The sequence below is a fragment of the Escherichia sp. KTE31 genome, from assembly GCF_000407925.1.
GTDB lineage: Bacteria > Pseudomonadota > Gammaproteobacteria > Enterobacterales > Enterobacteriaceae > Escherichia > Escherichia ruysiae.
On record NZ_KE136725.1, the window covers coordinates 230,687 to 328,098 of the forward strand.

At 50.2% G+C, this 97,412-nt stretch carries 92 protein-coding genes, 4 tRNA genes and 1 pseudogene (1 of these 97 cut by a window edge); 34 read left to right on the forward strand and 63 right to left on the reverse strand.

Annotated features, from left to right (window positions below):
• The 7 genes from nuoG to lrhA all read right to left on the reverse strand — a co-directional run.
• Positions 1 to 223 carry the beginning of an NADH-quinone oxidoreductase subunit NuoG gene (gene nuoG / locus WES_RS06845; protein WP_016158684.1) on the reverse strand. The gene continues 2,504 nt to the left of window position 1, outside the view, so 223 of the gene's 2,727 nt are visible here — the first part of the coding sequence; its start codon is at positions 221 to 223; its stop codon lies off the left edge, out of view.
• Between the two features lie 52 nt (positions 224 to 275).
• Entirely contained in the window at positions 276 to 1,613 is a 1,338-nt protein-coding gene (gene nuoF, locus WES_RS06840; RefSeq protein WP_000789511.1) for an NADH-quinone oxidoreductase subunit NuoF, read from the reverse strand.
• Complete coding sequence (nuoE, locus tag WES_RS06835; RefSeq protein WP_000545042.1) at positions 1,610 to 2,110, reverse strand: NADH-quinone oxidoreductase subunit NuoE; 501 nt, start codon at positions 2,108 to 2,110, stop codon at positions 1,610 to 1,612. Before nuoE ends, nuoF begins: the two co-directional genes overlap by 4 nt.
• Before the next feature lie 2 nt (positions 2,111 to 2,112).
• A complete protein-coding gene (nuoC, locus tag WES_RS06830) occupies positions 2,113 to 3,915 on the reverse strand; it encodes an NADH-quinone oxidoreductase subunit C/D (protein WP_000247878.1) in 1,803 nt (600 codons plus the stop codon).
• 89 nt (positions 3,916 to 4,004) lie between these two features.
• On the reverse strand, positions 4,005 to 4,667 hold the full coding sequence (gene nuoB / locus WES_RS06825) for an NADH-quinone oxidoreductase subunit NuoB (RefSeq protein ID WP_000386733.1): 663 nt from the start codon (positions 4,665 to 4,667) through the stop codon (positions 4,005 to 4,007).
• Positions 4,668 to 4,682: 15 nt separating this feature from the next.
• Positions 4,683 to 5,126, reverse strand: a complete 444-nt coding sequence (gene nuoA / locus WES_RS06820) for an NADH-quinone oxidoreductase subunit NuoA (protein WP_000062994.1) — start codon at positions 5,124 to 5,126, stop codon at positions 4,683 to 4,685.
• 628 nt (positions 5,127 to 5,754) lie between these two features.
• Positions 5,755 to 6,693 carry a transcriptional regulator LrhA gene (gene lrhA / locus WES_RS06815; protein WP_000622297.1) on the reverse strand — a complete coding sequence of 313 codons (939 nt, stop codon included), beginning with the start codon at positions 6,691 to 6,693 and terminating at the stop codon, positions 5,755 to 5,757.
• A gap of 920 nt (positions 6,694 to 7,613) precedes the next feature.
• On the opposite strand from lrhA, the gene alaA reads away from it, so the two are divergent.
• Positions 7,614 to 8,831 (forward strand): alanine transaminase AlaA, encoded by a 1,218-nt coding sequence (gene alaA, locus WES_RS06810; RefSeq protein ID WP_000074519.1) that lies wholly within the window; start codon positions 7,614 to 7,616, stop codon positions 8,829 to 8,831.
• Positions 8,832 to 8,914: 83 nt separating this feature from the next.
• Positions 8,915 to 9,514 (forward strand): 5'-deoxynucleotidase, encoded by a 600-nt coding sequence (yfbR, locus tag WES_RS06805; protein WP_000813872.1) that lies wholly within the window; start codon positions 8,915 to 8,917, stop codon positions 9,512 to 9,514.
• A gap of 86 nt (positions 9,515 to 9,600) precedes the next feature.
• Here yfbR and WES_RS06800 read toward each other — a convergent pair whose 3' ends face one another.
• The 4 genes from WES_RS06800 to yfbV all read right to left on the reverse strand — a co-directional run bounded on the left by WES_RS06800 (position 9,601) and on the right by yfbV (position 13,214).
• Positions 9,601 to 11,433: an SLC13 family permease gene (locus tag WES_RS06800; protein WP_016158685.1), complete on the reverse strand. Its 1,833-nt coding sequence runs from the start codon at positions 11,431 to 11,433 to the stop codon at positions 9,601 to 9,603.
• Between the two features lie 86 nt (positions 11,434 to 11,519).
• Entirely contained in the window at positions 11,520 to 12,170 is a 651-nt protein-coding gene (gene hxpA, locus WES_RS06795) for a hexitol phosphatase HxpA (RefSeq protein ID WP_016158686.1), read from the reverse strand.
• 10 nt (positions 12,171 to 12,180) lie between these two features.
• A complete protein-coding gene (locus tag WES_RS06790) occupies positions 12,181 to 12,675 on the reverse strand; it encodes a YfbU family protein (RefSeq protein ID WP_000426118.1) in 495 nt (164 codons plus the stop codon).
• An 83-nt stretch (positions 12,676 to 12,758) separates the two neighbouring features.
• Positions 12,759 to 13,214 (reverse strand): terminus macrodomain insulation protein YfbV, encoded by a 456-nt coding sequence (gene yfbV, locus WES_RS06785; RefSeq protein WP_000106629.1) that lies wholly within the window; start codon positions 13,212 to 13,214, stop codon positions 12,759 to 12,761.
• A gap of 337 nt (positions 13,215 to 13,551) precedes the next feature.
• Here yfbV and ackA point away from each other — a divergent pair, with 337 nt between their 5' ends.
• The 3 genes from ackA (at position 13,552) to yfcC (ending at position 18,683) form a co-directional block, all read left to right on the forward strand.
• Positions 13,552 to 14,754, forward strand: a complete 1,203-nt coding sequence (ackA, locus tag WES_RS06780; RefSeq protein ID WP_000095696.1) for an acetate kinase — start codon at positions 13,552 to 13,554, stop codon at positions 14,752 to 14,754.
• Positions 14,755 to 14,828: 74 nt separating this feature from the next.
• Positions 14,829 to 16,973, forward strand: a complete 2,145-nt coding sequence (pta, locus tag WES_RS06775) for a phosphate acetyltransferase (RefSeq protein ID WP_016158687.1) — start codon at positions 14,829 to 14,831, stop codon at positions 16,971 to 16,973.
• Between the two features lie 189 nt (positions 16,974 to 17,162).
• The gene (yfcC, locus tag WES_RS06770) at positions 17,163 to 18,683 is read left to right on the forward strand and encodes a putative basic amino acid antiporter YfcC (RefSeq protein ID WP_001274483.1); all 1,521 of its coding nucleotides are present in this window, start codon (positions 17,163 to 17,165) and stop codon (positions 18,681 to 18,683) included.
• Positions 18,684 to 18,715: 32 nt separating this feature from the next.
• On the opposite strand, the gene yfcD is transcribed toward yfcC, so the two are convergent.
• Genes yfcD through yfcF form a run of 3 tightly spaced genes read right to left on the reverse strand, consistent with a single transcriptional unit; the run spans position 18,716 to position 20,568 of the window.
• Complete coding sequence (gene yfcD / locus WES_RS06765) at positions 18,716 to 19,258, reverse strand: NUDIX hydrolase YfcD (protein ID WP_000437935.1); 543 nt, start codon at positions 19,256 to 19,258, stop codon at positions 18,716 to 18,718.
• A gap of 58 nt (positions 19,259 to 19,316) precedes the next feature.
• The gene (gene yfcE / locus WES_RS06760) at positions 19,317 to 19,868 is read right to left on the reverse strand and encodes a phosphodiesterase (RefSeq protein ID WP_010351461.1); all 552 of its coding nucleotides are present in this window, start codon (positions 19,866 to 19,868) and stop codon (positions 19,317 to 19,319) included.
• A gap of 55 nt (positions 19,869 to 19,923) precedes the next feature.
• Positions 19,924 to 20,568, reverse strand: a complete 645-nt coding sequence (yfcF, locus tag WES_RS06755) for a glutathione transferase (RefSeq protein ID WP_000042422.1) — start codon at positions 20,566 to 20,568, stop codon at positions 19,924 to 19,926.
• A 134-nt stretch (positions 20,569 to 20,702) separates the two neighbouring features.
• On the opposite strand from yfcF, the gene yfcG reads away from it, so the two are divergent.
• From yfcG to WES_RS06740, 3 genes are read left to right on the forward strand one after another with little or no spacing between them, the layout of a single operon-like run.
• Complete coding sequence (gene yfcG / locus WES_RS06750; RefSeq protein ID WP_000566492.1) at positions 20,703 to 21,350, forward strand: GSH-dependent disulfide bond oxidoreductase; 648 nt, start codon at positions 20,703 to 20,705, stop codon at positions 21,348 to 21,350.
• Between the two features lie 56 nt (positions 21,351 to 21,406).
• Complete coding sequence (folX, locus tag WES_RS06745; RefSeq protein WP_000068454.1) at positions 21,407 to 21,769, forward strand: dihydroneopterin triphosphate 2'-epimerase; 363 nt, start codon at positions 21,407 to 21,409, stop codon at positions 21,767 to 21,769.
• Positions 21,770 to 21,789: 20 nt separating this feature from the next.
• Complete coding sequence (locus WES_RS06740; protein WP_016158689.1) at positions 21,790 to 22,683, forward strand: TIGR01777 family oxidoreductase; 894 nt, start codon at positions 21,790 to 21,792, stop codon at positions 22,681 to 22,683.
• A gap of 46 nt (positions 22,684 to 22,729) precedes the next feature.
• Here WES_RS06740 and rpnB read toward each other — a convergent pair whose 3' ends face one another.
• From rpnB to pdxB, 16 genes are all read right to left on the reverse strand, one after another.
• Positions 22,730 to 23,620 (reverse strand): recombination-promoting nuclease RpnB, encoded by an 891-nt coding sequence (gene rpnB / locus WES_RS06735; protein WP_016158690.1) that lies wholly within the window; start codon positions 23,618 to 23,620, stop codon positions 22,730 to 22,732.
• Between the two features lie 196 nt (positions 23,621 to 23,816).
• The gene (hisP, locus tag WES_RS06730) at positions 23,817 to 24,590 is read right to left on the reverse strand and encodes a histidine ABC transporter ATP-binding protein HisP (protein ID WP_001293617.1); all 774 of its coding nucleotides are present in this window, start codon (positions 24,588 to 24,590) and stop codon (positions 23,817 to 23,819) included.
• 7 nt (positions 24,591 to 24,597) lie between these two features.
• Positions 24,598 to 25,314 carry an ABC transporter permease gene (locus tag WES_RS06725; protein ID WP_000569965.1) on the reverse strand — a complete coding sequence of 239 codons (717 nt, stop codon included), beginning with the start codon at positions 25,312 to 25,314 and terminating at the stop codon, positions 24,598 to 24,600.
• A complete protein-coding gene (gene hisQ / locus WES_RS06720; protein WP_000965518.1) occupies positions 25,311 to 25,997 on the reverse strand; it encodes a histidine ABC transporter permease HisQ in 687 nt (228 codons plus the stop codon). Before hisQ ends, WES_RS06725 begins: the two co-directional genes overlap by 4 nt.
• 89 nt (positions 25,998 to 26,086) lie before the next feature.
• Positions 26,087 to 26,869, reverse strand: a complete 783-nt coding sequence (hisJ, locus tag WES_RS06715) for a histidine ABC transporter substrate-binding protein HisJ (RefSeq protein WP_000737621.1) — start codon at positions 26,867 to 26,869, stop codon at positions 26,087 to 26,089.
• 219 nt (positions 26,870 to 27,088) lie between these two features.
• Positions 27,089 to 27,871, reverse strand: coding sequence for a lysine/arginine/ornithine ABC transporter substrate-binding protein ArgT (argT, locus tag WES_RS06710; RefSeq protein ID WP_000748253.1), 783 nt, complete (start codon positions 27,869 to 27,871; stop codon positions 27,089 to 27,091).
• A gap of 263 nt (positions 27,872 to 28,134) precedes the next feature.
• Positions 28,135 to 28,704 carry a flavin prenyltransferase UbiX gene (ubiX, locus tag WES_RS06705; protein WP_000825692.1) on the reverse strand — a complete coding sequence of 190 codons (570 nt, stop codon included), beginning with the start codon at positions 28,702 to 28,704 and terminating at the stop codon, positions 28,135 to 28,137.
• A gap of 94 nt (positions 28,705 to 28,798) precedes the next feature.
• Entirely contained in the window at positions 28,799 to 30,316 is a 1,518-nt protein-coding gene (gene purF / locus WES_RS06700) for an amidophosphoribosyltransferase (protein ID WP_000334208.1), read from the reverse strand.
• A gap of 36 nt (positions 30,317 to 30,352) precedes the next feature.
• Positions 30,353 to 30,841, reverse strand: coding sequence for a colicin V production protein (gene cvpA / locus WES_RS06695; protein WP_000262106.1), 489 nt, complete (start codon positions 30,839 to 30,841; stop codon positions 30,353 to 30,355).
• A 247-nt stretch (positions 30,842 to 31,088) separates the two neighbouring features.
• On the reverse strand, positions 31,089 to 31,751 hold the full coding sequence (gene dedD, locus WES_RS06690) for a cell division protein DedD (protein WP_000146984.1): 663 nt from the start codon (positions 31,749 to 31,751) through the stop codon (positions 31,089 to 31,091).
• Positions 31,741 to 33,009, reverse strand: a complete 1,269-nt coding sequence (gene folC / locus WES_RS06685; protein WP_016158691.1) for a bifunctional tetrahydrofolate synthase/dihydrofolate synthase — start codon at positions 33,007 to 33,009, stop codon at positions 31,741 to 31,743. Before folC ends, dedD begins: the two co-directional genes overlap by 11 nt.
• Positions 33,010 to 33,078: 69 nt before the next feature.
• A complete protein-coding gene (accD, locus tag WES_RS06680; RefSeq protein WP_000118402.1) occupies positions 33,079 to 33,993 on the reverse strand; it encodes an acetyl-CoA carboxylase, carboxyltransferase subunit beta in 915 nt (304 codons plus the stop codon).
• Positions 33,994 to 34,146: 153 nt separating this feature from the next.
• The gene (locus WES_RS06675; protein ID WP_000364335.1) at positions 34,147 to 34,806 is read right to left on the reverse strand and encodes a DedA family protein; all 660 of its coding nucleotides are present in this window, start codon (positions 34,804 to 34,806) and stop codon (positions 34,147 to 34,149) included.
• An 82-nt stretch (positions 34,807 to 34,888) separates the two neighbouring features.
• Positions 34,889 to 35,701, reverse strand: a complete 813-nt coding sequence (gene truA, locus WES_RS06670) for a tRNA pseudouridine(38-40) synthase TruA (RefSeq protein ID WP_001283597.1) — start codon at positions 35,699 to 35,701, stop codon at positions 34,889 to 34,891.
• Positions 35,701 to 36,714: an aspartate-semialdehyde dehydrogenase gene (locus tag WES_RS06665; RefSeq protein ID WP_016158692.1), complete on the reverse strand. Its 1,014-nt coding sequence runs from the start codon at positions 36,712 to 36,714 to the stop codon at positions 35,701 to 35,703. Before WES_RS06665 ends, truA begins: the two co-directional genes overlap by 1 nt.
• A gap of 65 nt (positions 36,715 to 36,779) precedes the next feature.
• A complete protein-coding gene (gene pdxB / locus WES_RS06660; protein WP_000699164.1) occupies positions 36,780 to 37,916 on the reverse strand; it encodes a 4-phosphoerythronate dehydrogenase PdxB in 1,137 nt (378 codons plus the stop codon).
• 99 nt (positions 37,917 to 38,015) lie between these two features.
• Between pdxB and flk the strand changes: the two genes are divergently transcribed.
• Positions 38,016 to 39,011: a flagella biosynthesis regulator Flk gene (gene flk / locus WES_RS06655; RefSeq protein WP_016158693.1), complete on the forward strand. Its 996-nt coding sequence runs from the start codon at positions 38,016 to 38,018 to the stop codon at positions 39,009 to 39,011.
• 44 nt (positions 39,012 to 39,055) lie between these two features.
• Here the strand turns inward: flk and WES_RS06650 are convergent, their stop codons facing one another.
• Positions 39,056 to 40,186, reverse strand: a complete 1,131-nt coding sequence (locus WES_RS06650; RefSeq protein ID WP_016158694.1) for an MFS transporter — start codon at positions 40,184 to 40,186, stop codon at positions 39,056 to 39,058.
• Positions 40,187 to 40,415: 229 nt separating this feature from the next.
• Positions 40,416 to 41,636 (reverse strand): beta-ketoacyl-ACP synthase I, encoded by a 1,221-nt coding sequence (fabB, locus tag WES_RS06645; RefSeq protein ID WP_000817178.1) that lies wholly within the window; start codon positions 41,634 to 41,636, stop codon positions 40,416 to 40,418.
• Positions 41,637 to 41,794: 158 nt separating this feature from the next.
• On the opposite strand from fabB, the gene mnmC reads away from it, so the two are divergent.
• Positions 41,795 to 43,801, forward strand: a complete 2,007-nt coding sequence (gene mnmC / locus WES_RS06640) for a bifunctional tRNA (5-methylaminomethyl-2-thiouridine)(34)-methyltransferase MnmC2/FAD-dependent 5-carboxymethylaminomethyl-2-thiouridine(34) oxidoreductase MnmC1 (RefSeq protein WP_016158695.1) — start codon at positions 41,795 to 41,797, stop codon at positions 43,799 to 43,801.
• 120 nt (positions 43,802 to 43,921) lie between these two features.
• On the opposite strand, the gene WES_RS06635 is transcribed toward mnmC, so the two are convergent.
• Genes WES_RS06635 through prmB form a run of 6 tightly spaced genes read right to left on the reverse strand, consistent with a single transcriptional unit; the run spans position 43,922 to position 48,471 of the window.
• Positions 43,922 to 44,200: a YfcL family protein gene (locus WES_RS06635; RefSeq protein ID WP_000559764.1), complete on the reverse strand. Its 279-nt coding sequence runs from the start codon at positions 44,198 to 44,200 to the stop codon at positions 43,922 to 43,924.
• Between the two features lie 33 nt (positions 44,201 to 44,233).
• Positions 44,234 to 44,782 (reverse strand): elongation factor P hydroxylase, encoded by a 549-nt coding sequence (epmC, locus tag WES_RS06630; RefSeq protein ID WP_001089209.1) that lies wholly within the window; start codon positions 44,780 to 44,782, stop codon positions 44,234 to 44,236.
• Positions 44,782 to 45,591 carry a sulfite exporter TauE/SafE family protein gene (locus WES_RS06625; protein WP_000447361.1) on the reverse strand — a complete coding sequence of 270 codons (810 nt, stop codon included), beginning with the start codon at positions 45,589 to 45,591 and terminating at the stop codon, positions 44,782 to 44,784. The genes epmC and WES_RS06625 overlap by 1 nt, the downstream gene beginning before the upstream one ends.
• Positions 45,591 to 46,415 carry a penicillin-insensitive murein endopeptidase gene (gene mepA / locus WES_RS06620; protein WP_016158696.1) on the reverse strand — a complete coding sequence of 275 codons (825 nt, stop codon included), beginning with the start codon at positions 46,413 to 46,415 and terminating at the stop codon, positions 45,591 to 45,593. Before mepA ends, WES_RS06625 begins: the two co-directional genes overlap by 1 nt.
• 3 nt (positions 46,416 to 46,418) lie before the next feature.
• Positions 46,419 to 47,504 (reverse strand): chorismate synthase, encoded by a 1,086-nt coding sequence (gene aroC, locus WES_RS06615; RefSeq protein WP_010351484.1) that lies wholly within the window; start codon positions 47,502 to 47,504, stop codon positions 46,419 to 46,421.
• 34 nt (positions 47,505 to 47,538) lie between these two features.
• Positions 47,539 to 48,471, reverse strand: a complete 933-nt coding sequence (prmB, locus tag WES_RS06610; protein ID WP_010351486.1) for a 50S ribosomal protein L3 N(5)-glutamine methyltransferase — start codon at positions 48,469 to 48,471, stop codon at positions 47,539 to 47,541.
• 165 nt (positions 48,472 to 48,636) lie between these two features.
• Here prmB and smrB point away from each other — a divergent pair, with 165 nt between their 5' ends.
• Positions 48,637 to 49,188, forward strand: coding sequence for an endonuclease SmrB (gene smrB, locus WES_RS06605; RefSeq protein WP_000730806.1), 552 nt, complete (start codon positions 48,637 to 48,639; stop codon positions 49,186 to 49,188).
• A gap of 104 nt (positions 49,189 to 49,292) precedes the next feature.
• Here smrB and WES_RS06600 read toward each other — a convergent pair whose 3' ends face one another.
• From WES_RS06600 to WES_RS06550, 11 genes are all read right to left on the reverse strand, one after another.
• A complete protein-coding gene (locus WES_RS06600) occupies positions 49,293 to 50,159 on the reverse strand; it encodes a StfH/YfcO family fimbrial adhesin (RefSeq protein WP_016158699.1) in 867 nt (288 codons plus the stop codon).
• Position 50,160: 1 nt separating this feature from the next.
• Positions 50,161 to 50,700 carry a fimbrial protein gene (locus tag WES_RS06595; RefSeq protein WP_000847941.1) on the reverse strand — a complete coding sequence of 180 codons (540 nt, stop codon included), beginning with the start codon at positions 50,698 to 50,700 and terminating at the stop codon, positions 50,161 to 50,163.
• A complete protein-coding gene (locus WES_RS06590) occupies positions 50,697 to 51,185 on the reverse strand; it encodes a fimbrial protein (RefSeq protein WP_016158700.1) in 489 nt (162 codons plus the stop codon). The genes WES_RS06595 and WES_RS06590 overlap by 4 nt, the downstream gene beginning before the upstream one ends.
• The gene (locus tag WES_RS06585; protein WP_016158701.1) at positions 51,182 to 51,697 is read right to left on the reverse strand and encodes a fimbrial protein; all 516 of its coding nucleotides are present in this window, start codon (positions 51,695 to 51,697) and stop codon (positions 51,182 to 51,184) included. Before WES_RS06585 ends, WES_RS06590 begins: the two co-directional genes overlap by 4 nt.
• Before the next feature lie 15 nt (positions 51,698 to 51,712).
• Positions 51,713 to 52,465 carry a fimbria/pilus periplasmic chaperone gene (locus WES_RS06580; protein WP_016158702.1) on the reverse strand — a complete coding sequence of 251 codons (753 nt, stop codon included), beginning with the start codon at positions 52,463 to 52,465 and terminating at the stop codon, positions 51,713 to 51,715.
• Positions 52,466 to 52,484: 19 nt separating this feature from the next.
• Positions 52,485 to 55,121, reverse strand: a complete 2,637-nt coding sequence (locus WES_RS06575; protein WP_016158703.1) for a fimbrial biogenesis outer membrane usher protein — start codon at positions 55,119 to 55,121, stop codon at positions 52,485 to 52,487.
• An 82-nt stretch (positions 55,122 to 55,203) separates the two neighbouring features.
• Positions 55,204 to 55,767: a fimbrial protein gene (locus WES_RS06570; RefSeq protein WP_000033321.1), complete on the reverse strand. Its 564-nt coding sequence runs from the start codon at positions 55,765 to 55,767 to the stop codon at positions 55,204 to 55,206.
• A 671-nt stretch (positions 55,768 to 56,438) separates the two neighbouring features.
• Complete coding sequence (gene sixA, locus WES_RS06565) at positions 56,439 to 56,924, reverse strand: phosphohistidine phosphatase SixA (RefSeq protein ID WP_001195811.1); 486 nt, start codon at positions 56,922 to 56,924, stop codon at positions 56,439 to 56,441.
• 202 nt (positions 56,925 to 57,126) lie between these two features.
• On the reverse strand, positions 57,127 to 59,271 hold the full coding sequence (fadJ, locus tag WES_RS06560; RefSeq protein ID WP_016158704.1) for a fatty acid oxidation complex subunit alpha FadJ: 2,145 nt from the start codon (positions 59,269 to 59,271) through the stop codon (positions 57,127 to 57,129).
• Complete coding sequence (gene fadI, locus WES_RS06555) at positions 59,271 to 60,581, reverse strand: acetyl-CoA C-acyltransferase FadI (RefSeq protein ID WP_016158705.1); 1,311 nt, start codon at positions 60,579 to 60,581, stop codon at positions 59,271 to 59,273. The genes fadJ and fadI overlap by 1 nt, the downstream gene beginning before the upstream one ends.
• A 180-nt stretch (positions 60,582 to 60,761) precedes the next feature.
• On the reverse strand, positions 60,762 to 61,046 hold the full coding sequence (locus tag WES_RS06550) for a YfcZ/YiiS family protein (protein WP_010353400.1): 285 nt from the start codon (positions 61,044 to 61,046) through the stop codon (positions 60,762 to 60,764).
• 371 nt (positions 61,047 to 61,417) lie between these two features.
• Between WES_RS06550 and fadL the strand changes: the two genes are divergently transcribed.
• Complete coding sequence (gene fadL, locus WES_RS06545; protein ID WP_010355469.1) at positions 61,418 to 62,758, forward strand: long-chain fatty acid transporter FadL; 1,341 nt, start codon at positions 61,418 to 61,420, stop codon at positions 62,756 to 62,758.
• Between the two features lie 60 nt (positions 62,759 to 62,818).
• On the opposite strand, the gene mlaA is transcribed toward fadL, so the two are convergent.
• Complete coding sequence (mlaA, locus tag WES_RS06540) at positions 62,819 to 63,574, reverse strand: phospholipid-binding lipoprotein MlaA (protein WP_016158706.1); 756 nt, start codon at positions 63,572 to 63,574, stop codon at positions 62,819 to 62,821.
• A gap of 303 nt (positions 63,575 to 63,877) precedes the next feature.
• Here mlaA and WES_RS06535 point away from each other — a divergent pair, with 303 nt between their 5' ends.
• From WES_RS06535 to WES_RS06495, 11 genes and pseudogenes are all read left to right on the forward strand, one after another.
• Complete coding sequence (locus WES_RS06535; protein WP_016158707.1) at positions 63,878 to 64,810, forward strand: formate/nitrite transporter family protein; 933 nt, start codon at positions 63,878 to 63,880, stop codon at positions 64,808 to 64,810.
• Positions 64,811 to 64,885: 75 nt separating this feature from the next.
• Positions 64,886 to 64,960 (forward strand) — tRNA-Arg (locus tag WES_RS06530).
• A gap of 161 nt (positions 64,961 to 65,121) precedes the next feature.
• Positions 65,122 to 65,283: pseudogene (locus tag WES_RS06525) on the forward strand (Arm DNA-binding domain-containing protein); the annotation flags it as partial.
• Between the two features lie 275 nt (positions 65,284 to 65,558).
• Positions 65,559 to 66,674: an FAD-dependent oxidoreductase gene (locus tag WES_RS06520; protein WP_016158709.1), complete on the forward strand. Its 1,116-nt coding sequence runs from the start codon at positions 65,559 to 65,561 to the stop codon at positions 66,672 to 66,674.
• Between the two features lie 5 nt (positions 66,675 to 66,679).
• Positions 66,680 to 67,717, forward strand: coding sequence for a glycosyltransferase family protein (locus WES_RS06515; protein WP_016158710.1), 1,038 nt, complete (start codon positions 66,680 to 66,682; stop codon positions 67,715 to 67,717).
• A complete protein-coding gene (locus WES_RS24570; protein WP_016158711.1) occupies positions 67,705 to 67,905 on the forward strand; it encodes a hypothetical protein in 201 nt (66 codons plus the stop codon). Before WES_RS06515 ends, WES_RS24570 begins: the two co-directional genes overlap by 13 nt.
• Before the next feature lie 38 nt (positions 67,906 to 67,943).
• Positions 67,944 to 68,468 (forward strand): hypothetical protein, encoded by a 525-nt coding sequence (locus WES_RS0121630; protein ID WP_016158712.1) that lies wholly within the window; start codon positions 67,944 to 67,946, stop codon positions 68,466 to 68,468.
• Between the two features lie 5 nt (positions 68,469 to 68,473).
• Positions 68,474 to 69,289, forward strand: a complete 816-nt coding sequence (locus tag WES_RS06510; RefSeq protein WP_016158713.1) for a sugar phosphate isomerase/epimerase family protein — start codon at positions 68,474 to 68,476, stop codon at positions 69,287 to 69,289.
• A gap of 14 nt (positions 69,290 to 69,303) precedes the next feature.
• Entirely contained in the window at positions 69,304 to 69,660 is a 357-nt protein-coding gene (locus WES_RS06505) for a DMT family transporter (protein ID WP_016158714.1), read from the forward strand.
• A 17-nt stretch (positions 69,661 to 69,677) separates the two neighbouring features.
• Complete coding sequence (locus WES_RS06500; RefSeq protein WP_016158715.1) at positions 69,678 to 70,496, forward strand: glycosyltransferase family 2 protein; 819 nt, start codon at positions 69,678 to 69,680, stop codon at positions 70,494 to 70,496.
• Positions 70,493 to 71,803 (forward strand): hypothetical protein, encoded by a 1,311-nt coding sequence (locus WES_RS06495; protein WP_016158716.1) that lies wholly within the window; start codon positions 70,493 to 70,495, stop codon positions 71,801 to 71,803. Before WES_RS06500 ends, WES_RS06495 begins: the two co-directional genes overlap by 4 nt.
• 815 nt (positions 71,804 to 72,618) lie before the next feature.
• Here the strand turns inward: WES_RS06495 and WES_RS06490 are convergent.
• On the reverse strand, positions 72,619 to 72,861 hold the full coding sequence (locus tag WES_RS06490; protein WP_000639882.1) for a YfdY family protein: 243 nt from the start codon (positions 72,859 to 72,861) through the stop codon (positions 72,619 to 72,621).
• Positions 72,862 to 73,211: 350 nt separating this feature from the next.
• Here WES_RS06490 and lpxP point away from each other — a divergent pair, with 350 nt between their 5' ends.
• Complete coding sequence (gene lpxP, locus WES_RS06485; protein ID WP_016158718.1) at positions 73,212 to 74,132, forward strand: kdo(2)-lipid IV(A) palmitoleoyltransferase; 921 nt, start codon at positions 73,212 to 73,214, stop codon at positions 74,130 to 74,132.
• A gap of 354 nt (positions 74,133 to 74,486) precedes the next feature.
• Positions 74,487 to 74,558: a membrane protein YpdK gene (gene ypdK, locus WES_RS23740; RefSeq protein WP_010723117.1), complete on the forward strand. Its 72-nt coding sequence runs from the start codon at positions 74,487 to 74,489 to the stop codon at positions 74,556 to 74,558.
• Positions 74,559 to 74,621: 63 nt separating this feature from the next.
• Here the strand turns inward: ypdK and alaC are convergent, their stop codons facing one another.
• Positions 74,622 to 75,860: an alanine transaminase gene (alaC, locus tag WES_RS06480; protein ID WP_016158719.1), complete on the reverse strand. Its 1,239-nt coding sequence runs from the start codon at positions 75,858 to 75,860 to the stop codon at positions 74,622 to 74,624.
• Between the two features lie 376 nt (positions 75,861 to 76,236).
• Here alaC and ypdA point away from each other — a divergent pair, with 376 nt between their 5' ends.
• The 3 genes from ypdA to WES_RS06465 are packed head-to-tail and all read left to right on the forward strand — an operon-like array spanning position 76,237 to position 79,553.
• Complete coding sequence (gene ypdA / locus WES_RS06475) at positions 76,237 to 77,934, forward strand: two-component system sensor histidine kinase YpdA (RefSeq protein WP_016158720.1); 1,698 nt, start codon at positions 76,237 to 76,239, stop codon at positions 77,932 to 77,934.
• A gap of 14 nt (positions 77,935 to 77,948) precedes the next feature.
• Positions 77,949 to 78,683 carry a two-component system response regulator YpdB gene (gene ypdB, locus WES_RS06470; RefSeq protein ID WP_001295458.1) on the forward strand — a complete coding sequence of 245 codons (735 nt, stop codon included), beginning with the start codon at positions 77,949 to 77,951 and terminating at the stop codon, positions 78,681 to 78,683.
• 12 nt (positions 78,684 to 78,695) lie between these two features.
• Positions 78,696 to 79,553, forward strand: a complete 858-nt coding sequence (locus WES_RS06465; protein WP_016158721.1) for an AraC family transcriptional regulator — start codon at positions 78,696 to 78,698, stop codon at positions 79,551 to 79,553.
• 2 nt (positions 79,554 to 79,555) lie between these two features.
• Here the strand turns inward: WES_RS06465 and ptsP are convergent, their stop codons facing one another.
• The 6 genes from ptsP to glk all read right to left on the reverse strand — a co-directional run bounded on the left by ptsP (position 79,556) and on the right by glk (position 86,993).
• Positions 79,556 to 82,051, reverse strand: a complete 2,496-nt coding sequence (gene ptsP, locus WES_RS06460) for a phosphoenolpyruvate--protein phosphotransferase (RefSeq protein WP_016158722.1) — start codon at positions 82,049 to 82,051, stop codon at positions 79,556 to 79,558.
• Between the two features lie 24 nt (positions 82,052 to 82,075).
• Positions 82,076 to 83,113, reverse strand: coding sequence for an aminopeptidase (gene ypdE, locus WES_RS06455; RefSeq protein WP_016158723.1), 1,038 nt, complete (start codon positions 83,111 to 83,113; stop codon positions 82,076 to 82,078).
• Complete coding sequence (gene ypdF / locus WES_RS06450; protein ID WP_016158724.1) at positions 83,113 to 84,198, reverse strand: aminopeptidase; 1,086 nt, start codon at positions 84,196 to 84,198, stop codon at positions 83,113 to 83,115. Before ypdF ends, ypdE begins: the two co-directional genes overlap by 1 nt.
• A gap of 14 nt (positions 84,199 to 84,212) precedes the next feature.
• On the reverse strand, positions 84,213 to 85,460 hold the full coding sequence (locus WES_RS06445; RefSeq protein WP_016158725.1) for a PTS fructose transporter subunit IIC: 1,248 nt from the start codon (positions 85,458 to 85,460) through the stop codon (positions 84,213 to 84,215).
• Between the two features lie 21 nt (positions 85,461 to 85,481).
• A complete protein-coding gene (locus WES_RS06440; RefSeq protein WP_000038456.1) occupies positions 85,482 to 85,808 on the reverse strand; it encodes a PTS fructose transporter subunit IIB in 327 nt (108 codons plus the stop codon).
• 219 nt (positions 85,809 to 86,027) lie between these two features.
• Positions 86,028 to 86,993 carry a glucokinase gene (gene glk / locus WES_RS06435; RefSeq protein WP_016158726.1) on the reverse strand — a complete coding sequence of 322 codons (966 nt, stop codon included), beginning with the start codon at positions 86,991 to 86,993 and terminating at the stop codon, positions 86,028 to 86,030.
• 203 nt (positions 86,994 to 87,196) lie between these two features.
• Between glk and WES_RS06430 the strand changes: the two genes are divergently transcribed.
• Both WES_RS06430 and ypeC read left to right on the forward strand, forming a co-directional pair.
• Positions 87,197 to 88,453 (forward strand): ion channel protein, encoded by a 1,257-nt coding sequence (locus WES_RS06430; protein ID WP_016158727.1) that lies wholly within the window; start codon positions 87,197 to 87,199, stop codon positions 88,451 to 88,453.
• Positions 88,454 to 88,567: 114 nt separating this feature from the next.
• Positions 88,568 to 88,894, forward strand: coding sequence for a DUF2502 domain-containing protein YpeC (gene ypeC / locus WES_RS06425; RefSeq protein ID WP_000490072.1), 327 nt, complete (start codon positions 88,568 to 88,570; stop codon positions 88,892 to 88,894).
• Positions 88,895 to 89,037: 143 nt separating this feature from the next.
• On the opposite strand, the gene WES_RS06420 is transcribed toward ypeC, so the two are convergent.
• Positions 89,038 to 90,276 carry an Nramp family divalent metal transporter gene (locus WES_RS06420; protein ID WP_016158728.1) on the reverse strand — a complete coding sequence of 413 codons (1,239 nt, stop codon included), beginning with the start codon at positions 90,274 to 90,276 and terminating at the stop codon, positions 89,038 to 89,040.
• A gap of 338 nt (positions 90,277 to 90,614) precedes the next feature.
• On the opposite strand from WES_RS06420, the gene nupC reads away from it, so the two are divergent.
• Positions 90,615 to 91,817 carry a nucleoside permease NupC gene (gene nupC / locus WES_RS06415; protein WP_010351048.1) on the forward strand — a complete coding sequence of 401 codons (1,203 nt, stop codon included), beginning with the start codon at positions 90,615 to 90,617 and terminating at the stop codon, positions 91,815 to 91,817.
• A 233-nt stretch (positions 91,818 to 92,050) separates the two neighbouring features.
• Here nupC and WES_RS06410 read toward each other — a convergent pair whose 3' ends face one another.
• The 3 genes from WES_RS06410 to WES_RS06400 all read right to left on the reverse strand — a co-directional run bounded on the left by WES_RS06410 (position 92,051) and on the right by WES_RS06400 (position 94,638).
• Positions 92,051 to 94,240 carry a bifunctional diguanylate cyclase/phosphodiesterase gene (locus tag WES_RS06410; protein WP_010351047.1) on the reverse strand — a complete coding sequence of 730 codons (2,190 nt, stop codon included), beginning with the start codon at positions 94,238 to 94,240 and terminating at the stop codon, positions 92,051 to 92,053.
• A 207-nt stretch (positions 94,241 to 94,447) separates the two neighbouring features.
• Positions 94,448 to 94,523: transfer RNA gene (locus WES_RS06405), tRNA-Ala, on the reverse strand.
• Between the two features lie 39 nt (positions 94,524 to 94,562).
• A tRNA-Ala gene (locus WES_RS06400) sits at positions 94,563 to 94,638 on the reverse strand.
• A gap of 220 nt (positions 94,639 to 94,858) precedes the next feature.
• Here WES_RS06400 and WES_RS06395 point away from each other — a divergent pair.
• Both WES_RS06395 and WES_RS06390 read left to right on the forward strand, forming a co-directional pair.
• A complete protein-coding gene (locus WES_RS06395; RefSeq protein WP_000472025.1) occupies positions 94,859 to 95,218 on the forward strand; it encodes a YfeC-like transcriptional regulator in 360 nt (119 codons plus the stop codon).
• A gap of 1 nt (position 95,219) precedes the next feature.
• Positions 95,220 to 95,612: a MerR family transcriptional regulator gene (locus WES_RS06390; RefSeq protein WP_000826491.1), complete on the forward strand. Its 393-nt coding sequence runs from the start codon at positions 95,220 to 95,222 to the stop codon at positions 95,610 to 95,612.
• Between the two features lie 50 nt (positions 95,613 to 95,662).
• Here WES_RS06390 and gltX read toward each other — a convergent pair whose 3' ends face one another.
• Complete coding sequence (gltX, locus tag WES_RS06385) at positions 95,663 to 97,078, reverse strand: glutamate--tRNA ligase (protein WP_016158730.1); 1,416 nt, start codon at positions 97,076 to 97,078, stop codon at positions 95,663 to 95,665.
• Positions 97,079 to 97,336: 258 nt separating this feature from the next.
• Between gltX and WES_RS06380 the strand changes: the two genes are divergently transcribed.
• Positions 97,337 to 97,412 (forward strand) — tRNA-Val (locus WES_RS06380).

Here is a 97,412-nt window from a genome sequence, read left to right on the forward strand (position 1 = left end):
TGCCATCGGAAGCCGGTGTCATACAGGACATCACCAGGCGACCACGCGTGTCTTCCGCGTTTTGGTATTGCTTCACCGCACACTGGCGGCAAGCACCGACGCTTCCCAGCGCCGGATGCCAGCAAAAGTAAGGAATATCAAGGCCCAGAGACAGACAAGCTTCCAGCAGGTTGTCCGCGCCGTTGACCTCATATTCTTTGCCGTCTACATGAATTGTAGCCATTAGCATGCTTCCAGTTTTCTCAGTCAGAGACTGAGCGTTAATCGAAATTCGGTTACCAGCGTTCTTTCAGCAGGTTCGGCTGAATCCCATTAATCAAATGGGTATTGCTGAACGGCTGTTTGATTCCCGCTTCAAATTCTTCGCGGAAATATTTGATGGCGCTCTGTAACGGCTCCACCGCACCAGGTGCGTGGGCACAGAAGGTTTTACCCGGGCCTAAGAATCGACACAGTTGCTCAAGTGTTTCGATATCGCCCGGCTGACCTTCGCCCCGCTCCAGCGCACGCAGAATTTTCACGCTCCACGGTAGACCGTCACGGCACGGTGTACACCAGCCGCAGGATTCACGGGCGAAAAACTCTTCCAGGTTACGCACCAGCGATACCATGTTGATCTCATGGTCAACCGCCATCGCCAGCGCCGTACCCAGACGGCTGCCCGCTTTACCGATACTTTCGAATTCCATCGGCAGGTCAAGGTGCGCTTCGGTCAGGAAGTCGGTGCCCGCGCCGCCTGGCTGCCAGGCTTTGAATTTCAGGCCGTCACGCATACCACCGGCGTAATCTTCGAGGATCTCGCGTGCGGTAGTGCCGAACGGCAGTTCCCACAGACCCGGATTTTTCACCCGACCGGAGAAGCCCATCAGCTTGGTGCCAGCATCTTTGCTTTTCGAGATGTTCTGATACCACTCCACGCCGTTAGCAAGGATTGCCGGAACGTTACACAGGGTTTCGACGTTGTTGACGCAGGTCGGTTTACCCCATGCGCCGGAGGTTGCCGGGAATGGCGGTTTTGAACGCGGGTTAGCGCGACGCCCTTCCAGGGAGTTGATTAACGCTGTTTCTTCACCGCAGATGTAGCGCCCTGCCCCGGTATGGACAAACAGTTCAAAATCAAAACCTGTTCCCATAATGTTTTTGCCAAGCAGACCCGCTTCGGTCGCTTCAGCAATGGCACGGCGCAGATTCACTGCCGCTTCAATATATTCGCCACGCAGGAAGATGTAGCCACGGTAAGCTTTCAGCGCAAACGCGGAGATGAGCATACCTTCCACCAGCAGGTGCGGCAGTTGTTCCATCAGCAGGCGGTCTTTATAGGTGCCCGGCTCCATTTCATCGGCGTTACACAGCAGGTAACGGATGTTCATGGATTCGTCTTTCGGCATCAGGCTCCACTTCAGGCCAGTAGAAAAGCCTGCACCGCCGCGCCCTTTCAGGCCGGAGTCTTTTACCTGAGTAACGATTTCGTCCGGAGAAAGTCCGGTCAGCGCCTTACGCGCCCCTTCGTAACCGTTTTTGCTGCGGTATTCATCCAGCCACACTGGCTGTTTATCATCACGCAGACGCCAGGTCAGCGGATGCGTTTCGGGAGTACGGATAATGTTTTTCATTTATACCGCTCCAGCAGTTCAGGGATCGCTTCCGGGGTCAGATGCGCGTGAGTGTCCTCATCGATCATCATGTTCGGCCCTTTATCACAGTTCCCCAGGCAGCAGGTTGGCAGCAGCGTAAAGCGACCGTCAAACGTCGTTTGCCCTGGTTTGATGTTCAGTTTTTTCTCCAGCGCCGCCTGAATGCCCTGGTAACCGTTGATGTGACAGACCACGCTGTCGCAATAACGGATCACATGGCGACCAACTGGCTGGCGGAAGATCTGGCTGTAGAATGTTGCCACGCCTTCGACATCGCTCGCCGGAATACCCAGAACGTCAGCGATCGCGTGGATCGCACCGTCCGGCACCCAGCCACGCTGCTTCTGAACGATCTTCAGGGCTTCAATGGACGCCGCACGCGGGTCTTCGTAGTGGTGCATCTCGTGCTCAATCGCTTCACGCTCTGCCGCACTCAGCTCAAAAGCCTCGGTTTGTGGTTGTTGATTCTCGTGCATAATTAGCGGTCCACATCTGACATAACAAAATCGATACTGCCCAGATAAACAATCAGGTCAGACACCAGGCTGCCACGGATCGCCGCCGGAATTTGCTGCAAGTGCGCATAACTCGGCGTGCGGATACGGGTGCGATAACTCATGGTGCTGCCGTCGCTGGTCAGGTAGTAACTGTTGATCCCTTTGGTCGCCTCAATCATCTGGAAGGATTCATTGGCAGGCATCACCGGCCCCCACGACACTTGCAGGAAGTGGGTGATCAGGGTTTCGATATGTTGCAGCGTGCGCTCTTTCGGCGGCGGCGTAGTCAGCGGGTGATCCGCTTTGAACGGGCCTTCCGGCATGTTGTTGAGGCACTGCTCAAGAATGCGCAGACTCTGGCGCAGCTCTTCCACTTTCAGCATTACGCGGGTGTAGCAGTCAGAAACGCCACCACCAACCGGGATTTCAAAGTCGAAGTTTTCATAGCCAGAATATGGACGCGCCTTACGCACGTCGAAGTCGATCCCGGTGGCGCGCAGGCCCGCACCGGTGGTGCCCCACTCCAGCGCCTCTTTCGCGCCGTAGGCGGCAACGCCCTGGGAACGGCCTTTCAGAATGGTGTTTTGCAGCGCCGCTTTCTCGTAAGACGCCAGACGTTTCGGCATCCAGTCGAGGAACTCACGCAGCAGACGATCCCAGCCACGCGGCAGGTCGTGCGCTACGCCGCCAATACGGAACCACGCCGGGTGCATACGGAAACCAGTGATTGCTTCCACCAGATCGTAAATTTTCTGACGATCGGTAAAGGCGAAGAATACTGGCGTCATTGCGCCGACGTCCTGAATAAAGGTCGAGATGTACAGCAGGTGGCTATTGATACGGAACAGTTCGGAAAGCATTACGCGAATCACGTTAACGCGATCCGGCACGGTAATTCCGGCCAGTTTCTCTACCGCCAGCACATAAGGCATTTCGTTAACGCAGCCGCCGAGGTATTCGATACGGTCGGTATACGGAATGTAGCTGTGCCATGACTGGCGTTCGCCCATTTTCTCCGCGCCACGGTGGTGGTAGCCGATGTCTGGTACGCAGTCGACAATCTCTTCGCCGTCGAGTTGCAAAACGATACGGAAAGCCCCGTGTGCCGACGGGTGGTTCGGACCGAGGTTGAGGAACATGAAGTCCTCGTTTTCGGTGCCGCGCTTCATCCCCCACTCTTCCGGTTTGAAGGTCAGGGCTTCCATCTCCAGATCCTGTTTGGCTTTGGTCAGCTCAAACGGCGAGAATTCGGTTGCGCGCGCCGGGTAATCTTTACGCAGCGGGTGACCTTTCCAGGTTTGCGGCATCATGATGCGGCGCAGGTTCGGGTGACCGTCGAAAGTAATGCCAAACAGATCCCAGGTTTCACGCTCATACCAGTTAGCGTTCGGGAACAATTTGGTAAAGGTCGGTACGTGCAAGTCGTTTTCAGCCAGCGCCACCTTCAGCATGATGTCGCGGTTACGATCGATGGAAATCAGATGGTAGAAAACAGAAAAATCCGCAGCAGGTAGCCCTTCGCGGTGGGTGCGCAGACGTTCGTCCATGCCGTGTAAATCAAACAGCATGACGTAAGGTTTCGGCAGTTTCTTTAAGAAATCGCCAACTTCCAGTAATTGTTCACGCTTGATCCACACAACGGGAACCCCGGTGCGAGTCGCCTGAACAGTAAAGGCATCCGGCCCAAAACGGTTGCGCAGTTCGCCTATCACCGGATCATCAAGATGATCGCGGGTCTGCCAGGCGGGTTCTTGCGCGGTTAAGTCGGTCATATTGTTCACCATTGCATATGGTCCGTGGTGACTGTCGGCGTGGCTTCGCGCAATAGATTTAGGAATAAGCGAAGAAAAATACCTTTGCCGACAGGCGCAAATTAAATCTCGTCAGGGGTGCGCAGGTTGGTAACGGCAATGCGTTCACCGCGCTTGCGTTCGCGCTCTGATTGCATATTGGCGCGATAAACGCCCTGATCGCCAACGACCCAGGAGAGCGGGCGACGTTCTTTACCAATAGATTCCTGCAACAGCATCAGTGCCTGCATATACGCTTCCGGACGCGGCGGACACCCCGGGATATACACATCAACCGGAATGAATTTATCAACGCCCTGTACAACGGAATAAATGTCGTACATACCGCCAGAGTTGGCACAGGCTCCCATGGAGATAACCCATTTCGGCTCCAGCATCTGGTCATACAGACGCTGAATAACCGGTGCCATTTTGGTAAAGCAGGTTCCTGCTACCACCATCAGGTCAGCCTGACGCGGCGAAGCACGCAATACTTCTGCGCCAAAACGCGCCACGTCATGCACCGCAGTAAATGAGGTCACCATCTCAACGTAACAGCAGGAAAGACCGAAGTTATACGGCCAAATTGAGTTTTTACGACCCCAGTTAACCATGTCATTGAGCTTGCCCATAAACACGTTTTTGTTAACTTCTTGCTCCAGAGGGTCGGTTACGATCTCCTGCTTTTGCAGGGGGTAACGGTCGTTCTCACCGTTGGGATCTATGCGGGTGAGCGTATAATCCATCTTAATGCCTCGCGGTTAGCGTTGACGATTAGCGATACTGTTCGTTTCCGGGTTCATACGCTCGCGGCGAGAACGCGCGGGCGTCCAGTCCAGCGCGCCAATACGCACCAGATAAACCAGACCAGCCAGTAACACAAAAATAAAAATTGCCGCTTCTACAAAGCCAATCCAGCCGCTTTCGCGAATGGAAGTTGACCATGCGAACAGATACAGCGCCTCAACGTCGAAGATAACGAAGAACATGGCCACCAGATAAAACTTGGCAGACAGGCGTAAGCGGGCGGAGCCGACCGAGTCGATACCTGATTCAAACGGCACGTTTTTCGACCTCGCGCGTGCGCGACCGCCTAAAAACCAACCGCCTACCAGCATCAGGCAACACAGGCCAATGGCAACGATAAGAAAGATAGCGAATGCCCAGTGATGAGCGATGACTTCAGTGGATGTTGACATACTCATTGCTTACTCATCAAAAGTAGCGCCAGACTCACTGCTCTTCACGGCAGATGGACGCCACATCGATTCATGGGGAGGAATAAAAAAAACCTTACAATCACTGTAGAAACTATTTTATACAGCTAATTGATGTGGTCTTTTACTCCTTTCTATAACCTTTTGTCAACTTTAACAAAGGTTTCTTCACATTAATTTACATGATATCAACAACTTTTGCATTTAATGCCCTATAGCCCCAGATTGTTGACAACTCCAGGAAAATTAGATGTTGTTGAATCGTGTCCGTTGTGAAGCAATGGAAAAAATACGGGTCTATTTTGACAGGAATTTGTGTCGATTCCTCCCCCCAAAAGAGAGTATTTTCTTGATCTGTGACACGCTTTTGTTAATCCATAACAAAAACACAGCAATAATTTTACGTATTTTTTAACATCATTGTAGCAGGAGATTTTTTTCAGGCGATTTTTTGTTCGTAAACGTGGAGAATGGCTGATAATTGAAAAATGAACACTTTTGTTCGCCGTGAGGAAAATTCTTAAGGATTTATTGTAAAAAAAGCCACTGGCGTTTTATTAATCACCAGTGGCTTATTTTTACAAACTTATCATCAGCAATTGTTATTGCCAGACGATTATTCGTAATCCCCTTCTATCAACAGGGAATCGTCCCCCTCCTGGGGAGTCAGCGGGCTGTATTGCCATGGGTTGTGATAACTCTCCATTGCCTGGTATATCACCTGCGCCAACTCATTATTGCTGGACGGATCATAGCACAGCAAATATTCGGTATCTGGGAGTGGAGGTAAACCGTCTACCGCGCTCAAAACGCGCAGATCCGGACTCATCATCTCAACCGGTCTTGCTGTCACGCCAAGACCCGCTTTTACTGCAGCACGAACAGCCGGTAATGTGGAGGCAACATACGCCAGGCGCCATGGAATCTCCGCTTTATTGAGCGTTGCCAGAACCATGTCACGGAACGGACTAGGGTCATCCAGTAGCACAAGTGGGATCGGCTCGCCTTTTTGCAACACATATTCCGCAGCGCAATACCAGTGCGTTGGCGAAGTACGCAGGTTCAACGCCTTAAAGGTATCAGGACGATGAGTGGTAACCATTAAATCCACTTCCTGGGACTTCAGCATTTCTGCCATATAGGCATTGCGTTTAACGCGGACATCCAGCGCAAGTTTCGGATAAACCGAACTTACGCGATTAAGCAGGAAAGGTAAGATCGTATCAGCAGATTCATCTGAAGCACCGATAGTTAACACGCCCTGAAGATTACTGAACATCAATGATGAGCAAGCCTCATCATTAAAACGCAGGATTTTCCTGGCGTAACCAAGAAGCTGAATGCCATGTTCAGTTAACAGTTTGTTGCGACCATGCCGAGCGAACAGTTCTTTCCCAACGAGTTGTTCCAGACGTTGCATTTGCTGGCTAACAGCGGACTGAGTACGACACACAGCGGCAGCTGCAGCAGCAAAAGTGTTCAGATCGGCAACAGCAACAAATGTTCTCAGCAGATCGAGGTCGAGGTTAATTATCGGACGATTTGCACTTATCATATATTATCACTTACTGGCGGCTCATACTGAGCTGGTTAATGCTGTGCACACACAAACAAGCAATTCCATTTGTAATGTGCCTCCCTGGCAGTTTCATCCGGAACCCGGATGAAAGTAAAAATGCATATGAGTTGCACTAAAAATGTGGCTCACATTGTTCCGTTATAATGCCTGAAGTAGATCACAGAATATATCTTCAGGGATCGCATATCTATTAAGTTACTCACTCTTTTCTATTTATGACATGCGAGAGTTTATGTAAATGTAAATGTTGCTCCCTGCTCCACTCCCTCGCAGCAGCGCGGCTAATACGTGTACGCGTACAAACAGCGAGGATGAGGCTGCATCAAAAGCAGGTGCTCCGTCATTAAAGTAGGCATTTTACCCTAAAACCCTTTTATTTATAAGGGTCATTGCGAATTATCTGATGCAAAGTTATGTTATGTTAGGCAAAGTAATCTTCTATTATTAATATGCACAACAAAGCCTTTTTGAATATTAAATAATAATTAATTAGCATCACCCGCATTCATTAATTCCTCTTAACAATAATTTCCCCCGTCATCACCTATACGACACATCGGCAATCACTACTCGTTAATTTTTCACTTATAACGAAAATATCATGAATGCTTTATGTTCGTGATTTCTTAAGCCGAAGAAATTTTACACATTTATCTATCAGACAAAAAAACCATACTCTGAATTGATATTCAGAATAAATCACTACCAAACATCACTTATTAAGTATATGCATCTTATTATTTTGCGATAATTAAGTTATTAACAGCACAATTCCTCTTTCTCTGCCAGCAAAATCTTGTTCTGCAGAACTTCAAAACGCCGCCTCGGGGGAGTACATTGTTCTAAGCTGACTTCCACGGCAGGGAGTGGCGATAACAGCAAAAAGGTCAAGATTCATGTCCCCCATTGAAAAATCCAGCAAATTAGAGAATGTCTGTTACGACATCCGTGGTCCGGTGCTGAAAGAAGCAAAACGCCTGGAAGAAGAAGGTAACAAGGTACTGAAACTGAACATCGGCAACCCAGCGCCGTTCGGTTTTGACGCACCCGATGAAATCCTGGTTGACGTGATACGCAACCTCCCGACAGCTCAGGGCTATTGCGATTCCAAAGGTCTTTACTCCGCGCGTAAAGCCATCATGCAGCACTACCAGGCTCGCGGTATGCGTGATGTTACCGTGGAAGATATTTACATTGGCAATGGTGTATCAGAGCTTATCGTTCAGGCAATGCAGGCATTGCTGAACAGTGGGGACGAAATGTTGGTTCCTGCGCCTGATTACCCTCTATGGACAGCGGCAGTTTCGCTCTCCGGCGGTAAAGCAGTGCACTATCTTTGCGATGAATCCTCTGACTGGTTCCCGGATCTCGATGACATTCGCGCCAAAATTACGCCACGCACGCGCGGCATTGTTATTATCAACCCGAACAACCCAACCGGCGCAGTATATTCCAAAGAGCTTTTGATGGAGATTGTGGAGATTGCGCGTCAACATAATCTCATTATCTTCGCCGATGAAATTTACGACAAAATCCTCTATGACGACGCTGAGCATCACTCGATTGCGCCGTTAGCTCCTGACTTGCTGACTATTACCTTTAACGGACTGTCGAAAACGTATCGTGTTGCAGGCTTCCGTCAGGGCTGGATGGTGCTGAACGGGCCGAAAAAACACGCCAAAGGCTACATCGAAGGTCTGGAAATGCTGGCCTCAATGCGACTGTGCGCTAACGTTCCTGCACAACACGCAATACAGACCGCACTCGGCGGCTATCAGAGCATCAGCGAGTTTATCATGCCGGGCGGACGTCTTTACGAGCAGCGTAATCGCGCCTGGGAATTGATTAACGACATTCCAGGTGTTTCCTGCGTGAAGCCGCGCGGCGCACTGTACATGTTCCCGAAAATCGACGCCAAACGCTTTAATATTCACGACGATCAGAAGATGGTACTGGATTTCCTGTTACAGGAAAAAGTTCTGCTGGTACAAGGAACTGCATTTAACTGGCCATGGCCGGATCACTTCCGCATTGTCACGCTGCCGCGTGTTGATGATATCGAACTGTCCTTGAGCAAGTTCGCTCGTTTCCTTTCCGGTTATCATCAGTTGTAATCTTAAATTCACTGCCGGAGATTGCATCCGGCAGTGTTATCCCTCCACAATGACCTCAGGATGTCATCACTCGTAAGGTCACTATGAAACAGAGCCATTTTTTTGCCCACCTCTCCCGCCTGAAACTCATTAACCGCTGGCCGCTAATGCGCAACGTGCGGACGGAAAATGTGTCCGAACACAGTTTGCAGGTAGCGATGGTCGCCCATGCGCTGGCAGCCATCAAGAATCGCAAATTTGGCGGACAGGTGAATGCAGAACGCATCGCACTGCTGGCGATGTACCACGATGCCTCTGAAGTGCTCACTGGCGATCTCCCTACTCCGGTGAAATACTTCAACTCGCAAATCGCCCAGGAATATAAAGCCATTGAGAAAATCGCTCAGCAAAAACTTGTCGATATGGTTCCGGAGGAGCTGCGGGATATTTTTGCGCCATTAATCGATGAAAATGCGTATAGCGATGAAGAAAAGTCACTGGTTAAACAGGCGGATGCGCTGTGTGCGTACTTGAAATGCCTGGAAGAACTCGCGGCCGGAAATAATGAATTTTTGCTGGCAAAAACGCGACTGGAAGCAACGCTTGAAGCGCGCCGCAGCCAGGAGATGGACTACTTCATGGAGGTATTTGTTCCCAGCTTTCATCTTTCGCTCGATGAGATTAGCCAGGATTCACCGCTGTAAGCAGCCTGATACCAGCCGACACAGCCTGATAAGACGCGCCAGCGTCGCATCAGGCAATAAGCAACGGATGCGACATCTGGCTCTCGTCAAAATGGAAACAACATCGGGATCATGACCACACAAACCACCATCACGATAATGGTGAACGGTACTCCCAGCTTCACAAAGTCACTGAAACTGTAATTCCCCGGGCCTAAAACCAGTGTGTTAACGGGGGAAGAAACTGGCGTCATAAAAGCGGCGGATGCAGCCATCGCCACGACCATTGCGAACGGATAAGGTGATACGCCCATTGTTTTTGCGGCAGCCAGCGCAATCGGAGCCATCAACACCGCCGTCGCGGTATTAGAGATAAATAACCCAATAACTGCCGACAAGACAAACAAACAGACCAGCATCATATGCGGCCCGTAACCGCCGCCGATGTCCATCAGCCCTTTCACCGCCAGCGCGACACCACCGGTTTTCTGTAATGCCACAGCAAACGGCATCATCCCAACGATCAAAATAATGCTCGGCCAGTGAATGGATTTATAGGCACTTTCGGCATCGATACAGCGGAATTTCCCCATCAGCAGGCAGGCAATGATAGCGGCAACAGGGTTAGGAATTTCATCGGTCAGCATTAACGCCACCATCAGCACCAGACAGAAAATGGCATGTGGCGCCTGGCTGTGTGCGGGTGATGCTTCACTCACTTCTTCTGGTAAATTCAGCGCCACAAAATCGCGGCCCTGTTTTGCCAGCATACCGATCAGTTTCCAGTTACCAACCACCAGAATAATATCGCCCAGCAGCAGAGGTTCATCCGCCAACGAACCTTCCAGCGCCACTCCATTGCGTTTCAGCCCCACGACATTCAGCCCGTAGCGGGTACGAAAGCCGATTTCGCGAACCGATTTACCAATAAGCTCTGACTCAGGAATTAATGAAATCTCTGCCATACCGACATCAAGAGCCTGATCGGAAAAATACTCGCCGCGCAAAACCATCGGCTCCAGTAATTGTTCACTGCAAAATTGCCGGAGATCGACGTCAGCCGCTGACATATCAATAAGCAAAACGTCACGCGCACGAAATTCAGAAACCCCGTTCACATTCACAATAACACGACGAAAACGACGCCAGCGTTCAACACCAATGACGTTTGCGCCATAGCGTTCACGCAATTTAAGGTCGTCCAGCCGTTGACCGATCATCGGCGAACCGGGGCGAATAGCCAGACGGCGCGCTCGTCCGGTAAGACGGTATTCACGAATAAGATCGCGAAAGGTGCGACGCGTCCAGCCTTCGCGCTGCGGGATCTGGGAATCCCCTTTCAGCATAAAACGCATCACCAGCATGTATAAGATGCCGAGTACCAATACGACCAGGCCGATAGGAGTTACGCTGAAGAAACTAAACCCGTGATAACCCTCGCGTAGCAGTTCGCTGTTCACCACCAGGTTAGGCGGGGTCGCCACCAGCGTCATCATGCCGCTAATCAGCCCGGCAAAACTTAGCGGCATCATCAGGCGCGATGGCGACGTTTGCATACGCATGGCAACGCTTAACACCACGGGAATAAAGATAGCGACGACGCCAGTTGAACTCATAAATGCGCCAAGACCCGCGACAGTTAACATCAGTAAAACCAGCATTTTGATTTCACTGTTGCCGGCCACTTTGACCAGCCATGTCCCCATCACGGTGGCAACGCCGGTACGGACTAAACCATCGCCAATAATAAACAGGGCGGCGATCAGCACAACGTTAGGATCGGAAAAGCCGGAAAAAACTTCGGGGACCGTCAGCGTTCCGCTTAATGCAAACGCGACAATAACAAACAAAGCGACCGCATCCATACGCACTCTGCCTGTTGCAAACAGGACTATGGCAACGGCCAGTAATGAGAGAACCCAGATCAATTCACCGTTCACAACTTATCCTTGTTAATTGAGGGGGATGGCTTGATTCTGCCACAAAAAAGCCCCGACGAGACGGGGCTAAATCATGATTAGGTGTTTCACGAAATAATAACATCGCCATTTGGCTGTTTGGTCACAGTAATTTGCTCCAGACTATGGAGAACCAAATCTACCTCATTCAGACGTGGAGTGTCTGCCGGTGCATTAACCGCAATAACATGGCATCCCGCTGCCAGGCCAGAAAGCACACCTGCGGGAGCGTCTTCCACTACAACGCATTCGTGTGGTGCAAGACCCAGCAGTTGCGCGCCTAACTGATACGCGTCGGGCTCTGGTTTCCCACGTTTCACCCGCTCCGCAGTAACAAATACTTCCGGTGCAGGAAGTCCGGCTACTTTGTGGCGCGCTCGTGCAACTGGCATTGAACCTGAAGTCACAATCGCCCATGGAATACCCGCTTTATTCAAATGATTGAGTAAGGCGATTGCCCCAGGAAGTGCAGAAATTCCTTCGGTTTCCGTAGCCTCGATTTGCTCCAGACGCGTAAACTCTGCAGCAATTTCCGCCTCCGATTTCCCCACCATAAAATAGCGCAGAGACGTTATTGCCTGTTTACCGTGAATAAAAGCCAGCACTTCTTCCGGCGTTAATCCATGGCGTCTCGCCCAGTTGCTCCACGCCCGCTCTACCGCAGGCAGGGAGTCTACCAGCGTACCATCAAGATCAAACAGAAAACCTTTGCACCGCACGCAAGCCTCCTCAGGCGTTAATGATTTGATTAATTTCGTTTGTGCTCAGATGATACTGACGCGGGCAAGAATGCCAGACGTTCAACATGCGTTGGTATTTCTCCCACATTGGCGTCTGGGCATTAAAGCCGTGAGTCCCGGCATCAAAATGGGTGTAACGCCCTTCGACATTAACCATAAAGCGTACATAACCGAGATAACGTGCTTCGGTGGCAGCGTCGAAGCCGAGGAAAGTGACACGGCGTTCATCGATAGCTTGTTGATCCTGCAAATTAGACCAGGAGACATGCAGTGCGTGATACATCTCCATAATGTCGATGATAGTGCGGCAGGTTTCTTCTTTCAGCTCGCCAAACTCACGATCCAGTTCACGCATCTGCAATCCATAACCGCGTTCAATGATTGTTTGCAGACGACGATAACGTTCAGCATTTGCCGGATCGAGCATAGTCATCATTTTGTACTGGTTAGACAAAATAAGACGTTGCGCGTTGGTCATTTCCATTGTTGACTCCTGTATCACTTTACTACGGTGAAAAAAAAGAAGGCCGATGTCTGCCTTCTTTTATATGCGTAATCAGGGGTCAATTACAAATCATCAAGGAAAGTTTTATCCAGTTGTTTGAAGGCGCGCTTAAGCGTGTCAGCTAATGCCTGATAATCAGGCTTGCCTTCTACGGGTGCTAATGCTTGCCCGGCCTCCTGCAATTTACCGCGAACCTCATAAAACCAACTCAGGATCGCCGGCGGTAATGGCGTAACAGAACGTTTGCCCAGCCACCATAGCCCCTGCATCGGCAAACTCAGGGCGAACAACGCAGTAGCAACAGCCGGCCCAAGCTGACCGCCTAGTGCAATTTGCCAGCAGAGAGTGAACACAGCAATCGGCGGCATAAAACGAATCGCATAGCGCGTCATCTTGATAACGCGATTTTCAACAAAGACCGGGGCAAGGCGTTTTTCCAGCGGCCACGTCTTTGAGTAATGCTGTCCCCGGCGAAACAAGCTAAAAAAATTAACAGAACGATTATCCGGCGTTGACATGCTTCACCTCAACTTCACATATAAAGATTCAAAAATTTGTGCAAATTCACAACTCAGCGGGACAACGTTCAAAACATTTTGTCTTCCATACCCACTATCAGGTATCCTTTAGCAGCCTGAAGGCCTAAGTAGTACATATTCATTGAGTCGTCAAATTCATATACATTATGCCATTGGCTGAAAATTACGCAAAATGGCATAGACTCAAGATATTTATTCCATCATGCAAAAAAAATTTGCAGTGCATGATGTTAATCATAAATGTCGGTGTCATCATGCGCTACGCTCTATGGCTCCCTGACGTTTTTTTAGCCACGTATCAATTATAGGTACTTCCATGTCGAGTAAGTTAGTACTGGTTCTGAACTGCGGTAGTTCTTCACTGAAATTTGCAATCATCGATGCTGTAAATGGTGAAGAGTACCTTTCTGGTTTAGCCGAATGTTTCCACCTGCCCGAAGCACGCATCAAATGGAAAATGGACGGCAATAAACAAGAAGCGGCTTTAGGTGCAGGCGCCGCTCACAGCGAAGCGCTCAACTTTATCGTTAATAATATTCTGGCACAAAAACCAGAACTTTCTGCGCAGCTGACCGCTATCGGTCACCGTATCGTACACGGCGGCGAGAAGTATACCAGCTCCGTAGTGATCGATGAGTCTGTTATTCAGGGTATCAAAGATGCGGCTTCTTTTGCACCGCTGCACAACCCGGCTCACCTGATCGGTATCGAAGAAGCTCTGAAATCTTTCCCGCAGCTGAAAGACAAAAACGTTGCTGTATTTGACACTGCGTTCCACCAGACTATGCCGGAAGAGTCTTACCTCTACGCTCTGCCGTACAACCTGTACAAAGAGCACGGCATCCGTCGTTACGGCGCGCACGGCACCAGCCACTTCTATGTAACCCAGGAAGCGGCAAAAATGCTGAACAAACCGGTAGAAGAGCTGAACATCATCACCTGCCACCTGGGCAACGGTGGTTCCGTTTCTGCTATCCGCAACGGTAAATGCGTTGACACCTCTATGGGTCTGACCCCGCTGGAAGGTCTGGTAATGGGTACTCGCTCTGGCGATATCGACCCGGCTATCATCTTCCACCTGCACGACACCCTGGGCATGAGCGTTGACGCAATCAACAAAATGCTGACCAAAGAGTCTGGCCTGCTGGGTCTGACCGAAGTCACCAGCGACTGCCGCTATGTTGAAGACAACTACGCGACTAAAGAAGACGCGAAGCGCGCAATGGACGTTTACTGCCACCGTCTGGCGAAATATATCGGTGCATACACTGCACTGATGGATGGTCGTCTGGACGCAGTTGTATTCACCGGTGGTATCGGTGAAAATGCCGCGATGGTTCGTGAACTGTCTCTGGGCAAACTGGGCGTGCTGGGCTTTGAAGTTGATCATGAACGCAACCTGGCTGCACGTTTCGGCAAATCTGGTTTCATCAACAAAGAAGGCACCCGCCCTGCTGTTGTGATCCCAACCAACGAAGAGCTGGTTATCGCGCAAGACGCCTGCCGCCTGACCGCCTGATTCCACACCGCCAGCCCTGCTGGCGGTGCTGTTTTGTAACCCGCCAAACCGGCGGTAACGAAAGAGGATAAACCGTGTCCCGTATTATTATGCTGATCCCTACCGGAACCAGCGTCGGTCTGACCAGCGTCAGTCTTGGCGTGATCCGTGCAATGGAACGCAAAGGCGTTCGTCTGAGCGTTTTCAAACCTATCGCTCAGCCGCGTACCGGTGGCGATGCGCCCGATCAGACAACGACTATTGTGCGTGCGAATTCTTCCACCACGACAGCCGCTGAACCGCTGAAAATGAGTTACGTAGAAGGTCTGCTTTCCAGCAATAAAAAAGATGTGCTGATGGAAGAGATCGTCGCGAACTACCACGCTAACACCAAAGACGCTGAAGTTGTTCTGGTTGAAGGTCTGGTCCCGACACGTAAGCACCAGTTTGCCCAGTCTCTGAACTACGAAATCGCCAAAACGCTGAATGCGGAAATCGTCTTCGTTATGTCTCAGGGCACTGACACCCCGGAACAGCTGAAAGAGCGTATCGAACTGACTCGCAACAGCTTCGGCGGTGCAAAAAACACCAATATCACCGGCGTTATCGTTAACAAACTGAACGCACCGGTTGATGAACAGGGTCGTACTCGCCCGGATCTGTCCGAGATTTTCGACGACTCTTCCAAAGCTAAAGTAAACAATGTTGATCCGGCGAAGCTGCAAGAATCCAGCCCGCTGCCGGTTCTCGGCGCTGTGCCGTGGAGCTTTGATCTGATCGCAACCCGTGCGATCGATATGGCGCGTCACCTGAATGCGACCATCATCAACGAAGGCGACATCAACACTCGCCGCGTTAAATCCGTAACTTTCTGCGCACGCAGCATTCCGCACATGCTGGAGCACTTCCGTGCCGGTTCTCTGCTGGTGACTTCCGCAGACCGTCCTGACGTGCTGGTTGCCGCTTGCCTGGCTGCAATGAACGGCGTAGAAATCGGAGCCCTGCTGCTGACTGGCGGCTACGAAATGGACGCGCGCATTTCTAAACTGTGCGAACGTGCTTTCGCTACCGGCCTGCCGGTATTTATGGTGAACACCAACACCTGGCAGACTTCTCTGAGCCTGCAGAGCTTCAACCTGGAAGTTCCGGTTGACGATCATGAGCGTATCGAGAAAGTTCAGGAATATGTTGCTAACTACATCAACGCTGACTGGATCGATTCTCTGACTGCCACTTCCGAGCGCAGCCGTCGTCTCTCTCCGCCAGCGTTCCGTTATCAGCTGACTGAACTGGCGCGCAAAGCGGGCAAACGTATCGTTCTGCCGGAAGGCGACGAACCGCGTACGGTTAAAGCAGCCGCTATCTGTGCTGAACGTGGTATCGCAACTTGCGTTCTGCTGGGTAATCCGGCAGAGATCAACCGCGTTGCAGCGTCTCAGGGCGTAGAACTGGGCGCAGGCATCGAAATCGTTGATCCAGAAGTGGTTCGCGAAAGCTATGTTGCTCGTCTGGTCGAACTGCGTAAGAACAAAGGTATGACCGAAACCGTTGCCCGCGAACAGCTGGAAGACAACGTGGTTCTCGGTACGCTGATGCTGGAACAGGATGAAGTTGACGGTCTGGTTTCCGGTGCTGTTCACACCACCGCAAACACTATCCGTCCGCCACTGCAGCTGATCAAAACTGCACCGGGTAGCTCCCTGGTATCTTCCGTGTTCTTCATGCTGCTACCAGAACAGGTTTACGTTTACGGTGACTGTGCGATCAACCCAGATCCGACCGCAGAACAGCTGGCAGAAATTGCGATTCAGTCCGCAGATTCCGCCGCAGCCTTCGGTATCGAACCGCGTGTTGCTATGCTCTCCTACTCCACCGGTACTTCTGGTGCTGGTAGCGACGTAGAAAAAGTTCGCGAAGCAACTCGTCTGGCGCAGGAAAAACGTCCTGACCTGATGATCGACGGTCCGCTGCAGTACGATGCTGCGGTAATGGCTGACGTTGCGAAATCTAAAGCACCGAACTCTCCGGTTGCAGGTCGCGCTACCGTGTTCATCTTCCCGGATCTGAACACCGGTAACACCACCTACAAAGCGGTACAGCGTTCTGCCGACCTGATCTCCATCGGGCCGATGCTGCAGGGTATGCGCAAGCCGGTTAACGACCTGTCCCGTGGCGCTCTGGTTGACGACATCGTCTACACCATCGCGTTGACTGCGATTCAGTCTGCACAGCAGCAGTAATCTCGTCATAATCCGCAGCCTTGCGCTGCGGATATCTGAACCGGAAATAGTCAATATTTCCGGTTTTTTATTCTCTTAATTTGCATTACTCCTTTCTGATTATCTTGCTTAACTGCGCTGCATCAATGAATTGCGCCATATCACTTTGCATACTTACCACTTTGTCTTGTGCAAGGGAAAATTTGCGCTATGTCCGCAATAACTGAATCCAAACCAACCAGAAGATGGGCAATGCCCGATACGCTGGTGATTATCTTTTTTGTCGCTATTTTAACCAGCCTCGCCACATGGGTTGTTCCGGTGGGGATGTTTGACAGTCAGGAAGTGCAGTACCAGGTTGATGGTCAGACGAAAACACGCAAAGTCGTAGACCCTCACTCATTTCGCATTCTGACCAACGAGGCCGGCGAACCTGAGTATCACCGCGTACAACTGTTCTCGACGGGCGATGAACGCCCTGGCCTGATGAACTTCCCGTTTGAAGGGTTAACCTCCGGATCGAAATACGGGACAGCCGTTGGCATCATCATGTTTATGCTGGTGATTGGCGGTGCATTTGGCATCGTGATGCGTACAGGAACCATTGATAACGGCATCCTGGCGCTTATCCGCCATACTCGAGGGAATGAAATTCTCTTTATTCCTGCGTTGTTTATTCTCTTTTCGCTCGGTGGTGCGGTGTTCGGCATGGGGGAAGAGGCCGTCGCCTTTGCCATTATCATTGCCCCGCTAATGGTACGACTGGGTTATGACAGTATTACTACCGTCCTGGTGACCTATATCGCCACTCAAATCGGTTTTGCCAGCTCGTGGATGAACCCGTTCTGCGTAGTTGTCGCCCAGGGGATTGCTGGCGTTCCGGTGCTTTCCGGCTCCGGCCTGCGCATTGTGGTGTGGGTTATCGCCACTCTGATTGGCCTGATCTTTACCATGGTTTACGCCTCACGAGTGAAAAAGAATCCTCTGTTGTCACGCGTGCATGATTCCGATCGCTTCTTCCGTGAAAAGCAGGCTGACGTTGAACAACGTCCGTTTACCTTTGGTGACTGGCTGGTATTGATTGTCCTGACCGCCGTTATGATCTGGGTGATTTGGGGGGTGATCGTTAATGCCTGGTTTATTCCAGAAATCGCCAGCCAGTTCTTCACTATGGGGCTGGTGATTGGCATCATCGGCGTTGTCTTCCGTCTTAACGGCATGACGGTAAATACCATGGCTTCATCCTTTACCGAAGGCGCGCGCATGATGATCGCCCCTGCCCTGCTGGTGGGTTTCGCCAAAGGGATTTTGCTTCTGGTGGGTAACGGTGAAGCTGGTGAGGCCAGCGTGCTGAATACTATCCTCAACAGCATTGCCAATGCCATTAGCGGTCTGGATAACGCTGTCGCGGCCTGGTTTATGTTGCTCTTCCAGGCGGTATTCAATTTCTTCGTGACATCCGGTTCTGGTCAGGCTGCGCTAACCATGCCGTTACTGGCACCGCTTGGCGATCTGGTCGGTGTTAACCGTCAGGTTACCGTGCTGGCGTTCCAGTTTGGCGATGGCTTCAGTCACATCATTTACCCGACCTCGGCTTCGCTAATGGCGACGCTCGGCGTTTGCCGGGTGGACTTCCGTAACTGGCTGAAAGTGGGTGCGACACTGCTTGGACTGCTATTTATTATGTCCAGCGTCGTGGTGATCGGCGCTCAGTTAATGGGCTACCATTAAAAATGTTAAGAGCCGCAATTGCGGCTCTTTTTTCATTCTGCCGTTTCAGTCTCTACGGCTTCATTTTTGGCATTGCGCTTCATCCACAACGCCAGAGCTTTCAGCGAGTCTGGAGTAAACTCATCGCAACGTGCGGTGATTTCTTCCGGCGTTAGCCAGCAAACTTCACTGACTTCATCTTCCTGGAGGGCGAATGGACCGTGAGAGACACAACTGAACAGCGCGCCCCAGACACGGCAATTTTTATCTTCGAAATAGAACTGCCCGTGCTCGGCAAAGGGGACACCAGCAATGCCCAACTCTTCTTCCGCTTCGCGACGTGCGGATTCCAGCAGTTGCTCATCGGCCTGGACCACACCACCAGCGGTCGCATCTAACATGCCGGGTAAAAAGTCTTTTGTCTCGGTACGACGCTGCACAAGAATTTTGCCCATGCCATCATGCACGACGATATAAGTTGCACGATGACGCAGACACTGTGCCCGCATTTGTTCCCGGCTGGCTTGTGCAATGACTTCGTTCTCTTCATTGACAATATCCACCCATTCAGTACTTGCCAAACGACGCTGTTCCATTATCAGGAAACCTTCTTTTTCTGGCGCTCTTACGGCGCATTTTGAGTTGTGGAGTAAATTACGGATTAATCGCGATCTGCGCAATGATACTTTGATCATTGAGTGCGATTACGCTTAGTACGTCATCATCCAACATGCCATAGCTCGCCGGATAGCCGCCTTTCGGAATGCTTACCGAACCGGGGTTAAAGTGGAAAATTTCACCCCGCTGTTCCGCCACTGGTAGATGGGTATGACCGTACACCAGCACGTCGTTCTGGTTTAAAGCCGGCAGATTATCCGGGCCAAACAGATGACCATGCGTCAGAAACAGACGTTGCTTTTCCAGTAATACCTGTTGCCACGGTGCGGTTATAGGGAAGTGCAGCAGCATCTGATCCACTTCGCTATCGCAGTTGCCGCGCACGGCGATAACTTTATGCGCCACCTCATTCAGCCGTTCGGCTACTTTGGCTGGCGCATACCCTTCAGGCAGGGCGTTTCTCGGGCCATGATTCAGCACGTCGCCAAGAATCACCAGCCACTGAGCTCCGCTCTGGGCAAACAAATCCAGAACACGTTCCGTCGCCGGTAACGACCCATGAATGTCCGATGCAAACATCAGTTTCATCACTCACTCCTCGTCGAAAAAACGTAAGCTATGATACTGGATTCTATCGCCTCTATCAGCCAGATTGCTTCGCCGAAAGTGCAATAAAAAGCTGAACTGAAGCCCGCTGCCACTGGAATGCTGCATAATCCACCAGACGTTCCGGCACCTCATCACCCTGTAATACCAGGCGGTTAATCATTAACGCCAAATCAGTATCTGCAATACACCACTCACCAAACAGATTCGGCTGGTCATGCGCCAGTAAATGTTCTGCCATCGCGAACAGTTTCTCTGCACTGGCCTTTCCCTCCACCGTTAATGGCGCTTTTTTCGCACCAGCAAAGACAACATCCGTCGGACGCTCTTCGCGGATGGGCATCAGATCGCTGCGTAGCCAGGCCTGAATCTGCCGTGCTCGCGCCCGATTTTGCAAATCAAGCGGATAAATGCGCTCCCAGGTCGGCGGCGCAAAACGATCCTCCAGATATTCTGCAATGGCAGAGGATTCACTTAACTCAAAATCATCAATTTGTAACAACGGCACGCGCCGTGTCTGTCCGTAACCTTGCCACGTCGGCCGCAAATGTTCACCGCTGTCGAGGTTGATGGTTTTTATATGAAAAGGCAGGCCTTTCTCCTGCAACGCCACCCAGGCGGATAACACATAAGGGGAGAAAAAATGGGCATCTGACCACAGCGTGATTGCAGGTTTACTCATTATGTCCTCAGCGATAAATGGGCTTGCTATCAAACTATAGAGCCTTTTTGTCACGGTTACTTGATGAAAACTTACACAAGTCGCTGCGCTTTCTATACTTGATGTGTTCAGATTATTAGATAACCGGAGCTGCAATGATCGATCTCTATTTCGCCCCAACGCCGAATGGTCACAAAATTACGTTGTTTCTCGAAGAGGCGGGACTGGATTATCGCTTAATCAAAGTTGACCTCGGTAAAGGTGGTCAGTTTCGCCCGGAGTTTTTGCGCATTTCGCCCAACAATAAAATTCCGGCGATTGTTGATCATGCCCCGACTGACGGCGGTGAACCATTAAGCCTCTTTGAGTCAGGTGCCATTTTGTTGTATCTGGCGGAAAAAACAGGGCTATTTTTAGGTCATGAACCGCGTGAGCGCGCCGCCACATTACAGTGGTTATTCTGGCAGGTTGGAGGCCTGGGGCCGATGCTCGGGCAAAATCACCATTTTAATCATGCAGCGCCACAGACTATTCCCTATGCAATTGAGCGTTATCAGGTTGAAACTCAGCGTCTGTATCATGTGCTGAATAAGCGCCTGGAAAACTCGCCCTGGCTGGGCGGTGAAAACTACAGCATTGCAGATATTGCCTGCTGGCCGTGGGTTAATGCCTGGACTCGCCAGCGAATTGATCTCGCGATGTATCCGGCAGTAAAAAACTGGTATGAACGAATCCGCTCACGTCCTGCTACCGGGCAGGCGCTACTAAAAGCACAAGTAAATGATGAGATTTCGAATAGTTAACAGAACCTGGTTCTCGTGTATTATTTAATCCTAAATAAAACAACGGAGAACCTGCAATGGCACAACCTGCCGCGATTATTCGTATAAAGAACCTTCGCTTACGTACATTTATCGGAATTAAAGACGAAGAGATTAACAACCGTCAGGATATCGTTATCAACGTGACGATCCATTACCCCGCCGATAAAGCGCGTACCAGCGAAGATATTAATGACGCGCTGAATTATCGCACCGTTACCAAAAACATCATTCAACACGTAGAGAATAACCGTTTCTCTTTGCTGGAAAAATTAACTCAGGATGTGCTCGATATCGCACGTGAACATCACTGGGTGACGTATGCTGAAGTGGAGATCGATAAACTTCACGCGCTGCGCTATGCCGATTCGGTATCCATGACCTTAAGCTGGCAGCGTTAACCGCTATATCGGGAGGCTGCATGAATATAGTGATCACCGGAGGGACAGGATTAATTGGTCGCCATTTAATCCCACGCTTGTTGGAACTGGGTCATCAGGTAACGGTGGTAACGCGTAACCCGCAGACAGCCAGTTCCGTTCTCGGCTCCCGAGTGACACTATGGCAAGGGCTTGCCGATCAAAGCAACCTCAACAGCGTTGATGCAGTAATCAACCTGGCCGGAGAACCGATTGCTGATAAACGCTGGACTCGCGAGCAAAAAGATCTCCTCTGCCAAAGCCGCTGGAATATCACGCAAAAACTGGTGGATTTGATTAACGCCAGCGACACGCCGCCGTCAGTGCTCATTTCAGGCTCGGCGGCGGGATATTATGGTGACTTAGGTGAAGTCGTGGTCACTGAAGAAGAACCGCCACATAACGAATTTACCCATAAACTCTGCGCCCGTTGGGAAGAAATTGCCTGTCGGGCGCAAAGCGACAAAACACGAGTGTGCCTGCTGCGTACCGGCGTAGTACTGGCTTCGGATGGCGGTATCCTCGGCAAAATGCTGCCTCCGTTTCGCCTTGGCCTGGGCGGTCCGATAGGCTCCGGTCGGCAGTATCTGGCCTGGATTCATATTGATGATATGGTCAACGGTATTCTCTGGCTGCTGGATAACGATCTGCGCGGGCCATTTAATATGGTCTCGCCATATCCGGTACACAATGAACAATTTGCCCATGCGCTTGGTCATGCGCTGCATCGCCCGGCGATTTTGCGCGTCCCTGCCACAGCTATTCGCTTGCTGATGGGGGAATCATCGGTTCTGGTATTGGGCGGACAACGCGCCTTGCCAAAACGGCTTGAAGAAGCGGGGTTCGCTTTTCGCTGGTACGATTTAGAAGAGGCGCTGGCGGATGTCGTTCGCTGATGTGGTTTACTGCAAACATCCGCCAGTTAATCCCAGTGTTACAGGATTAGTGGCTTTGCGCGATAAGATCGTCTGGCGAAAGTCTGGTCACCATCAGAACTAACTCTCTGTCTAACCCTCTCTCCAACATCTCCTGAGCAATACGCAGGGCTTCTTCGTGTTTGCCCTGCATTGCGCCTTCTTCACGTAATCTGTCAGCAATGGTCATCAGTTTCTCCTTTTCTTGTGGTGCGCGTTCCGTTATCTCACCAATAAATGCACGGAAACGCTGGGCATCCCCTGTTTGTAATACGTAATTAAACAGGGCTTTTAGCTGTCTGTCATTAGTGTTCCCTGTAACTAGCAGCGAAACAATTTGGTCGACTAATCCCAACAGATCGCGCTGACGAATATGTTTCTGAATTAACTCCAACAGCGCCATTTTGCGATGTTGCATAATCTCGTCATCCGGCACCACGGTAATATCCACCAACGGAAACGCTGATGAATATATTTTGCGGGCAATCGCAGGCTCGGCAAATTCATCAAGCCAGCAGAGTGAATATGGATAAGGGCTTCTGCAGCCATGATAAAACAGCATCGGGATCACCAATGGAAGCTCTTTATAGCCCGCATCAAGATGGTTTTGCATTGCCGCAATGGAATAACGCATCATGCGAAAAGCCATTAATTCTTCCGGCTTACTTTGGTGCTCTATCACTACATAAATATAACCCACTCCCTCCTGCGTTTTCACAGACCACAAGAGGTCGGAATAATATTGCCGCAGGTCTTCATCAATAAAACTGTTTGGTTCCAGTTTAAGAGTCGTTAAATCACACAGTTTGCGCAGCGGCGCGGGAAGGTGAATATCAATAAAATCCCGCGCGGTGTCTGGATGGCGTAAAAAAGATTTAAATACCGCATCATGCGGCGTGGAAGTTGCCGATATTGTCATGGCGTTCCGTCACCCCTCAAATTTAAGATGACGCGACAATAACCACGATTAACACCCAATGCAGCAGGCAGTTTTTATCTTTGGACAGCGAATTCAGAAGTATTTTTAGCGGACTGCAATTTTTACATTTCAGCGGAAGCTGACTCGCAAATTCCCCCGGAAAATACTCCGGCAGCATTAGCCACCGGAGAGATAATTATTTCAGCGATCCCTTAAGGAACTGTTGCAGACGCGGACTTTGCGGGTTGCCGAATAACTGTTCTGGCGTACCCTCTTCTTCAATTTTCCCTTGATGAAGAAAAATTACATGCGTGGAGACGTGGCGGGCAAAGCCCATTTCGTGGGTCACTACCACCATGGTTTTCCCCTCTTCTGCCAGTTGCTGCATAATACGCAACACTTCGCCTACCAGTTCAGGATCGAGCGCCGAGGTAGGTTCATCAAACAGTAAAACTTCCGGTTCCATCGCCAGCGCCCGCGCGATAGAAACACGCTGTTGCTGACCGCCGGAAAGATGCACCGGGTATTTACCCTGCGCACGTTCGTCTATCCCGACTTTCGCCAGATACTTCACCGCCCGCTCGCGCGCTTCCTGCTTGCTCAGGCCCAACACCTGAATCGGCGCTTCCATGACGTTTTCCAGTACCGTCATATGGCTCCAGAGATTGAAGTGCTGGAACACCATGGTCAGGCGCGTGCGCAGTAAACGCAGCTGATTTTTATCGGCGACTTTGAGTTGACCGTCTTTGTCACGCACCAGATTGATCGTCTGACCATTAACCACGATCGATCCTTCGCTCGGCTTTTCGAGGAAGTTAATGCATCGCAAAAAGGTACTTTTCCCCGATCCCGACGACCCGATGATGCTTATCACATCTCCGGCGTTCGCCTGCAGGGAAACCCCTTTCAGCACTTCATGTTCGCCGTAGCGTTTGTGCAAATCGATAACGTTTAATTTATTCTCGGACATCGTATTCTCAGTGCGTTGAAGAAGGTTTCACATGCTGCAACCAGCGTTTTTCCGCTTTACGGAACAGGCTTATCAGGACATAAGAGATAATTAAATAGAGCACAGCGGCAATGCCGAAGGCGGTAAATGGTTGATAAGTGGCGGCGTTGATATCGCGAGCAATTTTCAGCAGATCCGGCACCGTGGCGGTGAAAGCCAGCGCAGTAGAGTGCAGCATCAGGATCACTTCGTTGCTGTATGCCGGTAACGCAATACGCAGCGCAGAAGGCAAAATAATGCAGCGATACATTTTAAAGGTCGAGAAACCGTAGGCTCTGGCAGCTTCAATTTCCCCATGCGGCACTGAGCGGATTGCCCCGGCAAAAATCTCGGTGGTATAAGCACAGGTGTTGAGCGTCAGCGCCAGCACGGTACAGTTCAGGCCACTGCGGAAAAAGGCGTTAAGGAACTCGGTGCCCTTAACAATTTCCAGCGTGTACATGCCGGAATAGAACACTAGCAACTGAACATACAGCGGCGTACCGCGAAAAATATAAGTAAATAACCAGATTGGAAACTGGATGTATTTATTACTTGAGACGCGACCAATCGCCAGAAACAGCGCCAGAATTCCGCCCATCACTACCGACAAAATCAGCAGCCAGAGAGTGATCGCCACGCCAGTGAAACGATAGCCGTCGGTCCACAGCAGTGGTTTCCAGTATTCATGTAAGATTTCGATCACAGGTCAGCCCTCTTCACACCCACGGAGTAGCGGCGCTCAAGGAACAGCAGCACACCATTGGAAACGGTGGTGAAAACCAGATAAATCACGCCGCAGACGATGGCGAAATAGAACGGTTCCCAGGTACTTTTACCCGCTAACTGCGTGGCTTTGACCACATCTTCCAGACCGAGTAACGAAACCAGGGCAGTTGATTTAAGAATTACCTGCCAGTTGTTGCCAATGCCTGGCAGGGCGTAACGCATCATCGCCGGAAACATGATCCGCCGAAACACTTGCCCACGAGTAAAACCGAACGCCGTCGCCGCCTCTATATGCCCTTTCGGCACTGCCATAAACGCACCACGGAACGTTTCGGTAAAATAAGCACCGTAGATAAAACCGAGAGTGATAATACCAGCGACCATCGGATCGATATCAATCTGCCCGACGCCCATCGCCTCCGTCACCGTGTTTAGCGCAATCTGCAAACCGTAGAAAATCAGCAGCATCAACACCAAGTCCGGCACGCCACGAATCAGCGTGGTGTACCCTTCGAAAATCAGCCCCGAAAGCCGATTTTGCGAGAGCTTACCGCCAGCGCCAATTAAACCGATGATTACAGCGAGCACTACAGAGCTGATCGCCAGCTCCAGCGTGACGAGCGCACCCTGTAAAATAACACCTGAAAACCCATACAACATGCTGCCTGTCCTGTCGTGTGTGGTGAATTACCGCCTCTTGTCTCCCTCCGGTTACCCGAAGGGAGCGGGCTTTCTTTCACCGATGGCGATTAGCCACCATAAACATCAAAATCGAAGTACTTTTTCGCCAGTTTCTCGTAAGTACCGTCAGCGCGCATTTCGGCAAAGGCTTTGTTCAGTGCCTCGCGCAGTTCGTTATCTTCTTTACGCAGGCCCATGCCGGTGCCTACGCCAAACAGTTTTTCATCTTTAACAGACGGGCCACCGAATTTGTAATCTTTACCGACTGGCTGCTTGAGGAAACCTTCGCTGGCGGCGACCTCATCCTGGAACGCGGCATCAATTCGTCCGGCGGTCAGGTCAGAGTAAATGTTGTCCTGCCCCTGATAAGAGACGATTTCAATGCCTTTTGGCGCCCAGTGTTCGTTACCAAATGTCTCCTGGGTGGTGCCCTGCAATACCCCTACCCGCTTGCCTTTCAGCGATTCTACTGTCGGCTGAATGTCGGAATTTTTCGCTACAACCAGACGAGAATCGGCGGCGTACAGTTTGTCGGTGAAGGCAATTTCCTGCTGACGTTTTTCCGTGATGGAAAGCGATGACATGATGGCGTCAATCTTCTTCGCTTTTAAGGACGGGATTAACGCATCCAGCGGGTTTTCGACAAACGTACATTGCGTATTGATGCGCTTGCACAACTCCTTCGCCAGATCGATATCGAAGCCAACCAGTTCGCCTTGTGAATTTTTTGATTCAAATGGCGCATAGGTCGGATCGGTGCCGATGCGGATGTTTTGCGGGATCGCAGCAAACGCTGCAGTTGCGCTGGAGAAGGCCAGAACCAGAGAGAGCGATAGCACCAGTTTTTTCATAATGTCCTCAACTGACAGTCTTTTTATAGGGAATATTTACAGGTTTGTTACACTTATCGTGCCATAAAATTGACCATCAAGGCAAAATATCCCGCCCCGTTAGACGTATTATTTTTCATTAAAAATGCTTAAGTATGCATTTCAATGCACCGCGATAGTGCAACAAACCTGGCGTGCACCATGATGATTCCCCATCAGGCGCTACTTCCCTGCGACGTATCAGTCACCATAGACATTAAAGTCGAAATACTTTTTCGCCATCTTGTCGTAGGTGCCGTCCTGACGCAGTTCGCCAAGCGCCTTATCAAAGGCGGCTTTCAGTTCGGCATCATCTTTACGTAGCCCTACGCCTGTACCATCACCGAAGTATTTTTTGTCTTTCACTGATGAGCCAGCAAAGGCGAACTCTTTACCGGCGGGTTGCTTGAGGAAACCTTCGCTGGCAGCCACTTCATCCTGCAGAGCGGCATCCAGACGACCTGCATCCAGATCGGAATAGACCAAATCCTGGTTAGCATAGGCCACCACATCGACGCCTTTACTGCGCCAGTTGTCATTAGCATACGCTTCCTGGGTGGAGCCTTGCAGCACGCCAACATGTTTACCTTTCAGTGAATCCAGCGTCGGCTGGATCGGCGAACCTTTGGCGGCAATCAAACGAGAATCTGCGGCGTACAGCTTGTCGGAGAAGGCAATCTCCTGCTGACGTTTATCGGTAATGGAGAGCGACGAAATAATGGCGTCGATTTTTTTCGCTTTCAGTGAGGGGATCAGCGCATCAAAGTCACTGGCAACCCAGGTACATTTCACCTGCATCCGTTTGCACATCTCGTTACCGAGATCGATATCAAAGCCAACAAAGTCACCTTTGGCATCTTTCGATGAGAACGGTGCATAGGTGGTATCCGTTCCGATACGTACCGTCTCTGGCAGCGCCGCATAGCTGGAAGCCGCTGCGGAGAGACCGACTAACAAAGACAGAGCGAGAATCGACTTCTTCATACATAACCCTCAAGTGAAATGGCTTTTTTATGTTGTGTATTGTGTTGTGTGTTGCAGGCTCTTTCATGCAGGTCTTATGCCATCTTGCCGACAGCAGAAACATTCGATGTTAAATATGTTAATAAGACGTTGCATTATTGTCCTGAAGTTGAAGATAGCAGGTATGACGGTTCAATCGCAGCGTTTCGATTCAATGACAGGAACAAAATGTCGAGGATTTGATCGCGGTTGCAAAATTGCCCTGAAACAGGGCAACAGCAAAGTTATACGCCCTGCCAGCGGGCAAAGAGATCTTCGGGAAGGGTTATCGCAAACTGGTCAAGTACACGGTTAACCGTCTGATTTATCACATCATCAAGCGATTGTGGGCGATGATAAAACGCCGGAACGGGAGGCATAATCACCGCACCAATTTCCGCCGCCTGAGTCATTAACCGCAGGTGGCCTAAATGCAACGGTGTTTCACGCACGCAGAGCACCAGCGGGCGGCGTTCTTTCAGCACTACATCTGCAGCACGGGTCAGTAAACCATCGGTATAGCTATGGACAATGCCGGAAAGGGTTTTGATTGAACAGGGTAAAATCACCATGCCCAGCGTCTGGAACGAACCGGAAGAAATGCTGGCAGCAATATCGCGCGCATCGTGCGTCACATCAGCTAACGCTTGCACCTCGCGCAGGGAAAAATCCGTTTCGAGGGATAAGGTCTGGCGCGCCGCCTGGCTCATCACCAGATGCGTTTCAACATCTGCGACATCGCGCAGAACCTGTAATAAACGCACGCCATAAATCGCGCCACTGGCACCGCTGATGCCTACAATGAGTCGTTTCATAAATAGTTGCCCTGTCAGACTTGCAGGCAGACTTTGCAGGATTTCGGCGGGAGTTGCAAGTCAGGGTGCCAGACCGGCACCCTGCGTGAAGGCGTCATCCTTCGTTATGCATTTCCAGATTTTCTACTTCGTTCTGGCGCTGCACCGCTTTGGCGTCGTCATTACGTAAAGTATCGAGGAAATCGAGGTAGCCCTGATCAACATCTTTGGTGACGTAGACGCCGTTGAACACCGAGCATTCAAACTGCTGGATATCCGGGTTTTCAGCGCGAACGGCTTCGATCAGATCGTTGAGATCCTGGAAGATAAGCCCGTCAGCACCAATGATCTGGCGAATTTCATCCACTTCACGACCGTGGGCGATAAGCTCCGTGGCGCTCGGCATATCAATACCATAAACGTTCGGGAAGCGAATTTCCGGTGCCGCAGAGGCGAGGTAAACTTTCTTCGCTCCGGCTTCGCGTGCCATCTCGATAATCTGCTCAGAAGTGGTGCCACGGACGATGGAGTCATCAACCAGCAGGACGTTTTTATCACGGAACTCGGCGCGGTTGGCGTTCAGTTTACGGCGCACAGACTTACGGCGCAGCTGCTGACCCGGCATGATGAAGGTGCGGCCAACATAGCGGTTTTTGACGAAGCCCTGGCGGTACGGTTTACCCAGAATTCGAGCGATTTCCAGCGCGATATCGCAGGAAGTTTCCGGGATTGGAATAACCACGTCGATATCCAGATCTTCCCATTCGCGAGCAATTTTCTCGCCAAGTTTCGTTCCCATATTGACGCGGGCGCTGTAAACGGAAATTTTGTCGATGAACGAGTCCGGGCGGGCGAAGTATACATACTCAAACAGGCACGGATTGCTGACCGGATTGTCGGCACACTGGCGGGTAAACAACTGTCCGTCTTCAGTGATGTAAATCGCTTCACCTGGTGCGACATCACGCAGGAACTCAAAGCCCAGGGTGTCGAGCGCAACGCTTTCAGAAGCGACCATATATTCTGTGCGATTCTCATCAATATCGCGCTTCCCTAACACCAGCGGACGAATGCCGTTAGGATCGCGAAACGCGACCATACCGTGGCCGATAATCATCGCCACACAGGCATACGCGCCACGGATCTGGCGGTTTGTGGCGGCAATGGCGGCAAAAATGTTGTCGGCTTCCAGCGGGTAATGGCGAAAGTTGTCCAGTTCACTGGCGAAGATATTGAGCAGAATTTCCGAGTCGGAAGTAGTGTTGATGTGGCGGCGTTTTTCTTCAAACAGCTTTTTACGCAACTCGTGAGCGTTAGTCAGATTGCCATTATGGGCAAGCGTGATGCCATACGGGGAGTTAACGTAAAACGGCTGTGCTTCAGAGGCGCTGGAGCTGCCAGCCGTAGGGTAACGCACATGACCAATGCCCATATTGCCCTGCAAACGCTGCATATGGCGAGCTTCAAATATATCGCTCACCAGACCGTTCGCTTTACGCAAACGGAAGCAGTTATTGGCATCAATGGTGATGATGCCAGCGGCATCCTGACCGCGATGCTGAAGCACCGTTAAGGCATCATAAATCGATTGGTTAACCGGCATAACACCGGCGATACCGACAATACCGCACATACGTCTTTTTCCTCGTTAAGCCACATCTCAGAACCGTTAGATCCTGGGCAAGAAACTTGACGAGCTTTGCAGATAATCAAAAAACCATCTGATGATAAAACTGAACTGCGGGATCAGCTGTGATTTGCTCCAGTCTTCGCTTTTCGACACCCCGGTAAAGGAGTCGAGAAAGAAAAGAATGGCAGCAACAATCAGCACACCACGCAACGCACCGAAACAGACGCCCAGCACCCGATCGGTGCCTGACAACCCTGTTTTCTCCACTAGCTGGCCTATCACGAAGTTCACGATAGCGCCAACGATAAGTGTGGCAATAAACAGTACCGCGATGGCAATCCCATTTCGAACCAGTTCGTCTTCAAAGCCCGTAAACCAGGGTGACAGGTAAGTGTAGTAATGACTGGCGACAAAGAAAGCACACCCCCATGTCACCAGCGATAACGCTTCACGAACAAAGCCACGGATCAGGCTAACCAGAGAGGAAAAAGCAATCACCGCGATTATGGCGTAATCAATCCAGACCATATGTGTCCCACGATTTTACGCCCTGTCATCCTGTTCGGGGCGCATTCTAACAGAAAAAGAAAACGTTTGCGTAGGGATTTCCTTCCCACGCATCAATAAAAATGGCGCTGAAAAAATATTCAACGCCATCGGTTTTTTTGCCTTTGCGGCATCGGGCAATACGTGTCGGATGCGGCGTGAACGCCTTATCCGACCTACAGGGCTGCTCCTGTTCGGGCCTGATAAGATCGCATCAGGCAAAACCGTATTAATTCGGCGTATAGCCCATTACCACGCCGCTTAAGCCAGAAAGTTGCTTCAGCTCACCCAGCGAGCCTTTCAGCTTCTCTTTCGAAGCATCCGGCCCAACCAGAATACGGGTAATTTTACCCTGTACTGGCGTTGACGGCGACGTATAAACCCGGTATCCCGCACCGCGCAATTTACCAACAATCTCATTCACTTTGTCGGCATTTTTCAGCGCGCCCAGTTGCACAACATAGGCTTTACCCGTCGGTGCAGCTTTTTCCTCCACGACCGGTTTCGGTTCTGGCTTCGGCGCAGGCGGTGCTTCTACTTTCGGCTTAGGCGGCTCCACCGGTTTTGGTTTCGGTGGAGCGACCGGTGCAGGTTCCGGTTCAAACTCGGTATTATTGGCCGCAATAATTGCCGGATCGAGCGAAGGTGCCGCAGCATCGCCCGCACGCACCTCCTCTGCAGCCCCTTCAGGCGGCTGTGTCGGCAATGCCTGGGTAGCGGCTGGCATCATATCAGGCTCATCGCGATCGCCCGCTTTAGGCACCAGCGGGATTGCCGCGAACTCATCCTGATAATGTTTTTTCTGCCCGTCCAGCAGCCCTGGCAGCACAATCACTCCCAGCGCCACCAGCACTATTGTGCCAACTAACCGATTCTGAAACTTACTCGCCACCGCTTCTCCTCGCGTCAATCACTTCCATGACATGTGCGACCGTGTGGAATGAACCACACACCAGCACGGTATCTTCCGGTTTAGCGTCCGCCATTGCGGCATCCCATGCCTGCGCAACGCTATCAAATGATTTGCCGTTACCCAAATGCTCAAGCAGTTGTTCTGCCGTGGCACCGCGCGGCCCTTCCAGTGGCGCACAATACCAGTCATCCACCACGCTTTTCAACCAGGCCAATGTCCCAGCAATATCTTTATCATGTAGCATACCGATTACTGCCAGTACGCGCCCGTTTTTCGGTAACGCTTTCATACGCCCGGTAAGATATTCTGCCGCATGGGGATTATGGGCGACATCAAAAATGACGCGTGGCGACTCGCTCACAATCTGGAAACGTCCCGGCAAAATTGCGCTGGCAATACCATCGCGAATTGCCTGCTCACTGACCTCCAGGCCGCTGGCACGCAGCGCCGCCAGCGCCGTTGCGGCATTCGGTTGTGGGACAAGCGGTAACGGCAGGTTTTCCAGCGTACCGTGTGCGTCGGTAAACGACCAGTCATGGTCGCTGACGGAATAATTCCACTCTACGCCTCGACGTCGCAACAGTGCGCCCTTCTCATGCGCCACATCGGCGATGGTGTATGGCATTTCAGGTTCACCAACGATCGCCGGTCTTTCACTGCGGAAGATCCCTGCTTTCTCGCGACCAATGCTTTCGCGATCTGGCCCCAGCCAGTCAGTATGATCCAGCGCAATGCTGGTCACCACGGCTACATCAGCATCGACAATATTGGTGGCATCCAGACGACCACCCAGCCCCACTTCCAGAATTACAACATCAAGTTGCGCCTGTTTAAACAGCCACAGCGCCGACAACGTGCCGTATTCAAAATAGGTCAGGGAAATATCACCGCGTGCCGATTCAATCTCAGCAAAAGAGGCGGTGTGGGCCGATTCTGGTAGTTCCTGACCCTGTACACGAACGCGCTCGGTATAACGCACCAGATGCGGCGAACTGTAAACACCCACTTTGTACCCTGCCGCCATGAGTATCGATTCCAGCGTGCGGCAGGTTGTGCCTTTGCCATTAGTACCCGCAACGGTAAACACAAACGGTGCTGGTTTCAGAACGCCGAGACGCGCTGCCACCTGGCTTACGCGCTCAAGGCCGAGATCGATTGTCTTACTGTGCAGGTTTTCCAGATAAGAAAGCCACGAAGCCAAAGGCGACGCGGCTTGAGGTGTGCGTTTGATAATCATGGTATCCGCTGATTCATTACGGGGATAATAGCAAAAGGGCAGAGCCAGCGGCCCTGCCCTTATCAGTTATCAGGCCTCAGGTTCCTGATCCGGTGCTGGTGGCACCACTTCGCCTTCACGTGGCGCTTCAGGATTTGGCGCTGGCAGATTCATCAGCTTCGCCAGAATGCTCGCCAGTTTCAGGCGCATTTCCGGACGGCGGACGATCATGTCGATCGCGCCTTTTTCGATCAGGAACTCACTGCGCTGGAATCCCGGCGGCAGTTTTTCGCGAACGGTCTGTTCAATAACACGCGGGCCGGCAAAGCCGATCAACGCTTTCGGTTCAGCAATATTGAGATCGCCAAGCATCGCGAAACTTGCAGAAACGCCGCCCATGGTCGGATCGGTCAGTACGGAAATGTACGGCAGACCGCGCTCTTGCATTTTCGCCAGTGCCGCAGAGGTTTTCGCCATCTGCATCAGCGACATCAGCGCCTCTTGCATACGTGCGCCACCAGAGGCGGAAAAGCAGATAAGCGGGCAGTTGTCTTCCAGCGCCTGCTCAACGGCACGCACAAAACGAGCACCCACTACGGATCCCATTGAACCGCCCATAAAGGCAAATTCGAAGGCAGCAGCAACGACCGGCATTCCATACAGGGTGCCTTTCATTACTACCAGCGCGTCTTTTTCGCCGGTTTCTTTCTGTGCTGATGCCAGACGATCTTTATACTTTTTGGAGTCACGGAACTTCAGCACATCTTTCGGCTCAAGCTCGCTACCCAGCTCCACAAGGCTTCCTTCATCTAACAGGCTATGCAGGCGATTACGCGCCGTCATACGCATGTGATGGTCACACTTCGGACAGACCTCAAGATTACGTTCCAGCTCTGCACGGTATAAAACCTGACCGCAGCTATCACACTTAGTCCACACACCTTCAGGAATACTTGCCTTGCGGGTGGGAGTAATGTTGCTTTTAATTCGTTCAATCCAGCTCATTAGGGACCTTTCTGTCTGAACCTGGTTCGATGCCAGTTTTATCTTTGGGGACGCATAATGCCATTTTTGCCCCCAACAGACCATCAATGTTGCACATTAAAACATAACAGCCCGAAACTTTGGATAAAAAAGTGGTCGAACCGCCGAGTTACTTTATTTTGCGGCGCGTGCCGCAGCGCGTTTGTGACGGATAATTTCGATGACGCCCGGCAATATGGAAACCACAATAATCCCGACGATCAGCAGCTTAAGGTTATCCTGAACCATTGGGATTGTACCGAAGAAATAGCCTGCGTAGGTAAAAAGCAGTACCCATAACAGCGCGCCGATCACATTGTAAGCGGCGAAATGACGGTACGACATGTGGCCCATCCCCGCAACAAACGGGGCGAACGTTCTGACGATCGGCACAAAACGGGCGAGAATAATGGTTTTGCCGCCGTGTTTCTCATAAAACTGATGCGTTTTGTCGAGATAGCTACGACGGAAAATTTTCGAGTTCGGATTACTGAATAATTTCTCCCCGAACAACCGTCCGATGGTGTAGTTGACTGCATCACCAACAATCGCGGCAATTAACATCAGTACGACCATCATATGAACATTGAGATCGTTGGTTTCAAGCGAAGCCAGTGCTCCAGCGACAAACAGCAGCGAATCTCCCGGCAGAAACGGTGTCACCACCAGACCGGTTTCACAGAACAAAATCAAAAACAGGATGGCATAAACCCAGACGCCATACTCTGCGACCAGCTCCGCCAGATGCACATCAATGTGCAGGATAAAATCGATGAGGAAATAAATCAGGTCCATAATTGCCTATGCCTTTTGCTCTTACTCTTTCAGGCCGTAACTGCGTTGGCTACGACCTGAAATGTTCAGAGCATTATTCTCATTAGTCCGCCAGAAATAGCGGGCCCATTGGCGGCTTTGGAAGATCAAATCGGTCAGGGTAATCCACCGCAACCAGATACAGACCTTCCGCTTTCGCCGTTGCTGCCGCCAGCGTTCTGTCCTTTGCCGCCAACAGCTCTGCTATCCAGCTCTCTGGCTGGTTGTGGGCACCGACCTCCATCAGGCTGCCAACAATATTCCTCACCATATGGTGTACAAAGGCATTCGCTTTGATATCCACCACCACATAAGGACCGTGACGCGTGACGTTGATATGCATAACGTTGCGCCACGGCGTTCGGGACTGACATTGCACCGCGCGAAACGAGGTGAAATCATTCTCGCCCAGCAGACATTGCGCAGCCCGATGCATCCGTTCGGCGTCCAGCGGTTCGTAAAAGTGGGTTACCCCTTTACTCAGTACTGCCGGGCGCAGCCGATGATTGTAGATGATGTAGCGATAACGGCGAGCCGTGGCGCTAAATCGGGCATGAAAATCATCGGGTACAGCTTTAACCCAACGCACGGCGATGTCACCAGGTAAATTCGCATTTACGCCCAACGTCCACGCAGCGTCTTTACGCTGCGCGGTGGTTTCGAAATGCACAACCTGCCCGGTGCCGTGTACGCCTGCGTCGGTACGCCCGGCGCAGAAGACGGTGATCGGTTCGTTCGCCACCTGCGAGAGCGCCTTTTCCAGCTTCTCCTGCACGCTGCGAACTTCGTTCTGCCGTTGCCAGCCGTAATATCTGCTGCCGTCGTACTCAATGCCCAGCGCAATTTTATAAACTGGCGGTTGTTGCTGGTCGGACATTAGTACAGGTACTCCTGCACCAGTTTTTCAGCGATCTTCACTGCCATCAATGCGCCGCCAAAGCGAACGTTATCAGCCACCGACCAGAACTGAATTTGTTCCGGCATACCATAGTCATTACGCACACAACCAACAGAAAGATGTGGCGACCCGGAAGCATCGCCCACCTGCGTTGGAAATTCATTCTCTTCAGAAAGCTCAATATATTCGCTTTGAGCAAACGCATCACGCGCTTCTTCCGCCGCCAGCGGACGCAGTGCTTCAAAGTTGACCATCTGAGCATGACCATAAAATACCGGTGCCTGGACGACGCTTGCCGAAATCATCAGTCCTTCGTCCTGCATGATTTTGCGCACTTCATCGACGATACGGCGTTCCTCGCGCACGCTACCTTCGCGATCCGGCAACAGGGGTAGCATGTTGAACGCCAGCTGACGACCAAAGAAATCTTCTTCATCAATCGGAATACCGTTGAGCAATTTCGCGCTCTGCCCTGCTAACGCATCGACCGCTTTTTTACCCTGGGCGGAGGCAGAAATCAGGCTGGTGACGCTGATACGAGACAAACCGCCTTGATCGATTAACGGTTTCAGTGCTGCCAGTAACTGACTGGTCAGGCTATCAGGAACAGCAATAACGTTGCGATTACGGTAGTCCGTCAGTACAAAAGGATTCACTTCCGGCACCACCAACGGTACGTCGGGTTCGAGAGCAAACAATCCGCTGCTGTCGATCACCAGACAACCCGCGTTGGTCGCTTCTTCAACCCAGGCAGCGGTCGCTTCTTTGCCTGCGACAAAAAATGCAAGTTGCGCCTGCGTCCAGTCAAATTCAGCGGCATCCTGCACGGTGATTGTCTTACCACCAAAGCGCAGATGTTCACCTGCGCTTTCGTTACGTGCCAGTGCATAAATTTCCCCAACCGGGAACTGACGTTCAGCCAGCGTTTCAAGCAGGGCTTCGCCCACAGCGCCAGTTGCGCCCAGGACGGCAATGTTCCAGCCTTCAGACATGGTGGTTTACTCCAGAAATAGCAAAGCTCCCTGCCAATATTACAGCAGAGAGCATGAAGAAGAGATTAACGTGCCGGATGATGAACGGCGTTAAAACCCAGTTTACACAGTAATGCCGCCGCGCTGGCGTCATCACAGATCACATACAGAGACGACCATTCACGGCGCTCAAGGTAGTTTTTGCGCAGTTTATCAAACTCACCCGGTATCCCGGCGACTTTACGCAGCGGTGCGTCATCGCGGCGCACATCATACACCAAATGCACCAGCCTTTTCAGCGTTGGCTGATCGAGCGAGCCATGCAGCGTAATGCGACCAAACTCTGGCGTTGGCAATAAGGTATCCAGCGCAACGTGCTGCTCATGACCAATAAATTTGCTGTATGCTTCAAATACTTGTGTGGTTCCGCGCGCTTTTCCTTCCAGGGTATAACCGGCGATATGCGGCGTGCCGATATCCACTTTCTTCAACAGTTCTACGTTGAGTTCCGGCTCCCCTTCCCAGACATCCAGCACCACGCTTAACTTCTGGCCTTCGTTCAGGCAAGTCAATAACGCGGTATTATCAACGACCGCGCCACGGCAAGCGTTAATCAAAATCGTCCCTGGCTTCAGGCGGCGGATCAATTTTTCATCCGCCAGATGTAGCGTTTTGTACGGCCCATCTTTAAAGAGCGGTGTATGGAAAGTCAGAATATCCGCGTGCTGAACCAGCTCATCAAGAGAACGGAAATCTCCCTCATCCCCACGATCGGCGCGTGGCGGATCGCAAAGCAAGGTTTTAATCCCCAACGCCTCCAGCCGCGCCTGTAATCGACGACCGACATTACCGACGCCCACGATCCCCACGGTACGGTCATGCAGTGAAAATCCATCGCGTTCGGCAAGCATCAGCAATGACGAGAAAACGTATTCCACTACCGCAATCGCATTACAGCCTGGTGCCGCAGAAAAACCAATTCCCGCCTGCTTCAACCATGCCTCATCAACATGGTCTGTCCCTGCCGTGGCAGTGCCAACAAATTTTACTGGTTTCCCCGTCAGCAGCGACGCGTTCACTTTTGTGACTGAACGCACCATCAGCGCATCTGCATCATCCAGTTCAGCGACTGGAATTGGACGCCCCGGAACCGCTTTCACCTCACCCAGACGGCTAAATAATTCGCGGGCATAAGGCATATTTTCATCAACAAGGATTTTCACGTTTGTGCTACCTGTATGAGAACGAGAGTTAACCGGACAAGTGTGCCATAATCTCGCGGCCAGGCATACTTGCGATGATTTCAGGTATAAGGATACGTAATGATACAACCTCTTTCAGGCCTTCCACCTGCGCAACAACCAGGTCAGGGGGATAACCTGTCGTCTGGCGCAGGCAATCAGCCTTTATCCAGCTTGCAACGTACCGCGTTGGAAAGTTTGATGACCAAAATAACTTCGCTGACGCAACAGCAGAGAGCGGAATTGTGGGCCAATATAAAGCACGACATCGGTCTGCCGGGTGATTCACCTTTGCTTTCACGCCACTTCCCGGCCGCAGAACAAAACCTTGCGCAACGTCTGCTGTCTGCGCAAAAAAGTTATTCTGTCCGCCAACTTCTGGCTCAATTGGGGGAGTATTTACGTCTGGGGAATAATCGTCAGGCCGTCACGGATTATATCCGGCATAATTTTGGTCAGACGCCGCTGAATCAACTCTCACCAGAGCAATTAAAAACCGTCCTGACTCTGCTACAGGAAGGGAAGATGGTTATCCCGCAGCCGCAACAGCGCCAGGCGACCGATCGACCTTTATTACCAGCGGAGCACAATACGCTCAAACAACTGGTCACAAAACTCGCGGCAGCCACGGGGGAACCCAGTAAACAGATCTGGCAATCGATGCTGGAACTTTCAGGGGTGAAAGATGGCGAGTTGATTCCGGCGAAACAGTTTAACCATCTGGTCACCTGGTTACAGGCGCGTCAGGCGTTAAGTCAGCAACACACACCGACGCTGGAGTCGCTCCAGATGGCGCTAAAACAGCCACTGGATGCCAGCGAGCTGACGGTATTATCGACCTATGTTGAGCAAAAGTATGGCCTTTCTACGCATTCAGCCCTGACTTCTGCACAGGCCGAGGATATCCTTAACCAGCTCTATCAGCGGCGGGTAAAAGGCATTGAACCGCGTGATATTCAACCGCTGTTCAATCCCTTTACCCCATTAATTGACACGATACAAAAAATGTCAATGCGCCCCAGCTTGTGGATATTATTCGTCGTCATCATTGTGATGTTGTTTTGGCTGGTGAGTTAACCCCGGCGAAACGCCAGTATCGTCACGATAATCCCCAGCACCGCCTATATCGCCCCGGCAAGAAATACCGAAGAGTAGCCAAACGAGGTCGCCAGCACTCCCGCCAGCGGCCCGGATACGCCGAGGGCGATATCCTGAAACGCGGCATAGCCGCCGAGCGCAGTACCGCGAACCTGGGAAGGAACACGTTTAACCACTTCCACGCCCAGCGCAGGGAAAATAAGCGAACACCCAGCTCCGGTTAACGCCGCGCCAGCTAACGCGACCCACGCGCCCGGTGCCTGCCAGAGCAGCAACAGGCCTACCGTTTCCACCAGCAGAGAGACAATCGCCACTTTTACGCCGCCAAAACGGTCTGGCATCCAGCCAAACATCACGCGCATAACGACAAATGCGCCGCCAAAGGCAGTGAGCGTAAAGCCCGCCATCGCCCATCCTTTGCTGGCAAAGTAAAGCGAAACAAAAGTCCCGATAACCGCAAAGCCAACACCCTGAAGCGCCAGTCCTAGCCCTGGTTTCCAGATAAGCCCAACAACGCTCCACAGCGATGGGCGTTCTCCCGCCATTGCCGGTACTTTGCGTACTGTGCCATTGCAGCCCCACGCCAGTAAGGGTAATGCCATTGTGGTGAGCGCCAGTGCGGCAAAACCATAATGGCTATGAATCAGTAAGCCAAGCGGTGCGCCGACTGCCAGTGCGCCGTAAATGGCCATTCCGTTCCAGGACATCACTTTACCAGAGTGTTTCGGCCCGACAATGCCTAATCCCCATGTCAAAGCCCCTGTCAGCAACTGACTTTCACCAAAGCCAAGAATCAAACGTCCGACAACCAGCAGAGTAAATTTAATCGGTGCAGAGACGGGTAAAAGCGCCGCCAGCAGCAACGCGCCGCCAGCCAGACCACAAGCTAACATCCCCTGAAGCGCCGAACGTTTTGCGCCATATTGATCGGCCAGCCGCCCGGCGTAACCACGCGTCAGCACCGTAGCCAGAAACTGAATGCCGACGGCAATCCCGACCATGGTGTTGCCATAGCCCAGTTCATGATGAACAAACAGCGGGATAACCGGCAACGGTAACCCTACGGTCATGTAAGTTAGAAAAACCGCAAAGGCGATACGAAAGAGTGAAAAATTGGCAGAAGATCGTGTTTCTGTTTGGCTTACAGCAGTCATGCATTACTCCAGAATGCAGCGCAAGGCGAGGAGTGTCCCCGTCTCATCTCTCTGGTTTTCAGGGTTACGGTGCGTCGCGTACGTGTTTTCAGAAGGCAATTGACAAAGCGGGAAGTTTGCCTGGAAGCGGCAGCGATTGTCAACGATGTGAAAAAGGGAACCATCAGGTTCCCTTTTGCGTTGCTGTCGGATGCGACGCTGACGCGTTTTATCCGACCGACTCTACCTATTAATCTTTCAGCTTACGCATTACCAGCGTGGCGTTGGTGCCGCCGAAGCCGAAGCTGTTAGACATAACGGTGGTCAGTTCGCGATCGGTTGTTTCGGTCACGATGTTCAGACCCGCCGCCTGCTCGTCCAGCTCTTCAATGTTGATGCTCGGGGCGATAAAGCCGTGTTCCAGCATCAGCAGAGAGTAGATAGCTTCCTGCACACCCGCCGCGCCCAGTGAGTGACCGGTCATTGCTTTGGTTGCAGAAATTGCCGGGCTCTTGTCGCCAAACACTTCACGGATAGCCGCCAGCTCTTTCACGTCGCCAACCGGAGTTGAAGTACCGTGAGAGTTCAGGTAGTCGATTGGGGTATCAACGCCGTGCATCGCCATCTTCATGCAGCGAACTGCGCCTTCACCAGACGGAGCAACCATATCTGCGCCATCAGACGTTGCGCCGTAGCCAACGATTTCAGCGTAAATGTGAGCGCCACGTGCCAGAGCGTGTTCCAGCTCTTCCACCACGACCATACCGCCGCCGCCAGCGATAACGAAACCGTCACGATGAGCGTCATAAGTACGGGAGGCTTTTTCCGGGGTGTCGTTGTATTTGGTAGACAGCGCGCCCATTGCGTCGAATTCGCACGCCATTTCCCAGCACAGCTCTTCGCCGCCGCCAGCAAACACGATATCTTGTTTGCCTAGTTGGATCTGCTCGACTGCGTTACCGATACAGTGTGCGGAAGTCGCACACGCGGAGCTGATGGAGTAGTTAACACCGTGAATTTTAAACGGTGTGGCGAGGCAGGCAGAAACGCCAGATGCCATCGCTTTGGTGACCACATACGGGCCAACCGCTTTCAGGCCGCGCGGGCCACGCATTGCGTCAGCGCCGAACACCTGGAAACGCGGGGAACCGCCGCCGGAACCTGCAATCAGGCCAACGCGCGGGTTATTCTGGTAAGCTTCCGGAGAGAGGCCAGCATCTGCAATTGCCTGCTCCATAGAAAGAAATGCATAGATGGATGCGTCGCTCATAAAGCGCACAACTTTGCGGTCAATGAGGCCAGTGGTATCCAGTTTTACGTTGCCCCAGACGTGGCTACGCATGCCGGAATCCTTCAGCTCCTGAGAGAAAGTGATCCCTGAGCGTCCTTCACGCAGAGATGCCAGGACTTCCTGCTGGTTATTACCGATGCTGGAAACAATGCCCAGGCCAGTAATCACTGCACGTTTCATTCAATACCTCTGTAAGTCGCACATAGAGTAAGTTTCGAATGCACAATAGCGTACACTTGTACGCCGAACAAGTCCGATCAGACAATTTATAGAGAAATTTGCGCGGCCTGACACACATCGCTAAGATCGAGCCACCGCCTGTAAGACGAGTAACTTACGTGAAACACTACTCAATACAACCTGCCAACCTCGAATTTAATGCTGAGGGTACACCTGTTTCCCGAGATTTTGACGATGTCTATTTTTCCAACGATAACGGGCTGGAAGAGACGCGTTATGTTTTTCTTGGGGGTAACCAATTAGAGGCACGTTTTCCTGCTCATCCAGATCCTCTGTTTGTGGTAGCGGAGAGCGGCTTCGGCACCGGATTAAACTTCCTGACGCTTTGGCAGGCATTTGATCAGTTTCGCCAGGCGCATCCGCAGGCACAATTGCAGCGATTGCATTTCATTAGTTTTGAGAAGTTTCCCCTCACCCGTGCTGATTTAGCGTTAGCGCATCAACACTGGCCGGAACTGGCGCCGTGGGCGGAACAACTCCAGGCTCAGTGGCCTTTACCCTTGCCCGGTTGCCATCGTTTATTGCTCGATGAAGGATGCGTAACGCTGGATTTATGGTTTGGCGACATTAACGAACTGACCAGCCAACTGGACGATTCGCTGAATCAAAAAGTGGATGCCTGGTTTCTGGACGGTTTTGCGCCTGCGAAAAACCCGGATATGTGGACGCAAAATCTCTTTAACGCCATGGCACGTCTGGCGCGTCCTGGCGGCACGCTGGCGACCTTCACATCTGCCGGATTTGTCCGTCGCGGTTTGCAGGAAGCCGGATTCACAATGCAAAAGCGTAAGGGCTTTGGGCGGAAACGGGAAATGCTTTGCGGCGTGATGGAACAGACATTACCACTCCCCTCCTCCACGCCGTGGTTTAACCGTACAGGTAGCAGCACACGGGAAGCCGCAGTTATCGGCGGCGGTATCGCCAGCGCGTTATTGTCTCTGGCGCTGTTACGGCGCGGCTGGCAGGTAACGCTTTATTGCGCGGATGATACCCCTGCGCTGGGTGCTTCTGGCAATCGCCAGGGGGCGCTGTATCCGTTGTTGAGCAAACATGATGAGGCGCTGAACCGCTTTTTCTCTAATGCGTTTACTTTTGCTCGTCGGCTTTACGATTTATTGCCCGTTAAATTTGATCATGACTGGTGCGGCGTCACGCAGTTAGGCTGGGATGAGAAAAGCGAGCATAAAATCGCGCAGATGTTGTCGATGGATTTACCCGCAGATCTGGCGATGGCGGTCGATGCAAATGAGATTAAAGGCGTTACAGGTGTTGCGACAAATTGTGGTGGTATCACTTATCCGCAAGGCGGCTGGCTGTGTCCGGCAGAACTTACCCGTAATGTGCTGGAACTGGCGGAACAGCAAGGTTTGCAGATTCGTTATCAGCATCAGTTAAAGGATTTATCCCGTAAAGATGATAAGTGGCAACTGACATTTGCGGATAGTCAGCAAACGATGCATAGCGTGGTGGTACTGGCGAACGGGCATCAAATTAGCCGTTTCAGCCAAACATCGCCTCTGCCGGTGTATTCAGTTGCCGGGCAGGTTAGCCATATTCCGACAACGCCGGAACTGGCGAAGCTTAAGCAGGTGCTGTGTTATGACGGTTATCTCACGCCACAAAATCCGGCGAATCAGCATCATTGTATTGGCGCCAGTTACCATCGCGGTAGTGAGGACACGGCGTACAGTGAAGATGATCAGCTGCAGAATCGCCAGCGGTTGATTGATTGTTTCCCGCAGGCGCAATGGGCGACAGAAGTCGATGTCAGTGAAAAAGAGGCTCGTTGCGGTGTGCGTTGTGCTACCCGCGATCATCTGCCAATGGTGGGAAATGTGCCCGATTATGACGCAACGCTCGCGGAATATGCCTCGCTGGCGGAACAGAAAGATGAAGCGGTAAGCGCGCCGATTTATGACGATCTGTTTATGCTTGCAGCTTTGGGTTCGCGTGGTTTGTGTTCTGCCCCACTGTGTGCCGAAATTCTGGCGGCGCAGATGAGCGACGAACCGATTCCGATGGATGCCAGTACGCTGGCGGCGTTAAACCCGAATCGGTTATGGGTACGGAAATTGTTGAAAGGTAAAACGGTGAAGTCCGGGTAATCAGCTTTGCCATTGTTTGTCGGATGCGGCGTAAACGCCTTATCCGACCTACGGTAACGTGTAGGCCTGATAAGACGCGGCAAGCGTCGCATCAGGCATGGTGCTCCAGACGCCAACAACTTACTGCTGTGAAGCCTGCTGAAACAGGTTTTCCCACATATCGGTAACCAGCGCCTGGTCACGCGGCGACAACTCACCTGCGCCAATGGCTTTTTCCAGACTCTGGCTAACGGTTGTATGCACCGCCTGGGCGGAGTGGTCATCACCACTTTCCAGTTCTGCGATGGCTAATGTCAGGTGGCCACGCAAATACCCACTGGCAAACAACTCATCATCACTGGCATGGTCAACCATACCGTCGATTAATGCCAGAATGCGTGATTCAAACTCCGCGATCATCTTCTTTCCTCATTGTAAAACGTGGCACTGGCTTCAGTTGAGCTCTTCCGGCCACGGGAACTGTTCCGCCGTAAGTTCCGGCGTGTGATAATAATTTTGTAATGCGTTTATGAAGCGTGCCGGACGTTCGGGAATACCGTTTGCCAGATAATCCATTACCTGAGCATGTACCCGCCGTTGAAACACCACGCGATCCGGTTCGAAGTCGCCTTCCAGATTGTCGCAGCTAACATTAAACGGATATCCCGCCGCCACGCAGAACAACCAGTCGAGCGCCTGCGGCTTAACTTCAACATCTTCAAACTGGCTTTGCGTCTGGGCATCGCGTCCGTCCGGGCAATACCAGTAACCGAAATCAACCAGTTCACGGCGCGCTTTCCCGGCAATACACCAGTGCGAAATCTCGTGGATGGCGCTGGCATAAAAACCATGAGCAAAGACGATTCGGTTATACGGTACTTCCGCATCAGCAGGAAGATAGATCGGTTCGTCGTCGCCTTTAATCAGACGGGTATTAAATTCATCGGCAAAGCAGCCATTAAAAATTTCAATCAACTGCTCGTAGTGGTGTGTACTGTTCATTAGTTCATCCCCAACCAGTGGAGGATCTCCTGTCCGTGGCTATCGTAAAGTAATTTGGCACTCATCACCGCCGAGACGATAACAATCATCGGGCGGATCAGCTTTTGTCCTTTGCTCAACACCAGTCGTGAACCCATGCGCGCGCCGAGGAACTGCCCCACCAGCATCACAAAACCCGTCGCCCAGATCACTTTGCCGCCGAGAATAAACAGCAGCAGGCCGCCGATGTTTGACGTCGCGTTGAGTAATTTGGCGTGGGCGGTGGCTTTGGCAAGATTAAATCCGCACAGCGTAACGAAGGCCAGCGCATAAAACGATCCGGCTGCCGGACCAAAGAATCCATCGTAAAAACCGACACAACCACCGGCAATTAACGCAAAAGGTAGGCCGTACATCCGGCGCTGGCGATCTTCTTCTCCCAGTTTGGGCATCAGCAAGAAATAGAGACCGATACAAATCACCAGGATGGGTAAAATCTGCCGTAGCACATCAGCCTGCACGTACTGCACCAGCAATGCGCCGCTCATTGAACCAACAAAGGTCATGGCGATATTGAGTTTCTGATCGCTTAAGCTGACGACTTTGCGGCGAATAAAATAGATAGTAGCGGAAATAGAGCCACCGCAGGCTTGCAATTTATTGGTTGCCAGCGCGTTAGCCGGAGACATCCCCGCCGCCATCAATGCCGGAATGGTGAGTAACCCACCGCCACCGGCAATCGAGTCAATAAATCCCGCCAGCATGGCGACAAAAAAGAGAACGCCCAGCAATAGCGGGGAGACCATAAACAGGCTATTAAACGTTTCCATTAGATCACGTGCTCATCCAGTAGCGCCTGGCAGGAAGGCGGCAACGGAGGCGGTGTCTTCTTCTCAGGCTTGGTTGTTCCTGGTTTCGGTGGTTCAAACCAGCTTTGCAGTTCTGCCCCGCAGCCATCGCCCGGCGGCGGTAAAGGTTGATCTTCACACTCCAGACTATCGGCAGGACAACGTAATCGTACATGCATATGCGCACGATGCTGGAACCAGGGCCGCACTTTACGCAACCAGTCGCGATCGGTGCCCGCATCAAGGCAAAGTTGTTGTTTAATCGCCGGATTAACAAAAATGCGGGTGACGTCTTTGTCCTGCGCTGCGAGTTTGATCAGGCTGAAAATTTCCGGCTTCCACAGCGTCGGGACGACGTGTTTGCCGTCGCGGGAAACTAAGTCCAGTGCCTGCGGGCGCAAGAGCTGCGCGGAGGTCCAGCGTTTTTTCGGCAGTTGCAGGAAGATATCCACATCCAGTCCGGTCTGGTGGCTGGCGTGACCACCGTTGAAGCGCCCACCAGCAGGCATCCCCATATCGCCAATCAGCACCATACCCATGCCCAGATTGCTCACCCGGCTACTCAGTCGCTGGATAAACATCACCAGATCCGGGTGACCGAAATAGCGACGCTGATCGGTACGCATGACCTGATAATGTTCGGACTGTACCGGCAGCGTGTCAGCGCCGACGATACAACCATTAGAAAAACTGCCTATCGATTGTGCGCTACCCGGCACAGGTTGGGTTATTTTTTGCCACGGCGTCGCTGCCAGGCTGGCGCTACTGGCAAGCAGGGCCAGCAGCGCAATCGCGGTTTTGTTCATGTTTTACCAGCGTGGAATATCAGTCTTTACATCGGCATTTTGCGCCCGTTGCCGTAACAGGTGATCCATCAAAACAATCGCCAGCATCGCTTCAGCAATCGGCACCGCGCGGATCCCGACACAAGGATCGTGACGGCCTTTGGTGATCATCTCAACTTCTTCGCCAAAGCGGTTGATCGTGCGCCCTGGCACGGTAATGCTGGAGGTCGGTTTCAGCGCCATATGGGCGATGATTTGCTGCCCGCTGCTGATGCCACCAAGAATGCCGCCTGCGTGGTTGCTCTGAAAACCTTCTTTAGTGATTTCGTCGCGATTCTGGCTGCCGCGCAGCGCCACCACGTCAAAACCATCGCCAATTTCCACGCCTTTCACCGCGTTGATGCTCATCAGCGCGTGGGCGATGTCGGCATCCAGGCGATCAAAGACCGGCTCGCCAAGTCCGGCGGGGACGCCACTGGCAATAACGGTCACTTTCGCGCCGATAGAATCGCCCTCTTTTTTCAGCGCGCGCATCAGTTCATCTAAGGCGTCGATTTTGTCCGGGTCCGGGCAGAAGAACGGATTTTGCTCGACCTGCGACCAGTCTTTGATTTCCAGCGGAATGTCGCCCATTTGGGTCAGGCAACCGCGAATCTCAATACCAAATTTCTCAGCGAGATATTTTTTGGCAATCGCCCCTGCCGCAACGCGCATGGCGGTTTCACGGGCGGAAGAACGTCCGCCGCCGCGATAATCGCGCAGGCCGTATTTTTGTTCGTAGGTGTAATCGGCATGACCCGGACGGAAAACGTCTTTAATTGCGCTGTAATCCTGGGAACGCTGGTCGGTGTTTTCGATCAACAAGCCAATGCTGGTGCCGGTGGTGACGCCTTCAAAAACGCCGGAGAGAATTTTGACCTGATCCGGTTCACGACGCTGGGTGGTATAGCGCGATGTCCCAGGGCGACGACGGTCGAGGTCATGTTGCAGATCCGCTTCCGTCAGCGGAATTCCTGGCGGAACACCATCGACGATACAGCCGAGCGCCAGCCCGTGCGATTCGCCGAAGGTGGTTACGCGAAAGAGTTGTCCAATTGTGTTTCCAGCCATCACGGCTCCGTTATTGTTGTGTTTGCGTGTTTACTTAATCTTTATAAATTCCAAAATGTTCCCGTGCCGCAATAAGCTGCGCTTTGGTGAGCATAAACACACCATCGCCGCCGTTATCAAACTCCAGCCAGGTAAACGGAACATCCGGATATTGTTCCATAAGATGTACCATGCTGTTGCCCACTTCACAAATCAGCACGCCATCATCAGCAAGGTAATCTGCCGCGTTACCGAGAATGCGGCGCGTCAGTTTCAGGCCGTCGGTGCCAGATGCCAGACCCAGTTCCGGCTCGTGGCGGTATTCATTTGGCAGGTCGGACATATCTTCCGCATCGACGTACGGCGGGTTAGTGACGATCAGGTCGTACTGCACTTTCGGCAAGTCACGGAACAGATCGGATCGAATCGGAATGACGTTATGGATCAAACCGTGTTCTTCGATGTTCTGTTCGGCAACCGCCAGCGCGTCGGGAGAGATATCCACCGCGTCGACTTCCGCTTCCGGGAAGGCATAAGCGCAGGCAATGGCAATGCAGCCGCTGCCAGTGCACATATCCAGAATATGCTGCGGTTGTTTGCTGATGAGTCCGGCAAATTTATTGTTGATCAGTTCACCAATCGGCGAACGCGGCACCAGTACACGTTCATCGACGTAAAATTCATGACCGCAGAACCAGGCTTTGTTAGTCAAATAGGCCACCGGAATGCGTTCGTTGACGCGGCGGATCACGCGCTCAACAATACGGTGTTTTTCGCTGGAGGTCAGGCGGGCGTTACGCATATCTTCCGGAATATCCAGCGGCAGGTAGAGCGACGGCAACACCAGTTGCACTGCTTCGTCCCACGGGTTGTCTGTGCCGTGACCGTACCAGATATTTGCCGCGCTGAAGCGGCTAACCGACCAGCGCAACATGTCCTGAATGGTTTGCAGCTCATTTACTGCTTCATCGACGAAAATTTTATCCACGTATTCCTCCAGGGCATGGTCGCATTAATTTCGGCGGCTAGTTTGCCATGAAGATGACGATAAATCAGCATTCACGCGGCGATGACGCAGGAAAATTATGTTTTGACCGATCGATTGCGCTGCGAGTCGGGTAAACTGTAGGAAAATTAAAATAGAGATGCATAAATGAAAAAGAAAACAACACTCAGCGAGGAGGATCAGGCACTGTTTCGCCAGCTGATGGCGGGCACTCGCAAGATTAAGCAGGACACTATTGTCCATCGACCACAGCGTAAAAAAATCAGCGAAGTACCCGTTAAGCGATTGATTCAGGAACAGGCGGATGCCAGCCATTATTTCTCCGATGAGTTTCAACCGTTATTAAATACCGAAGGCCCGGTGAAATATGTCCGCCCGGATGTCAGTCATTTTGAGGCGAAGAAACTGCGCCGTGGTGATTATTCGCCAGAGCTGTTTCTGGATTTGCATGGTCTGACGCAGCTTCAGGCCAAACAAGAGTTAGGCGCGTTGATTGCCGCCTGCCGCCGTGAGCATGTGTTTTGTGCCTGTGTCATGCACGGGCACGGTAAGCATATTTTAAAACAGCAAACGCCGCTGTGGCTGGCGCAGCATCCGCATGTGATGGCATTTCACCAGGCTCCGAAAGAGTACGGCGGCGATGCGGCGTTGTTAGTGTTGATTGAAGTGGAAGAGTGGCTGCCGCCAGAATTGCCCTGAATGGCAACAACCGATATGGAATTTGCAGGTCGAATAAGATGCGTTAACATCGCATCCGACAAAAAATGCCGGATGCGGCGTGAACGCCTTATCCAGTCTGGGCGCTACAGCATATTCAATATGTACTGGAACCGACACGTGGCGTCTATTGGCTGCCTGCTACTGGTATCCACACGCACTAACATATCGTGCAGTTGTCGATCGGTAATAGGGTGCTGCGTTGGCGCCACCGTCACTTTAGCGTCATCACATCCTTCAGCAGTAAATGTCATCAACTGATTTACAAAACGACAATAGGCGGCGCGTTCATCCGTTCCACTGCCATCGCAGAGCTGACCATCTTTCATCAGGTAAGTCGATAAGTTTTGTTCAATAACGGCCCCTGTTGATTTCAGGTTCAAAATCTTTGTGTGTTCAACGCGGCTGTCACTCCAGGAGATATCATAAGTCGTTAATGGCTCACTCGGGCACGTTGTTTCATAGGCTGTCGGCCCCCTATAGTATTCCGTTATCCATTTACCACCATCGATTACCCGTGTAGAACTGTTTGCCGTCAACCCCACCAACCATGGGCATGTCTCTGCTGAACCGTCGACTTCTATGGTCAGTCCTGCTACTGTGCATTCCCAGGGCAGACCTTTATCAATATCGTTCACGCCCGGACAAAAAGAATCTGATGCATCATCTACTGTACGGATCGTGATTTTGGGTGCGGGCACGTTTCCAGGCCCGGTCCACGACTGATTAGGAAGATCCCCATACTTCACGCCATGGTCGACATTCTGATAATACTCCCCATGATAAACTCCATTGGTGGTCAGTAAATCAAGGGTGAAGTTAAGTTCTGCCCTTGAGCCAACCGTACCATAATAGATCTTCACGTCAGTGTAGACTCCCCCCAGTTTCGCCTGAGCTCCCTGGCTAAAGCACAGCACCAGCATGACGCAAAGCAGTAATCGTATTTTTTTCATCTTATATATACTCAAAGGTTGCCGTCAGGTTGGCGGTAAAATCACCGAGCGTGACATCGCGACCGCTTTTCGCCTGCAGCCAGGCCCTGAAATTAATGTCATTGCTGCCATCACTGAGCGTAAATTTCGCTCCGGTCGGGTTGTTAATCGACACCCGCACACCGTCGGTCGTCTCCATCCCAATCCCGACGCCCTGAGCGGCTGAGGTGGTATCCAGCGCAAGGAAACCCGGTTGCTCGCTGTCTTCCGTACCGGTAAGGGTCACCTGCACCTGGTAACTCGCTGGCCCCTTACAATCTTTCAACTTAAACACCACCGGAACGCGCGGGGATTCCCCGGCGACCATAAGATCCTGACGGCTGATGGCAGGAAAATGCACTTCTGCCAGATTTCCGCCATCAACCACCAGCGTGCAGGAACGGCTTAACAAGTTGCCGGAAAAATGCAGGTTGTTGTCCACGGCCAGAGTACGAGTACTACCGGTCAGCAGCAGACCCGCTAAAAGCGCGTAACCGAGCGAATAAATGCGTCCTGTCTTCATTGATAATCCACCCGTAATGTTGCCCAGGCCGAAAACGTGGTATCACTCAACACCGCATCAGCCGATTTTACCGGCACAGCTTCCAGCTTCGGCTTTTGCGTAAAATCGGTGGCGTTAATGGCAAGCGGCGTATTCAGCTTAAAACGCTGACCATCGTGCTGAAGCTCAATACCAAAGCCGGGAACGTCTGTTTCGATAGCTGCGTCATTGTACGAGGTCTGCGTCCCCGTCCAGGTGAGCGTCATATTCCAGTCGGGATCGCGTACTGCGGAGTCACAGCTCAGGTCATACTCCACTTCCTTGCGACCATAGTCCCCGTTGATGCTGTCGATGATGAGATCGCGAAATTCCACTTCGATGGTCTTTCCACCGCTGATAGTACAGACAGGCGGTGCCACCAGCGTACCGTGGAAGGTGATGTCTTCATTAGCGGCCAGAGCCATGCCGCCATACGCGTAGAGTAAAAGGAGCGAGAGTTTTTTCATTGGTAATCCACCACCATCGTCATGCTGGCGTTAAATTCCGCTGGCGTAAGCTGCACTCCACTTTGTTTTACCGGCACCGCTTTGAGATTGGGCAACTGGTTAACATTGAAATCAGACCAGTTACCTTCACCCACTTTAAACAGGGAGTTATCGGCGCCGTTTTCAATGCGAATGCCCAGGCCTGAAATTTCGGTCGCAATGACCGTTTCCCCGTTAATCACGGTGGTGGAGCCTTTAAGCTGCATCCGCAGATCATCAACACCTGATGCCTTATTTCCGCAGTTCAGGGTATAAAGCGCCTCCGTCGTGCGGTAATTTGTGCCATTTATTTTGTTAATGTACACATTGCCAAATTCAACATTGCTCCCTTTCACGGAACAGGGCGGTGGCCCATCAACCAGAATGCGCAACGTTAATGACACCGGTTTACTTTCTCCCGCAAAAGCAACGTTGCCCGTCAGCCAGCCGCTCAGGAGCAAAATGCCCGTTCCCACCAGAAACGTGTATTTCATAAGACTCTCCCGGCATCAGCCTTTGCGGCTCTGCTCTGCATCCACCTGGCAACTATTGCCATTACATTTAAAGATCAGCGACAGTCGCGCGCCGTAGTCGTTGACGTAAGTCAGCACCGGCACACTGTCCATCTTCACATTCAGCGGTGCGGATGTTTTCGGCGGCATCACCAGCGGCGTAAACCCGGCTGCCGGATTACCATTTTTCTGCGTACTGGCGTTGCTGAGGATCACGTAATACGGCGTCGGGTTATTAACGGTGAAGGTCTGACCATTGCGGGTTAAGGTCACCTTGTGCTGCCACGGATCTCTCATGTTGATTTCTGCCAGCGCCTTGGGTCGCCAGAACAGTTTGATACGCGTTTGCAGCGCAATTTGCAGGGTGTTAGGTTTGTTCGATTTTGGCGGAATTTCACGCACGTTAAAGTAGAACATGCTCTCACGATCGGCGGGTAACTTGCTGATATCCGGCATTCCCTGGACTTTTACCTGACCATTCATCATCGCATCAATGCGCTGTACCGGCGGCAGTACCGTCAATGGCGAGCTGATTTTGTTGCCCTTTTCGTCTTCTATCCAGCTTTGCGCCAGGTATGGCAGCTTAGGATCGTTATTGCGCAACGTGACGCTGATGGATTTGTCGCTTTCTTTGAAGATCAAGCGGGTGCGGTCGGGCGTTACCGATGCGTGGGTTGTAAAACTGGTGGCGGTCACCAGCAGCGCCAGCGCCGGGGCAACCATTTTTGCAGTATTAGTCTGTGTATACATGGATCATTCCTTAATCACGTTATTGGTTAGCGGAGATAGCAATTGGCGCTGCACCGGGCGTGACCTGTTGCGTCTGTTCCTGAATCACCGGTTTGATTTCCACCGGCGTAGCAGGCGTCACTGTGCCTTTTTGCTTACACGGCAGTAACAGGCCATTGAACAAGTCAGCAGGCAGTGGGTCTGGCAGGACGATCTCACAGTGGGAAGCCCCATTCCATGAGACGCTCATACGTTCGCCAGCTTTTACTCCGGCCAGATAGACGTTGCCGTCATCATCGACCAGACCGACCTGTTGGTCGTGTTCGTTTTTCACTTCTGCACCAAATGGTGGATAACTACCATCACTCATGCGCAGGACAGCCATCGCCTTTTGTCCACTAATGACCGCAAATTTACGGTAGCCAATGGCTCCTTCGGTCAGCGTCGCCTGCACCACTGACTGCGTGGCTTCGGCGTTCTCTGGTAGTTTAGTCAGGTCAATCGTGGCCTGGTTACGGTAGTAGTTATTGACGTCCGCAACGACGGCTTTACCGAACATGTTGGTGTAAACCGCTGAACCGTTACCTTCGACCGGTACGTCAGCCACGCCGTCAGCGTCGATAAGCAGGCGCGTACCGCCCATGTTTTGAGTACGATGCAACGCGCCACCGTGCGCCGTTAACGTGGCTCCACCTTGCAGCGACAGCCCGGCAGAAGTGTATTGCCCTTCATGGTAGTTAGCACTCAGATCCACGTGTGCCATAGAGCCGTCATGGCTGTAATAACCATCTACGCTGGAGTGATTTTCACTGCTGCCAACGTTTATCTGATAGTGGCTGGCGTCATCAATACGGTTGAAGTATCCCACCTGACTGCTGTCTGAACCGCTGCCGTAGTTGCCGTTGTAACTCACGGTGCTGTTATCACCCCACGGCATACTTAAGGAGATATAGACGCCTTTGTCGGCGCTGTTGTCATACTCGTAGCGATAACCTGTCAGGGAGATACTCATGTTGCGAATGCCGCCCATATTGAAATAATGGGAAAGCATGACGTTGTAGTTGGTCTGCTCCTCGCGATCCCAGTAGGTATGGCGCGTATAGTTCAGATAAACAGAAACGCCGGCATCCCTGAAGTTCTGGTTATAGGTGGCGGTGTACATCTCTTTATCGTTGCCGGCGCGGACCATTTCGCTGTCATTCGCGTCCAGATACTCGCTCATGGTCATATAGTTCTCTTCAGAGAAGCGGTATCCGGCGAAGGTGACGCGGCTGTTTAGTTCATCAAAGTCTTTGGAGTAACTGACGCGGAAAGAGTTACCGTCGAGCGTACCCTTGCCGTAAGCGGTTGAATCGTCAAGTCGGGTATGCGAGTGGGTAATATCAAACGCCATCGCGCCGAAAATGGAGAGATCGCGCCCGATGCCAAGCGCGGCAGACTGATAGTTTTCATCGCCCAGCGCCCCGCCGTACAGCGACCAGCCGTTGGCTATCCCCCATGACGCTTCACCACCGGAGAAGAATCCGCCCTGTACATGGTGTCCCCATTCCTGCGGACGCCCCATCATCACTTTGTAGCGCACCTGACCCGGGCGCGTCAGGAACGGCATGGAAGCGGTGCTGATGTCATACTCCTGCACCTGGCCGTTCAGCTCTTCAATGCGCACATGCAGCGTACCAGAGTTAAATTCACCGAGATCCTGAATACGGAATGGCCCGGCAGGCACCTGGGTTTCATAAATTATGCGCCCGGCCTGACTAACGGTGACTTTCGCCGCTGTATGCGCCACGCCGGAAATATCCGGGGCGTAGCCGCGCAGGTTCGGCGGCAACATTTGATCGTCGGTACTGAGGCTACCGCCGATGTAGTTAAAACCGTCAAAAATATCGGAGTCGAGGTAGTCTTCGCCAAGTGCCAGTTTGGCTTTCAGGCTCGGTAACGCACGCCAGGCGTAGTAACGGCTCCAGTCCCAATTTCTCTCGGTGCTGTTATCCGTCTCTTCATCGTTGCTGCGGGTGTGCTGATAATCGCTCTGCCAGTCGGCGCGCAGACGCCACGGCCCAAGGTTAACGCCAACCGTACCATTTCCGCTGATGTCGTTGCTGTCATCGCCGCCATTTTCTTCGTGTCGGGTTTGGGCGTTGATGCTGTAATCGGCAATGAAACCGGGGATGCCATCATCCCAGCGCGAAGGTGGATCCCAGTCTACATCGCTGTATTCAAGATAAGCCTGCGGTAAGGTGATGAGCAGCGCGGACTGGCTTAAATCAGCACGTATTTCCAGACCGTCAAGTTGGCCTGGCTTGAGACATTTACCGTCGTTATCCCATTGCAATTTTTGTGCAATGTCTTCTTTAAAACCAAGCTGCGCCACCAGCTCCGGCGACAGGCAGGCATAAGTTTTATTTTTATCGTTTTCTGACGCATACCAGTAAATATCATATTCATCGGGTAACGGCTGTTTATTTACCTGAACCTGTAAATTATATTTACCCGGTTCAACATAACCCTGACTGGAAAAACGCTTCAGATCAATTTTCGTGTCGCCTTTTAATTCCAGAAAACGGGAATCAAACTGAATATCTTCGTCGGCCCAGGCATTGATATGGCATCCAGATATTGCCATAGCAACACACCAGGGAAGCGCCCGTAAGCGGAAAAGGGAATGGTCAGGCATACACGTATCCATCCGTGGTTATTTAAAGACTATCGAAACGCTAAAAACCCCTCATAGCATTGCTGCTATGAGGGGACATACCTTAGAGATAGGTAATCTGGAAGGTGGTATTAGCTTCAAAACCACCCAGGTCCGGCGCGTCAGTCGCACCTACCAGCCAGGCTTTAAAGTTTAAAGTTTGTTTCGGTTTGCCTTTGGAGGTTGCAGTATCTTTTACGATCTGCTGATTAATGCCAGCGCCACTTTTGTAAGAGGTTCCTTGTTGATCACCAATCGCCAGGCTCACGTTGTTAAACGCCGCACCGGTATCAGTATTAAAAATGGTGTAATAGTTGCCGCTATTCGCCGTAGACACAGTACCGGTGAAGGTAGTGGTCATGGTAGTTTGGGTATCAAACACGCAGTCCTGCAAACGAATCTGGAAATCTTTCGGCGTGGTAGTGCCGTTGTTTTTCAGTTTATCTGCACCGATATTACCCATATCCACTTCCAGTTTGTGATCGTCTGGTACGATTGAGCAAACTGAATCTTCAATGGTGCCGTAAAAACGGGCAGTACCGTTGTTACCTTCTGCGAAAGAAGATGTTGAAGTAAACGCACCCATTACCATTGCTGCTGCAATAGCTGTTTTTACAAACTTACTCATTATTTGTCCTTAAACCATAAATAATTAGAATATAAGCCAACTGAAATATTGACGATAAAATCCCTCAATCTTTCTTCAGCAGCTTTTAACCAACCATTGAATAGGATTTCTGATCCATAAAATACGGGTTGCACGAGATGATATTCTTTGGCGTGGCGGCAATGTTGATATTTTAATGAGACTGATTCAATTTAAATTTACTAACAACACAGTGTAGAAATTTTTAAATAATCAACAGCACAAATAATAGCTTGAGGGTTATCTCAAAAAGCAGCAGAACATTTCATCAAAACGGTACAAACACTTTATACCATGAATGCTTCTGGATCATAAAACAGCTAAAAATAAATATGGCAATTGTGACTTTAGCTTCTCGAAGATATAATATTAATCTTTCTGAATTAATATTATATCAAGACCCAAAAATATCTACTCGGCAATGTTATCTTTTATTTTTTAACACCTCTTTTCGAAAAATAATAACCCATGCAAAAAAGCAACAATTACTTCCATATGTAACTTTGTGAAAATAAATAAGCACCATTACTATAAATGGAAACATTTATTTTTTCACACCAGGACGATTAAACGCATTTAAATAGCAATGATTTCAATACAGTAAGCAAAACTAAGGCCCGACAGCTTACGCCAGCGGGCCTTACACGTTCATATCAAATTGCTTTTGCCATCTTCAGATTACACGGGCTCATCTGCCAGTTGAATTGACCTTTTCCGCTTTCATCAAGCGTTACGCTGGCAATGGCCGAGGTGGTAAACATAGGCGGCGTTTCGCCCGGACATAACTCGGCGACCAGATACCCGACTAATGGTAAATGGGAGATCACCAGTACCGAAGCAACACCTTCATTGGTCAACGCCTGCAGATAGGCACTGACCAGGCCAACATCGCCGCAGGGCGTTAACTCCGGCAGAACTTCTGCACTGGAAGGCAGGTTCAGACAATCCCCTACTTCGTCCAGTGTTTGCTCGGCTCGCAGGAACGGGCTCACCAGAACGCGTTCGATTTCCACTTTTTGACCTTTCAGCCAGTTCGCCATCAGGCGAGATTCGTCACAACCGTTAGTGGTCAGAGGACGAACCGAATCACTGGCGGCATCGAGGGCTGCGTCGCCGTGACGCATGATAAAAACTTGCATATTGCACCGCTTTTGTTAACCAGATTCGCCCGTCTTCTTTCATCTGAAACCAGATAAAGAGGACGGTGGCCGGCATTGTGCCTTATCCATTCACCGAATGAAACGCTGTTTTTTACCTCAATGGCGTAAGTATAGTCAATATGCGTTTACATTTTGAACAACACTCCGCCATTCAGCGCGGATTCATATAGCTTTGACCTTCTTATTGCAGGTCAGTTGCAGTTGTTTTCCAAAAACTTTCCCCGCGCGCGCCCATCTCGACCAAACGCTCGCAAGGGGTAAAACGGGAACCATACTGCGTGGCCAGTCGTTGCATTATTGCAACCACTTCGCCCGCGCCGAGAGAATCGATATAGCGGAACGGCCCACCAAGAAACGGTGGAAAACCAATGCCAAATACCGCGCCAATGTCCCCGTCACGCACGCTACGGATAACCTGCTCATCCAGACAACGTACTGCTTCATTCAGCATCAACATCACACACCGTTCAGCAACCTGCAGTGCGGAAAGCCGCCCCTGCCCTTGCGCGCCAATCAGCGGGTAAATAGCGGGATCGACCTGTTTTTTGCTTTTACGCCCTTTCTGACCATAAAGATAGAAACCCCGGCCATTTTTTCTGCCTTTGCGATCGTCGTTCAAAATTGAAGAAACAACATTTGCAGGCGCGCTAAAACGTTCTCCATAAGCTGCTTCCAGTACAGGAATAATTTTAGTCCCGGTGTCGATTCCTACCTCATCCAAAAGTTGGATTGGACCTACCGGAAAACCAAATTTCACCAGCGCGGCATCAATGTGCTCTACCCGCTCACCTTCGGTCAACATGCGGATAGCTTCATTAATGTAAGGCGCTAAGATGCGATTGACGTAAAACCCGGCTTTATCACGCACGACAATTGGCGTTTTACCCTGTTTTTTCGCCAGTTTTACCGTAGTGGCGATGGTTTGCGCCGATGTCCCCGCATGAGGAATGATCTCCACCAGCGGCATTTTTTCCACCGGACTGAAGAAATGCAGGCCGATAACTTGCTCTGGTCGCGTGGCGTGAGCGGCGATATCGCCAATCGGTAAAGATGAGGTATTCGAAGCAAAAATGGTATGAGCGGCGCAGTTTTGCTCAACTTCTGCCACCATCTGTTGTTTTAATTCGAGATTTTCAAATACTGCTTCAATAATCAGATCGCGATGGGCAAAGCCGCGATAATCCGTCGCCCCCGAAATCAGCGCCAGCTGTTTGTCGCGTTCACTGGCTTTGAGATGACGACGGCGCACTTTACTCTCCAGCTGATCCCAACTGTATTTCAGCGCATGATTAATCCCCTGAGCGTTGATATCTTTAATTCGTACCGGCAGACCCGCTTTACAGGCAGTGACGTAAGCAATACCGCCGCCCATCAAGCCGCCGCCTAAAATCCCCACGCTGTTTAAGGGAGCGGGTGCAACATTGCTGCCAGGATCTTTCTTCACATCAGTACTGGCAAAAAAGATATTGCGCAATGCCTTTGATTGCGACGTCATCGCCAGTTCACCAAAGGCTCTTGCTTCAGCGTCATAGCCGCTGCTGGTGCCCTGCGCTAACCCTGTCTCGACAACCTCAAGAATACGTTCCGTCGCCGGATAGTTACCCTGGGTTTTCTGTTCTGTTTTTTTGCTTACCATTTTGAATAACAGCGCACGACCTAATGGCCCCGCCATCACACGTTCGCGAACCGGGAGTGTCCGCGAAACCGGACGATCCTGCTTCGCCAGCTCCACAGCGGCTTCCAGTAAAATGGAATGCGGAACGACGTCATCCACCAGCCCCAGCTTTAACGCCTGTTTTGCCCGAAGCTGCTTGCCGGTGAGGATCATCTCTAATGCTGTGCTGACGCCTATCAGGCGCGGTAAACGCTGGGTTCCACCTGAACCGGGTAACAACCCAAGCTGAACTTCAGGCAAACCGAGCACCGTTTTAGGATCGTCGGTACAGATGCGACCATGACACGCCAGTGCTAGCTCCAGTCCGCCGCCAAGACATGCGCCGTGAATAGCCGCGATAACCGGAACGGGCAAAGCATGAATCTCTGCCATTAACTGTTGCCCCTGCCGCGCCAGTGCTTCCGCTTCTTGCGCCGTTTTGCAGTTGCCGATCATGTTGATATCCGCGCCGGCAATAAAGTTGTCTGGTTTCGCGGAGATAAACACCACGCCGCGCAGATCTTTATTTTCGCGGAGTTGCTTAATAATGACGCACATCTGTGAGGCAAACTCCGCCTTCAGGGTATTCATTTTCTCACCGGGAACGTCGATGGTGATGATGGCAATGTTGTCCAGACGCATATTGAGGGTAAATGCTGATGCCATTTCCATTATTCCGCCTCCAGAACCATTGCTGCGCCAAGCCCACCGGCAGCACAGGCGGTCACTAAACCAAATCCACCGCCGCGTCGGCGAAGTTCATGCAATGTCTGAGTTATCATCCGCGCGCCAGTCGCCGCAAAGGGATGCCCGTAAGCTATCGAGCCGCCAAGCACGTTAAATTTGCTGTCGTCCACTTCACCAGTGGCATGTGCGCGCCCCAGCACATCGCGGGCAAAACGTTCGCTACCCAGTAACTGAATATTCGCCAGCGTCTGGGCAGCAAAGGCTTCGTGCATATCAATCAATGTCAGATCGCTCATCGTCAAACCGGCACGTTCCAGCGCCAGCGGTGTTGACCAGGCCGGGCCGAGCAGCATGTCCTGCCAGACATCTATCGCGGTAAATGCATAACTGCGCAGATATCCCAGCGGCACCAGCCCTAATTCTTTCGCCCGCGATTCGGTCATCAGGATCACCGCCGCAGCACCATCGGTCAGCGGCGTACTGTTTGCCGCCGTTACCGTTCCGTGTTTGCGATCAAACGCCGGACGTAGCTTTGCGTAATCGGCAAGCGTGGAATTAGCGCGAATATTATTATCTTCCGCGAACGGTTGTTTATAAGGAGGGATAAAGGCGGTCATCACTTCTTCTTTGAGTTTACCTTCCGACCACGCCTGAGCGGCTCGCTGATGCGAACGATGCGCCAGCGCATCTTGCTGTTCGCGAGTAATACCGTAGGTTTTCGCCATTTGTTCGGCGGTGTCACCCATCCGCAAGCCTGTGGAATATTCTGCTACCGCAGGCGGTACAGGCATTAAGTCACGCAAACGCAGGCGGGAAAAGAGTTTCAGCCGTTGACTCATTGTGCGTGCTTTGTTGACATCCACCAGCACGCGCGCCAGCTTTTTACTAACGCCAATCGGCAATACCGATGAGGAATCTGCCCCACCGGCAATCCCCGCGCGAATAGTTCCCGCCATCAGGCTTTCGGCAACGTTTGCCACAGCCTGGAAACTGGTGGCACAGGCACGACTGACGCTGTAAGCATCGGTATGGACGTTCATTCCGGTGCCAAGAACAATTTCACGCGCAATGTTGGGGGCTTCCGGCATTTGCACAACCTGACCAAATACCAGTTGTTCAATCACTTCGGCGGGGATCTCGCTACGAGCAAGCAGTTCTCCGACGACCATCTTCCCCAAATCAACAGCGGGAATGCCATGAAAAGCCGTCGCCTGGCGAGCAAAAGGCGTGCGTAATCCGCTAACGATGGCGATACGATCGCCCTGACGGGTAACCAGCGGTAAAACCTGACCCATAACACTCCCCTGTAAAAAAATATATAAAGTGGTCTGACCTGATCATAGTCTTAACCATTTTTTTACATTTAGCCAAGTGGAGAAAAGGGAAAGTGGGAGCTATGACACAGAGAGAAAAGAAGAAGAGAAAACAAAACGCCCCTGCCAGCAACTGGCAGGGGCGTGCGTACCTGAGAGGAATTAACGCAGACCCAGCTGGAAGATCAGCATTTCAGCTTCGCAGGCAAAAGTGAAATCGATATCCAGGCGAACACCATCAGACTCTTCAGTGAAAGTCGGGGTGATTTTGCAAGGTTCGGATTCCACGCCACGGGCTTTTTCAGTCAGCGCCGCCAGCATTTGTTCTGCTTCTGCGCGGTTTGCAAACACGCGGCTATAAGACGCGGTGCAATCGGAGTTGTCCATAATGGTGCCAACATCCATACAGCAGCAAACCGGGGTTTCATCAGCACTACATTTACTCATCGTTGATTTCCTCTGTATGTGCACCCAAGGTGCCAGATAAACGTTGCGGATATTTTACGCTTCCGGAAAGTGCTGCTCCAGTTGTTAATTCTGCAAAATCGGATAAGTGACCGAAATCACACTTAAAAATGATCTAAAACAAAATTCACCCGGATGGATGAGTGCGCCACCTCCAAATTTTGCCAGCTGGATCGCGTTTCTTAGATCATATTTGAAAAAAGATAGAAACATACTTGCAACATTCCATCTGGTCAGACCTATACTCTCGCCACTGGTCTGATTTCTAAGATGTACATCAGCACCTACACTTCGCGCTCCTGTTACAGCACGTAACATAGTTTGTATAAAAATAAATTATTGAGGTTATGGTCATGAGCCAGAAAACCCTGTTTACAAAGTCTGCTCTCGCAGTCGCAGTGGCACTTATCTCCACCCAGGCCTGGTCGGCAGGCTTTCAGTTAAACGAATTTTCTTCCTCTGGCCTGGGCCGGGCTTATTCAGGGGAAGGCGCAATTGCCGATGATGCCGGTAACGTCAGCCGTAACCCCGCGTTGATTACCATGTTTGACCGCCCAACTTTTTCTGCGGGTGCGGTTTATATTGATCCGGATGTAGATATTACCGGACATTCTAATTTAACCGGTCAGAGTGCAAATGCTAAAAATATCGCACCGACAGCGTGGGTACCTAACCTGCACTTTGTCGCGCCTATTAACGATCAGTTTGGTTGGGGGGCGTCAATAACGTCCAACTACGGCCTGGCTACGGAATTTACCGACAACTACGCTGCTGGTATCTATGGCGGTAAAACCGATCTGCAGACAATCAACCTTAACCTTAGCGGGGCTTATCGCCTTAACAATAGCTGGAGTTTTGGTCTTGGTTTTGATGCTGTTTACGCCAAGGCAAAAATTGAGCGTTACGCCGGTTCGCTGGGGCCTTTGTTGTCTCAACAGTTGATTGCCCAGGGTGTACCCGCTTCATTGACCAATGGTATTAATACTCCGGACTCTCAAATTGCTCATCTGAAAGGTGACGAGTGGGGCTTTGGCTGGAACGCGGGTATTCTTTATGAACTGGATAAAGATAACCGTTGGGGCCTGACATATCGTTCAGAAGTTAAAATCGACTTCGAAGGGGATTACAAAAGCTCCATTAACCCAAATCTGAACAACATTTTGGGTAACATGGGCTTGCCGTATGGCACGATGGGTGCAACACAAAATGGATCCTTGACACTCAACCTGCCTGAGATGTGGGAGATTTCTGGTTATAACCGTGTTGCGCCGCAGTGGGCAATTCACTACAGCATGGCCTATACCAGCTGGAGCCAGTTTCAGGAGCTGAAAGCGAAAGGCGATAGTGGTCAGACGCTGTTCTATAAAGATGAAGGATTCCGTGACGCATATCGTATCGCGTTGGGTGCAACCTACTATTACGATAAAAACTGGACCTTCCGTACCGGTATCGCCTATGACGACAGCCCGGTTCCGGCAGATAAACGTTCTATTTCCATTCCTGACCAGGATCGCTTGTGGTTAAGTGCTGGGTTAACCTACGCATTTAATGAAGATGCATCCATTGACGTTGGCGCATCTTATATGCATGGTCAGAAAGTGAAATTCACCGAAGGTGAAGGCGCGGCAGCTTATTCCTTCGAGTCTGAAGGTAAAGCCTGGCTGTTCGGGACTAACTTTAACTACGCGTTCTAATAACACGTTCGTTTAATAAAAAAAAGGTGAGTTTTACGACTCACCTTTTTTATTTGCGGCTTATTCAGAATCGATATCTTTTAAATCATCCTGAATCGCTTGCGCATTCGGGTTTTCTTGTGGTTTGAGTTCACCGCCATTGGCGATGAAATCATGACGCTGGAAGTAAGCCTCGCGCACCATGATATAAGGATCGGAGGACTGGCGAAGCAAGCCGTCAGAATCCAGCAACTGCGCACGAGTTTCGATCCCTTCAAGCGTCCATTTACCCACCGACATCGGCCACGTCAGCCAGGAAAGTACCGGGTAAAGATTATCTGCCATATCACCGCCGTCATCACGCAGCGTAAAGCTACCGTAGAACGGTAACTGAACGTACGGCCCATAGCCCACGCCATAGTGACCGAGCGTGCTACCAAAACGGTGAGGTTCAGTGCGTTGCAGTTTCGGATTCGCCATCCCCGCAACATCAATAAAGCCGCCCATACCCAAAATGGTGTTCAGGAAAAAGCGGGTAAAGTGGACCATCCCCTGATAAGGGTCGCCCTGCAAGAAGTAGTTAACCATCACCGCAGGTTCTTCAAGGTTGCCGGTAAAGTTGCTCAAACCGTTACGCGCCGGTTGCGGAACATAATCACGCCAGACGACAGCTACCGGTCGAACCACATACGGGTCTAACACATTGAAGTTAAAATTGTACATGGTGCGGTTGAACCCTTCTAACGGGTCAGAACGCCCTTGCTGATCTGTACCGGAACTCGCACACCCCACCAGAAGCGTAGTTCCCAGAGCAAGCGCCGACAGGCGAAGCTTCATAAATGTCTCCCTGTTTTTTATGGCTTTTTTATGGCTTATGCAGTTTGCCATCCATGACGGAACGATACCGTATCCGCCTGTTTAGGTGTGGGCGATTGTAACAGCACGTCAACTGATGTCCAGACGCCCTGGAATGCTGACTTGATCATAGCCTGGTAATCGCCGCCCTGTAGGCTACTTGATTCTGTAGAAACAGAAAAAGGCAAACGCAGCCTTTTATACATTTTCAGAGTAACTCCCGCCAGTTGCGAGCAAAAAAGCCGCTACGCTTTAGCTATACGTGCTAATTCAAGAGACGACATCATGGACAATGACAAAATAGATAAACACAGCGACGAACTTGAAGTAGAGAGCGAAGAAAAAGAACGCGGGAAAAAAATAGAAATAGACGAAGACCGGCTCCCCTCCAGAGCGATGGCTATTCACGAACATATCCGTCAGGACGGCGAAAAAGAGCTGGAGCGCGACGCGATGGCGCTACTGTGGTCAGCCATTGCGGCGGGTCTGTCGATGGGCGCATCTCTACTGGCAAAAGGGATATTTCATGTCGAACTGGAAGGTGTGCCGGGGAGTTTTTTGCTGGAGAATCTGGGTTATACCTTTGGTTTTATTATCGTCATTATGGCTCGCCAGCAATTATTTACTGAGAATACCGTAACTGCGGTACTGCCGGTGATGCAAAAACCGACTATCGGCAACATCGGCTTACTGATGCGGTTATGGGGCGTCGTGCTGCTGGGTAATATTCTCGGAACAGGTATTGCGGCGTGGGCATTTGAGTATATGCCTATCTTTAATGAAGAAACCCGCGATGCGTTTGTCAAAATCGGCATGGATGTGATGAAAAACACCCCCAGCGAGATGTTTGCCAACGCGATCATCTCCGGCTGGCTTATAGCCACAATGGTATGGATGTTCCCTGCTGCGGGAGCGGCAAAGATTGTCGTAATTATATTGATGACATGGCTTATCGCACTGGGCGACACTACCCACATCGTCGTCGGTTCTGTAGAGATCCTCTATCTGGTCTTTAACGGCACGCTGCACTGGAGCGATTTCATCTGGCCATTCGCGCTACCTACTCTGGCGGGAAACATCTGCGGCGGCACCTTCATCTTCGCATTAATGAGCCATGCGCAAATCCGTAACGATATGAGTAACAAGCGTAAAGAAGAGGCACGCCAGAAAGCAGAACATGCGGAAATCATTAAGAAAAATGATAAAAATCCGCTATAAGTGGCGAGGGTTTAAGCAATCGAGCGACAGTGTACTTACCCCGCTGTTTAATAGCGGTTATACTCATGCCGCATTGTCCTCTTAGTTAAATGGATATAACGAGCCCCTCCTAAGGGCTAATTGCAGGTTCGATTCCTGCAGGGGACACCATTTATCAGTTCGCTCCCATCCGTACCAGTCCGCAAAATTCCATAAATATCAAGCTTTCCGTGCATCCACAGTTCGTCATAGTTCGCGTAAGATTGTTAACAGCCGCACTCCATGACGGGTAAAAAGTGGATAAAATAATTTTACCCACCGGATTTTTACCCATGCTCACCGTTAAGCAGATTGAAGCAGCAAAGCCGAAAGAAAAACCATACCGCCTTCTCGATGGTAATGGCCTGTACCTATATGTCCCTGTGTCAGGGAAAAAGGTATGGCAGCTTCGCTACAAGATTGACGGTAAGGAGAAAATCCTGACTGTCGGGAAATAGATACCAGAAAAAATCTAAAGTAATGGCCAGTTTTTGTTGACCACTACAATCACCACTGTTCAGCTGAACAAACTCAATAAACCACTAAAAATTCACAATAGACTTTCATTCATCTCACGAATTAAGTATTATCCCAATATTAAGGACAATCTAAAAATATAATTTCGGTTAAGTTTTTGCACACCCAAATTTACCACATTAATACTTATCAACGTTAATACTTATCAATATTAATATTTCTAGTTTTAACGTATTATTCGGAGATTACGATTATGGGGAGTAAAAATATTGCAATCGCAGGAGGTGGTTTTTTTGGTTTGTATCTGGCAGAACAACTTGCATTGAAGGGTTATAAAGTTACAGTTTATGAGAAAAGTCAGGAACTCATGTCCCGTGCATCCTATGTTAATCAGGCTCGAGTGCACAATGGCTATCATTATCCACGCAGCATCTTGACAGCGTTACGCTCTCGTATCTCTTTCCCTCGTTTTGTTAAAGAATTTCGCGACTGCATTGAAGATGATTTTGCCAAATATTACCTTGTTGCAGGTGCGTTGAGTAAAATAACAGGTGCACAATTTAGCCGATTTTGTCAACGTATAGGTACTGAATGTGAAGATGCTCCTCCGTCAGTGAAACGTTTGATTAATCCTGTACTTATCGATGCGGTGTTTATTACCCGGGAGTATGCATTTGATTCCCATAAGCTGCGTAATACAATGCAACAACGGCTTTCAGCAGCAAAAGTTACTATTGTAACGGACGCGGTTGTTGAAAAAGTTAGCAAATCTGGTGAGGGGTTAGAGGTAATCACAACAATATCTGGACAACCAGATATTAGCTATGTTGATCATCTTTTCAATTGTACTTATTCAAGAATTAATTATCTCTTGAATGGTTCTGAGCTTACATTAATTCCCCTTCGTCATGAAATGACGGAAATGTGCCTTGTAACTGTTCCAGATGAGCTAAAAAAAATGGGGCTAACACTAATGTGCGGCCCATTTTTTTCTGTTATGCCATTCCCACCAGCTCAACTACATTCCTTCAGCCATGTTCGATACACACCCCATTACCAATGGAATGACAGACCAAATAAACCTTATGAGGATGCATATAGAAAGTATGAACTAAATGAACGGCATTCGGCCTGGGGGCATATGGTAAGAGATGCCACGCGTTATATCCCTTGTTTGAGTGAATGCCAATATCAAAGCTCAATCTGGGAAGTAAAAACAATCCTTCCACGAAGTGATAGCGATGATTCTCGCCCAATTTTATTTCGCCCGAATTATATATTGAAGGGGCTTCACTGCGTGATGGGTGGGAAAATTGACAATATTTATGATGCTCTACATGAAATAGAACGTGTGATCGAGTTGAGTTGATAAAAATGAAAAGTGAATCTTTTGTATCAGTCGTTATTGTCATTCCAGACCACTTGAATTATATCTATGCTTCTTTATCTAAACTTGCCTCACTTCTGGATACGCTATACAGTGATTACGAATTAGTCGTGATAGCACCGGGGTTAGACAGTACGAGTGCACAGGTAGAAGATCGAGTGTTGAAGGATATTCCTTGTGTACGAATAATCCAGCTATCCACTCCCGTATTTCATGATGTTGCGTTAGCGGCTGGATTAGAAAGTGCTATTGGTGATTTTGTTGTTTTATGGAATCCACTGGCCGATCCGGTAGAAGTCGTACCTCAAAGTGTTAACAAATGTCGTGAAGGTGCCGATGTCGTAATTGGTGTCTCGAATAGCGTTCGTTCACTACGTTATCGGATACTTCGTCGACTCATGAATGTTGCATTGCGCACCATAGATTATGAGATTCCTTCTAATTCAACGGGGTTACGTTGTTTAAGCCGTCGCGCTGTAAATGCCGTTACTCGAATCGGTCGATTTCACCACCAATTCTATCTTCGTATTCACAAAACCGGCTATCCAGCCGAAGCCCTCATCTACAAACCGCTAAAACAATCAGAGGGCGCCGGGGTAGTAAAATCATTGCATCGATTGATGCACTTGGTAATATTTAACTCCACGAAGCCGCTACGTTGGATGTCTATTCTCGGTTTCGGCGGAAGTCTTGCGGGTTTTCTATTTGCTTGTTATAGCGTGTTGATCCATCTGTTCAGTGGGCTTATTGTTGAGGGCTGGACAACGTCTATATTAGTTGTAACTTCATTATTTATAATTCAGTTCGTCATGATGGCTTTTTTTGGCGAGTATTTGGGGCGCCTGCTGGATGAAAGCAACTCACAGGCAGAATATGCAGTGGTTTATGAACGAACAAGTGAAGTTATGGTTAATACCGATAGGTTTAATGTTATGCACACTTCTCTGCCACTAGAGTCTAATTATGTACAAACTGGTCGTGATGGTTTAACACCACAGACTAGGGGGGAAGAATGGACGCATTGATTGGATATTCCGGTTTTGTCGGTACAACTTTATTAAGACAACGTCGTTTCGATGCACTATATCGCTCAACCAACATCGGCGAAATTGTTGGGAAAACATTTGACACGGTAGTTTGTGCCGGTGCCCCTGCACAAAAATGGCTTGCAAATAAAGATCCTGCCGACGACATAAAAAAATCAATAACCTAATTGAAAAATTAAAAAACATATCTTGTCAAAAATTCATTTTGATTAGTACTGTAGATGTCTTTAAAGATCCAGTTAATGTTGATGAGACTACATCAATCGAAACAGAAGGATTACATGCTTACGGTGCACACAGATATTATTTAGAACAATTTGTGAGCAAACAATTCCCTGACAATCTAATTGTACGGTTACCAGGCCTCGTTGGGCCAGGTCTCAAAAAAAACATTATCTATGATTTTTTGCATAAAAATAATATTTTACAAATTGAAAGTCGTAGTGTTTTTCAATTTTACCCGATGATCAACTTGTGGTATGACATTAACATTGCGCTACAACATAAATTATCGCTGGTACATTTGACTGCGGCACCAATAAGCGTCGCTGATATAGCACAACGTAGCTTTGGCTTCGATTTTTGCAATCACATTCAGGATAAACCTGGATATTACGATATGAAAAGTTGCCATAGCCACTTATTTACTAACGATCATGACTATCAGTATAACCGTCGTGAATCATTGATGGCAATACGCGCTTATGCACAATCTGAAAATAGGCAGTAATTAAAATGAGACTTTCACTCTCAGGTATAGCCTGGAATATAACTAATGATGATTCTATCTGTCACCTACTACATTCCAGACAGATTGATGCAATAGATATTGCCCCTGGAAAATACTTCTCCAATCCGTTAGACGCAAGTGAACACGAAATATTTGCCGTTCGTAATTACTGGCATGATAATGAAATTTCATTAGTTGGTATGCAATCACTATTATTTGGAACCCAAGGGTTAAATCTTTTTTCAACCAACGAAGTACAAAAAAGAATGTTGGTTCACTTACAGGCTATCAGTCGTATTGCTGCCGGTTTAGGAATTCCAGCATTAGTATTTGGATCACCTAAAAACCGCGACCGAAAGGGATTATCTGATAGTATCACTCTTGAAATTGCAATAAATTTCTTTAATCATCTTGGTGATATTGCGCAGCAAGAAGGCGTTTATTTTTGCCTTGAACCAAACCCAGTCTGTTACGGGGCAAATTTTATGATTGACAGTGCTGAAACTGCTTTTGTTGTTCGGCAAGTAAATCACCCAGCAATTAAAATGCAGCTGGATACTGGTGCCATCATAATTAACAAAGAAAATATTAATGATATCCTTCAGCAAAACGCTGACATTATAGGTCACATTCATCTCAGTGAACCAGATCTGGCTCCTTTAGGCTGTAGCGGTGCGAATCATACACATATTGCTAATGCTCTCTATCACGCATTACCGAACTCAATTGCAACAATTGAAATGCTCGATCCCCAAAATAAACATTCGCTTTCCTCTATTGAGGATGCTCTTGATTTCGCAATTTCTCATTATCGTCAGTAGAAAGAGGGAATAGCATGAAGTGGCTCATTTTAATTCTTGGCATATTTTCTAATGCCTCGGCCAGTGTTCTTATAAAATTAGCAATAACCCCTCCCAGAAGGCTCCCAAGTCTGGCTGAACCTCTTGCTGCGCTTGCAAATTGGCCATTATGGTTAGGGATATTTCTATATGGAATTGCCTTTTTGTTATATGCTGTTACACTGGCATTTTTACCTTTGAATGTAGCACACCCAATACTGACCTCTGGTGCAATTGCCTGTGTCGCATTATTCTCTGTCGTTATTTTCCGCGAACCAGTTTACTGGTCTACCATTACTGGAATTCTGTTGGTGATGAGTGGTGTCGCACTTATTACCCTTAAAGTTAAGTAAAAAGTTAAGCAAACATTATGACTGAATTCATATCTCAAACACTTCGTACCAAATGGCAAGTCCCTGCCTACGAAAACCAAATGTGGCTTGGTAAAAAACACAATTATTGCGTCGTTATCCCCGTAATTAACGAAGGCAATCGTATACATAACCTATTAGCAAGAATGGCTGCCATAAATGTATCAACTTATGCGGATATAATTATTGTTGATGGTGGCAGCACCGATGGTTCTCTGAATCCCAATATTCTACAGGGAAAAGGCGTTCGAGGTCTAATACTGAAAAAAGCACAAGGTAAGCTAAGCGCACAGCTAAGATGTGCCTATGCTTTTGCTCTTGAGCAAGGTTATGAAGGCATTGTGACTATTGATGGAAATGACAAAGATGATCCTGTGGCTATTCCACAATTTATCACAGCACTAAAAAATGGTGTACATTTCGTCCAGGCATCTCGTTTCCTTAATGGTGGTGTAGCAGAAAATACTCCTCTCACCCGAGATATTGCAATACGTTTTATCCATGCGCCTATGCTTAGTTTCTTTTCAGGATTTAAATGGACAGATACTACTCAAGGATTTAGGGGTTATAGTCGTAAAATGCTGCTTGACGAGCGTGTTGCGCCGTTCCGTGATATTTTCTCATCTTATGAACTACTGGCATATCTTTCATACCGAGTCCCACAACTTGGTTATCGTTGCTTAGAAATTCCGACCATTCGTCGTTATCCTAAAGGTGAAATACCTACCAAAATAAATGGAATCAAAGGAAATTTTTCCGTATTGATTGTCTTATTTAAAGCGTGTTTTGGATTTTATAATCAAGGAAAAAGAAAATGAGAAATATAAACATCAGCAGTTATATTATTTTAATAATATTCGGCATGATAATTTTGGCTATGCGTTATACGACTCCGATCATCAATCCCTGGCTTTATGCGGAAGATGGTGTCTGGGTTGCTAATGCATTGAATCATGGTTGGCTAGAAACCTTCATTAATGCCAGAGAAGATTATTTTGTATTCTTTAATATTTTCTTTTTATTTGTATCAACATCAATCAGCAGTATTATAAGCGGGAGTCCCTTATTGCTTCTTCCGCAATCTATAGCTGTAGTATCATATTTTTTCTATAGTCTAATGGCCGTTATGGCTTTTCATTTAATTATTAAAATATCCAATCCATTATTTTCTATTTTAGCATATTTCATAACTCTCTTATTGCCTTTAGGTCATTCTCAATCTGAAAATATCGGTCATTTGTTACAAATTGGTTTTTATATGCCAGCTATATCAAGTGCTCTTATTATACAGAGAGAGTACGTCAATAAAAAAAATGCTAAATTTATTATTGACATGATGATCTGGTTAACTGCCGCAACAAACCCAGTCGTATTTATAATTGTAGGAGTTTATTATTCATTCAAGTTGTTGAATGTTAAAAATAAATATGTTTTAATTAAGGATATGCTACCTTTAGCAATATCCATGGTCATATTAGCTTTATTTATACTTCCTCGACTCAACGGCTCTGGCGGACTTGGTGACTATGGCTATAATCCTAATAATATTATTGAAATGGTAACGGCTCGGCTGCTACTTTATCCATTCGTATTTCCGTGGTATGAAAAATTAAATGATTCAATATCGATAACCCTATCATTTGTATATATTATCTTTTGTACAACAATTATTTTCAAAACTAAAGATATAACAATAAAAAAACATTTACTTACTTTAGCGATCACACTATTTATCTGTCTTGTTACGACTGTTTTTGGTAGAATCGGCCTCAGCGATCTCCTGAATAACTATCAAACTACATTTCCCGATAGATATTTTGTAGGAACAAACTTTCTCTCTATCTTATTGTTCATAGCATGTTTATCTCAATGTAATTTCTCAAAGCCAATCAGTTATTTATCTTATTTTGTTTCCGGAGTGTTATTGTGTATATATATTGTGAATGCAGACATAATATCAGAAGGTGAAATGGCAAAGAAAAACATTTTTTTAAATGATCATTTTTATTATTCAATATGTCACGCTGAAAAAATTGATAACGCAAATTCAGCCATACAAATCAAACCAGCAAACTGGGTTATGATTGTTCCAACAAACTTAATTAGCGAAATTCACTGCCACTAAAGTATTGCATGATTTATGCCCCGAAGCAGGGGCTTTAATTTTGCTGGTCACTTGATACAAATGACCAGAAACTAGCGATTCTTTTTTAAGCCGATACAGACTCAGAACTTTTCCAGTGGACGTTGTTGCCACTGGTTTAACTCAGAAATGGCCTTATTGTCATGGCGATGATGGTCATAGCGGGCACACTGAAAGCATATAAATCTTCAATCTCACTGCAGAGATCCTGCAGCGTACCCCAAGCACAACAAGAGAATGATAATCCGTTCGATCTTATTGGGGAACTTGGTCTGGCGCTTTTTCACTAATTGGGAGTCAACCGAGCGATTAGAGTCGCGTGACGCAGTCCATTCGAAACTGCCCGTTGTGGCTTTAATAATCTTTTTACTGGAACCGTTTTTAGACCTGGCTTCCAACTACTGAACCAGACGAGAGCCAAATTCCGCAGTCAATGTAGCTGAGGTTAACTATTTGATTAAGTGATCTAAAATGCCGTATTCATCCGTTAGATCCGGACTGAAGCACCTAAGGGTTTTATCAAAATCGAAGGGCCGGTACATACGTCATTCCTTTCTGATTGCAAATTACTGAAATGCCCCAGAATTTCTAACACTCTCTTTTTCGTGTTTGTGCATAATTCTATGCAAAGACCTTTTATCGGAAATGACGTAAAAACGGCCACCAACTCAACAATAACGGTCATGTCCAGCCGATTGCTCTAAAGTGGCATTATATATTCACGAAATGGATGGTCACAGGTGAAAATATCTTCAGTTGGTGCTCTGAACACCTGCCATAAAAATTTTCGCCCCCTATTACCGCCTTCCATACCCCACCATAAAGCGGATCATCAAGCCACAAGCTGGGGCAATAAACATAAATATCCCCGTTACCAGCTCATTACCGCCAGTTAACCACATAGTGAAGTAATAAATGAGGGCGGCGAGGATCACCATGCCGAAAAATGAAGAGACAGCAGATACTACATTTAGTACCTGGCCAATATATCCGCTGACACAAACGATACACAGAGCGAGAAACATCCATAAATAAATCATAGCTCAACCTCCTGCCGCGCTAAAAAACCTGTTACTTCAGGTAGTTTAATAGTAAGACAATTCTTAATCGCTGGCAATTTTTGCCAGGTTCTAATAAAAACAAGATGTTAAAAATAGAGCTTCCAGTTCTGAAAAATATTTACTTGAGTGATTAATAATCAGTAGCTGAAAACAATCGGCTGATGATAAAATGGAAGTACTGCATTCATGCTCCTCGTGGTTTTGTCCTGGCTAGTCTTTACACTCTTTACAGGAACCATTGTCGTACATGATGGCCTAATATATTGAGTGTACCGCTGTCGACATGGAATCTTCTGCGATACAACAATTCGTATCTACAGAAGGTAACTATGTTTCCACAACGCAAATTTTCCCGCGAGTTTCTCCATCCTCGCTACTGGCTCACGTGGTTTGGTCTGGGCGTACTCTGGCTTTGGGTACAGCTTCCTTATCCTGTCCTGTGTTTTCTTGGCACACGTATCGGCACGATAGCCAGACCATTTCTGAAACGTCGCGAATCCATCGCCCGCAAAAACCTTGAACTTTGCTTCCCGCAGCATTCATCTGAAGAACGCGAGAAGATGATTGCCGAAAACTTTCGTTCTCTTGGTATGGCTCTGGTTGAAACCGGCATGGCGTGGTTCTGGCCCGATCGTCGCGTGCGTAAATGGTTTGATGTTGAAGGTCTGGATAACCTGCAACGCGCACAAATGCAAAATCGCGGCGTAATGGTAGTCGGCGTACATTTTATGTCACTGGAACTGGGCGGCCGCGTAATGGGGATTTGCCAGCCAATGATGGCAACTTATCGTCCGCATAATAATCAATTGATGGAATGGGTGCAGACCCGTGGTCGGATGCGTTCGAATAAAGCGATGATCGGCAGAAATAATCTGCGCGGTATTGTTGGTGCTTTGAAAAAAGGTGAAGCCGTATGGTTCGCTCCCGACCAGGATTATGGTCGTAAAGGAAGCTCCTTCGCTCCGTTCTTTGCGGTAGAAAATGTTGCGACAACCAATGGCACTTACGTATTGTCACGCCTCTCAGGTTCCGCCATGTTGACTGTGACGATGGTACGAAAAGCCGATTACAGCGGATACCGTTTGTATATCACCCCAGAAATGGAAGGCTACCCGACAGATGAAGGTCAGGCTGCGGCTTATATGAACAAGATTATTGAGAAAGAGATTATGCGCGCACCGGAGCAGTATCTCTGGATCCACCGCCGCTTCAAAACGCGTCCGGTGGGTGAAGCGTCGTTATACGTTTAACAAACGACCAGCTCTTCTTCCCTCCTCAAATTAGCCATAATAACTCAATGGTTTTTATGGCTTTTTTCTTAAGGCTTTCCCCTTCGCTGAATCATGAATTATTACTGACAGAAATTAAACTGTCGCCGATATGAGACACTCGTAAGTTACTAAAAGTAAATAAGAAAATGCCACTTGTTTCAATTTAGTTTTAGGCGTACATTAGCGCCGTCTCGAGCAAATCAGCTCAGAATTCTGGGGTGATGCCCACGGCAAAACAGAGGCCTGTTAAGGTCGTTTTCCCGGTGTCAGCTCACTGTATCAGATGTAATGAAGTCATTCAGGCGTAACTGTAATTACGCGGAGAGATGTAAAGTGAAATATTTCTTTATGGGCATTTCTTTTATGGTCATCGTTTGGGCCGGTACTTTTGCCCTGATGATCTAAAAGCAAACTGTGCAACGAAAAACAGGAGCCATCTGGCTCCTGTTTGCTTTTCTGAGAATGCATTTATTCGGCGTTTTCGTGAATATGTTTACTGCTGGCGGGCAGTAAACCGTCGGCGCGGAACATCGCTTTGATACCTCTGACAGCCTGACGAATACGGTCACGGTTTTCAATCAGCGCAAAGCGTACATGCGTGTCGCCGTAGTCGCCAAAGCCAATCCCCGGAGAGACACAGACCTTCGCTTCGTTAAGCAGCTTTTTGGCAAACTCCAGCGAGCCCATTGCCGCATACGGTTCAGGGATTTTTGCCCAGACATACATCGAAGCCTTCGGCATTTCAACCATCCAGCCCGCTTCATGCAGCCCTTTTACCAGCACATCGCGGCGGCGCTTATACTGTTCGGCAATATCGCGCACGCACTGTTGATCGCCTTCCAGCGCGGCAATTGCAGCCACCTGCAATGGCGTAAAAGTACCGTAATCGTGGTAGCTTTTGATACGCGCCAGCGCACTGACCAGCGTTTTGTTACCGACCATAAAGCCAATACGCCAGCCTGCCATGTTGTAACTTTTCGACAAGGTAAAGAACTCGACCGCCACGTCACGTGCGCCCGGAACCTGCATGATTGACGGCGCTTTCCAGCCATCGTAGACGATATCGGCATAGGCCAGGTCGTGAACCACCAGTACATCGTAGCGTTTCGCCAGCGCAACAACCTTTTCGAAGAATTCCAGTTCCACACATTGCGCGGTTGGGTTCGACGGGAAGCCGAGGATCATCATCTTCGGTTTCGGATAACTTTCGCGAATTGCTCGTTCCAGTTCATTGAAGAAATCAACACCCTCCACCAGTGGCACTGAACGTACCTGCGCACCGGCAATCACCGCGCCGTAGATATGAATCGGATAACTTGGATTCGGCACCAGCACAGTGTCGCCGTGATCCAGCGTCGCCAGCATCAGGTGCGCCAGCCCCTCTTTCGAGCCAATGGTGACGATGGCTTCTGATTCCGGATCTATCTCAACGTCGTAGCGATCCTGATACCAGTGGGAAATGGCGCGACGCAACCGGGGAATGCCGCGTGAAGTGGAATAGCCGTGTGTGTCCGGGCGCTGCGCCACGGTACAGAGTTTTTCGACGATATGCGGCGGGGTCGCGCCGTCCGGATTCCCCATACTGAAATCGATAATATCTTCGCCACGCCGGCGCGCAGCCATTTTCAGTTCAGCGGTAATGTTAAAAACGTAGGGCGGGAGACGATCAATACGCGTAAAGCGACGTTCAGGGCGAGTGTCAGCCATAATTTCCTCAGATTAACGTGAGCGCCCGGACCGTCCGAGCGACGCTGCCACGATGGTGGCTGTTTTGAAAATAGCCTGATTAATTTCTGTCTGTCGAGCGTTTTAGCAAATATTTTTTTCTACCAAAAAAAGAGGAAAACCTGTAATAAAACGGGAAATCCTTACTTTCTTCCAGGAAAATTAAATTCATATTAATTAACATTATAATTTCAATAAATTTACTTATTGAGTGTGCATTATCAAGAGATGCATTGCCAATACACCATTTGCCTGACAATCCCCTTTTAAAATTGTGGTTTTTCCTCAAAAACGGCCTGCTGGTCATCAGCCTTCAGGTTACCTATCATAGAGGTTTAATCCTTATCCAGAGTTACCCGTGCACGAAATATTCAACATGCTGCTGGCGGTCTTCGATCGGGCAGCGTTAATGCTTATCTGCCTGTTCTTTCTCATCCGTATCCGCCTGTTTCGCGAACTGTTGCACAAGTCGGCACACTCACCGAAAGAGCTGCTCGCCGTTACCGCCATTTTCTCGCTGTTTGCCCTGTTCAGCACCTGGTCCGGTGTGCCGGTGGAAGGCTCACTGGTTAATGTACGTATTATTGCGGTGATGTCCGGCGGGATTTTATTTGGCCCGTGGGTGGGGATCATTACCGGCGTGATAGCCGGGATTCACCGCTATCTTATTGATATTGGTGGCGTGACGGCGATCCCCTGCTTTATCACCAGTATTCTGGCGGGATGTATATCGGGCTGGATCAACCTGAAAATCCCCAAAGCGCAGCGTTGGCGAGTCGGTATTCTCGGCGGCATGTTGTGCGAAACGCTGACCATGATTCTGGTGATTGTCTGGGCGCCGACCACTGAACTGGGGCTGGACATTGTGTCAAAAATCGGGATTCCAATGATCCTCGGCAGCGTCTGTATCGGTTTTATTGTGCTGCTGGTGCAAAGCGTCGAGGGCGAAAAGGAGGCCAGCGCCGCGCGGCAAGCCAAGCTGGCGCTGGATATCGCCAACAAAACGCTGCCGCTGTTTCGCCATGTCAATAGCGAGTCATTACGCAAGGTCTGCGAAATTATCCGCGATGACATTCACGCCGATGCGGTAGCAATCACCAATACCGATCATGTGCTGGCCTACGTTGGCGTGGGTGAACATAACTATCAGAATGGTGATGACTTTATTAGCCCAACCACACGTCAGGCGATGAATTACGGAAAAATCATCATTAAAAATAATGATGAAGCTCACCGCACACCGGAAATCCACTCAATGCTGGTGATCCCGCTTTGGGAGAAAGGAGTCGTTACCGGGACGCTGAAAATTTACTACTGCCACGCGCATCAGATCACTTCGTCACTACAGGAAATGGCGGTCGGTCTGTCGCAAATCATCTCCACGCAACTGGAAGTTTCTCGCGCCGAGCAGCTGCGTGAAATGGCAAATAAGGCAGAGCTTCGCGCCCTGCAAAGCAAAATTAATCCCCATTTTCTGTTTAACGCTCTGAATGCAATCTCCTCATCAATTCGCCTGAATCCGGATACCGCTCGCCAGCTGATCTTTAATCTGTCGCGTTATCTGCGCTATAACCTTGAATTAAAAGACGATGAGCAAATCGATATCAAAAAAGAGCTGTATCAAATAAAAGACTATATCGCCATTGAGCAGGCTCGCTTTGGCGACAAGCTGACGGTTATCTATGATATTGATGAAGAGGTGAATTGCTGTATACCCAGCCTGCTGATCCAGCCGTTGGTGGAGAACGCTATTGTCCACGGTATTCAGCCTTGCAAAGGTAAAGGCGTTGTCACCATCAGCGTTGCAGAGTGCGGTAATCGGGTTCGTATTGCGGTGAGAGATACCGGGCACGGCATCGATCCGAAAGTGATTGAGCGGGTCGAAGCGAACGAAATGCCGGGCAATAAAATTGGCCTGCTGAATGTCCATCATCGCGTGAAGTTGTTATATGGCGAGGGGCTGCATATCCGCCGTCTGGAACCAGGAACGGAAATTGCATTTTACATTCCTAACCAACGCACCCCTGTCGCCTCACAGGCTACGTTATTGCTTTGAGCCGGAGTGATATTGTGAAAGTCATCATTGTTGAAGACGAATTCCTGGCACAACAGGAACTGAGCTGGCTGATTAAAGAGCACAGCCAGATGGAGATTGTCGGCACCTTTGACGACGGTCTGGACGTGTTGAAGTTTTTGCAGCATAACCGCGTCGACGCCATTTTTCTGGATATCAATATTCCGTCGCTGGATGGCGTGCTGCTGGCGCAAAACATCAGCCAGTTTGCCCATAAACCGTTTATTGTGTTTATCACCGCGTGGAAAGAACATGCGGTAGAAGCGTTTGAACTGGAGGCGTTTGACTACATTCTCAAACCGTATCAGGAGTCACGCATCACCGGGATGCTGCAAAAACTGGAAGCGGCCTGGCAGCAACAGCAAACCAGCAGTACGCCTGCGGCAACAGTAACGCGTGAGAATGACACCATTAATCTGGTGAAAGATGAGCGAATTATCGTTACGCCAATTAATGATATCTATTACGCCGAAGCGCACGAAAAAATGACCTTTGTCTATACGCGGCGTGAATCCTACGTAATGCCGATGAACATTACCGAATTTTGCAGCAAGCTGCCGCCGTCGCATTTTTTCCGCTGCCATCGCTCGTTTTGTGTCAATCTGAACAAAATACGCGAAATCGAACCGTGGTTTAATAACACCTACATTCTGCGACTGAAAGATCTGGATTTTGAAGTGCCGGTCAGCCGCAGCAAAGTTAAAGAATTCCGCCAGTTAATGCATCTGTAATCGGGAACTTTCATGAAAGCAACAGGCTTGCCCGCCGATCAACAATTTTTCGCCGATCTGTTCAGCGGCCTGGTGCTTAACCCGCAACTACTGGGGCGCGTCTGGTTTGCCAGTCAGCCCGCCACGTTGCCGGTGGGCAGTTTATGTATTGATTTTCCCCGTCTGGATATCGTGCTGCGCGGCGAATACGGCAATCTGCTGGAAGCAAAGCAGCAACGTTTGGTGGAAGGAGAAATGCTGTTTATTCCGGCGCGCGCGGCTAATTTACCGGCCAACAGCAAACCGGTAATGCTGTTAAGCCTAGTGTTCGCGCCGACCTGGCTGGGGTTATCGTTTTACGATAGCCGTACCACGTCGTTACTGCATCCGGTTCGCCAGCTCCAGCTTCCCAGCCTGCAACGTGGCGAAGGTGAAGCGATGCTTACTGCCCTCACCCATCTCAGCCGTTCGCCGCTGGAGCAGAATATCATTCAGCCGCTGGTGTTAAGTTTGCTGCATCTTTGCCGCAACGTGGTGAACATGCCGCCGGGCAATTCACAGCCGCGCGGCGATTTTCTCTATCACAGCATTTGTAACTGGGTTCAGGATAATTATGCCCAGCCGCTCACCCGCGAGAGCGTGGCGCAGTTTTTTAATATCACGCCCAATCATCTGTCAAAACTGTTTGCTCAGCATGGAACGATGCGTTTTATCGAGTATGTGCGTTGGGTGCGAATGGCGAAGGCGAGGATGATTTTGCAGAAATATCATCTGTCGATTCATGAAGTGGCGCAGCGTTGCGGCTTTCCAGATAGCGACTATTTTTGTCGCGTTTTCCGGCGTCAGTTTGGTCTGACGCCGGGAGAGTACAGCGCCCGTTTTCAGGGCTAACTTCAGAAGGTTAATTCTGTTTCCAGCAGCGTCAGGATGCTTTGTGCATCTTGCGCGGCAAACAACGACTGGCGGAAGTTTTTATTCACCAGTTTACGCGCCAGCTGCGAGAAGACTTTCACATGATTCATCCCTTCGTTAGCACCCAGCGTCAGCATGATCACCAGTTCGACTTCGCCCATTTCTGACTGCCAGTCAACCGGTTTCACCAGCCGGGCAATGCTGATACTGGAATGACGGATCCACTGAGATTTGGTGTGCGGGATCGCCACGCCAAAACCAACGCCAGTAGTAACAATCTCTTCCCGCTGCCAGACATCCTCTTCCAGCTCGAACGGATGTTCAGTGCGCCCGTTAACGCCGAGGTTGCCGCACAGGAACTGAATCGCCTGTTCTTTATTGCTAAAGGACTGATCAACAAAGATATTCTCCAGCGCCAGCAGCGGACGAACGTCTTCTTCCGGCGTAAACGCGGTGAGTAACGCTTCAATTTCCTGCGCGCTGCGACATTCACATGCCTGACGTGCCAGTTCCCGACACGCCTCGCTATCCAGTTGACGCAACTGGCTTTTCACCGCCGGAATGCGTGGGCTACTCATGCTTAACTCATCCAGACCCAACCCAAGCAGTAGCGGCAGGTAACGGCTTTCACCACCCAGTTCACCACAAATGCCCACCCATTTTCCCCGCTGATGCGCAGTGGTCACTATCTGCTGCAACATGCGCAGGAACGATGGTGTAATCGGGTTATACAGCGGCGATACGCGCGGGTTATTGCGATCGACCGCATACAGATACTGGGTCATATCGTTGGAACCAATACTGAAGAAATCGACCTCATCGCAGAAGTGGTCGATGATGTAGCAAACCGACGGCACTTCCACCATGATACCCAACGTAATCGCCTCTGCATGACGCAGGCCATCGCGCTTAAGCTCAACGATTGCTTTCTGGATCTCGCTCTTCACCCATAAGATCTGATCGAGGCTGTGAACCATCGGAATCATCAACCGGGCGTTGCCAAAACTGGCAGCTCGTAAAATCGCCCGCAGTTGAGTGCGAAACAGGCCGGCAAATTCCGGGTAAATACGTACCGCGCGATAGCCGAGGAACGGGTTCTCTTCCTGGGGAATGTTGAGGTAAGGAATGCTTTTATCGCCGCCGATGTCCATCGTGCGGAAGATAATCGGCTTGTCGCCCGCCGCCAGTAGCACTTGCTGGTAGGCTTCAAACTGTTCCTGTTCGTCCGGCGCGCTGTCGCGATCCATATACAACATTTCGGTACGGAACAGCCCGACGCCTTCCGCGCCATTGGCAAACGCACCTGGTGCTTCCAGAGCAGTGCCAATATTCGCCGCAATATCGATACGCTTGTTATCACGGGAATAGGCCAGCTGCGCGGCGGCCTGCGCCTGTTGCTGCTGACGTTTATCCGCCAGAGTCTGCGCGACCTGGTAATAACCGCTCACCGCGTCATCAGGATTGATCGCCAGCACGCCGCACTGGGCGTCAAGCACCGCAGGTTGCCCGGCATAACGGGCTATCGCATCCAGCGGCAGGCCGCTCAGTACCGGGATCGCCGAGGCGCGGGCCAGAATCAGGGTATGCGAGGTGCGCCCGGTTTTCTCCAGAATCATGCCTGCAAGATTTTTTAAATCGAGGCTCAAAAACTGGCTTGGAGTTAAATCTTCTGCGACCAGAATGGTCGGTTTTTCAAGCAGCAGATTATTGCGCGGTTTCAACTCCGGCCAGGTGATATGCAGCAACTGTTCGCTGATATCACGAATATCACTAACTCGCTCACGCAGATAATCGCTGGCAGAAGCAGAAAGTTTGTCGCAAACCTGCTCCATATTGCTGACAATCGCCGCCCCCAGCCCCTGATGTTGTTCAGCCATCAGACGACGGATATTCCCCGCAAACTCTTCATCCTGAATCAGCGACAAATGGGCGCTAAGAATGGTTTTACTTTCGCCGTCACGCTCACGCAGTTGCTGGTTCAGTTGCTCGGCAAGCGTTGCCAGGCTGTGTTCCAGGCGAGTGGAGTCTTGCGCACTGGCAGGGATCGTCCGATAACTGTCGAGGCTGTCGCTCTGCAACAACGTTAACGAACCAACGCCGACGCCGCTTGCCAGCACATTGCTGTACAGTAAATCGGGGTTAAGGCGGCTTAATGAACGCGGCAGCGGATGCGCCGTCAGTTCTGCCTGCGACGGCTGAACGCTGTCGCTGTCGATAAAGCACACCTGGATATACTCTTCGAGTACGCGCCGCGCCTGCTCTTCGTCGCTACCGCTAATGCTCAGGCTGCAACTGTCATTAAATAAGGTGCCGGTGCCAATCAGCGCCAGTGAACTTTTGGCATCGGCCTTGGCGTTCTGCCGATGGTTAATAAAAGTGATTTCACTTTGCCACTGGCTGCACTGTTCTTTAAGTTCCCACGCCGGACGGGCATGAAGGCCGTTAGGCAAAGGACAGAGAAATTGGATTGTTAACATAACCGCTCCGGGTTAATCGGGAAATCATCTGAAATCCGTCAGTTGAACAACCGTCTCACGGGTAAGACGTTGAATAAGGGCAGATAAAAGTTGCTGCATCTGCAAAATGTCGCGGCAATCGGCAATCGATACGGCGCAATGTCCGTGGCGGGTGGCTGGCCCCATCACCACCGTGGGCATGCCGGTGCCGGTTAAATGCACCGCTCCGCCATCTGTGCCGCCGTTGCTGAACATATCGGCCTGCAACGGCACACCAATTTCTGCCGCCACGGTTTCAATCCACGCGGTAAGTTTTGGCGGCGCAATCAGCGATTTATCGCTTAACACCAGCATCGGACCGTTACCAATCTGGCGATGGTTCGCCGCGCCATAATCAAAGTTTTTCGCCCAGCAGGCGGTATCAAGCACAATGGCGACGTCCGGCGACACCGCGCGGGTGGCGGTTTGCCCGCCGCGTAACCCCACCTCTTCGCTGGAGCTGGCTACCAGCCACACTTCCGCAGGCAGTTCGGCGTCGTGCAGTTCGCGCAGTAAGGTCACTAACAGGTAGCAACCGAGACGATCGTCAAAAGCTTTACCCATCACCCGCTGGTGAGGGAGAACCTGAAAAGTGGTATCAAACGTGACGCGATCGCCTGGACGAATTCCTGCCTGTATCACTTCGTCATACGAACGCGCACCAATGTCTACGCGCATGGCGCTGACGTCATTCCCCTGCCTCTCGCCGTCAAGCAGGCCAGGTATTTTGCACTCTTCACGGGTGGTGATGCGCACCGGCTGCAACTGGCGGGCAGCCATGCGCACGTTGCCAACCGGCAACACATCGATCGCGCCTTCGCGGGAGATGCTGCGCACCATAAATCCCACTTCGTCCATATGCGCACAGATCATCACTTTCGGACCTGTCGATTCATTGAGGTGGATCAGCACCGATCCCAGACCATCAAATCGCACTTCTTTTTGCAGTCGATCCGCTTCATCCAGCAGGATCTGCCGCACTTCCTGTTCCGAGGAGGCGATCGCATCTGCCTCGCTCAACGCTTTTAATAGCGATAAATCCATTATGCATCTCCCGTGAGCAACACTGTTTTCGGCATGGCGTAGAGCACTTCTGCGCCTTGCGGGGTAACCAGCACGACATCTTCGATGCGCACGCCCCCTTGTCCTGGCAAATAAATCCCCGGCTCTACGGTCAGTAACATGCCTGGCTGGAGCATCGTGGTATCACGTGGTGAAAAACGCGGATCTTCATGAACGTCAATGCCAATAGCATGGCCGGTGTTATGGCCGAAATTCTCGCTAAAACCTGCCTCTGTAATCACCCGGCGCGCGGCGTCGTCAACCTGCTGGCAACGCACGCCGGGGCGAATCGCGGAGATTGCCGCCTGCTGCGCTTGCAGGACAATCTGATACACACCAAACAGCGGGTGAGATTCGGCGCTCACCCCTTCGCCATTAACCAGGAAGGTGCGCGTCATATCAGAGCAGTAGCCCTGATACAGCGCACCAAAATCGAGGGTGACAAACTCGCCCGCTGCAACCACTTTGTCGCTGGCTTTACCGTGCGGCAGCGCCCCACGCCAGCCACTGGCGACAATGGTGTCAAAAGAGGCTTTTTCTGCGCCCTGCTGGCGTATAAACCACTCCAGTTCAGCGGCTATCTCGCGCTCGCTCATCCCCGCCTGAATAAAGCGGCGAATATGCTCCGCTCCGCGATCGGCAATCCCACAGGCGAGGCGGATTTTCTCCACCTCCTCTGGCGTTTTGATTTGCCGCAGCACATCCGGCGTGGCGCTTACCAGTTTCGCATTGAGTTCAGACTGCCAGCGGTGCGCGGTTTCCCAACTCACCTGCTGGCCTTCAAAACCGAGCGTTTGCAACTGCTCATCGGCAATGATTTGATTGACGATGGTTGCCAGCATGTGCGTCGCGTCAAGCAAATGCAGCTGGTAGCCTTGCGTACGAGCTTCCACCTCCGCGTAATAGCGCGAATCCACCAGAATGTGCGCACTTTCACGGCTAATCACTACATAACCTGATCCGGTGGAGATCCCCAGATGCGGCTGTTTGTTCTGTCGTGAGGAGAGAAGCACCGCATCCAGTTGTTGCGCCTTAAGCCAGTCACGCAGCGAAGCGAGTAATGTCATCTGAATTTTCCTTCTTACAGGCTATCGATTAACAATTTGCCTTTGCGGAACATCATCAAACGCAGGAACACCACCATCAGCGCGGTAATGATTGCCCCCAGCGCGATCCCCGCCATGTAAACGCCCAGATTAGTCACCAGCGGCCACGCCCAGATTGCTGATTCCGGGAACCATTGCACTGCGCCCAGCCAGACAGCGGCGGTGGAGCCGACAACCGCACCGACCATATAGGACGGAATTGCGGTGATGGGGCTTTCCAGCGCAAACGGAATCGCACCTTCACTGATCCCCATAAACGCCAGGAACATGGCGGTTTTACCCTGCGGATAAAGCTGGGCGTTAAACAGGCGTTTGCCGGTTAAACGACGGTCGATAATAGTCGCCAGACCCAGACCAATCGGCGGAATGACGATTGCGATAGAACGCGCGGTAACCGGTAATACGTGGTCAGTGGTAAAGCTGAAAGCAACGAAACCTGCTGCTTTGTTGATTGGGCCACCGAGGTCGATTGCGGTCGCTGCTGCGATACCCATCGCATACATCAGCGCACCCTTCTCTCCTGCGGCGGTCAATACGGCACGGATCCCACCGTTGATCCAACCGCCAAATGGGGTGATGACGTAATACATCGCCAGCATGACAAAAATGGCGGAAAGAATCGGTAGCAAAAATGTGGTTTTGAACGCTAACAGGAAATCCGGTAACTGGATTTTCTGGTTCATCCACTTCACGAGATAACCCGCAACGATGGAAATAATCAGTGCACCAATGAAGGTAGACGGCACTGGTGAAGAGGTCGCCCACTGCATAGTACTGGGATCAAAGTTCAGCAGTTGCGTTGGCTGGGTAGACATCAACCCGCCGATAAACCCAGCCGGGAACGCCAGTTTGCCGCCGATAGAGTTCGCCACAAAAGCGGCAAACATCGGAATGGCAAAACCAAACAACACGCCGCCGAAGGACTGCGACAGCCAGGCAAATTTCAGTAAGGAGAGGTCGAAACCGGAAAATTTCCCGCTATTAAGTGCATCCATAATGCCAATGTCAGCGGGAATTTTTAGCCAGCTATAAGCAATCAGCTGGCTGAAAGCGAGGATCACGCCGCCCATAATTAAGGTCGGCACCATGCGTGAAATCCCTGACATCACATGCTGCGGGAGTTCACCCCAGAAGCTGCTTTTAGAGGCCTGCGGATTCTTAACTGCCGCTGCCGCACCGGATGCGCCAGGCACAACGGTTGCACTGCGTTTTTTAATGGCCATAACAATTATCCCTGTCGAATATTACTGTTGTTCAGAGGCAATCATCTCTTCGATTTCTTTGATGATGCCCGCAGCGTTTTTAATTGCGTCCTGCAAAGTGATTTCATAAACGTCGCGTGATTCGAAACGTTCGTTATCTTCCGGGGTAACTGCCACGGAGTGGATGATGATGGTCGCTTCGGCGATATCCTGCGCCGTCAGGCGATTCTGGATACCGTCCGCGCCCTGGGTTTCAATTTTCACTTCATAACCGGCTTCTACCGCCGCTTCTTCCAGCGCCTGAGCGGCCATAAAAGTGTGAGCCAGGCCCATTGGGCAGGCACATAAGGCAATCAGTTTCTTACTCATCGTTAATTCCTCGTTCAGTGATAGTTGACGAGTGAAATTATGAACGTGCAAAACAAATCGCCGTTACCAGACAAATAATGCATTTACTGGAGAATTAATCCCGCTGTACGGAAGTGTGACGCAGGTCGGCCTGGTGAGGAGGACACAAAGAAAAATTGAATTAACTGTATGATTTAAAAGATTATCGGGAGAGTTACCTCCCGATATAACAGGAAGGATTTACAGAATGTGACCTAAGGTCTGGCGTAAATGTGCACCGGAACCGAGAAGACCCGGATTGTCATGGACGATGAGATACACCGGAATATCATGGACATATTCTTTAAAGCGCCCTTTATCTTCAAATGCGGCACGGAAACCAGAGGCTTTGAAGAACTCAAGGAAGCGCGGCACGATACCGCCCGCAATAAACACGCCCCCAAATGTCCCGAGATTGAGCGCCAGATTGCCGCCAAAACGGCCCATAATGACGCAAAACAGCGACAACGCACGGCGGCAATCGGTGCAGCTGTCAGCCAGCGCGCGTTCGGTAATATCTTTTGGCTTGAGATTTTCTGGCAGGCGGTTGTCGGCTTTAACAATTGCGCGATACAAATTCACCAGGCCTGGTCCAGAGAGCACGCGTTCAGCAGAGACATGGCCTATTTCAGCACGCAGTATTTCGAGAATAATGGCCTCTTCTTCGCTGTTTGGCGCAAAATCAACGTGACCGCCTTCGCCTGGCAGGCTTACCCAGCGTTTATCGACATGAACCAGATGCGCCACTCCCAGCCCTGTTCCGGCACCGTAAACCGCGATAGGTTTACCTTCAACCGGTTCCTTACCACCAAACTGGATCAGATGCTCTTTTTTCAGCATCGGGATCGCCATCGATACAGCGGTAAAATCGTTAATAATTTCCAGATGGCTAAAACCGAGATTCTTTTTCATTTCGGCAATTGAGAACGCCCAGGTATGGTTGGTCATTGCCACCCAGTCACCGGTAATTGGGCAAGCGATGGCAATACAACCGTCTTTCACCTCGACCTTATGTTCTTCGAGATAAACGCGGATAACCGCTTCCAGGCTGGGATAATCAAGCCCAGAATAGGTTTTAGCCTGCGAGATTTCACCACTGGCAATATCACACAGAGCAAGACGTGCGTTGGTGCCGCCCACATCACCGACTAATGCATACTTTGTCATTCTTCTACTGCTCCGCTAAAGTCAAAATAATTCTTTCTCACACTGTAAATACCTGGGAGCCTAACAACAACGCCGGAAAGGCGAGCTCCCTGTAAATATCGATCTGGGTCACACTATTACTTTATCGTTTCAGCACCAATTGCAGCGATGCCTTTATGCAAGCTGGGCAAACTAAGTATCTGACCCCGCATAAGGAATAGAACATGCTCCATTCGCGAGCCAGAACCATGTTGTTATTATCGCTTCCTGCCCTGGCAATTGGGATTGCGTCCAGTCTTATTCTGATTGTGGTGATGAAAATCGCCTCGGTATTACAGAATTTACTCTGGCAACGACTGCCGGGAAGTCTGGGGATAGCCCAGGATTCACCGCTGTGGATCATCGGAATATTAACGCTGACGGGGATCGCAGTGGGACTGGTTATCCGTTTCAGCCAGGGTCATGCCGGACCAGACCCCGCCAGTGAACCGCTGATCGGCGCGCCAGTCTCCCCTTCTGCGCTACCAGGGCTTATCGTAGCATTAATTCTCGGTCTTGCCGGTGGCGTCAGCCTGGGGCCGGAACATCCGATTATGACCGTTAATATCGCCCTAGCGGTGGCGATAGGCGCTCGTCTGTTGCCTCGAGTTAATCGGATGGAATGGACTATTTTAGCCTCAGCCGGAACTATCGGTGCGCTATTTGGCACACCTGTCGCGGCGGCGTTGATATTTTCGCAAACCTTAAATGGCAGTAATGAAGTGCCGCTATGGGATCGACTCTTTGCGCCGTTAATGGCAGCGGCGGCTGGTGCGCTGACGACAAGTCTATTTTTCCATCCTCATTTTTCGCTGCCCATTGCGCATTACGGACAGATGAAGATGGCAGACATCATCAGCGGTGCGATTGTAGCGGCGATTGCCATCGCTGCGGGGATGGTCGCCGTATGGTGTCTGCCACGGTTGCACGCAATGATGCATCAGATTAAAAACCCTGTGCTCATGCTCGGGGTTGGCGGGTTTATTCTCGGTATTCTGGGCGTTATTGGTGGGCCGGTTTCACTGTTTAAAGGGCTGGATGAGATGCAGCAAATGGTGATGAATCAGGCTTTCAGCACCAGTGATTACTTTTTACTGGCGGTGATTAAGCTCGCCGCTCTGGTCATTGCCGCCGCCAGCGGGTTTCGTGGCGGGCGAATCTTCCCGGCAGTGTTTGTTGGCGTGGCGTTAGGTTTGATGCTACATGAACACGTTCCCGCAGTCCCGGCGGCAATTACTGTCTCCTGCGCTATTCTCGGTATGGTACTGGTGGTAACGCGCGATGGCTGGTTAAGCCTGTTTATGGCGGCGGTCGTTGTACCTGATACCAATCTGCTACCGCTACTTTGTATCGTTATGCTTCCGGCATGGCTATTGCTGGCTGGCAAACCAATGATGATTGTGAATCGCCCGAAGCAGCAACCACCCCACGATAACCTTTAGCAAAAAATGCTCTCCCTCATGATTTAAGAGTTATGGCGATGAAACGGGGCTTTACCTCCCCGTAATATTGCGTTAACAGGCCGCTGACGGCTTCGATCGTGAAGGAGAATAACAATGTTCAGGTCACTGTTTCTGGCGGCCGCCCTGATGGCTTTTACCCCACTTGCGGCAAACGCAGGTGAAATTACCCTACTGCCATCAATCAAATTACAAATTGGCGATCGCGATCATTACGGTAATTACTGGGACGGTGGTCACTGGCGCGACCGTGATTACTGGCACCGTAATTACGAATGGCGTAAAAACCGCTGGTGGCGTCACGATAATGGCTACCACCGTGGCTGGGATAAGCGTAAAGCGTATGAGCGTGGTTATCGTGAAGGCTGGCGCGACCGTGATGATCATCGCGGGAAAGGCCGTGGACACGGACATCGTCATTAAACACATCCACTAATGGAGCACGATGCCTGATGCGACGCTGGTGCGTCTTATCTGGCCTACAGCCCCACTCCATTGAACGCGTAGGGCGGATAAGGCGTTTTACGCCGCATCCGCCTGTGGTGTCTGATGCGACGCCCGTTCAACTACAACCCCAGCGCCGTTCCCACCAACAGCCAGATATTCAGCGCCACTACCAACACCACAATCACCCAGCCAGTCTGTTTTACGCGTTTGCTGTTCACCAGATCGCCCATCAACTTACTGTCACTGGTGAAAATCAACAGTGGAACCAGCGCCAGGGCGATACCAAAACTTAGCAGCACCTGGCTCATGACCAGAATTCGTGTCGGATCTAATCCCATCAGGATGACAATAAATGACGGCAACATGGTAACTGTCCGGCGCACCCACAGCGGGATATGGAAACGAATAAAACCCTGCATGACCACCTGCCCCGCCAGCGTACCCACCACCGTTGAAGAAAGCCCAGCTGCCACCAGGCTTAAACCAAAGACAGTCGCTGCAGCATTGCTTAACAGCGGTTGCAGCGTCAGGTAGGCTTCGTCAAGATCGGCGACACCAGTATGGCCGGAAAAGTGGAACGCGGCAGCAGCCGTTGCCATCATCGCCAGATTGACAAAACCAGCAATAGTCATGGCAATCGCGACATCCCATTTGGTGGCTGAATAACGTTGCTGGCGTGACCCATCATGCAGATGCTGGGTCAGCGAAGAGTGCAAATAAATCACATGCGGCATAATCGTCGCCCCCAGCACACCCGCAGCCAGGAAGACCGCCTCTGAGGTAGGTAAACTCGGGATCACCATTCCTTTACCTAACTGCGCCAGGTTAGGCTGGGAGAAGATCAGCTCAACAATGTAAGCCGCTGCGACAAACAGCAGTAGCCCGCCAATCACTTTCTCCAGCGGTTTTTGCCCGCGACGTTGCAGCATTAAAATCAGGAAGGTTGCGATACCCGTTAATACGGCGCCCTGCAACAGCGAAACCCCAAGAATCAGTTTGAAACCGATAGCCGCGCCAATAAATTCCGCCAGGTCGGTAGCCATCGCAATAATTTCTGCCTGAACCCAATAGAACCAGACGACCGGACGCGGGTAGTGATCGCGAATTTGTTCCGCCAGATTTTTACCGGTGGCAATCCCCAGCTTGGCCGAGAGGATCTGAATCAGCATCGCCATCAGATTAGCCCAGACAACAACCCACAATAGCTTATAGCCGAAGCTGGCACCCGCCTGAATATTGGTCGCAAAGTTGCCGGGATCGATATAACCAATCGCCGCAATGAACGCAGGTCCCATTAATGCGAGCCTCATCTTGCGCGCCGCCCGTCCGCTGCTACTCTCAACGCGATAGTTCGTCATCTTGTTGTGCCTCTAAAACATAGCCTTTGCTATGTTTCATGCTATGTCAAACGAGAATGATTATCAAATTCATTTAAATGGGTTGTGATGATTTCTCTGATAGACCAGGATTATGACTACGAAAAGATTGATGGCTTGAATGTTATTTTTATGTTTAATGTTAGCACATTTACATAACTTTCCGCTTCCATACACAACATAGCAGAAATGTAGGACAGCTCACTATTTTTGAAGCTTGTCACAGGACGTCATTATAGTGTGTGTCAGATCTCGTTTTCCTGAATCATGTTGCATAGAATGTGCACGGAAATTTAACCTGCCTCATATTTGGAGCAAATATGGACCGCGTCCTTCATTTTGTACTGGCACTAGCCGTTGTTGCGATTCTCGCATTGCTGGCAAGCAGCGACCGCAAAAAAATTCGTATCCGTTATATTATTCAACTGCTTGTTATCGAAGTATTACTGGCGTGGTTCTTCCTGAACTCTGACGTTGGTCTGGGCTTCGTGAAAGGCTTCTCCGAAATGTTCGAAAAACTGCTCGGATTTGCCAACGAAGGTACTAACTTCGTCTTTGGTAGCATGAATGATCAAGGCCTGGCGTTCTTCTTCCTGAAAGTGCTGTGCCCTATCGTCTTTATTTCTGCGTTGATCGGTATTCTCCAGCACATTCGCGTGCTGCCGGTGATTATCCGCGCGATTGGTTTCCTGCTTTCCAAAGTCAATGGCATGGGCAAACTGGAATCCTTTAACGCCGTCAGCTCCCTGATTTTGGGACAATCCGAGAACTTTATCGCCTATAAAGATATCCTCGGCAAAATCTCCCGTAATCGTATGTACACCATGGCAGCAACAGCGATGTCCACCGTGTCGATGTCCATCGTTGGCGCATACATGACGATGCTGGAGCCGAAATACGTCGTTGCTGCACTGGTACTGAACATGTTCAGCACCTTTATCGTGCTGTCGCTGATCAACCCTTACCGCGTTGATGCCAGCGAAGAAAACATTCAGATGTCCAACCTGCACGAAGGTCAGAGCTTCTTCGAAATGCTGGGTGAATACATTCTGGCAGGTTTCAAAGTTGCCATTATCGTTGCAGCGATGCTGATCGGCTTTATCGCCCTGATCGCCGCACTGAACGCACTGTTTGCCACCGTGACTGGCTGGTTTGGCTACAGCATCTCCTTCCAGGGTATCCTGGGCTACATCTTCTATCCGGTTGCATGGGTAATGGGTGTTCCATCCAACGAAGCACTGCAAGTGGGCAGTATCATGGCGACCAAACTGGTTTCCAACGAGTTCGTTGCGATGATGGATCTGCAGAAAATTGCTTCCACGCTTTCTCCGCGTGCAGAAGGCATCATCTCTGTGTTCCTGGTATCCTTTGCTAACTTCTCTTCTATCGGGATTATCGCGGGCGCGGTTAAAGGTCTGAACGAAGAGCAAGGTAACGTGGTCTCTCGCTTCGGTCTGAAACTGGTTTACGGCTCTACGCTGGTGAGCGTACTTTCTGCGTCAATCGCAGCACTGGTGCTGTAAGTCCAATACATTCATTAAAAAAGCCGGGGAATGTTCCCCGGCTTCAGTTTGTTGACAACGTGTGCTCTGTTTATGCCGGATGCGGCGTAAACGCTTTATCCGGCATACAAAACATCGCAAATTCAATAGATTGTGATTCCCATCCAGGCCTGATAAACATAGCGCATCAGGCCGTTTACTGGTTGTCATCAGCCTCAAATGCCGGGGATAATCCCCCGGTTTTTTTACGCCTGTTAATCCGCTAATGGCTGCGGGCGGCCAATCAAATACCCTTGCAGATATTGCACCCCAAGTTTATGCAATAACGCCTGCTGCTGTTGCGTTTCGACAAACTCCGCTACCACGCTTAACGACTTCGCTTTCGCCAGGTCGGTAATTGACCGCACAATCATCGCATCCAGCGTATTAGTCACTATATCTTTCACAAAGACGCCATCAATCTTGATGATATCGGCCTGCAAACGTTTTAATCGCTCGTAGTTGGCATAACCAGTGCCAAAGTCATCAATCGCAATACGGAAGCCAAATTTATGCAGTTGCTCGATGTTGTACATGCTGCTCTCTGCATTTGAAAACGCCTGCTCCTCGGTGATCTCAAGAATGACTGTCTCCGGGGAGATGTGATAACGCTTAAACAGACGAATAATCCGCCCGGCGATATTTTTTTGCAACAGAGTGAGCGGCATTAAATTGACTGAAAAGCGCGGACCTTTATTGTTGGAAGGGTGAGTTGCTAACCACTTCAACAGAGATTCCAGCACCTGCAAATCGAAACGCGCGCTAAGGTTAAACTGGGCGATAAGCGGCAGAAATTTATCCGGCGTCATAATGCCGTCGTCATATTTCAGACGCGCCAGGATCTCATCATAGCCCTGCCCCTCTTTGTTACGAATGGGCTGGGCGTAGAGAAGCAAATCACCATTATCTAACGCCTTACGAATGGTGTTCAGCAACAGTACCTGTTTGGTGGTCTGCCCGGACGCCATCTCCTCTCGATTATCCAACGCCAACACGTGGTGATGAACGCAGGATTGTTCCGCCAGCCAGCTTAACTGCCCCAACATAGGCTGCAGGGTTTCCTGATTGCCATCAAAACGCCCCCAGGCGGCACCATAGCCCATATCCAGACCGGTGTTGTTCCAATGAATCTGCCGACTATTGAGGATGTTAACCATATGCTGTAGTCGGCCTTCCGTTTCCGGCCCGGTCAGTACCAGCAGCAATTCACTGCCCGGCAGTTGATACAACTTTTCGTTTTCCTGCATCAACGGCAGCAAGGTACGGTAAATTGAGCGGATACAATGAACACGCATCACCAGACCGTAATGACGACTCATAAACTCAAGATTATCAATACGCAGGCAGCAAAAACTCTTTCCCGCCTCCTGCTCCTGCGATTGCTCCAGTGCACGAAAGTTGGGTAATAGCGTTAATGGATCGGTCAGGGCCTGCAAATGCCAGCGGCGATTAAGCCATTCACTTCGATGGTAAATACGCACCATGTAAAGCAGGCAAACGCTAAAGGAAATCAGCACCGCGAGAATAAATGCCAGCGAATATTCAGTTTCGACCCCTTGTAAAAAATTCTGGTTGTAATTCAAGAGGAAAAGAGTCGAAACAGCCCAGGTGAGATTTAAAAACGGATAACGAAGTTTACCAACACCAAGGGTAAAGATGATGAAGAAAACGGGCACCAGGTAACCGGCAATAAAGTCGTTTTCATAAGGCGTACACATCAGAAGTAGCAGTACGCTAAGAGCCGCCAGCCAGCTTAAAGTAAATGCACGTTTCTCTTTGTTCAGCGACGGGGCGATATCCCTGCGCCACAATATCTGCGCAAAGTGGGGGCTTACAATCATGCGAGTGAGATAGTAATAGAGCATGTTGTAAATCAACACTGCCGTGAAAAGGCTAAGTAAATCAACGACCGTGAAAATAGCATCTGCATCGCCGAAAAATGTCGATATCTTTAGCGGGAAATCAAAAAAGCTACCCACCAGATACATGCTGCCTTTGATGCCAATCGGCGTCACTAAACCAAGCCAGAAGAGACGTCGCCAGACGTATCGGGTGGTCAACCCATAACGCCAACGCGTTCCTAACTGCCAGCGTAATATTGCACAGGCACACAGCACTACAAATGTCTGGCTACCGAGCATGACGGCAGTTTGCAAAAATGAGAGATGGAAATTCCACAGATTAGTGCAAAACATCCCGCATAAAACAGGAACAACACCACGCCAGCCAAAGATGAACAATATTGACAGCATTACGCACAGTGGCATCCACGCCAGAAAGATATAGCTGGAGTGGATAACGGCAAGTGGCGAAATAAAACGGGATAGCTGAATAAGTACCACGGTGAGCGTAAACGCCAGTGTGAATATCTTGATATTTTTTATCAGATTATGCTCCACAAACATGAGTAGACTACTCTCACTGATCGGGGTTTTCAGGCACCCAAATAATAAGTTTATTCGCATCGCGAAGCAAACAGGAGTCGGCCTGTTGCCGCTTTTTCATCCAATGATGCTTTCACCAGGCGGCACTAACCCGGGCGTAGACTGTATTACAAAAGCGGCAAAAATCAGAGACAAAAAACCCCCGCTTCACAGCGAGGGTTTGAAATTTGGTGGAGCTAAGCGGGATCGAACCGCTGACCTCTTGCATGCCATGCAAGCGCTCTCCCAGCTGAGCTATAGCCCCACGATGCGTTTACGTACCAAATTTGCTGGGTGCAAAATTTGGTGGAGCTAAGCGGGATCGAACCGCTGACCTCTTGCATGCCATGCAAGCGCTCTCCCAGCTGAGCTATAGCCCCATCACGTAAAGCTTGTCGAGTTGACGGGCGGCATCATATGAATTCCGTCCGAATGTGTCAACGGCAAATTGCAGCGCCTTGTTTCAATCGCTGAAAAATCAGGCAAATGAACATTTTTGGATTACGCCTCGCATTCAGTAGTTATTCATGTCACGGTTTCATGTAAATTGATGCTATAAAATGAACACTTAATAGACCCACAACTATTCAGGGAATTGTTATGTTCAAGGAGAGGATGACGCCAGATGAACTTGCCAGACTGACCGGTTATAGCCGGCAGACCATTAATAAATGGGTACGCAAGGAAGGCTGGACGACATCACCAAAACCGGGCGTCCAGGGGGGCAAGGCTCGACTGGTACACGTCAATGAACAGGTTCGTGAATATATTCGCAATGCAGAACGCCCGGAGGGTCAGGGAGAAATACCCGCCCTGTCTGGCGATGCACCGCTTGAAGTGCTGTTAGCTACGCTGGCGAAAGAGATGACGCCGGCTGAACAAAAGCAGTTTACATCATTGCTTCTGCGGGAAGGGATTATCGGGTTATTACAACGCTTAGGGATTCGCAACAGCAAATAATATGAAAAGATTACGCAATAAAATGACCACCGAAGAACTGGCGGAATGCCTCGGTGTGGCGAAACAAACAGTTAACCGCTGGATTAGAGAAAAAGGCTGGAAAACAGAAAAATTTCCCGGAGTGAAAGGTGGTCGAGCCAGACTTATTCTACTGGACACACATGTTTGCGAATTTATTCAAAACACGCCTGCCTTCCATAATACGCCAATGCTTCTCGAGGCCGAAGAATCCCTTGCTGAATACGCGCCGGGTATGCGCACTCCGGCTTATCGGCAAATAATCAGCGCAATAGACAATATGACTCACAGTGAGCAGGAAAAAGTTGCGCAATTTTTATCGCGTGAAGGGATTCGTAATTTCCTTGCCCGTCTCGACATTGACGAATCAGCATAAATAAAAAACGGCAGGATACTATCTCCTGCCGTTTATCTTTTATGCGCTAATTACTGCTGGCTTTCGCGTTCAGCAATAAAAGCCAGAGCTTTGTTGATGCGCTCGATGCTACGAGCTTTGCCGATCGCGTGAACGGTAACATCCAGTGCCGGCGACTGCCCCGCACCAGTGACAGCGACACGCAGCGGCATACCGACTTTGCCCATCCCCACTTCCAGCTCGTCCGCCGTCGTCTGAATAGCGTGGTGAACGTTTTCAGCTGTCCAATCAGTAATAGCTGCCAGTTTGTCGCGAACCACTTCCAGCGGCTGACGCGCTACCGGGCGCAGATGTTTTTTCGCTGCATCGGCATCGAACTCAGCAAAATCTTCGTAGAAGTAACGGCAGCTCTGTGCCATTTCTTTCAGAGTTTTGCAGCGTTCTCCCAGCAGTTTAACCAGATCCGCCAGCTGCGGGCCGTTGCGGGTATCGATATTTTCCTGCTCGATGTGCCACTGTAAATGGGTAGCAACATACTCCGGCGGCAGCGTGTTAATGTAGTGGTGGTTTAACCACAGCAGCTTGTCGGTATTGAACGCGCTGGCAGATTTGCTGACGGCATTCAGGGTGAAGTATTTGATCATCTCTTCACGGGTGAAGATTTCCTGATCGCCATGGGACCAGCCCAGACGCACCAGATAGTTCAGCAATGCTTCCGGCAGATAGCCGTCGTCGCGATACTGCATTACGCTGACCGCACCGTGACGTTTGGACAGTTTTTTACCGTCATCGCCGTTGATCATAGAAACGTGCGCGTAAACCGGCACTGGTGCTTTCAGGGCTTTCAGAATGTTGATCTGGCGCGGCGTGTTGTTGATATGGTCTTCACCACGGATAACATGGGTGATTTCCATATCCCAGTCATCGACAACTACACAGAAGTTATAGGTCGGAGAACCATCGGTACGGCGGATAATCAGATCATCCAGCTCCTGGTTGCTGAACTCGATCGGACCACGGATCTGATCGTCAAAAACCACAGAACCTTCTTGCGGATTAGCAAAACGTACGACACACGGTTCATCATCAGCATGATGCTCATGGCTGTGGCGGCAGCGACCGTCATAACGCGGCTTCTCACCTTTCGCCATTTGCTCTTCACGCAGTGCTTCCAGACGCTCTTTAGAGCAATAGCATTTATAGGCCGTGCCCTCTTCCAGCATCTGATCGATAACTGCGTTATAGCGATCAAAACGTTTGGTCTGATAGTACGGACCTTCATCCCACTCCAGACTCAGCCAGTTCATACCATCCATAATGGCTTCGATAGCTTCCGGCGTAGAACGCTCAAGATCGGTGTCTTCAATACGCAGCACGAACTCACCGCCGTGGTTACGTGCAAAAAGCCAGGAGTAAAGAGCAGTACGCGCGCCGCCAACGTGCAGATAGCCTGTTGGGCTTGGCGCGAAGCGAGTTTTGATTTTCATGAAATGGCCTTACGTTTAGAAAGATGCCGACAACCGGCAAATCCTGGAAAAATTGAGTGGGCGATATTCTATCACTCCAGCCTGATTCCTCAATGTAGTTCGGGTTGCTACATGATGCATTATTGTTTTCGTTGAGAAATTGCGCAACACGGTCTGTTTTGCGATCATCCTGCTTAATTTTACGACGAACAAACAAATTCTTTAGAAAATGCGTTGACTCATTTCGAACTCTCCCTATAATGCGACTCCACACAGCGGGGGTGATTAGCTCAGCTGGGAGAGCACCTCCCTTACAAGGAGGGGGTCGGCGGTTCGATCCCGTCATCACCCACCA

Bases quoted from the DNA above. Each gene is read 5' to 3' on its own strand.
- nuoF (WP_000789511.1), bottom strand. From the start codon at position 1,613: ATGAAAAACATTATCCGTACTCCCGAAACGCATCCGCTGACCTGGCGT.
- nuoE (WP_000545042.1), bottom strand. From the start codon at position 2,110: ATGCACGAGAATCAACAACCACAAACCGAGGCTTTTGAGCTGAGTGCG.
- nuoC (WP_000247878.1), bottom strand. From the start codon at position 3,915: ATGGTGAACAATATGACCGACTTAACCGCGCAAGAACCCGCCTGGCAG.
- nuoB (WP_000386733.1), bottom strand. From the start codon at position 4,667: ATGGATTATACGCTCACCCGCATAGATCCCAACGGTGAGAACGACCGT.
- nuoA (WP_000062994.1), bottom strand. From the start codon at position 5,126: ATGAGTATGTCAACATCCACTGAAGTCATCGCTCATCACTGGGCATTC.
- lrhA (WP_000622297.1), bottom strand. From the start codon at position 6,693: ATGATAAGTGCAAATCGTCCGATAATTAACCTCGACCTCGATCTGCTG.
- alaA (WP_000074519.1), top strand. From the start codon at position 7,614: ATGTCCCCCATTGAAAAATCCAGCAAATTAGAGAATGTCTGTTACGAC.
- yfbR (WP_000813872.1), top strand. From the start codon at position 8,915: ATGAAACAGAGCCATTTTTTTGCCCACCTCTCCCGCCTGAAACTCATT.
- WES_RS06790 (WP_000426118.1), bottom strand. From the start codon at position 12,675: ATGGAAATGACCAACGCGCAACGTCTTATTTTGTCTAACCAGTACAAA.
- yfbV (WP_000106629.1), bottom strand. From the start codon at position 13,214: ATGTCAACGCCGGATAATCGTTCTGTTAATTTTTTTAGCTTGTTTCGC.
- ackA (WP_000095696.1), top strand. From the start codon at position 13,552: ATGTCGAGTAAGTTAGTACTGGTTCTGAACTGCGGTAGTTCTTCACTG.
- yfcC (WP_001274483.1), top strand. From the start codon at position 17,163: ATGTCCGCAATAACTGAATCCAAACCAACCAGAAGATGGGCAATGCCC.
- yfcD (WP_000437935.1), bottom strand. From the start codon at position 19,258: ATGGAACAGCGTCGTTTGGCAAGTACTGAATGGGTGGATATTGTCAAT.
- yfcE (WP_010351461.1), bottom strand. From the start codon at position 19,868: ATGAAACTGATGTTTGCATCGGACATTCATGGGTCGTTACCGGCGACG.
- yfcF (WP_000042422.1), bottom strand. From the start codon at position 20,568: ATGAGTAAACCTGCAATCACGCTGTGGTCAGATGCCCATTTTTTCTCC.
- yfcG (WP_000566492.1), top strand. From the start codon at position 20,703: ATGATCGATCTCTATTTCGCCCCAACGCCGAATGGTCACAAAATTACG.
- folX (WP_000068454.1), top strand. From the start codon at position 21,407: ATGGCACAACCTGCCGCGATTATTCGTATAAAGAACCTTCGCTTACGT.
- WES_RS06740 (WP_016158689.1), top strand. From the start codon at position 21,790: ATGAATATAGTGATCACCGGAGGGACAGGATTAATTGGTCGCCATTTA.
- rpnB (WP_016158690.1), bottom strand. From the start codon at position 23,620: ATGACAATATCGGCAACTTCCACGCCGCATGATGCGGTATTTAAATCT.
- hisP (WP_001293617.1), bottom strand. From the start codon at position 24,590: ATGTCCGAGAATAAATTAAACGTTATCGATTTGCACAAACGCTACGGC.
- hisQ (WP_000965518.1), bottom strand. From the start codon at position 25,997: ATGTTGTATGGGTTTTCAGGTGTTATTTTACAGGGTGCGCTCGTCACG.
- hisJ (WP_000737621.1), bottom strand. From the start codon at position 26,869: ATGAAAAAACTGGTGCTATCGCTCTCTCTGGTTCTGGCCTTCTCCAGC.
- argT (WP_000748253.1), bottom strand. From the start codon at position 27,871: ATGAAGAAGTCGATTCTCGCTCTGTCTTTGTTAGTCGGTCTCTCCGCA.
- ubiX (WP_000825692.1), bottom strand. From the start codon at position 28,704: ATGAAACGACTCATTGTAGGCATCAGCGGTGCCAGTGGCGCGATTTAT.
- purF (WP_000334208.1), bottom strand. From the start codon at position 30,316: ATGTGCGGTATTGTCGGTATCGCCGGTGTTATGCCGGTTAACCAATCG.
- cvpA (WP_000262106.1), bottom strand. From the start codon at position 30,841: ATGGTCTGGATTGATTACGCCATAATCGCGGTGATTGCTTTTTCCTCT.
- folC (WP_016158691.1), bottom strand. From the start codon at position 33,009: ATGATTATCAAACGCACACCTCAAGCCGCGTCGCCTTTGGCTTCGTGG.
- accD (WP_000118402.1), bottom strand. From the start codon at position 33,993: ATGAGCTGGATTGAACGAATTAAAAGCAACATTACTCCCACCCGCAAG.
- WES_RS06675 (WP_000364335.1), bottom strand. From the start codon at position 34,806: ATGGACCTGATTTATTTCCTCATCGATTTTATCCTGCACATTGATGTG.
- truA (WP_001283597.1), bottom strand. From the start codon at position 35,701: ATGTCCGACCAGCAACAACCGCCAGTTTATAAAATTGCGCTGGGCATT.
- WES_RS06665 (WP_016158692.1), bottom strand. From the start codon at position 36,714: ATGTCTGAAGGCTGGAACATTGCCGTCCTGGGCGCAACTGGCGCTGTG.
- flk (WP_016158693.1), top strand. From the start codon at position 38,016: ATGATACAACCTCTTTCAGGCCTTCCACCTGCGCAACAACCAGGTCAG.
- WES_RS06650 (WP_016158694.1), bottom strand. From the start codon at position 40,186: ATGACTGCTGTAAGCCAAACAGAAACACGATCTTCTGCCAATTTTTCA.
- fabB (WP_000817178.1), bottom strand. From the start codon at position 41,636: ATGAAACGTGCAGTGATTACTGGCCTGGGCATTGTTTCCAGCATCGGT.
- WES_RS06635 (WP_000559764.1), bottom strand. From the start codon at position 44,200: ATGATCGCGGAGTTTGAATCACGCATTCTGGCATTAATCGACGGTATG.
- epmC (WP_001089209.1), bottom strand. From the start codon at position 44,782: ATGAACAGTACACACCACTACGAGCAGTTGATTGAAATTTTTAATGGC.
- WES_RS06625 (WP_000447361.1), bottom strand. From the start codon at position 45,591: ATGGAAACGTTTAATAGCCTGTTTATGGTCTCCCCGCTATTGCTGGGC.
- mepA (WP_016158696.1), bottom strand. From the start codon at position 46,415: ATGAACAAAACCGCGATTGCGCTGCTGGCCCTGCTTGCCAGTAGCGCC.
- aroC (WP_010351484.1), bottom strand. From the start codon at position 47,504: ATGGCTGGAAACACAATTGGACAACTCTTTCGCGTAACCACCTTCGGC.
- smrB (WP_000730806.1), top strand. From the start codon at position 48,637: ATGAAAAAGAAAACAACACTCAGCGAGGAGGATCAGGCACTGTTTCGC.
- WES_RS06600 (WP_016158699.1), bottom strand. From the start codon at position 50,159: ATGAAAAAAATACGATTACTGCTTTGCGTCATGCTGGTGCTGTGCTTT.
- WES_RS06595 (WP_000847941.1), bottom strand. From the start codon at position 50,700: ATGAAGACAGGACGCATTTATTCGCTCGGTTACGCGCTTTTAGCGGGT.
- WES_RS06590 (WP_016158700.1), bottom strand. From the start codon at position 51,185: ATGAAAAAACTCTCGCTCCTTTTACTCTACGCGTATGGCGGCATGGCT.
- WES_RS06585 (WP_016158701.1), bottom strand. From the start codon at position 51,697: ATGAAATACACGTTTCTGGTGGGAACGGGCATTTTGCTCCTGAGCGGC.
- WES_RS06580 (WP_016158702.1), bottom strand. From the start codon at position 52,465: ATGTATACACAGACTAATACTGCAAAAATGGTTGCCCCGGCGCTGGCG.
- WES_RS06575 (WP_016158703.1), bottom strand. From the start codon at position 55,121: ATGCCTGACCATTCCCTTTTCCGCTTACGGGCGCTTCCCTGGTGTGTT.
- WES_RS06570 (WP_000033321.1), bottom strand. From the start codon at position 55,767: ATGAGTAAGTTTGTAAAAACAGCTATTGCAGCAGCAATGGTAATGGGT.
- sixA (WP_001195811.1), bottom strand. From the start codon at position 56,924: ATGCAAGTTTTTATCATGCGTCACGGCGACGCAGCCCTCGATGCCGCC.
- fadJ (WP_016158704.1), bottom strand. From the start codon at position 59,271: ATGGAAATGGCATCAGCATTTACCCTCAATATGCGTCTGGACAACATT.
- fadI (WP_016158705.1), bottom strand. From the start codon at position 60,581: ATGGGTCAGGTTTTACCGCTGGTTACCCGTCAGGGCGATCGTATCGCC.
- WES_RS06550 (WP_010353400.1), bottom strand. From the start codon at position 61,046: ATGAGTAAATGTAGTGCTGATGAAACCCCGGTTTGCTGCTGTATGGAT.
- fadL (WP_010355469.1), top strand. From the start codon at position 61,418: ATGAGCCAGAAAACCCTGTTTACAAAGTCTGCTCTCGCAGTCGCAGTG.
- mlaA (WP_016158706.1), bottom strand. From the start codon at position 63,574: ATGAAGCTTCGCCTGTCGGCGCTTGCTCTGGGAACTACGCTTCTGGTG.
- WES_RS06535 (WP_016158707.1), top strand. From the start codon at position 63,878: ATGGACAATGACAAAATAGATAAACACAGCGACGAACTTGAAGTAGAG.
- WES_RS06520 (WP_016158709.1), top strand. From the start codon at position 65,559: ATGGGGAGTAAAAATATTGCAATCGCAGGAGGTGGTTTTTTTGGTTTG.
- WES_RS06515 (WP_016158710.1), top strand. From the start codon at position 66,680: ATGAAAAGTGAATCTTTTGTATCAGTCGTTATTGTCATTCCAGACCAC.
- WES_RS24570 (WP_016158711.1), top strand. From the start codon at position 67,705: ATGGACGCATTGATTGGATATTCCGGTTTTGTCGGTACAACTTTATTA.
- WES_RS06510 (WP_016158713.1), top strand. From the start codon at position 68,474: ATGAGACTTTCACTCTCAGGTATAGCCTGGAATATAACTAATGATGAT.
- WES_RS06505 (WP_016158714.1), top strand. From the start codon at position 69,304: ATGAAGTGGCTCATTTTAATTCTTGGCATATTTTCTAATGCCTCGGCC.
- WES_RS06500 (WP_016158715.1), top strand. From the start codon at position 69,678: ATGACTGAATTCATATCTCAAACACTTCGTACCAAATGGCAAGTCCCT.
- WES_RS06495 (WP_016158716.1), top strand. From the start codon at position 70,493: ATGAGAAATATAAACATCAGCAGTTATATTATTTTAATAATATTCGGC.
- WES_RS06490 (WP_000639882.1), bottom strand. From the start codon at position 72,861: ATGATTTATTTATGGATGTTTCTCGCTCTGTGTATCGTTTGTGTCAGC.
- lpxP (WP_016158718.1), top strand. From the start codon at position 73,212: ATGTTTCCACAACGCAAATTTTCCCGCGAGTTTCTCCATCCTCGCTAC.
- alaC (WP_016158719.1), bottom strand. From the start codon at position 75,860: ATGGCTGACACTCGCCCTGAACGTCGCTTTACGCGTATTGATCGTCTC.
- WES_RS06465 (WP_016158721.1), top strand. From the start codon at position 78,696: ATGAAAGCAACAGGCTTGCCCGCCGATCAACAATTTTTCGCCGATCTG.
- ptsP (WP_016158722.1), bottom strand. From the start codon at position 82,051: ATGTTAACAATCCAATTTCTCTGTCCTTTGCCTAACGGCCTTCATGCC.
- ypdE (WP_016158723.1), bottom strand. From the start codon at position 83,113: ATGGATTTATCGCTATTAAAAGCGTTGAGCGAGGCAGATGCGATCGCC.
- ypdF (WP_016158724.1), bottom strand. From the start codon at position 84,198: ATGACATTACTCGCTTCGCTGCGTGACTGGCTTAAGGCGCAACAACTG.
- WES_RS06445 (WP_016158725.1), bottom strand. From the start codon at position 85,460: ATGGCCATTAAAAAACGCAGTGCAACCGTTGTGCCTGGCGCATCCGGT.
- WES_RS06440 (WP_000038456.1), bottom strand. From the start codon at position 85,808: ATGAGTAAGAAACTGATTGCCTTATGTGCCTGCCCAATGGGCCTGGCT.
- glk (WP_016158726.1), bottom strand. From the start codon at position 86,993: ATGACAAAGTATGCATTAGTCGGTGATGTGGGCGGCACCAACGCACGT.
- WES_RS06430 (WP_016158727.1), top strand. From the start codon at position 87,197: ATGCTCCATTCGCGAGCCAGAACCATGTTGTTATTATCGCTTCCTGCC.
- ypeC (WP_000490072.1), top strand. From the start codon at position 88,568: ATGTTCAGGTCACTGTTTCTGGCGGCCGCCCTGATGGCTTTTACCCCA.
- WES_RS06420 (WP_016158728.1), bottom strand. From the start codon at position 90,276: ATGACGAACTATCGCGTTGAGAGTAGCAGCGGACGGGCGGCGCGCAAG.
- nupC (WP_010351048.1), top strand. From the start codon at position 90,615: ATGGACCGCGTCCTTCATTTTGTACTGGCACTAGCCGTTGTTGCGATT.
- WES_RS06410 (WP_010351047.1), bottom strand. From the start codon at position 94,240: ATGTTTGTGGAGCATAATCTGATAAAAAATATCAAGATATTCACACTG.
- WES_RS06395 (WP_000472025.1), top strand. From the start codon at position 94,859: ATGTTCAAGGAGAGGATGACGCCAGATGAACTTGCCAGACTGACCGGT.
- WES_RS06390 (WP_000826491.1), top strand. From the start codon at position 95,220: ATGAAAAGATTACGCAATAAAATGACCACCGAAGAACTGGCGGAATGC.
- gltX (WP_016158730.1), bottom strand. From the start codon at position 97,078: ATGAAAATCAAAACTCGCTTCGCGCCAAGCCCAACAGGCTATCTGCAC.